General features: G+C 34.9%; 104 protein-coding genes and 2 pseudogenes (1 of these 106 running past the window's edge). 55 read left to right on the forward strand and 51 right to left on the reverse strand.

Annotated elements, in window-relative coordinates:
• Positions 1-158: 158 nt before the first annotated feature.
• On the reverse strand, positions 159-614 hold the full coding sequence (locus Dongsha4_RS04165) for a hypothetical protein (RefSeq protein WP_330204482.1): 456 nt from the start codon (positions 612-614) through the stop codon (positions 159-161).
• 163 nt (positions 615-777) lie between these two features.
• On the opposite strand from Dongsha4_RS04165, the gene acnB reads away from it, so the two are divergent.
• From acnB to Dongsha4_RS04220, 11 genes are all read left to right on the forward strand, one after another.
• Complete coding sequence (acnB, locus tag Dongsha4_RS04170) at positions 778-3381, forward strand: bifunctional aconitate hydratase 2/2-methylisocitrate dehydratase (RefSeq protein WP_330204483.1); 2604 nt, start codon at positions 778-780, stop codon at positions 3379-3381.
• Positions 3382-3431: 50 nt separating this feature from the next.
• The gene (locus Dongsha4_RS04175; RefSeq protein WP_099436240.1) at positions 3432-3851 is read left to right on the forward strand and encodes a XisH family protein; all 420 of its coding nucleotides are present in this window, start codon (positions 3432-3434) and stop codon (positions 3849-3851) included.
• On the forward strand, positions 3836-4177 hold the full coding sequence (locus Dongsha4_RS04180; protein ID WP_330204484.1) for an element excision factor XisI family protein: 342 nt from the start codon (positions 3836-3838) through the stop codon (positions 4175-4177). The genes Dongsha4_RS04175 and Dongsha4_RS04180 overlap by 16 nt, the downstream gene beginning before the upstream one ends.
• 39 nt (positions 4178-4216) lie before the next feature.
• On the forward strand, positions 4217-4648 hold the full coding sequence (locus tag Dongsha4_RS04185; protein ID WP_330204485.1) for a XisH family protein: 432 nt from the start codon (positions 4217-4219) through the stop codon (positions 4646-4648).
• On the forward strand, positions 4618-4959 hold the full coding sequence (locus Dongsha4_RS04190; RefSeq protein WP_330204486.1) for a XisI protein: 342 nt from the start codon (positions 4618-4620) through the stop codon (positions 4957-4959). Before Dongsha4_RS04185 ends, Dongsha4_RS04190 begins: the two co-directional genes overlap by 31 nt.
• A 210-nt stretch (positions 4960-5169) precedes the next feature.
• Positions 5170-6993: a DUF262 domain-containing HNH endonuclease family protein gene (locus tag Dongsha4_RS04195; RefSeq protein WP_330204487.1), complete on the forward strand. Its 1824-nt coding sequence runs from the start codon at positions 5170-5172 to the stop codon at positions 6991-6993.
• A 158-nt stretch (positions 6994-7151) separates the two neighbouring features.
• Positions 7152-7652, forward strand: a complete 501-nt coding sequence (locus Dongsha4_RS04200) for a YchJ family protein (protein ID WP_330204488.1) — start codon at positions 7152-7154, stop codon at positions 7650-7652.
• Positions 7653-7749: 97 nt separating this feature from the next.
• A complete protein-coding gene (locus Dongsha4_RS04205) occupies positions 7750-8517 on the forward strand; it encodes an NAD-dependent epimerase/dehydratase family protein (protein ID WP_330204489.1) in 768 nt (255 codons plus the stop codon).
• A gap of 61 nt (positions 8518-8578) precedes the next feature.
• Positions 8579-9292, forward strand: coding sequence for a cytochrome b/b6 domain-containing protein (locus tag Dongsha4_RS04210; protein WP_330204490.1), 714 nt, complete (start codon positions 8579-8581; stop codon positions 9290-9292).
• A 257-nt stretch (positions 9293-9549) separates the two neighbouring features.
• On the forward strand, positions 9550-10932 hold the full coding sequence (locus Dongsha4_RS04215; RefSeq protein ID WP_330204491.1) for an aldehyde dehydrogenase: 1383 nt from the start codon (positions 9550-9552) through the stop codon (positions 10930-10932).
• A gap of 28 nt (positions 10933-10960) precedes the next feature.
• The gene (locus Dongsha4_RS04220; RefSeq protein ID WP_330205388.1) at positions 10961-11908 is read left to right on the forward strand and encodes a DUF4351 domain-containing protein; all 948 of its coding nucleotides are present in this window, start codon (positions 10961-10963) and stop codon (positions 11906-11908) included.
• Positions 11909-12057: 149 nt separating this feature from the next.
• Here Dongsha4_RS04220 and gcvP read toward each other — a convergent pair whose 3' ends face one another.
• From gcvP to Dongsha4_RS04235, 3 genes are all read right to left on the reverse strand, one after another.
• Positions 12058-15042: an aminomethyl-transferring glycine dehydrogenase gene (gcvP, locus tag Dongsha4_RS04225; protein ID WP_330204492.1), complete on the reverse strand. Its 2985-nt coding sequence runs from the start codon at positions 15040-15042 to the stop codon at positions 12058-12060.
• A 215-nt stretch (positions 15043-15257) separates the two neighbouring features.
• Positions 15258-16409 (reverse strand): ABC transporter permease DevC, encoded by a 1152-nt coding sequence (gene devC, locus Dongsha4_RS04230; RefSeq protein ID WP_330204493.1) that lies wholly within the window; start codon positions 16407-16409, stop codon positions 15258-15260.
• 99 nt (positions 16410-16508) lie between these two features.
• Positions 16509-17810: an HlyD family efflux transporter periplasmic adaptor subunit gene (locus Dongsha4_RS04235; RefSeq protein WP_330204494.1), complete on the reverse strand. Its 1302-nt coding sequence runs from the start codon at positions 17808-17810 to the stop codon at positions 16509-16511.
• Positions 17811-17949: 139 nt separating this feature from the next.
• Between Dongsha4_RS04235 and Dongsha4_RS04240 the strand changes: the two genes are divergently transcribed.
• The 3 genes from Dongsha4_RS04240 to Dongsha4_RS04250 all read left to right on the forward strand — a co-directional run bounded on the left by Dongsha4_RS04240 (position 17950) and on the right by Dongsha4_RS04250 (position 21224).
• Positions 17950-18534, forward strand: coding sequence for a TetR/AcrR family transcriptional regulator (locus Dongsha4_RS04240; protein ID WP_330204495.1), 585 nt, complete (start codon positions 17950-17952; stop codon positions 18532-18534).
• Positions 18535-18979: 445 nt separating this feature from the next.
• Complete coding sequence (locus Dongsha4_RS04245) at positions 18980-19936, forward strand: RNA polymerase sigma factor, RpoD/SigA family (protein WP_015220109.1); 957 nt, start codon at positions 18980-18982, stop codon at positions 19934-19936.
• Between the two features lie 196 nt (positions 19937-20132).
• Positions 20133-21224 carry an alanine--glyoxylate aminotransferase family protein gene (locus tag Dongsha4_RS04250; protein WP_330204496.1) on the forward strand — a complete coding sequence of 364 codons (1092 nt, stop codon included), beginning with the start codon at positions 20133-20135 and terminating at the stop codon, positions 21222-21224.
• Between the two features lie 151 nt (positions 21225-21375).
• Here the strand turns inward: Dongsha4_RS04250 and Dongsha4_RS04255 are convergent, their stop codons facing one another.
• Complete coding sequence (locus Dongsha4_RS04255) at positions 21376-21831, reverse strand: phosphoribosyltransferase (protein WP_330204497.1); 456 nt, start codon at positions 21829-21831, stop codon at positions 21376-21378.
• A 144-nt stretch (positions 21832-21975) separates the two neighbouring features.
• Between Dongsha4_RS04255 and Dongsha4_RS04260 the strand changes: the two genes are divergently transcribed.
• A complete protein-coding gene (locus Dongsha4_RS04260; RefSeq protein ID WP_330204498.1) occupies positions 21976-24933 on the forward strand; it encodes a UPF0182 family protein in 2958 nt (985 codons plus the stop codon).
• Positions 24934-25029: 96 nt separating this feature from the next.
• On the opposite strand, the gene Dongsha4_RS04265 is transcribed toward Dongsha4_RS04260, so the two are convergent.
• The 4 genes from Dongsha4_RS04265 to Dongsha4_RS04280 all read right to left on the reverse strand — a co-directional run bounded on the left by Dongsha4_RS04265 (position 25030) and on the right by Dongsha4_RS04280 (position 27899).
• On the reverse strand, positions 25030-25200 hold the full coding sequence (locus Dongsha4_RS04265; RefSeq protein ID WP_330204499.1) for a hypothetical protein: 171 nt from the start codon (positions 25198-25200) through the stop codon (positions 25030-25032).
• Positions 25201-25539: 339 nt separating this feature from the next.
• Positions 25540-26652 (reverse strand): AI-2E family transporter, encoded by a 1113-nt coding sequence (locus Dongsha4_RS04270; RefSeq protein WP_330204500.1) that lies wholly within the window; start codon positions 26650-26652, stop codon positions 25540-25542.
• Between the two features lie 314 nt (positions 26653-26966).
• The gene (locus Dongsha4_RS04275; RefSeq protein WP_330204501.1) at positions 26967-27305 is read right to left on the reverse strand and encodes a hypothetical protein; all 339 of its coding nucleotides are present in this window, start codon (positions 27303-27305) and stop codon (positions 26967-26969) included.
• A 24-nt stretch (positions 27306-27329) separates the two neighbouring features.
• Entirely contained in the window at positions 27330-27899 is a 570-nt protein-coding gene (locus Dongsha4_RS04280; protein WP_330204502.1) for a hypothetical protein, read from the reverse strand.
• 151 nt (positions 27900-28050) lie between these two features.
• Here Dongsha4_RS04280 and purN point away from each other — a divergent pair, with 151 nt between their 5' ends.
• Together purN and Dongsha4_RS04290 are read left to right on the forward strand one after the other, a co-directional pair.
• Positions 28051-28689, forward strand: coding sequence for a phosphoribosylglycinamide formyltransferase (purN, locus tag Dongsha4_RS04285; RefSeq protein ID WP_330204503.1), 639 nt, complete (start codon positions 28051-28053; stop codon positions 28687-28689).
• A 94-nt stretch (positions 28690-28783) separates the two neighbouring features.
• Entirely contained in the window at positions 28784-29539 is a 756-nt protein-coding gene (locus tag Dongsha4_RS04290; RefSeq protein WP_330204504.1) for a PD-(D/E)XK nuclease family protein, read from the forward strand.
• Positions 29540-29582: 43 nt separating this feature from the next.
• Here Dongsha4_RS04290 and thrB read toward each other — a convergent pair whose 3' ends face one another.
• Together thrB and Dongsha4_RS04300 are read right to left on the reverse strand one after the other, a co-directional pair.
• On the reverse strand, positions 29583-30494 hold the full coding sequence (gene thrB / locus Dongsha4_RS04295) for a homoserine kinase (RefSeq protein WP_330204505.1): 912 nt from the start codon (positions 30492-30494) through the stop codon (positions 29583-29585).
• Positions 30495-30543: 49 nt separating this feature from the next.
• Positions 30544-31143 (reverse strand): DUF3365 domain-containing protein, encoded by a 600-nt coding sequence (locus Dongsha4_RS04300; protein WP_330204506.1) that lies wholly within the window; start codon positions 31141-31143, stop codon positions 30544-30546.
• Between the two features lie 274 nt (positions 31144-31417).
• On the opposite strand from Dongsha4_RS04300, the gene Dongsha4_RS04305 reads away from it, so the two are divergent.
• Both Dongsha4_RS04305 and Dongsha4_RS04310 read left to right on the forward strand, forming a co-directional pair.
• Entirely contained in the window at positions 31418-31933 is a 516-nt protein-coding gene (locus Dongsha4_RS04305; protein ID WP_330204507.1) for a hypothetical protein, read from the forward strand.
• Positions 31934-31974: 41 nt separating this feature from the next.
• On the forward strand, positions 31975-32862 hold the full coding sequence (locus Dongsha4_RS04310) for a hypothetical protein (protein WP_330204508.1): 888 nt from the start codon (positions 31975-31977) through the stop codon (positions 32860-32862).
• Positions 32863-33260: 398 nt separating this feature from the next.
• Here the strand turns inward: Dongsha4_RS04310 and Dongsha4_RS04315 are convergent, their stop codons facing one another.
• Entirely contained in the window at positions 33261-34295 is a 1035-nt protein-coding gene (locus tag Dongsha4_RS04315) for a ribonucleotide-diphosphate reductase subunit beta (protein ID WP_425590789.1), read from the reverse strand.
• Positions 34296-34462: 167 nt separating this feature from the next.
• Between Dongsha4_RS04315 and Dongsha4_RS04320 the strand changes: the two genes are divergently transcribed.
• Both Dongsha4_RS04320 and Dongsha4_RS04325 read left to right on the forward strand, forming a co-directional pair.
• Positions 34463-36244 carry a serine/threonine-protein kinase gene (locus Dongsha4_RS04320; protein WP_330204510.1) on the forward strand — a complete coding sequence of 594 codons (1782 nt, stop codon included), beginning with the start codon at positions 34463-34465 and terminating at the stop codon, positions 36242-36244.
• Between the two features lie 133 nt (positions 36245-36377).
• Positions 36378-37574, forward strand: a complete 1197-nt coding sequence (locus Dongsha4_RS04325; RefSeq protein WP_330204511.1) for a transposase — start codon at positions 36378-36380, stop codon at positions 37572-37574.
• Between the two features lie 47 nt (positions 37575-37621).
• Here the strand turns inward: Dongsha4_RS04325 and Dongsha4_RS04330 are convergent, their stop codons facing one another.
• Positions 37622-38773: a hypothetical protein gene (locus Dongsha4_RS04330; RefSeq protein ID WP_330204512.1), complete on the reverse strand. Its 1152-nt coding sequence runs from the start codon at positions 38771-38773 to the stop codon at positions 37622-37624.
• 76 nt (positions 38774-38849) lie between these two features.
• Here Dongsha4_RS04330 and Dongsha4_RS04335 point away from each other — a divergent pair.
• Positions 38850-39559: pseudogene (locus tag Dongsha4_RS04335) on the forward strand (Uma2 family endonuclease).
• Positions 39560-39814: 255 nt separating this feature from the next.
• On the opposite strand, the gene typA reads toward Dongsha4_RS04335, so the two are convergent.
• Positions 39815-41608: a translational GTPase TypA gene (gene typA, locus Dongsha4_RS04340; RefSeq protein ID WP_330204513.1), complete on the reverse strand. Its 1794-nt coding sequence runs from the start codon at positions 41606-41608 to the stop codon at positions 39815-39817.
• A 214-nt stretch (positions 41609-41822) separates the two neighbouring features.
• Between typA and Dongsha4_RS04345 the strand changes: the two genes are divergently transcribed.
• The gene (locus Dongsha4_RS04345; protein ID WP_330204514.1) at positions 41823-42419 is read left to right on the forward strand and encodes a chorismate lyase; all 597 of its coding nucleotides are present in this window, start codon (positions 41823-41825) and stop codon (positions 42417-42419) included.
• Between the two features lie 51 nt (positions 42420-42470).
• On the opposite strand, the gene Dongsha4_RS04350 is transcribed toward Dongsha4_RS04345, so the two are convergent.
• Entirely contained in the window at positions 42471-42680 is a 210-nt protein-coding gene (locus tag Dongsha4_RS04350) for a hypothetical protein (protein ID WP_330204515.1), read from the reverse strand.
• A gap of 423 nt (positions 42681-43103) precedes the next feature.
• Between Dongsha4_RS04350 and Dongsha4_RS04355 the strand changes: the two genes are divergently transcribed.
• Positions 43104-43502, forward strand: a complete 399-nt coding sequence (locus Dongsha4_RS04355; protein WP_330204516.1) for a hypothetical protein — start codon at positions 43104-43106, stop codon at positions 43500-43502.
• A 24-nt stretch (positions 43503-43526) separates the two neighbouring features.
• Here Dongsha4_RS04355 and panB read toward each other — a convergent pair whose 3' ends face one another.
• A complete protein-coding gene (panB, locus tag Dongsha4_RS04360; RefSeq protein WP_015220087.1) occupies positions 43527-44300 on the reverse strand; it encodes a 3-methyl-2-oxobutanoate hydroxymethyltransferase in 774 nt (257 codons plus the stop codon).
• A gap of 170 nt (positions 44301-44470) precedes the next feature.
• Positions 44471-45484 carry a sirohydrochlorin chelatase gene (locus Dongsha4_RS04365; RefSeq protein WP_330204517.1) on the reverse strand — a complete coding sequence of 338 codons (1014 nt, stop codon included), beginning with the start codon at positions 45482-45484 and terminating at the stop codon, positions 44471-44473.
• A 212-nt stretch (positions 45485-45696) separates the two neighbouring features.
• On the opposite strand from Dongsha4_RS04365, the gene prs reads away from it, so the two are divergent.
• The 4 genes from prs to Dongsha4_RS04385 all read left to right on the forward strand — a co-directional run bounded on the left by prs (position 45697) and on the right by Dongsha4_RS04385 (position 50541).
• The gene (prs, locus tag Dongsha4_RS04370; protein ID WP_330204518.1) at positions 45697-46545 is read left to right on the forward strand and encodes a ribose-phosphate diphosphokinase; all 849 of its coding nucleotides are present in this window, start codon (positions 45697-45699) and stop codon (positions 46543-46545) included.
• Between the two features lie 339 nt (positions 46546-46884).
• Positions 46885-48399, forward strand: coding sequence for a nicotinate phosphoribosyltransferase (locus Dongsha4_RS04375; protein ID WP_330204519.1), 1515 nt, complete (start codon positions 46885-46887; stop codon positions 48397-48399).
• 139 nt (positions 48400-48538) lie between these two features.
• Positions 48539-49507, forward strand: coding sequence for a protochlorophyllide reductase (locus Dongsha4_RS04380; RefSeq protein ID WP_330204520.1), 969 nt, complete (start codon positions 48539-48541; stop codon positions 49505-49507).
• A gap of 197 nt (positions 49508-49704) precedes the next feature.
• On the forward strand, positions 49705-50541 hold the full coding sequence (locus Dongsha4_RS04385) for a prephenate/arogenate dehydrogenase (RefSeq protein WP_330204521.1): 837 nt from the start codon (positions 49705-49707) through the stop codon (positions 50539-50541).
• A 64-nt stretch (positions 50542-50605) separates the two neighbouring features.
• Here the strand turns inward: Dongsha4_RS04385 and Dongsha4_RS04390 are convergent, their stop codons facing one another.
• The 3 genes from Dongsha4_RS04390 to Dongsha4_RS04400 all read right to left on the reverse strand — a co-directional run bounded on the left by Dongsha4_RS04390 (position 50606) and on the right by Dongsha4_RS04400 (position 53493).
• Complete coding sequence (locus Dongsha4_RS04390; RefSeq protein ID WP_330204522.1) at positions 50606-51424, reverse strand: carbon-nitrogen hydrolase family protein; 819 nt, start codon at positions 51422-51424, stop codon at positions 50606-50608.
• Between the two features lie 133 nt (positions 51425-51557).
• Entirely contained in the window at positions 51558-52307 is a 750-nt protein-coding gene (locus tag Dongsha4_RS04395) for a creatininase family protein (RefSeq protein ID WP_330204523.1), read from the reverse strand.
• Positions 52308-52533: 226 nt separating this feature from the next.
• Positions 52534-53493: a glutathione S-transferase family protein gene (locus Dongsha4_RS04400; protein WP_330204524.1), complete on the reverse strand. Its 960-nt coding sequence runs from the start codon at positions 53491-53493 to the stop codon at positions 52534-52536.
• Positions 53494-53729: 236 nt separating this feature from the next.
• Here Dongsha4_RS04400 and hisA point away from each other — a divergent pair, with 236 nt between their 5' ends.
• The 3 genes from hisA (at position 53730) to Dongsha4_RS04415 (ending at position 55417) form a co-directional block, all read left to right on the forward strand.
• On the forward strand, positions 53730-54500 hold the full coding sequence (hisA, locus tag Dongsha4_RS04405) for a 1-(5-phosphoribosyl)-5-[(5-phosphoribosylamino)methylideneamino]imidazole-4-carboxamide isomerase (protein WP_099436389.1): 771 nt from the start codon (positions 53730-53732) through the stop codon (positions 54498-54500).
• A gap of 259 nt (positions 54501-54759) precedes the next feature.
• Positions 54760-55008, forward strand: a complete 249-nt coding sequence (gene rpsP / locus Dongsha4_RS04410; protein WP_015218063.1) for a 30S ribosomal protein S16 — start codon at positions 54760-54762, stop codon at positions 55006-55008.
• A complete protein-coding gene (locus tag Dongsha4_RS04415; protein ID WP_015218062.1) occupies positions 55001-55417 on the forward strand; it encodes a KH domain-containing protein in 417 nt (138 codons plus the stop codon). The genes rpsP and Dongsha4_RS04415 overlap by 8 nt, the downstream gene beginning before the upstream one ends.
• 258 nt (positions 55418-55675) lie before the next feature.
• On the opposite strand, the gene Dongsha4_RS04420 is transcribed toward Dongsha4_RS04415, so the two are convergent.
• On the reverse strand, positions 55676-56017 hold the full coding sequence (locus Dongsha4_RS04420) for a helix-turn-helix transcriptional regulator (RefSeq protein WP_330204525.1): 342 nt from the start codon (positions 56015-56017) through the stop codon (positions 55676-55678).
• A gap of 100 nt (positions 56018-56117) precedes the next feature.
• On the opposite strand from Dongsha4_RS04420, the gene Dongsha4_RS04425 reads away from it, so the two are divergent.
• The 3 genes from Dongsha4_RS04425 (at position 56118) to pyk (ending at position 60252) form a co-directional block, all read left to right on the forward strand.
• Entirely contained in the window at positions 56118-57098 is a 981-nt protein-coding gene (locus Dongsha4_RS04425) for a hypothetical protein (RefSeq protein ID WP_330204526.1), read from the forward strand.
• A gap of 33 nt (positions 57099-57131) precedes the next feature.
• Positions 57132-58232, forward strand: coding sequence for a hypothetical protein (locus Dongsha4_RS04430; RefSeq protein WP_330204527.1), 1101 nt, complete (start codon positions 57132-57134; stop codon positions 58230-58232).
• Positions 58233-58434: 202 nt separating this feature from the next.
• Positions 58435-60252 carry a pyruvate kinase gene (gene pyk, locus Dongsha4_RS04435; protein WP_330204528.1) on the forward strand — a complete coding sequence of 606 codons (1818 nt, stop codon included), beginning with the start codon at positions 58435-58437 and terminating at the stop codon, positions 60250-60252.
• A gap of 204 nt (positions 60253-60456) precedes the next feature.
• On the opposite strand, the gene Dongsha4_RS04440 is transcribed toward pyk, so the two are convergent.
• The 3 genes from Dongsha4_RS04440 to Dongsha4_RS04450 form a co-directional block, all read right to left on the reverse strand.
• Positions 60457-65337: a CHAT domain-containing protein gene (locus Dongsha4_RS04440; protein WP_330204529.1), complete on the reverse strand. Its 4881-nt coding sequence runs from the start codon at positions 65335-65337 to the stop codon at positions 60457-60459.
• 56 nt (positions 65338-65393) lie between these two features.
• Entirely contained in the window at positions 65394-66446 is a 1053-nt protein-coding gene (locus tag Dongsha4_RS04445) for a tetratricopeptide repeat protein (RefSeq protein WP_330204530.1), read from the reverse strand.
• Positions 66447-66646: 200 nt separating this feature from the next.
• Positions 66647-68317: a ShlB/FhaC/HecB family hemolysin secretion/activation protein gene (locus Dongsha4_RS04450; protein WP_330204531.1), complete on the reverse strand. Its 1671-nt coding sequence runs from the start codon at positions 68315-68317 to the stop codon at positions 66647-66649.
• 283 nt (positions 68318-68600) lie between these two features.
• On the opposite strand from Dongsha4_RS04450, the gene Dongsha4_RS04455 reads away from it, so the two are divergent.
• Positions 68601-70028 carry an NADP-dependent isocitrate dehydrogenase gene (locus Dongsha4_RS04455; protein WP_330204532.1) on the forward strand — a complete coding sequence of 476 codons (1428 nt, stop codon included), beginning with the start codon at positions 68601-68603 and terminating at the stop codon, positions 70026-70028.
• Between the two features lie 741 nt (positions 70029-70769).
• On the opposite strand, the gene hypD is transcribed toward Dongsha4_RS04455, so the two are convergent.
• The 5 genes and pseudogenes from hypD to Dongsha4_RS04480 form a co-directional block, all read right to left on the reverse strand.
• The gene (gene hypD, locus Dongsha4_RS04460) at positions 70770-71864 is read right to left on the reverse strand and encodes a hydrogenase formation protein HypD (protein ID WP_330204533.1); all 1095 of its coding nucleotides are present in this window, start codon (positions 71862-71864) and stop codon (positions 70770-70772) included.
• A 182-nt stretch (positions 71865-72046) separates the two neighbouring features.
• Positions 72047-72265, reverse strand: coding sequence for a hypothetical protein (locus Dongsha4_RS04465; RefSeq protein WP_330204534.1), 219 nt, complete (start codon positions 72263-72265; stop codon positions 72047-72049).
• A 24-nt stretch (positions 72266-72289) separates the two neighbouring features.
• The gene (locus tag Dongsha4_RS04470; protein WP_330204535.1) at positions 72290-72877 is read right to left on the reverse strand and encodes a nucleoside triphosphate pyrophosphatase; all 588 of its coding nucleotides are present in this window, start codon (positions 72875-72877) and stop codon (positions 72290-72292) included.
• Between the two features lie 49 nt (positions 72878-72926).
• A pseudogene (locus Dongsha4_RS04475) lies at positions 72927-73058 on the reverse strand (Txe/YoeB family addiction module toxin); the annotation flags it as partial.
• Positions 73059-73238: 180 nt separating this feature from the next.
• Positions 73239-74006 carry a DUF6816 family protein gene (locus tag Dongsha4_RS04480; RefSeq protein WP_330204536.1) on the reverse strand — a complete coding sequence of 256 codons (768 nt, stop codon included), beginning with the start codon at positions 74004-74006 and terminating at the stop codon, positions 73239-73241.
• Between the two features lie 114 nt (positions 74007-74120).
• On the opposite strand from Dongsha4_RS04480, the gene Dongsha4_RS04485 reads away from it, so the two are divergent.
• Positions 74121-74522 carry a hypothetical protein gene (locus Dongsha4_RS04485; RefSeq protein WP_330204537.1) on the forward strand — a complete coding sequence of 134 codons (402 nt, stop codon included), beginning with the start codon at positions 74121-74123 and terminating at the stop codon, positions 74520-74522.
• A 3-nt stretch (positions 74523-74525) separates the two neighbouring features.
• Here Dongsha4_RS04485 and Dongsha4_RS04490 read toward each other — a convergent pair whose 3' ends face one another.
• Together Dongsha4_RS04490 and hemH are read right to left on the reverse strand one after the other, a co-directional pair.
• Positions 74526-74930 carry a Rieske (2Fe-2S) protein gene (locus tag Dongsha4_RS04490; RefSeq protein ID WP_330204538.1) on the reverse strand — a complete coding sequence of 135 codons (405 nt, stop codon included), beginning with the start codon at positions 74928-74930 and terminating at the stop codon, positions 74526-74528.
• An 85-nt stretch (positions 74931-75015) separates the two neighbouring features.
• Complete coding sequence (hemH, locus tag Dongsha4_RS04495; protein WP_330204539.1) at positions 75016-76179, reverse strand: ferrochelatase; 1164 nt, start codon at positions 76177-76179, stop codon at positions 75016-75018.
• A 474-nt stretch (positions 76180-76653) separates the two neighbouring features.
• Between hemH and ndhI the strand changes: the two genes are divergently transcribed.
• From ndhI to nuoK, 3 genes are read left to right on the forward strand one after another with little or no spacing between them, the layout of a single operon-like run.
• A complete protein-coding gene (gene ndhI / locus Dongsha4_RS04500; RefSeq protein WP_330204540.1) occupies positions 76654-77229 on the forward strand; it encodes an NAD(P)H-quinone oxidoreductase subunit I in 576 nt (191 codons plus the stop codon).
• 49 nt (positions 77230-77278) lie between these two features.
• Positions 77279-77896, forward strand: a complete 618-nt coding sequence (locus Dongsha4_RS04505; protein WP_330204541.1) for an NADH-quinone oxidoreductase subunit J — start codon at positions 77279-77281, stop codon at positions 77894-77896.
• Positions 77897-77918: 22 nt separating this feature from the next.
• On the forward strand, positions 77919-78224 hold the full coding sequence (gene nuoK / locus Dongsha4_RS04510) for an NADH-quinone oxidoreductase subunit NuoK (RefSeq protein ID WP_206536274.1): 306 nt from the start codon (positions 77919-77921) through the stop codon (positions 78222-78224).
• A gap of 216 nt (positions 78225-78440) precedes the next feature.
• Here nuoK and Dongsha4_RS04515 read toward each other — a convergent pair whose 3' ends face one another.
• On the reverse strand, positions 78441-79463 hold the full coding sequence (locus Dongsha4_RS04515) for a hypothetical protein (protein ID WP_330204542.1): 1023 nt from the start codon (positions 79461-79463) through the stop codon (positions 78441-78443).
• Positions 79464-79772: 309 nt separating this feature from the next.
• Here Dongsha4_RS04515 and Dongsha4_RS04520 point away from each other — a divergent pair, with 309 nt between their 5' ends.
• Both Dongsha4_RS04520 and aroB read left to right on the forward strand, forming a co-directional pair.
• Positions 79773-82067 (forward strand): DNA methyltransferase, encoded by a 2295-nt coding sequence (locus tag Dongsha4_RS04520; RefSeq protein ID WP_330204543.1) that lies wholly within the window; start codon positions 79773-79775, stop codon positions 82065-82067.
• Between the two features lie 325 nt (positions 82068-82392).
• Complete coding sequence (gene aroB / locus Dongsha4_RS04525) at positions 82393-83490, forward strand: 3-dehydroquinate synthase (protein WP_330204544.1); 1098 nt, start codon at positions 82393-82395, stop codon at positions 83488-83490.
• A 168-nt stretch (positions 83491-83658) separates the two neighbouring features.
• On the opposite strand, the gene Dongsha4_RS04530 is transcribed toward aroB, so the two are convergent.
• From Dongsha4_RS04530 to rpmI, 4 genes are all read right to left on the reverse strand, one after another.
• On the reverse strand, positions 83659-84888 hold the full coding sequence (locus Dongsha4_RS04530) for an FAD/NAD(P)-binding oxidoreductase (protein WP_330204545.1): 1230 nt from the start codon (positions 84886-84888) through the stop codon (positions 83659-83661).
• A 216-nt stretch (positions 84889-85104) separates the two neighbouring features.
• Positions 85105-86445, reverse strand: a complete 1341-nt coding sequence (locus tag Dongsha4_RS04535; RefSeq protein ID WP_330204546.1) for a proton extrusion protein PcxA — start codon at positions 86443-86445, stop codon at positions 85105-85107.
• A gap of 323 nt (positions 86446-86768) precedes the next feature.
• The gene (gene rplT, locus Dongsha4_RS04540; protein WP_015219412.1) at positions 86769-87119 is read right to left on the reverse strand and encodes a 50S ribosomal protein L20; all 351 of its coding nucleotides are present in this window, start codon (positions 87117-87119) and stop codon (positions 86769-86771) included.
• A 75-nt stretch (positions 87120-87194) separates the two neighbouring features.
• Complete coding sequence (rpmI, locus tag Dongsha4_RS04545) at positions 87195-87404, reverse strand: 50S ribosomal protein L35 (protein ID WP_015219413.1); 210 nt, start codon at positions 87402-87404, stop codon at positions 87195-87197.
• Between the two features lie 197 nt (positions 87405-87601).
• Between rpmI and grrP the strand changes: the two genes are divergently transcribed.
• The 3 genes from grrP to grrM all read left to right on the forward strand — a co-directional run bounded on the left by grrP (position 87602) and on the right by grrM (position 90211).
• The gene (grrP, locus tag Dongsha4_RS04550) at positions 87602-88465 is read left to right on the forward strand and encodes an extracellular substrate binding-like orphan protein GrrP (RefSeq protein ID WP_330204547.1); all 864 of its coding nucleotides are present in this window, start codon (positions 87602-87604) and stop codon (positions 88463-88465) included.
• Between the two features lie 46 nt (positions 88466-88511).
• Positions 88512-88910: a GrrA/OscA1 family cyclophane-containing rSAM-modified RiPP gene (grrA, locus tag Dongsha4_RS04555; RefSeq protein WP_330204548.1), complete on the forward strand. Its 399-nt coding sequence runs from the start codon at positions 88512-88514 to the stop codon at positions 88908-88910.
• 107 nt (positions 88911-89017) lie between these two features.
• On the forward strand, positions 89018-90211 hold the full coding sequence (gene grrM / locus Dongsha4_RS04560; RefSeq protein WP_330204549.1) for a cyclophane-forming radical SAM/SPASM peptide maturase GrrM/OscB: 1194 nt from the start codon (positions 89018-89020) through the stop codon (positions 90209-90211).
• A 102-nt stretch (positions 90212-90313) separates the two neighbouring features.
• Here grrM and hslO read toward each other — a convergent pair whose 3' ends face one another.
• A complete protein-coding gene (hslO, locus tag Dongsha4_RS04565) occupies positions 90314-91213 on the reverse strand; it encodes an Hsp33 family molecular chaperone HslO (protein WP_330204550.1) in 900 nt (299 codons plus the stop codon).
• A 195-nt stretch (positions 91214-91408) separates the two neighbouring features.
• On the opposite strand from hslO, the gene psb29 reads away from it, so the two are divergent.
• The 5 genes from psb29 (at position 91409) to Dongsha4_RS04590 (ending at position 95562) form a co-directional block, all read left to right on the forward strand.
• A complete protein-coding gene (psb29, locus tag Dongsha4_RS04570) occupies positions 91409-92077 on the forward strand; it encodes a photosystem II biogenesis protein Psp29 (RefSeq protein ID WP_330204551.1) in 669 nt (222 codons plus the stop codon).
• A gap of 190 nt (positions 92078-92267) precedes the next feature.
• Positions 92268-93557 (forward strand): serine--tRNA ligase, encoded by a 1290-nt coding sequence (serS, locus tag Dongsha4_RS04575; protein ID WP_330204552.1) that lies wholly within the window; start codon positions 92268-92270, stop codon positions 93555-93557.
• 41 nt (positions 93558-93598) lie between these two features.
• Complete coding sequence (gene rdgB, locus Dongsha4_RS04580; RefSeq protein WP_330204553.1) at positions 93599-94186, forward strand: RdgB/HAM1 family non-canonical purine NTP pyrophosphatase; 588 nt, start codon at positions 93599-93601, stop codon at positions 94184-94186.
• A 1-nt stretch (position 94187) separates the two neighbouring features.
• Positions 94188-95093: an ROK family protein gene (locus Dongsha4_RS04585; RefSeq protein WP_330204554.1), complete on the forward strand. Its 906-nt coding sequence runs from the start codon at positions 94188-94190 to the stop codon at positions 95091-95093.
• A gap of 181 nt (positions 95094-95274) precedes the next feature.
• Positions 95275-95562 (forward strand): hypothetical protein, encoded by a 288-nt coding sequence (locus tag Dongsha4_RS04590; RefSeq protein ID WP_330204555.1) that lies wholly within the window; start codon positions 95275-95277, stop codon positions 95560-95562.
• 380 nt (positions 95563-95942) lie between these two features.
• Here the strand turns inward: Dongsha4_RS04590 and Dongsha4_RS04595 are convergent, their stop codons facing one another.
• Complete coding sequence (locus Dongsha4_RS04595; RefSeq protein ID WP_330204556.1) at positions 95943-96692, reverse strand: metallophosphoesterase family protein; 750 nt, start codon at positions 96690-96692, stop codon at positions 95943-95945.
• A gap of 116 nt (positions 96693-96808) precedes the next feature.
• Between Dongsha4_RS04595 and Dongsha4_RS04600 the strand changes: the two genes are divergently transcribed.
• The gene (locus Dongsha4_RS04600) at positions 96809-97402 is read left to right on the forward strand and encodes a tRNA-(ms[2]io[6]A)-hydroxylase (RefSeq protein ID WP_330204557.1); all 594 of its coding nucleotides are present in this window, start codon (positions 96809-96811) and stop codon (positions 97400-97402) included.
• Positions 97403-97538: 136 nt separating this feature from the next.
• On the opposite strand, the gene Dongsha4_RS04605 is transcribed toward Dongsha4_RS04600, so the two are convergent.
• The 6 genes from Dongsha4_RS04605 to Dongsha4_RS04630 all read right to left on the reverse strand — a co-directional run bounded on the left by Dongsha4_RS04605 (position 97539) and on the right by Dongsha4_RS04630 (position 102804).
• The gene (locus tag Dongsha4_RS04605) at positions 97539-97751 is read right to left on the reverse strand and encodes a DUF2839 domain-containing protein (protein ID WP_330204558.1); all 213 of its coding nucleotides are present in this window, start codon (positions 97749-97751) and stop codon (positions 97539-97541) included.
• A gap of 34 nt (positions 97752-97785) precedes the next feature.
• A complete protein-coding gene (locus Dongsha4_RS04610) occupies positions 97786-99264 on the reverse strand; it encodes a leucyl aminopeptidase (protein WP_330204559.1) in 1479 nt (492 codons plus the stop codon).
• 35 nt (positions 99265-99299) lie between these two features.
• Entirely contained in the window at positions 99300-99602 is a 303-nt protein-coding gene (locus tag Dongsha4_RS04615) for a DUF2283 domain-containing protein (RefSeq protein ID WP_330204560.1), read from the reverse strand.
• A 106-nt stretch (positions 99603-99708) separates the two neighbouring features.
• Positions 99709-101292 (reverse strand): glycoside hydrolase family 57 protein, encoded by a 1584-nt coding sequence (locus Dongsha4_RS04620; protein WP_330204561.1) that lies wholly within the window; start codon positions 101290-101292, stop codon positions 99709-99711.
• Positions 101293-101419: 127 nt separating this feature from the next.
• Positions 101420-102058, reverse strand: a complete 639-nt coding sequence (gene nth, locus Dongsha4_RS04625; RefSeq protein WP_330204562.1) for an endonuclease III — start codon at positions 102056-102058, stop codon at positions 101420-101422.
• A 200-nt stretch (positions 102059-102258) separates the two neighbouring features.
• Positions 102259-102804 carry a Uma2 family endonuclease gene (locus tag Dongsha4_RS04630; protein WP_330204563.1) on the reverse strand — a complete coding sequence of 182 codons (546 nt, stop codon included), beginning with the start codon at positions 102802-102804 and terminating at the stop codon, positions 102259-102261.
• A gap of 650 nt (positions 102805-103454) precedes the next feature.
• Between Dongsha4_RS04630 and Dongsha4_RS04635 the strand changes: the two genes are divergently transcribed.
• Positions 103455-103760 (forward strand): hypothetical protein, encoded by a 306-nt coding sequence (locus Dongsha4_RS04635; RefSeq protein WP_330204564.1) that lies wholly within the window; start codon positions 103455-103457, stop codon positions 103758-103760.
• Between the two features lie 51 nt (positions 103761-103811).
• On the opposite strand, the gene Dongsha4_RS04640 is transcribed toward Dongsha4_RS04635, so the two are convergent.
• Positions 103812-104150, reverse strand: coding sequence for a P-II family nitrogen regulator (locus Dongsha4_RS04640; protein ID WP_015219925.1), 339 nt, complete (start codon positions 104148-104150; stop codon positions 103812-103814).
• Between the two features lie 309 nt (positions 104151-104459).
• Between Dongsha4_RS04640 and Dongsha4_RS04645 the strand changes: the two genes are divergently transcribed.
• Entirely contained in the window at positions 104460-106268 is a 1809-nt protein-coding gene (locus tag Dongsha4_RS04645; protein WP_330204565.1) for an aspartate kinase, read from the forward strand.
• Between the two features lie 322 nt (positions 106269-106590).
• Here Dongsha4_RS04645 and Dongsha4_RS04650 read toward each other — a convergent pair whose 3' ends face one another.
• Complete coding sequence (locus tag Dongsha4_RS04650) at positions 106591-107565, reverse strand: heme o synthase (protein ID WP_330204566.1); 975 nt, start codon at positions 107563-107565, stop codon at positions 106591-106593.
• 175 nt (positions 107566-107740) lie between these two features.
• A complete protein-coding gene (locus Dongsha4_RS04655; RefSeq protein WP_330205389.1) occupies positions 107741-108667 on the reverse strand; it encodes a heme A synthase in 927 nt (308 codons plus the stop codon).
• A 340-nt stretch (positions 108668-109007) separates the two neighbouring features.
• Between Dongsha4_RS04655 and Dongsha4_RS04660 the strand changes: the two genes are divergently transcribed.
• Both Dongsha4_RS04660 and recR read left to right on the forward strand, forming a co-directional pair.
• Positions 109008-110306: a homoserine dehydrogenase gene (locus Dongsha4_RS04660; protein WP_330204567.1), complete on the forward strand. Its 1299-nt coding sequence runs from the start codon at positions 109008-109010 to the stop codon at positions 110304-110306.
• Positions 110307-110468: 162 nt separating this feature from the next.
• Positions 110469-111062 (forward strand): recombination mediator RecR, encoded by a 594-nt coding sequence (recR, locus tag Dongsha4_RS04665; RefSeq protein ID WP_330205390.1) that lies wholly within the window; start codon positions 110469-110471, stop codon positions 111060-111062.
• Positions 111063-111181: 119 nt separating this feature from the next.
• Here recR and remA read toward each other — a convergent pair whose 3' ends face one another.
• On the reverse strand, positions 111182-111433 hold the full coding sequence (remA, locus tag Dongsha4_RS04670; protein WP_015219233.1) for an extracellular matrix/biofilm regulator RemA: 252 nt from the start codon (positions 111431-111433) through the stop codon (positions 111182-111184).
• A 151-nt stretch (positions 111434-111584) separates the two neighbouring features.
• On the opposite strand from remA, the gene Dongsha4_RS04675 reads away from it, so the two are divergent.
• The gene (locus Dongsha4_RS04675; RefSeq protein ID WP_330204568.1) at positions 111585-112457 is read left to right on the forward strand and encodes an energy-coupling factor transporter transmembrane component T family protein; all 873 of its coding nucleotides are present in this window, start codon (positions 111585-111587) and stop codon (positions 112455-112457) included.
• A gap of 99 nt (positions 112458-112556) precedes the next feature.
• Here the strand turns inward: Dongsha4_RS04675 and Dongsha4_RS04680 are convergent, their stop codons facing one another.
• From Dongsha4_RS04680 to Dongsha4_RS04690, 3 genes are all read right to left on the reverse strand, one after another.
• Positions 112557-113489, reverse strand: a complete 933-nt coding sequence (locus Dongsha4_RS04680; protein WP_330204569.1) for a hypothetical protein — start codon at positions 113487-113489, stop codon at positions 112557-112559.
• An 89-nt stretch (positions 113490-113578) separates the two neighbouring features.
• Positions 113579-115159 carry a hypothetical protein gene (locus Dongsha4_RS04685; RefSeq protein WP_330204570.1) on the reverse strand — a complete coding sequence of 527 codons (1581 nt, stop codon included), beginning with the start codon at positions 115157-115159 and terminating at the stop codon, positions 113579-113581.
• A gap of 11 nt (positions 115160-115170) precedes the next feature.
• Positions 115171-115343: the final stretch of a hypothetical protein gene (locus tag Dongsha4_RS04690; protein WP_330204571.1), read on the reverse strand. Its footprint extends 727 nt past the window's final position; the window shows 173 of its 900 coding nt (coding positions 728-900); its start codon lies off the right edge, out of view; it ends in the stop codon at positions 115171-115173.

Genomic DNA, 115343 nt, shown 5'->3' on the forward strand with positions numbered 1-115343 from the left:
TAAATCTTGTAAATCTTCTAATAAATCTTGAATTTTAACAAATTATTGATAGGGTAAAACTGCAAATTATTTATTTCTATTTTTAGTGATAAATTCAGGATGTAACTGGCTCATCGCTAAACTCCATTATTAAAAATAAGCCTTACTAATTAATTATTTTAATTACAAGCCTCCCTGACTCTTTTTCTTGCTTCTTCACGTGCATATAAGGCACCCAAAGAAACATTATATGAAACTTTTCCTTGTAGATATTGTACTGCTCTCTTCTCATACTCTTTTTCCCTTTGTATTAATTCAGCCTTTGCTTTACTACAAGAAGGTGGCTTATTACATTGAGACAAAACAAATCCAATAAGCAAAATACACACAATTAGAGAAATACATCCTTCTAATACGATTTGAATATCGTTCGATTTTACAGTATCATTATTTTTGGATTTAAACGACTCAGGATTTTTTTCATACTCATCCAAAGTGTTAATAATATCATCAATAGGATTGGATGGTTTCCACATAAATCCGCATTTTTTACAAACAATATTATCTGAACTCTGTATCTCAAAATCAGAATCATTGCCACATTGCTGACATTTATGATTAATATGACTTTTCATCACCGAAATATTTATACTTTTACATTCAAATTTATTGCAACAATAATTAATTTATAGCACATCCGTTAAGAATAATCTCGATACATTGAATACAAAACCCTTGTTCATGACCTTGATATGCTTAAAATAGTAAATTATTGTAAAAAATATAAGCATAAATACTATGACTTGGTTAGAAACATATCATCAACACGTTGAAGAAAGAGCCAAATTAGGCATTCCCCCCTTACCCCTTAACGCCGAACAAACATCACACCTGTGCGAAATGTTGCAGAATCCCCCAGAGGAATTAAAAGAGGAATTAATGATGTTACTGCGCGATCGCATCCCCCCCGGAGTAGATGAAGCATCCTACGTCAAGGCTGGATTTTTAACCGCAGTGGCAAAAGGAGAATTAACATCCCCCATTATCTCCAAACAAGGTGCAGTGAGCTTATTGGGTACAATGATGGGCGGTTATAACGTGCAATCCCTCGTGAGTTTACTAAAATTTGCTGATAATACCGTAGCATCCGAAGCCGCCAACGCCCTCAGTAAAACCCTCTTAGTCTTCGATGCCTTCAACGATGTCTTAGAATTAGCAGATACAAACCCCTACGCCAAACAAGTCATTGACGCATGGGCAGAAGCATCATGGTTTATCAGTAAGCCCAAAGTAGCCGAATCCATCACCGTGACAGTGTTTAAAGTGCCGGGTGAAACCAACACCGATGACTTATCCCCAGCACCTCACGCCACCACTCGCCCTGACATTCCCTTACACGCCCTTGCGATGTTGGAATCGAGAATGCCCGAAGGGTTAGAAACTATTGCTAAATTAAAAGAAAAAGGACACCCTGTGGCTTATGTCGGTGACGTAGTGGGGACAGGTTCTTCTCGTAAGTCTGCAATCAATTCCGTATTATGGCACATCGGTAATGAAATTCCTTTTGTACCCAATAAAAAATCTGGAGGTTATGTATTAGGAGGTAAAATTGCACCGATTTTCTTCAACACCGCCGAGGATTCTGGAGCATTACCCATCGAGTGCGATGTCACCAACTTAAATACTGGGGATGTTATCACCATTTATCCTTATGAGGGCAAAATCACTAATGAAAATGGCGACACTATTACTACTTTTACTCTTAAGCCTGAAACCATTTTAGACGAAGTGAGAGCAGGAGGACGCATTCCCCTCTTAATTGGACGTGCCTTAACCGATAAAACTCGTCAAGCATTGGGATTAGAGCCTAGTAACTTATTTGTCCGCCCTCAAGCCCCTGCTGACACTGGCAAAGGGTTTACTTTGGCTCAAAAAATGGTAGGAAAAGCCTGTGGTGTGGAAGGAATCCGCCCCGGCACTTCCTGCGAACCCATGATGACTACTGTAGGTTCTCAAGATACCACTGGACCTATGACAAGAGACGAGTTAAAGGAATTGGCTTGTTTAGGATTCAATGCAGATTTAACTTTACAAACCTTCTGCCATACTGCGGCTTATCCCAAACCCGTTGACATCAAAACCCACAAGGAATTACCCGATTTCTTCTCTACTCGTGGTGGTGTTGCTTTACGCCCCGGGGATGGTATCATTCACTCTTGGTTAAACCGTATGTTATTGCCCGATACTGTTGGCACTGGTGGCGATTCTCATACCCGTTTCCCTCTGGGTATCTCTTTCCCCGCAGGTTCTGGTTTAGTGGCATTTGCGGCGGCTTTAGGGGCGATGCCTTTAGATATGCCTGAGTCGGTGTTAGTTAAATTCACAGGGGAATTGCAACCCGGTGTGACTTTGCGAGACATCGTTAATGCTATTCCCTGGGTAGCTATGCAGGAAGGTAAGTTAACCGTTGGTAAGGAGAATAAAATCAACGTCTTTAACGGGCGTATCATGGAAATGGAAGGCTTACCCGATTTAAAAGTGGAACAGGCTTTCGAGTTAACCGACGCAACGGCGGAGCGTTCTTGTTCTGGTAGTACAATCAAACTAAGTGAAGAAACCGTGGCGGAATACTTGCGATCGAACGTCAGTTTAATGAAAAATATGATCGCACGGGGTTATCAAGATGCACGTACATTATTGCGTCGTATTGCCAAGATGGAAGAATGGTTAGCCAATCCCTCTCTTATGTCTGCGGATGAAAATGCTGAATATGCAGATATTATCACCGTCAATTTAAGTGAAATCAAAGAGCCGATTGTTGCCGCTCCTAATGACCCTGATAATGTTAAACTGATGAGTGAATGTGCTGGTGATAAAGTGGATGAAGTTTTCATCGGTTCTTGTATGACAAATATCGGACACTACCGTGCGGCGGCGAAAATCCTTGAGGGTGCAGGTACTGTTAAAGGTCGTTTATGGATTTGTCCTCCTACCCGTATGGATGAGCAACAATTACGCAATGAAGGGGTTTACGGCGTATTTGCGGCGGCAGGAGCGAGAACTGAAATGCCGGGTTGTTCTTTATGTATGGGTAATCAGGCAAGGGTTGAGGATAATGCGACCGTTTTCTCAACTTCTACCCGTAATTTTAATAATCGTATGGGTAAAGGAGCAAGGGTTTATCTCGGTAGTGCTGAGTTAGCGGCAGTTTGTGCTTTATTGGGTAAAATTCCCACCGTGGAAGAATATAGAGCGATCGTATCTGAGAAAATCGATCCTTTCAAAGGCGAATTATACCGTTATTTAAACTTCAATGAGATTGAAGGCTTTGAGGATGAAGGGCGCGTTATTGCTTTAGAAGATATGCCGAAAATTGAGGACATTTTAGGTATGCCAGTATAATTGTAGGGTGGGCATTGCCCACCTTTTAAGATATGTTTTGATATAAGATAATGTCAAAAAGAGACAGTTTACATTTATCCTTGCGTCATGCTTTAGAAAAAGATGGTTGGAAAATTACTGATGATCCTTTAATTTTAGTTCTGGAAAACACCTTACTAAAAGCTGATTTAGGTGCTGAAAAATTTTTTACAGCAGAAAAAAATAATCAGAAAATTGCGGTTGAAGTTAAAGATTTTGATTCTCCTTCTGTGATTAGTGAATTAGAAAAAACCATCGGACAAATGCAATTTTATCAATGGGCTTTAGAAGAGCAAGAACCGAAAAGAAAATTGTTTTTGGCAATTAGTCAATCTGTATATTTAAAACATTTTCAAAAACCTATTTTTCAATTAGCTATTAAACGAAATAAAATCAATTTAATTATTTTTAATTCACAAAAAGAGGATATTTTACAATGGATAAATCAATAACATATGCTGACATTTTAACTAAAGTTTTAAGACAACAATCAGCTATTCAACCTCGATTACAAAATTTGAAAATTAGTTCTGTGTGCGATCGAGATACAGGACATTTTTTAATTATTATGACAGGTTGGCACAAAGAATCTTGGCGAGATCAAATTTTATTTCATGCTCGTTTAATAGACGATAAAATAATTATAGAAGATGATAATTTCGAGGAAGGGTTAACAAACATTCTCATTCAAGAGGGAATTGATGATAGAGATATAATCACAGAAATTGAGCAAATGCCAAAAATCGAGGACATTTTAGGTATGCCAGTACAATTGTAGGGTGGGTAATGCCAACCTAATCTAATTACAAGGAGGAAAATGGCAAAAGATATTTACCATGAAGCGGTGAAAAATGCTTTAATTAAAGATGGTTGGCGAATTTTAGCTGATTCTTATTTTTTACAATATGAAGATGCTCAACTTTACGCCGATCTACTTGCTGAAAAAACGTTATTAGCCGAACAAAATAATCGTACCATTGTTGTTGAAGTCAAAAGTTTTATTAATCCTTCTCCCATGAGGGATTTTGAATTGGCATTAGGACAATATATTGTCTATCGTGATATTTTAGATTTGTCTGAAAAACATTATGCCATTTATTTAGCTGTCAAAGATACGGTATTTGAGAGCTTTTTTCAAAGAAAATCAGTTAAAGCTATTGTTAAACGTCATCAAGTAGAGTTTATTGTTTTTAATGATGAAAAGGAGGAAATTGTCTCATGGATAAGCTCACAAGATATGGAGAAATAATCAAAAAAATCTTAACAGAATATTATCAAATTGTTGAGAAAGCTCCTGATTTTCACCCTGAAAATTGCCTAATTTTTGATGACAATAATCATCATTATTTTTGGCGTAGTATTGATTGGGTTAATAAAAAAAGAATCAATAATACTCATGTTTATATTCGCATTAAGAATGAGAAAATTTATATTGAGGAAGATTGGACAGAAGAAGGAATCGCTACGGAATTATTAAGAGAAGGTGTGCCGAAAGAGGATATTGTTTTAGCTTTTCATGATCCTGAAACTCGCAAATATACTGATTTTGCTGTAGCTTAAATTAGTTATTATAATCATATCTGAGAAAATCGATCTTTTCAATGGCGAATTGTACTATTACTTAAACTTTAATTAAATCGAAGGTTTTAAAGACGAAGGGCGAGTAATCCCCTTAGATCAAATGTCGAAAATTGAAGATATTTTAGGTATGCCTGTATCATTGTAGGGTAAACAATGCCCACCTTAATCAATTATCAAATCATAAAATATATGAATATTGATCCTGTATATACTTCAGTGGGTGTTCTTTTTAAAAGTCAATCCACATTTTTTATTCCTAAATATCAAAGAGCCTATGCTTGGAACTCAGAGTCAGTAAATGATTTCATTACAGATTTAAAAACTTGTTTTGAAAAAAGAAAACAAGGACTAGAAATCAATCATTTTTTTGGTGGGATTCTCAGTGTTAAATATCCTGTTTCGGGTGCATTTGATAAACATAAATATGAAATTATCGATGGGCAACAAAGAATTGCTACTTTTACCTTATTGGTAGCTTGTTTAATTAAATATTATAAATGTTTAACACTTGAGGCAAAAAAAATACAAGATACTAATAACGAAAATATTATTGAAAGAAGATTTAATAATTTATTAAATAGATTTGTTCAATTTGAACAAGAAATTCAAAGAATTGTTAACTCTGTTGATGTTCTCAGACTTTCAAACGCTGATAATGATTTTTATCGAGAATTGATTCGTGATCATAATCCATCTCCATCAAGAGATTCACATAATAAAATGTTATCTGCATATGAAAAACTAAATAAAGGATTAAAAGAAATTCTTGCTGATGCAAATACTATTGAAAATAAGATTGATGACTTAGAAATAATCGAAAAAATCTTGGATAATGATTTTACGGTGTTACATATGGTTACTGATAAAAAAGAGGATGCTTTTAGGCTTTTTCAAGTTATTAATGATAGAGGTACAAACTTAACAGATGGAGATTTATTAAGAGCTAAAACGTTAGAACTTTTAGAACCATTTTGTGAACAACAGAATATTGTTGAAAAATTATGGGATAACATTCTTGCTGATTCTCCTTCTGATACGAGTAATTATTTCAATTGGATTTATGATTCCTTTGAAGGTAATAGACCAAAACAAAATGCCGTCTTTGATATGTTTCTTGATAGATTTTTTCCTGAGCATAAAAAACATCAATTAACATCTGATGATGCAGAAAAGATTAAAGATATGATGGAAAAAATTCATAAACAGATTATTAAATGCAGGAAGTTAGTAGAAGGACAATGGTTATATCCAGAAAAACAACCTATAACAGCATGGGATAGAACTCGTTTAAATATTCTCTTGGTTGAACTTGGTCATACTTTGTCTATTCCATTGTTACTTGCCGCATCTGAATTAGATCACAAGAAGTTCTCAGAAATAGTTCAAATGATAGAAAAGACTTTTTTTAGATATAAATTAATATGTAATGAACATATAACGCCTTTAAAAACCATTTATGCTAAAGAAGCTATTAATATTCGTCAAAATATTCAATCTTATCAAATAGAAAATCTCAGAAAAGAACTTAATGAGTTGCTTCAATCAAAAGTACCAGATCAAAAATTTAAAACTGCATTAAGAACACTTCAATATCAAGAAACTGGTGCGAGTAATAAGCCTCTTAAGTATTTTTTAATGACTATTGAATATTATTACCAATGGTTTAAACAAGGAGCAAATGGGCAACCTGATTGTCTTGATAAAAGTAGAGTATATGATTTTGCTGGTACATCAATTGAACATATCTATCCTCGTAATCCTGCTAATCTGGATAAAGACAATAATCTTGAACCTCTAAAAAATTCGTTGGGTAATCTTACAATTATGGATCCTCAACAAAATAATATTGGTGATAATGACCCTTTCATCAACAAAAAGTCACTTTATAAAAATTCTTCTGTTGTTTTAACTCAAGAAATCGGCAATATGGAGAATTGGACAGCTACAGAAATAGAAAATCATCAAAATTTATTAATAGAGATTGCTATTTCTCTATTTAATTTACAAACATAAGTCTTTGAAGTACGTTCACTTATGGTTTGGGTTAAGTAATAAATAATTAACGTTCTTAATTCTGATTGCGATCGAACTTTATCAGATTTAATTTTTTTAGGATGTAAAAAGTGCTTTAATAATCTATTTTTCAATTAGCTATCAATCGACGTTTAATCATGTTTATTTCTAATCATAGTCTTTCTTCTCAACCTTGCCCCTGTGGAAGTCAAAAGCCATTATATCAATGTTGTGATGTCTATCTACAAGGACAATTACCTGCACCTACCGCAGAAAAATTAATGCGATCGCGCTATTCTGCTTACTGTCTCAAAAATATAGATTACCTATTCAACACAGAACATCCTAATTACCGCAAACCTAATAGTAGAGCCATGATTACGGGAACTGCTAACAGTCTTATATGGCTTGGTTTAACCGTACTTAACACCGAAGGAGGCAAATCTGAGGATGAAACGGGTATTGTTGAGTTTATGGCAGTATATCAAGAAGGAAAGTCCGTAGCTCAACTGCACGAAAGATCGAATTTTATCAAAGAAAAAGGTAAATGGTATTATACTGACGGAGAAATTCTCCCCCCCATTCAACCTAAGAAAAATGAACCTTGTTGGTGCAACAGTGGCAAAAAGTTTAAACAATGTCACGGTAAAACTAGGTAATAAAAAGTGCGATCGCTTTTCCATTGATTCAAAAGATGAAACCTTCCCATTGAGATATAATAATGAGTCGAACAAGCACGGCACAATATAGAGTGAGATGAAAGTAATTATTATAGGTGGAAATGGTTTTGTTGGTTCGGCTTATAAGCGTTTTTGCGAAAAAAACAATATCGATCATTTAATAGTAAATAGACATAATTATCACGACTATATTGGTACTAAAGCTGATATTTTAATTAATGCCAATGGTAACTCTAAAAAGTTTTTAGCTACTCAAGAGCCTTTAGTTGATTTTGATGCTTCAGTGCGATCGCTCCGACAATCTTTAATTGATTTTCCCTGTGATAAATATGTATTTTTATCTTCCTGCGATGTCTATTCTGATTGTTCAAGTTACGAGTCAACAAAAGAAGATGTTGTTATTGATATTAGCAAACAAAGCCCCTACGGTTTTCATAAATATTTAGCAGAATTATGTGTTCAACATTGCCATCATGATTGGTTAATTTTCCGCATGGGAGGGTTTGTCGGTGAAAATTTAAAGAAAAATGCCATCTTTGATATTTTATGGGGCGATCGCCTCTGGTTACATCCAGAAAGCAAATTGCAGTATATTAATACTGATATAGCGGCCATGAGAGTGATGGAAATAATCAAAAAAGGCTACTCTCAAGAAATATTTAATCTTTGTGGTAACGGGGTAATTGAGTTACAGGAGGTGTTAAACATGACTAACAGAGAAGTTGAAATCAACACGGAAGCACAACCCGTTCATTATGAGGTGAATATTGATAAAATTCAGTCAGTAATTGATATTCCTTCCACTCGTGATGCAGTGATTAATTTTGTTCAAAGTAATGGATAATGAATTTGGCTTTATATTTTATTAATAATGCCCTCATATTTCCCTATTTAGCAGTCAAGATATGAAAAGTAAGTCAAAATCTCCTTATCAAAAACTAATGCTGAGGATACTGCATAATTTGCAGGGATTATCAGTAATTTTAGCGGTTATTACTGCTTTTTGGACATATAACACCTATGATGGACGTTGGGGCAAAATTGCTTTTCTCCCTGACTGGAAGGAAATAGAGGGGATACATGGAACTTTTGGCTTATGGGTATTATTAATATTACCTGTTTTTATTATCTATAGTATTCATAAACAAGCCCAAAAATTAATTCAAAAAGACAGTTTAGATAAACTAAAATTAATTAATAAACCTATTTGGTGGTACTCTCTTCATCGTCTAGTTAATACTTTCAGTATTTTTGCTTTAATCTTTGCTGTTTTTAGTGGAAAAATGATGAATGAAAAATGGTTGCCTAAAGGAGAATTAAATCATTATTGGTACTATTTGCATCTTATTTCGTTAATTATTGTCGTTTTAGCCATAGCATTTCATTTATTAACTATGTCTAAAATAGGCGGTTTGAGTTTTTTATCATCAATCTTTAAGCTAGATTTTAGAGAGGATGAAAACCCTAAATATTGGCTAAATAAAATTAAATCATTACCTGAAAATTATCGGGAAATTATTATCAACGAATGGGAAAAAACTCCTGTTTTTTTAAAAGTTGTTGAAATAACTTTGATTTTTATTATTATTTTAGCTTGGGTTATTTCTTGGCTTAAATAATACAAGTTTAACGACCTTTTCTAGTGAGTTAAATCGCATTGAGCTTCTCTTTAATTTATATGAAAATCTTACTAATCCTCTCCCGAAATCACAAAGTAAAAAGAGTAAAAAATAATCCTCAAACTTATCTTCTTTTAAGGGAAGATACAGAGGGGTTTCTCTTTTCCTACCTCAATGAATAATTTATTGCACTCAAAGCAAGAGAGTCAAAAATGTTAAATTAGCAATGTTTAGTTTTATTAAATTTATTTGCCATTATGCTTACTTCTAATTACTCCATTGCCTCTCTACTAGATAGACAAAGACAGTATTTTGCCACAGGGGAAACCAAGTCTGTTGATTTTCGTTTACAACAGTTAAAAAAATTAAAAAGTGCGATCGCATCTCGTCAAGATAAGATATTAGAAGCATTAAAAGCGGATTTAGGTAAACCAACCTTCGAGGGATGCTTTGAATTAGCTGTTTTACAAGATTTAACCTATGCCATTAAAAACCTGAAAAAATGGGTTAAACCCCAGAAAGTAAAAACAGGAATTGAACTTTTTCCCGCGCAAGCCAAGATTCATCCTGAACCTTTAGGAGTAGTATTAATTATAGGTCCTTGGAATTATCCCTTTTCTTTGATGATTTCTCCCCTTATTGGTGCGATCGCATCTGGTAATTGTGTACTGCTAAAACCCTCAGAAATTGCCCCTCATACCTCTGCTTTACTCACAGAATTAATTAGGGACACATTTCCCTCCGAATATATTTGTATTCAAGAAGGTGGCGTGGAAGTAGCTCAAGAATTATTAGCCTGTAAATTTGACCATATTTTCTTTACTGGAGGTACAAAAATTGGACAAATCGTCATGGAAGCGGCGGCGAAGCATTTAACCCCTGTCACCCTCGAATTAGGAGGAAAAAGCCCTTGTATTGTCGATACACAAATCAATCTTAAGGAAACCGCAAAACGCATCACTTGGGGTAAATTTATCAACGCTGGACAAACTTGTATCGCTCCTGATTATATCCTTGTGGACGAGAAAATCAAAGCAGATTTAATTAAGGAGATGAAAAAATGTGTTGAGAGCTATTTTGGCGATAATCCTGCCGATAGTCCCGATTTTGCCCGAATTATTAATCATAGACAGTTCGATCGCCTTCAAAGTTTATTAACTGATGGTAAGATTATTATTGGTGGCAACTATAACCGTGAAGAAAAATATATTGCTCCCACCATCTTAGATGAAATTTCCTCCGACTCTCCCATCATGGAAGAGGAAATTTTTGGACCAATTCTCCCCGTTTTATCCTATCAAACCCTAGAAGATGCGATCGCTTTTGTCAACAGCAAACCCAAACCCCTTGCCCTTTATTTCTTCTCCCATAACAAAGACAAACAGCAGAAAATTTTGAGAGAAACCACATCGGGGGGATTATGCTTTAACGAAACAATTATGCACGTAGGAGTCACCGAATTACCCTTTGGAGGAGTAGGAGATAGTGGTATTGGTGCATACCATGGAAAAGCCACCTTTGATACTTTTTCCCACTATAAAAGCGTATTATCCCGCCCATTTTGGGGAGATTTAAACTGGCGTTTTGCACCCTATAGCGAAAAAAATGTCAAGTTATTTAAACAAATATTTACAAAATAACCTGAATCCAGAAACCCATCAGATAATAATGACAGAAATCAACGCTAATTATGATGAACCTTGGAAAGAAGCCATAGGAGAATACTTCGATCGCTTCTTAGAGTTTTTCTTCCCACAAGTATATCACCTAATAGACTGGTTAAAACCACAAATTTCTTTAGACAAAGAATTACAGAAAATTACTGCTGATTCTGATGATAGTAAAAGATTAGTAGATAAGTTATTTCAAGTGTGGTTAAAAAACAATCAACCAGTGTGGATTTTGGTTCATATCGAAGTACAAAGTCAGTATGACAGCGACTTTAATCAAAGAATGTTTATCTATCATTATCGCACCTTTGATTTATACCGAAAACCCGTAATTAGCCTTGCTATACTAGGAGACGAAAAAGAAAAATGGCGACCATCCAATTATGGCTATGATTTAGGTGGATGTAAATTAAACTTAGATTTTCCCGTAATTAAACTATTAGATTATCAAGAAAAATGGGAAGAATTAGAAAGAGATTTAAACCCCTTCGCCATAATGATAATGGCACATTTAAAAACTAAGACAACCACAAGTAATTTAGCAGAAAGAGAACAATGGAAATGGTATTTAATCAGAAGTTTATATGATAAAAATTTCAGTAAATTAAAAATAGTAAAACTGTTTAAATTTATTGATGCGATGATGACTTTACCACCATTGTTACAACAAAGTTTGAATAAAAAAGTTATTGAATACGAGGAGGAAAAAGTGATGCCCTTAATTAGTCCTTTCGAGCAAATGGCGGAAGAAAGAGGAATACAACAAAGAATTGAAAAGGAAAAAGAATTGATTATTCGCTTATTAACACGTAAATTAGGAACAATCAATGCTGATTTACAAACTCAAGTGAAAGCTCTAAATATCGAAAATTTAGAAACCTTAGCAGAGGATTTATTTGATATGAATTCCATTGAAGATTTACAACAATGGTTAAGTAATTACTAATTTTTATATAAGACAAAAATCTTAATAGTAGCTTGAAATATAGCTACTTTTTTTCATTCCAAAATAATTAAGTAAGCTAATATTTTTAGTAAATTTTATCACCTGACACCTAACATCTAACACCTTTTCAACAACGATACTTTTATAAGCTAAGACACGCTATAGTTGTCCATACCTACACAAGAACATACCAAATTGCGATCGCCCTTAGCATTATCAATACGAGCCACAGAAGTCCAGAATTTATGCTCTTTAGTCCATTTATCAGGATAAGCCGCTATTTCTCTGGTGTAAGGGTGATTCCACTCCGATTTAAGCAACATTTCGGCAGTATGGGGAGCATTTTTCAAGAGATTATCGTTTTTATCCATTTCCCCTTTTTCAATGGCTTCAATTTCCTTACGAATGCTAATCATAGCATCACAAAAACGATCTAATTCGGCTTTTGATTCACTTTCTGTAGGTTCGATCATCATTGTACCAGCAACGGGCCAAGACATAGTCGGAGCATGAAAACCATAATCCATTAACCGTTTTGCTACATCCTCCACGCTTATATCCGCAGTTTTACGAAAATGACGTAAATCGATGATACACTCATGGGCGACTAAACCATCTTTACCAGTAAATAGAATTGGATAGTGAGGGGCGAGACGATGTGCCATATAATTAGCACTGAGAATGGCTATCTTCGTGGCATGGGTTAATCCTTCTCCTCCCATCATGGCAATATACATCCAAGAAATGGGCAAAATACTAGCACTTCCCCAAGGGGCAGAGGAAATCATACCAATAGACTCCTCCACATTTCCCCCCTTATTAAGGGAGGTTAAAGAAGTAGAAGGTAAAAAAGGTACTAAATGAGAGGCGACACCAATGGGGCCAACCCCAGGGCCTCCCCCACCATGAGGGATACAAAAGGTTTTATGTAAATTGAGGTGACAGACATCGGCCCCAAAATCTCCCGGTTTACATAAGCCAACTTGGGCATTCATATTCGCACCATCGAGATATACTTGCCCACCATAACTGTGGATGATACTGCATATATCTTTAATCCCTTCCTCAAATACCCCATGAGTAGAAGGATATGTCACCATTAACGCCGCTAATTTATCTTTATGTTTCTCGGCCTTTGCCTGTAAATCAGCAATGTCAATGTTACCTTCCTCATCACATTTAACCGCAACCACTTTTAAACCACACATCACCGCACTAGCAGGATTTGTACCGTGAGCAGATTCTGGAATAAGACAAATAATGCGATCTCCCTCTCCTCGACTGTCATGATAACGGCGAATAACTTGTAACCCTGCATATTCTCCCTGTGAACCAGCATTGGGTTGTAAAGAGACTCCTGCAAAACCAGTGATTTCTGCTAACCATGTTTCTAACTGAGAAAAAAGAGCCTGATAACCCTTTGTTTGAGACAATGGTGCAAAAGGATGAATATTATTAAATTCAGCCCAAGTAATAGGTAACATTTCCGAAGTTGCATTCAACTTCATGGTACAAGAGCCGAGAGGAATCATGGAAGTTGTTAAGGATAAATCCTTGCTTTCTAAACGATGTAGATAGCGTAATAATTCCGTTTCGCTAGTGTGCTGATTGAAAACTGCTTCTGTGAGAAAACGACTTTGACGCTGTAAAGAAGCTCGAATCCCTAAACGGCTAATATTATCATCTCCCTGATAAATAGAAGCATCCAATAAAGGAGATTTATTTTCCAATAAGCGAATATACACAGTATTTTGAGCAAAAATTGCACAAATCTGATTAACTTCTGTGAGAGTGGTTGCCTCATCCAGACTAATACCAACACCATCACTGTAATAACGGAAATTAAAGCACTGATTTTCTGCTAATTCTCGAATAGAGGCGATTAACTCATTATCATCAACTTTAACCTTGATAGTATCGAAGAAATGCTCAGATTGTAACTTATAACCTAATTTTTCTAAACTATTGGCTAAAATACGGGTTAATTGATGTACTCTGGTGGCAATATTTTTGATCCCTTTTTCCCCGTGATAAACCGCATAACTAGAAGCAATTACCGCCAATAAAACCTGTGCAGTACAAATATTACTGGTAGCCTTATCTCTGCGAATGTGTTGCTCTCTGGTTTGTAATGCTAACCTTAAAGCAGGTTTACCTTGGGCATCTACCGAAACTCCCACTAAACGCCCTGGTATCTGTCGCTTATATTCTTCTTTCGTGGCAAAATAACCAGCATGAGGCCCACCATAACCTAATGGTACACCAAAACGTTGACTATTTCCCACTGCAATATCAGCATTTAATTCTCCGGGGGATTTTAAAAGTGCCAATGCTAATAAATCGGCGGCTAAAATCACTAAGCCTTTTTCTTGATGAATTTGCTCAATAATGGCTTGATAGTCATAAATAGTGCCGTCAGTGGCAGGATATTGAAGTAAGCAACCAAAAACGGCATTTTTAAAGTCATAAGTAAAGGGATTATCAATAATTAACTCAATATCTAAATATCTCGCCCTTGTTTTAATTACTTCAATGGTTTGAGGATGACAGTTTTCGTCAACAAAAAACAACTTTGATTTACTTTTACTTGCTCCATAACTCATGGTCATGGCTTCGGCGGCGGCAGTGCCTTCGTCTAGGAGGGAGGCGTTAGCAATTTCCAACCCCGTCAAATCTATTACCATCGTCTGAAAGTTTAACAAGGCTTCTAATCTTCCTTGGGCAATTTCAGGCTGATAGGGAGTATAAGCCGTGTACCAATTGGGGTTTTCTAAAATGTTGCGTTGAATCACCGCAGGGGTGACACAATTATAATAACCCATACCGATAAAAGAACGATATACCTGATTCTCAGATGCGATCGCACTTAATGTTTTTAATGCCTGAGTTTCGGTTTGAGGAGAGGGTAAATTAAAGGGTTTAGAGAAACGGATAGATTGGGGTATCGCCCTATCAATGAGAGAGTCAAGACTATCATAACCCAGTTTTTTCACGATCGAATCTTCTTCATAACTATCGATACCGATATGACGATGAATAAATTGATCTTCCCTAGGTATGCTAACATCACTATTGACTTTCTGCTCACTATTTTCCGAGACAAAAGAGGAAGCAATATTTTCTAAGTCAAGCATATTTTTGCAGAGGAAATAAATCTCATATTTACATATCTTAATGTTAACGAAATCTTAAGAAATTCGAGCAATAGATTTTCTTCGCCACGAGGTGAGGGTATTGGGGAGAAACGAGTTAGGAGTTAGGAGTTAGGAGTTCGGGGTTAGGAGTTTTTAATTATCAACTATTCACTATTCACCTTTGCTCTTTCGTGAGTACAGTGAAAGATTAGAGCTTAAAAAATATCAGCAGGGTCAGCAGATTTCAATTTATTAACTGCGATCGCACCTGAAAAGCCACACATAAACAAAGTTAACAGAAAAACAGAAATAATTAAAGACTTACTTAAAAAAATTGGTAAGCCCGTAGCTTTAGCGGTAACAGAGTAAAGAAAGGCAGAAAATCCTAAGCCCGGTAAGAATCCAATACAAGCGAGAATAATTGCCTGTTGAAAAACCAATACTAACAGATAATTGTTGGTATATCCCATGGCTTTGAGAGTGGCATATTCAGGTAAATGATCCGCAACATCTGTGTACAATATTTGATATACAATTACCGTTCCCACAATTAACCCCATTACCGTGCCAAGGGTAAAAACAAAGCCCACAGCAGTGGTATTTTCCCAGTAACTACGCTCATAATTAACGAATTCATCTCTGGATAAAACTAAAACATCTCCGCCACTGAGTTTATTTTTGAGAGTTTTAATTACGGCCTCTGTATTAGCATTTTCTTCGAGATTAATTACCCCTACATCAATTAAACCTTTATCTCTTTGGGCAAATATTCTTAAAAAGTTTAAATCGCTAGTAATAATATTTCCATCTGCACCAAAAGTTGTACCAATAGTAAATAATCCAGCTACTTCGACTTGACGATTATTTATTTCTGTTTTAACTTTTTTTCCTTCTTGAAAAAGCTGAGGAATAGGACCAAATTCTGGACGAGAATCTGTATCAAATAATACCTGATCTGGTTGTTTTAATTTATCTAAGTTTTTTTGTACTCCTGATAAGTCAAAAATTGCTTCTTTGGGGTTAAATCCCATAATCATTATCTGTCTAGTTTTTTGATTAAGAGGATTTTTCCAAGTGGTGAAACCTATATATAAGGGGTTAATTGATTTTACTTCTTTAACTGCTAAAGCCTCATACAAACGGCGACTAGAAAAACTTTTCATACCAATTAAAGCATCAGATTGAGGGCTAATTAAAAATATATCTCCTTTTATATTTTCATGAATTCTTACTGCACTATTTAACAAAGCTGTCTTAAATCCTAACTGCATAAACATCAAAATATCAGCAAAACTAATACCTGCGATCGCAATTAAAAGACGGATTTTTTCTTTACTTAATTGTAGCCATGCAAGGGGAGTTTTCATAATTAGTTTTTTTTCTAAAATTATTGTTAGTAATAGGAAATAGGTAACAGAAAATACTTATAATTGCTCATTATTATGTTAATCAAATACAGTTCTTATTTATAGGAGAATATTCACAATTACTTGAGAATAAATAAGATTTTTTATCTTGTTATTATCTTCTGGATTAACAGCAATTTTTACCTCTACCACCCTAGCGTCAACATTGGCGGCTGGATCAGTTTCTAAAACGTCTTTTTTACCTATTTTAGGGCTTATTTCTGTAACTTTACCCGTAATTACTCCTTCAAAGCTATTATTCTCACTCTTTATCTGGGCTTCTTGTTTTAGCTTTACTTTACTAATATCACTTTCATAAATTTCTGCTACAACTATCATCTCCTGAGTATTGCCCATTTCTACTATTCCTTGCTCACTACTAATATTTTCTCCAGGATAAGCATTTATATCGATTATTTCCCCATCTATGGGTGCTTTAATGATAGTCAAATCTAAATCTACTTCTGCTTGATTAACCAGTGCGATCGCACTCTCTACTTGTGCTTGAGCTTGTGCTACATCTACTGGGCGAATTTCAGAAATTTCATTTAAAGTAGCTTGGGCAGAGACTATCTGTTTATTGAGGGTATTAACTCTTTGAGTGGCAAGGGCTTGAGCCTCGTTAATTTCCTCCGATAGAGTGCTAATGGTTTTTCTATAAATTGCTAAGGCTTCTTGATAGCGTTTATCGGCTGTCTCAAGGGTTAATTGACGATCATCTAATTCTGAGGCAGAAATTACTCCCTCTTTTGCTAATTGTTCATATCTATTTAATTGGGCTTGAGCGTTATCTTTTTCCGCTTGTAATCGGTCTATGGTAGCTTGTCTTTCTTCCCTTTCAGAAGCTAATTGGGCTTGTAAACGATTGATTTTTGCTCGATCAGTTGCGATCGCACCTTGTAATTCAGCTTGAAGTTGAGAAACAATAGCTTTTTGAGCATTGATTGAACCTTCCTTTGCTCCAGCTTTAACGATATTTAGATTTTCTTGGGCAACAGTTAACTCTTTTTTTGCTCGTTCCAATTCTGCTTTTTTCAAATCATAATCGGAAGTATAGGCAATAATATCACCCTTTTTGAGCCAATCTCCTTCTTTCACTAAAAGAGTTTTGACCCTTGCGCCTGCCAAACTAGGACTAGGAGAAACATTAATAACCTCTGTTCGAGGTTCTATTCTACCTAAACCACCGATAGACGTAATAGGAACAGGTTGGCTAATCTCATTTTCAGAGGAAACATTAGGCTTTCTTTGACTCACCACATAAACACCTAGCCCAATCATTATTATTACCCCGACTGCCGTTGCAATCAACGTAATGGATTTGCCATATCTTTCCACTATTGAAATTTTAGCTTCCCCCATATTCCCTTTTATGATTTAATGAATGTATAGATCAAAATGGTTTTTCTACCCTGTTATCATACTAGACGGTCTAGTCTAATCTTGTCAAGACAGAAATATCGTCAAGAAAACCAAGAATTTTAAGAAGAAAAAGAAAAGAATGGAAGAAAAGGCAGAAAAAATTTTGCAGGGTGCATTATCACAGTTTTTATCTTATGGTTATGCAGGTACTACCATGGATAAAATAGCTAAATCGTCTGGAGTGTCAAAACAAACTTTATATAGTCATTTTGGAGATAAAGAAGGATTATTTTATGCCTTAGTTAGTGACATGGCTTCCCGTAAATTTAAGTTAGTCTGGGAAAAGCCCTTGGAAGGAAAACCACAATTAGTATTAAAAAACCTAGCAGAAACCATTATAAAAGAAGTTAGTGACCCTCTTTACTTAAACTTTATTCACCTCATTGTTACGGAGGTAAAAAACTACCCAGAAGTTGCTCAATTATGTTTTAAAAATCTTGCTAAACCTGCCATCAATCAATTGACTAACTATCTACAAAATAGTCCAGATTTAACCTTAGATGACCCAGAAGCGATCGCACATATTTTTGTCAATAGCATCTTACACTATGTTTTAACTCAAGAAAAACTACAGGCAAAAAAAGTCATTCCTTTAGAGCAAGAGCGTTTAATTAATAATTTAATAACTCTTATCGTCACAGCAAAGAGCAATGAACAAAGTTGAAAGGGCAAGAGGCAAACCCCTCTGTGTCTCCTCTTAAAACAAATCCTCCCTCGAGAGGGCAAAAGAGTTTAATTAACCCTAACCATCCTAATACTGCCCCTTATCCAATATTATTAAGCCCCACTGAAGTTAATTATTCTTTGTCGAAGATTTTTAGTATAATTAATCACACTTGCAAAGAAAGTCCAAACCTTAATTAAATCAACAAAGGGAGAAATAGTCAAAAAAAAGTTTTACAAAAATTAAATCTATGCTTTATGATGATATAGGGTCAACTTTTCTATTATGCCGTAAGAAAAACAGATAAGACAAGGTTGACTCACTGTATTTGAACTATTGTTCAGCATAAAACCTAAAAAAATTGCTGACTTTTGCACTTTATTTTGTATAATTTTAATTCTCGGAAATATTATTAACTGAAATATATAAAAAAAATCGAACAATTATGCAAGCACTACCTAAAAATATTGATACCATTAGAGTATATCTCAAGGAAATAGGCAGAATTCCCCTTTTAACCAAAGAGGAGGAAATTGTTTTAGCCAAACAAATTCAAGAGTTAGTTGCGTTGGAAAAAAAACGAGAAACTTTAAAGAAAAAGTTAGAAAGAGAACCTTCTAAAAAAGAGTGGGCAGAAGCGGCAAAAATTTCTGAAAAAAATCTCGATATAAAAATTAGCAGAGGAGAAAAAGCCAAGCGTAAAATGGTCGAAGCAAATCTTCGTCTTGTAGTTTCTATTGCGAAAAAGTATCTTAAACATAATTTAGACCTACTCGATTTAATTCAAGAGGGTACTATTGGTATGCAAAGAGGGGTAGAAAAATTCGATCCTAAAAAAGGTTATCGTTTCTCTACCTATGCTTACTGGTGGATTCGTCAAGCCATTACCCGTGCGATCGCAGAAAAAAGTAGAGCAATTCGTTTACCCTTACATATTACAGAAAAGTTAAATAAAATTCGCCAAACTCAAAGAAAATTATCTGAGGAAAAAGGTCGTCCTGCAACTATTGCAGAATTATCCGAAGCCTTAGAGTTAACTACAGAACAAGTTAGAGACTACTTAGGTAAAGCCCGTCAACCCCTATCCTTAGATTTAAAAGTAGGAGACAATAACGATACTGAATTAGGAGAGTTATTAGAAGATAAAGGACAATCTCCCGAAGATTTTACAGACTACTCTTGTCTTCAGTTTGATTTGCGTCGTATGATGTCCGATTTGACTCAACAACAACAAGATGTCATCAGACTTCGTTATGGCTTGGATGATGGAAAACCTTTAACCTTATCAAAAATTGGTACTATTCTCAATATTTCCAGAGAAAGAGTTAGACAAATTGAAAGAGAAGCCCTAACCAAATTGCGTAAACGGAAAGAGGTTATTGAGGAATATATTGCTAGTTAAGCTAGTTTTTATCTTGGTTAGCTGGTAAAGGTAGGGAATAGTTAAGAGTGATAATCATTTTCAAGAATCAATCAAAGATTTAACTTAAATGCCTCTTAGCTTAAAATTATTAGGGTGTTAGGGAATTGGAGAATTGGGGACTAAAAATTTCCATCGAAACGAAAAAATAATTCAATACAATTAGGAAACAAAGCAAATGCAAGACAAATTAATGTTAATGATTCCAGGTCCTACTCCCGTGCCTGAGAGGGTATTATTAGCCATGGCACAGCACCCTATAGGACATAGGAGTGGAGATTTTAGCAAAATTATTGCGGAATTGAATGAAAATTTGAAATGGCTACATCAAACTAAAAATGAAGTTTGTACCCTTTGTGCTTCTGGTACTGGGGCGATGGAAGCTGGTATTATTAATTTCTTAAGTAAAGGCGATCGCGTTTTAGTCGGAAATAATGGTAAATTTGGTGAACGTTGGGGTAAAGTAGCAAAAGCATTTGGTTTAGATGTCGAAGAAATTACCGCAGAATGGGGTAAAGGCTTAAATCCCGATGATTTCAAAACAAAACTAGAAGCCGATACAGAGAAAAAAATTAAAGCGGTAATCGTTACTCACTCTGAAACTTCCACAGGTGTTTTAAATGACTTAGAAACCATTAACAAATACGTTAAAGCCCACGGAGAAGCCTTAATCATCGTCGATGCTGTCACCAGTTTAGGAGCGGTAAATGTACCTGTGGATGAATGGGGCTTAGATGTGGTTGCTTCTGGTTCTCAAAAAGGTTTCATGATTCCTCCTGGTATGGGCTTTGTTGCAGTGAGTGAAAAAGCATGGAAAGCCTATGAAACTTCTGATTTACCTAAATTTTATTTAGATTTAGGGGCATATAAAAAAGCCAATGCTAAAGATAGCTCACCTTTCACACCTCCTATTAATCTCATGTATGGCTTAAAAGCCGCTTTAGAGATGATGAAAGAGGAAGGTTTAGAAAATATTTTTGCCCGTCATAAACATCTCACTCAAATTACCCGTGAGGGAGTTAAGGCTCTAGGATTACCTTTATTTGCCAGTGATAGCGATGCGGCTTTAGCAATTACTGCCGTAGCACCAGATAGTCACGACGCGGAAGCAATTCGTAGCGCCATGAGAAAAAGATTTGATATTGCTTTAGCTGGTGGACAAGATCATTTAAAGGGTAAAATCTTCCGTATTGGGCATTTAGGCTTTGTTTCTGAAAGAGATGTTTATACTGCATTATCTGCCTTAAAAGAAGTAATTTCATCTCTCTAGTATATTTGGGGATTAGGTTTTGGGGATTGGGGTATTAGGTTTAGTATTATTAAACACTTTTGCTTCTTACCAAATAGGGGGGATAAAGGGGAGTTTGTTTCTTGCCTCTTGCCCCTTGCCCTTTTAACTTTGCCTCACTGCAAAAAATCTATTAATCAAAAGGTTGAACTATCCAAACTGAAGCAGGTGTTATCTCACAAAAGTAATCTGCCTGACATTGACTGTGGGATTTTTGCCAAATAACTGCGGTATCCACGTTGACTTGCCATTGATTTTCTAGGACTTTTTTTACGGCTATCATTGTTACTCCCGTATCTAATAAGTCATCTACTAATAAAACGTTGTTACTAGGAGGCTCAATACAAGATAGTTGTCCTAATAATAAATTTCCTTGTTGATTCTGTTCAGAATAACTTTTCGCTACAATAGCCGATAAGGGGATATTTAACCTTCGGGAAAGATAATCTCCTAAATAAAAACCTCCTCTTAAAATAGAGATGATTTGAGAATATTTTTGGTTTTCTTGTATGATTTTTTCGGTTACTTTCTGACAATATTGCCAAAATTCATCCCAAGTAAATATCAGTTTTTGATTTTCTTCTAACATTTTTTTATATCAATATTTTTTGAATAATGTCACTGGAGCTAAATTTTTTTCAAGTATTAACCCCTAAATTTCAATTAAATTGTAATTATTTTTTTCGGCAAACTACCTAATTCAAATTTTATTATATTTTTTGAATAACTTTTAATGAAAACGATTAAATCCCCTTTTAATATCTTATTTTTTACAGTATTTAGTCTATTAATAACTTGGATTCTTCTTTTATTAATTAGTTATTTTACTGTGAATATTCTGTGGTTTGAAGAGTTAGGCTATCCACAAACTTTTTTAACTCAATTTCTAAGTAAGTTTACTATTGGGGGTCTTGCTTTTATTATTTCCACTTCTTTTTTATGGTTTAATTTAGCGATCGCATCTAGGCAAAGGAAGCAACAAGAACAATTTTTTGCACAGGGAAAAGAAAAATTAACTCCCCAATCTCCCCCCTTAAAATTACGTTTATTATTACCAATAGTAATTAGTTTTTCTGGTCTAATTAGCTTAACTTTATTCTATTATACAAAGTTTTTTACTCAGATTTCTGGGGCTAGTTTATTATTACCTAATTTAAGATCTCCTTCTTCACTACCTTTACAATTAGCTATTTTTACTGATATTGCCAACAATTTACCCTTAAGAATATGGCAAATTATTTTAATAATATTTGTTACTTTATTTTTAATATTTAAACCAAGACAATGTTTCAAAATTATATGTATTTATTTTAGCATCATAACCAGTTTAATTCTTGGTGATTATTGGTCAAGATTTCTTCATTATTTTTATAGTATAAATCTAGGAAAGACCGATCCTATATTTAATATTGATTTGAGTTTTTATTTATTCAAAATTCCTGCTCTTCAGATTCTTGCACTGTGGTTACAGAGTTTATTTATTTTTACAATTTGCACCGTTACTTTAACTTATTTACTATCCAATAAAAGTATTTCTGAGGGAAAGTTTGAAGGTTTTTCCCGCTATCAACTGAGGCATTTATATGGTTTAGGTGGCGGTTTAATGATTATTTTAGGGGGAATTCACTGGTTAAATCGTTATTTACTCTTACTTTCTCCTGATGGGGTGGTTTATGGTGCAGGTTACACAGATATTCACATTAATTTGCCAAGGGAAACTATTGCTACAGCTTATGCTTTATTAATGGGCATCTGGTTATTAACTAAGTCTTTTACTGGTTCGGGAAAAAGAAATCATCCTCATTTACAGGCGGAAAAAAGATATTCTTTACCTTTTTCAACTTTACCTTTTATAGGTTATTTCGTTTTATATTCTTTCGGAATTTTATTAGCTGTGATGGTGCAAAATACCATTGTTCAACCTAATGAATTAGCCCTAGAAACTCCCTATATAATTAATAACATTAAAGCCACCAGATCTGCTTTTAATTTAGATGAAATAGAAGTAAAAACGTTTAATCCTGAAGGGAATTTAACCGCCGAAGACATCAAAGAAAATCACCTTACTATAGATAATATTCGTCTTTGGGATACCCGTCCTATTTTACAGGCTAATCGCCAATTACAGCAGATTCGTCCTTACTATGTTTTCGCAGATGCAGATATTGACCGCTATCAATTAAAAAGTAGTATTAATAGTGATATTAATGAAAATACCCAAGTTATTCTCGCTCCCAGAGAGTTAGATTCCCAATTATTGCCAAATCAAGCACAAACATGGGTAAACCAACATTTAGTTTATACTCATGGCTATGGATTTACTATGTCTCCTGTTAATAGAGTGGCACAGGGAGGACTACCTTATTATTTTATTAAGGATATTGGTACATCTCAAGATCCGGGGGAGTTAAACACTTCTTCCGCAAGAATAAGAGAGAGTATCCCCTTTTCCCGCCCTCGTATTTATTATGGGGAGGTAACAAAAAACTACGTCATGGTAGATACGAAAGTACCTGAATTCGATTTTCCTAGCGGGGAAGATAATGTTTATCATACCTATACTGGCGATGGGGGAATAAAAATTGATTCTTTTTGGCGCAAGTTTATTTTTTCTGTTTATCTTCAGGATTGGCGGATGTTGTTAACTCCGAATTTTACCCCTGATACTCGTATTCTTTTTCGTCGTAATCTCACAGAAAGACTAGGTGCGATCGCGCCTTTTTTATATTATGATCGAGATCCATACTTAGTAATAGCACAAACAAACCCTGAAGATAAAAATTCCCTACACTGGCTTATAGACGGTTATACCATATCTGACCATTATCCCTATTCTGACGGTGGAGAAAACCAATTCAACTATATTCGCAATTCCGTAAAAGTCTTGATTAATGCCGAAAATGGTAATACCAGTTTTTATGTTAGTGATTCCACAGACAGAATTATTCAAGTATGGCAAAAAATATTTCCCGAATTATTCAAACCTCTTTCGGCAATGCCCCCCATTCTTAAACAACATATCCGTTATCCCATTGACTTATTCAATACCCAATCAGAAAGACTTTTAACCTATCATATGATCGACCCTCAAGTATTTTATAACAGGGAAGACCAATGGCAAGTACCCGAAGAAATTTATGGCAATGAAATATTGTCCATGCAACCCTACTATCTAATTATGAAACTACCCATCGGCAAAGAAGAAGAGTTTATCCTGCTTCATCCTTATACCCCCATTTCCCGTGCCAATTTAATTGCATGGTTAGCCGCCCGTTCTGACGGAGAAAATTATGGTAAACTTTTACTATACCAGTTCCCGAAACAAAAATTGGTTTATGGACCTGATCAGGTAGAAGCGTTGATAAATCAAGATCCTGTCATTTCTGGTCAAATATCTTTATGGAATCGTCAGGGTTCAAAAGCTGTTCAAGGACACCTGTTAATTATACCCATTGAACAATCACTATTATATGTTGAGCCTGTTTATTTAGAAGCAGATAAAAACAGCGTACCAACTTTAGCAAGGGTGATAGTAGTTTATCAAAATAAAATTGTTATGGCAGATAGTTTAGAAAATGCGATCAATAATATTTTTTCTGATGGAAAGGAAGATAGTTCAGCCATTATCCGCCTTTTAGAAGACTCTACCGCAATCCCTATCTTAGATCCCACTTTGAATAATAATAACTAATGAAAAAGCAAGACCTTTTTTAAGATCCTGCCTTATCATATAATGTATAGTTAAATGATTTAAAGTCGAAGGTAGAGAATATTGTTCTTCCCCTATTTATCTAACTAATGAGAAAGAAGACGGAGAAGAACCTCTACCGCTTTTTTTTGTTTGATTAGCCTGACAGTCGGGGCAAGGTACAGGATAATAGTCAAAAGAATTAACGTAGTCAGATAATCTTTGTTCGAGAATTCTACCAGTATTTTTACATTTTAAACAAAACTTCATGATTCCACCTCGAATTTAATAAATGAATAAATGAATATTTGCATCAGACATTTCATATTGTAAATCTTTTGGTTGTAACTATGATCGTTGATTCTACTTAATTTTAGACATTTTTAAATGTTAATTTATATTAAGTATTCTTCATTAATTGTAAAAAAAATATTAGATTAATATGTTAATTTTACAATTCGTTCAACTTAATTTTATTTTTAGTTTCTCCAGATACATTTTTGTCCTAATAATTCTCGGTAAATTTGCTTAATTTCTGATGGTTATTCATCAGTTAATTCACAGAAATTGACTTTTATTAATGTAAACTATTAGTTTTGACAAATAACTCTAAAGATCATCATCATCATCCAAATTGTCTAATAACCTAAAAGAAGATTCATCGAGAGCCATTTTTGGTGGTCTTAAATCATCAATAATTTTTTTGATAACACTAGCTACAGGTACAGCTAAAAATATACCTAGTAAACCACCTATTTTTGCCCCAAGAAATAAAGAAATAATTAACCAAATAGGATTTAAACCAATTAACTCTCCCATTAAACGAGGTGCAACAACATTGTCGGTAACTTGGTCAATGATAGTCGCTGAGACAAAGAAAAATAAGGCTAATTTACCACTCTTAAAAACGATAATTAAAGTACACAATATGGTAAGAAATCCTCCTAAAAGGGGTACTAAACTAGCAATACCAATACCAAAAGCAAATAATAAAGCCGAAGGCACACCTAATAAGATAAAGACAATAAGACGAACCACACTAGCAATACCCACTAGAATTAAACGGCTAAAAAAGTAATCTTTAAAAGTTTGACGAAAATAACGGGGAATTTTCACATTCCAAGGTTCAGGAAAAAAGCTATATAAACCCTGCCAAAATTTATCCCCCCCAATTAATAAAAATATAGTAAAAATAACAATGAATAGAACATCAAAAACGCTGTTAATTGTAGTTACAACAATATTGAGAGTTTGAGTTCCTAAAGTCTTAAGAATAGAAGATATTTTATTGGTTATTTCTTGAATAATACCGTCTAAATTAATGGAAAACTTTTCAAATATGGGTAAATCAGAAAGAGATATTAAATATTGATTAGCTTGTTTTATCCAAGTAGGAGAATTGATAATTAGCTCATTTAGCTGTTGAATTAAAAGAGGAATTAAGATAAAACTATTAACAATAAGAAATACTAAGGCAGATAGCAAAACAATCGTAATAGCAACAGAGCGATTTACACCCTGTTTAATTAATAATTTAATGACTAATTCTAGTAAAAAAGCAATAATACTAGCAATAACTAAAAAACTGACTAAAGGCTGTAGATAGTCAATGAGAACAAATAGTAAAAAACCGTTAAGAAAAAGAAGAGGAAATAGAAAAAATATTTTTAACCATTGGGGTATTTTATTCCACCATTCAAAGAATTTAAAATTATCTTTCATTACAGAAATGAGCTAAAGATTTTATATTTTAGGGAGTAAAGATGGGAAACTTTAATATATAGCAATTCTCGCTATGGTAAGGAAAAAAAATGATTGGTATTGCGGAATAGGGAATAGGGAATAGGGAATAGGGAATAGGGAATAGGGAAGCGTTTGAATTATTTTCAAGAACTAAGAAAAAAGAACTAAGAAAAAATGTAAGTTAAATGCGTCTTAGCTTAACGACTTTAATTCAACTTAAAACCTGCCACCTAAAACCTGATACCTTTTTTAGGGATAATTTATCATATCCAAAGTAAGAGAGTAGAAAGTTACTATCTTTTTCCTTGTCTAATTCTTAAACCTTCTTGAAAACCTCGATCATAATCTGGGGAATTTCTCGGATTGTCATATCTTAATCCATTAATACCATCACTGCGTCCTCGAAAATACTCTTGCTCAGGAGATACGGGGCGATACCTGTCTTGGTTGGCACGACGGTTATTATTGATGATAATACTTGTACCAACTCCTGCACCTACTCCTAACATAAAATCACCAAAACTAGCCTGTGCAGGTTTGATATTTATTGTACTAAAAGACGCAAAACTGGTGGCACAAACACTCAAGGTAATTAGTTGATTTTTTAAACTATTTTTTGATAAATTTTTCATGGTTATTTAATATTAGTTATTGACTTAAAATTGAGCTTGATCAGAAATAGGTTCTAACCATCCAGAACTTTCTATATTAATAATTTTTGGTTCATTATCTATCATGGCAAAACGAATTTTATCGGTACTTAAGGATAGGTAACGATTTCCTGTTTCGGTATCAACTTCTCTGGCTCTTACTCTGGTTAACAATGCCATTTCCCCACTGTCGTTAATTTTTGTAGTGGTATAAGAAGAAATGATTTTTCTCCCCTTAACTTTTTTGAAACTATTGTTTAAAAAGTCCTCATGATCATCTTTTCCTTCTACTAAAGTAGTAATTTTTTGATTATCCATTTCCACGGTGATAGAAGTAATAACATAGGGAGCAAGATATTCTAAAATACCTGCAATATTTTCCTCTGTTTCTGCTTTTTCTATTTCCGTCATAATTTGAGCTAAACTTTCCTCTGTTAGCCCTGTTTGTGTTTCTTGAACTAACAACAATGGTTTTTTCTCTGATACAGTTTCGGCTTTAATAGAATCAGAGAAGGGTATTAATTGACTAGCAATAAAACCCATAATTAAAGCACTGATTAAATTATTTTTTTTCACTTTTTGTTACTTATTTTATTTATTTTGAACTCCTAGAAAATTATATCTTTTATTGTAGTGATGGAAGCAAATTATAATATTTATTTAAAAATGATAATTATGGGTAAAATAGATGTATAATATTGTGTTTATGTTTATTAAAGGTTAAATTATGGATCATTCTTCCTCCTCTTTTATTATTTCTCCTTATCCCCAATCCATTAAGTTAGATAAAACCCTTAAATTGGGGGTTATGGCTTCGGGTAGTGGTAGTAATTTCGAGGCGATCGCGCGTTCTATTGATGAGGGAGAATTAAATGCTAAAATTGAATTGTTGATTTATAACAATCCTGACGCTACGGTAAAAAATAGAGCTCAAAAGTATCAAATTCCCTCACTATTATTGAATCATCGAGATTTTCCTAACCGTAAAGCCTTAGATAGGGCAATAGTAGAAGAATTTAAAGCTCGTGATGTGGAATGGGTAATTATGGCAGGTTGGATGAGAATTGTTACAGAAGAATTGTTAAAGGCTTTTCCTCAGAGAGTGATTAATATTCATCCTAGTCTCTTACCTAGTTTCAAAGGGATTAACGCCATTGAACAAGCATTAAAAGCACAGGTGAAAATAACTGGTTGTACTGTACATTTAGTGGATTTAGAGGTGGATAGTGGTCCTATTTTAGTTCAAGCCGCCGTACCGATTTTACCCGATGACACCCCTGAAACTTTACATCAACGAATTCAGATTCAAGAACATCGTATCATAACTCAAGGAATTGCGATCGCAAGCGCACCTCAGCGAAGTTGAGATCGCCCATCGCCACTTCATGAATACAGCTAGTGCTTATAAAGAGTAAACGATACAAAATTCCAAAGTTATCCTTTATTTCCATCCGATAAAAATGAATAAATATTGGAAATTATCTCAAAGCCAACTCAATTTATTGCAAACTTGTCCTCCCCAATTTCAAAAAGTTTATATAGAAAAATATACATCAATTCCTAATCTCAGCAATGAAGAAAAAACCATTTGGGGGAGAAAATTTCACTATCTAATGCAACAATATCAATTGGGGGTAAATATAGAACTATTAAAAGATGAAAATCCTGATTTAATTAAAAGTGCGAAAACATTAATCGAGGCAACGGAGGATATTTGGCGTAATCCAAAGATAAAGCTGAGAGAAGCAGAATATCAAATTAATTATCAACTAGATAAATATTTATTCACTGTTATTTATGATTTGTTAGTTTTTTATGATAATAAAGCTATTATTTTTGATTGGAAAACTTACCCATTACCAGAAAACAAGAATAAGATATTACATAATTGGCAAACAAAACTATATTTATATGTTTTAGCAGAAAATAGTAATTACTTACCTGAACAAATTTCCTTTACTTATTGGTTTGTTAAACAGTCTGATAAGCTCCAAAATTTAACTATTAATTATGATCAAAAACAGCATTCTAGTACAGAACAAGAATTAAAAAACCTTTTAGTTAATTTGGAAAAATATTATGAAGATTATCTAAATAATAAGATAGATTTTCCTCACCATTCAAAATGCGAAACTTGTTTTTATCGCAATAATTTTGCTCATTTATTTGCTTTTAATAATGAGTTTATTCCTCAATCTCTCGATGATATTTTTTAACCTAAGTTCGATATAAAATTGTCAGTTAACTATTCACTATTAATTATTCACTAATTGCCCCCTGGGCGTTCAAATTAAGGCATTTGACGATCGCATTTACTCCCAAACTAGCCCAAGTTTGTGCCATAGCCTGAGTAACAGTTTCTTGATGTTGCTCACTGGTAAGAGCCAGTAAAGTAGGCCCCGCCCCACTAATTACCATACCATATCCCCCAGCGTTGACAACTGCTTGATAAATCTCGTCATAGCCTTTGATTAAACTTTTACGATAGGGTTGATGAAGTTTGTCTTGTAGTGCTTCTTTCAACCAATCTTCGTTTCCTGTCTCTAGGGCTTTAATTAATAAACCTAGATGAGCTATGTTATAAACAGCTTCACTATAAGTTAAATGGGGGGGTAAAACTTTTCTAGCGGATTCGGTAGATAATTCAAAGTCGGGAATAGCAACGATAAATTTAATCTTTTCATGGCAGTTAATGGGGACAAAATGCCAATTTCCTTTTTCTCCTACAGATAAAATACAATTACCAAGAAGGGCTGGTACAACGTTATCGGGATGTCCTTCTAGTGCGATCGCCATTTCTAGTAATTCTGTTTGGGTTAGTGACTGAGAAGAAAAGTGATTTGCCCCTAATAACCCTGCAATAATAGCTGTTGCAGAACTTCCCAAACCTCTGGCTAAGGGTACATTAATTTTAATCGAAATGTTAACTTTAGGAGGAGTTAAATTAAGTTGTTGATAATAGTAAAGAAAAGACTGATATAAAAGGTTATTTTCATCTAAAGTAATTTTATCCGCCCCTTCCCCTTCAACGGTAAAGGTTGTATCATCTTGACTCAAACTAAATGCAAACTCATTATAAAATTCTAGTGCCGCCCCAATACAGTCAAAACCTGCCCCTAAATTAGCGGTGGTTGCAGGTACTTTCACAACAATAGAATCAGGGTTACTCATGCAATAATCTCTCCAAAAGCAAACATAAATTATTGTACCCTTAAAGATGTTAGTTGTCTTTTAAAGCCTCGATCGCATCTTCGGGAATAAATACGGAATACATACCTCTTAAATCTCCCACATGGAAATTATAGGCTAAATCTTGAGGATATTTTTGTTGAACAAAGCTAGGACGTTCATTTTTTAAGCCATGACAAGCTAAACAACTTGATTCTACGTTAATACGGCGATAATATTTTGTGCCTTTGACTCCATCTACAATTTCTGGTTGCCAAAATCCTTTTAGATTTTCGTCTTGTTCAAATTTGGCTAATGCCATTACTTCCTGCAAATTTTGGGGAGCATGGTTAGGATTACGGTATTTTTTCGCTATTTGCTTTGTTTGCCAACCATTTTCTTCCCCTAGTTGTTTCATCTTCATACCCACTGGTTGACACACTTGTTTAAAAGTATCTGGAGTTGGCTTGTCTGGAGTTGATTCCAAATAACTAGCAAGATGCGATCGCATTTCATCCAAATTTTCAATTTCTGTCACTGCCTTTCCCAAATCATTCGGAAGGGTATCAGCTCGAAGTATATTATTCCCACCACTCAACCAAATTAGAGAAACACAAAGAATTCCGAACACCATATTCCATAATGTTTTCATGATAATGACCTCAAAATTTAAAGCTACAATAACCATTATATAACTCAATAACCATATAGTTTTAATCGATCATCTATAATTATCTGAGCTAAGACACATTTAATTTACTTTTTTTCTCTCTCTTTTTAAGGAGAAATATCAATGGCTTTCTTTCTTCCCTATCATCGCCAGTAAACTAAAATGCAGTCCTTGCTTATCTATATTTTTTATTTACCTAAAATTTTCTGACAAATCTCAATATAATATTGCTATCAAGATAAATTTAACTGAGCCAATGTTTAAGAAAAAAATATCTCATTTAATAGTTTCTGTTTCTTTACTTTTTCTATTAACATTAACTGCTTGTTCTCCTCAAGCTCCTTCTCGTTTTGAACAAGCACAACAAGATAGTATTGCCGCAGGAAATAAAAACACGGCGGTTAGTAAAGATGCTGTTAAAGGGGCTAGTTTTAATCAATTTTTTCCTGTTAGTAGCGGTGATTATGAACGGGTTTTCACTCAAGAAAAAACAGGCTTTGTTCAAGCAAAATTAAAATTTCAAGGGCAAGATGTTGCTACCTTAGCTATTTTTGATACTATTAGCAATCCCACTGCTAAAAACGATTTTGCCAATGCTACAGAAACAATTAAGGGTTTTCCCACCGTGGAAAAAGGCTCTAATAATACGGCTGTTTTAGTAGGCGATCGCTATCAAGTAAGTATCAGGTCTAGTGATCCTAATTTTACCGCAGAAGAAAGAAAAGAATGGTTAAATAAATTTGATTTAGCCAATTTAGCTCAACAAAAATAAACAAAAAAACAGCATTTTTTAAAATTCAGAAAAAAAATATCATGAGCAAAGCAATTTACGAATTAGTTAACGAATTACCCCAAAATAATATTACGACTTTAGCCCTGAAAAGTCTTGATAAATTCGTCCCCGGACAATGGGAAAATATTACGAATTTTGAAGAAATGATTCGTCAAGTAACAGGGGAAAACGATGAAGAAATGATCCAAAAAATAGGCGATCGCGCTGTCTGGTTATTTAATGATAAAACTCAAGGCTATCAAAACGCCCTTTGGTTATATCAAATCGTAGATAAAGCCGATTATGCTTTAGGGGCGGCGGCACTAGCCAATAAAGTAGGGGAAAAAATCAAGCTACTAGGTTTCCTTAACCGTCTCACTCCCAATAACGAAAAAGCCCAAGCCATCGATTTAGCCATTAAATTAGTGGTGGAAGTAGTGGCATTTTGTCAGATTAACGGCTTACCCGGAGATAGTATTAGTGACTTTGTCAAAGCATTAGGAGAATATGAAAAAGAAGCCCTAATTCGTATGGGAGGGTTAGTTTGTTTTGATGGTTTAATTCCCTTTGGCGCAGATTTTATCCTTCAAATCGAGTCAACCTTGAATAATCTTTCAGAGAAAGAATTAAGTAATAACTCCTCTTTTTCTCAAGTTAGTCGTTTAATTCCGGGAGATAATCCCGCAGGACAATTACAATTTATTCACGATAGCTTTTCGGCGGTAAAAGGTTGGATGACAGGATTTGTCGCCAATCATAGCCTAACCAGAGATAAACTCTTAAGCAGTCTTCATAATTTTATTGAATTTTCTGAGGATCAATTTGACTATGTAGCCGCCTTTCTTGATATGTCCACTAATTATTTTGAACACACAGGCACTCAATCCATTGCTAAAAGTTTAATTTCCCGTGCCATGTTTGAAGTTTAATACTTTAACCTTAGTAAAGGGCAAAGGACAGTAATTTACCTGAGTTCGGAGTTCGGAGTTCGGAGTTCGGAGTTCGGAGTTCGGAGAGTTCGTTGCTCTCATGCACTCCCTTCGGTCGTGAACGGAGTTAAAAGTAATAATTATTGACAAAAAAGCTGAATAAATTGATTTTAAATGAGTTTTTCCTAAATTTAATAATTTTTTATTCCAAAATTGGCTCGATGATAACTCGAGGGCGCTTTATTTTTCGATACTTTTTTCATCGAACTCAGGTTAATTTGAGTTCGGAGTTAAGATAAACAAGAAATTTCTCCCTAATACCCTAACACCCTAATCCCCTACTTCCCCCTCTCTCCCCTTCCCCTCAATACCCCAACACCGCTTTTGCCCTTATTTCATTAAATTTCTTCCCAACCAGCAACTCCAGAAGACATCACATAGCTAGTAACACTAGATTCAAAGAAATTGGCTTTAGTATTACCGTCTTTTTTCGTGTCAGAGAATTTTTCTAAATGGGTGTAAGGACTTTTGCTATACTGAGGATCTGTATAAAGGGGATCAAGCCCGATCGCTCTTAGTCTAATATTTGCTAAATATTTTGTATAACGTTCTGTGCTTGACTGGGTTATTCCTAGTATATTATCCCCTACAATGTGGTTCGTCCAACGACATTCGTGCTGTACCGCAGTATCAAACATTTCATAAATTTGATCAAGAGAATGAGGAAAAGATCGCATCGCTTCAGGAATCAATCTTTGGTACAATCTAACGTGGGATAATTCATCACGATTAATCATTTTGAATATATCTGCACTACCAGGCATCAACATTCTAGCGGCGAGATTATAAAAGTAAATAAAGCCGTTATAGAAATAGAGACTTTCTAATAAATAATCGGCTAACAAGGCAATAAAATAATTTTCTTCCGTTGGATTATCAATATATTTTTGATACATCTGGGCAATGAATTCACATCTCCCTGCTAATACTTTATCTGTACGCCAAAAATCATATACTTTATCTCTCTTTTCACTAGGGATAATGGTTTCAATCATGTATTGATAAGCGTGATTGTGCATCCCTTCCTGAGAAATTTGTTCTGCCATACATAAACTGATTTCAGGGGCAGTAATTGAACTTTTTAAATGAGGTATATTGCAGGTTTGAACAGAGTCTAAAAAGGTTAAATATGATAAAATACCCTCAAAGGCGCGACGCTCATCATTAGTTAAATTCCAATAATCTGTAACATCTTGTGTAATATCTAATTTCTGGGGAATCCAAAAATTCTCCCGCATCTGTTGATAAAGTCCAATCGCCCATGAGTAGCGTACATCATTAAGTTGCATCAAGTTTGTAGTGTTACCGAACCAAATAGTTCTGTTTTCGATGCGATCATCTCCTTGGGGGTTAAAAATCGGCGTTAGGGGCATTCTATGCCTATTTTCCGGGAATATAGCTACCATAAATTAAATTTTTGTAAATAATAATTGCACTATTAAGTTAAAATTATAGCCTCTCAAGGATTGTAATATGATAAAATACTATTATTACGTGGTAAACTCAAAGTTTACGTAGGTTCGTTGTGAGATAAAAATCCGTGCAAAATTCACACTACAGAATAGTTGGTTTGGCAGGAGAAGGACAATTTGGGAAAGTCTATGCCGCTATACATCGTCAAACAGGAGAATTAGTGGCGCTGAAAGAATTAAATCCTTTCAAATTTTCTACAAAAAAATTCTTAAGAGAAATCCGCATTTTACTGAGTTTAGATCATCCTAACATTATTCGTTGTTATGGGGTAGAGCATTATCAAGGTAAAAGGTGCTTAGTAACAGAATATTGCGATGGAGGCACTTTAAGAGATTTACTCGCTACAAGTAATAGGATAAATATTGAGTATAAACTCAAAATCATTATCGATATATTAGAAGGTTTAAGCCATGCCCACAAAGAGGGAATCATTCATCGAGATTTAAAGCCAGAAAATATTTTACTCTCTGTTACTTCTCAGGGATGGAAAGCTAAAATTTCCGATTTTGGTGTCGCTAAAATTGAAGCTGAAGATGCGATCGCAAATATTAGTAATATGGGTGATACTGGTTCTCCTGCTTATATGGCACCAGAGCAATTTTATGGTAAATATTCCTATGGCTCAGATATTTATTCTGTGGGTATTATTTTATATGAGTTAATTACGGGATTTCGTCCTTTTTCTGGCACTCCTTCGGAGATAATGTTTGCCCATTTAAACAAACAACCCAAATTTCCCAAAAATTTATCTCACAATTTGCGTTTAATTTTAAGAGAAGCCTTGCAAAAATTACCTCAACATCGTTTTCGCACTGCCTCAGAAATGAAAGCACAAATTTTACAATGTGTTTTGGATTTGGAAAATAAAGATATTGGTTTTTATGAAGAAATTAGAAAAAAACCCCTTTATTTAGAATTAATACAAGAAGAATTAAATGAGAAAGAAAACATTATTTGTTTAAAAACTCAAGGCAATTTACTATATCAAACCAGTGCAAAAAAAGTAACAGTTAAAACCTTTAATTTCCACCATCAAAAAATTAATTTTTGCTTTAAAAATAACTATCTTTTTTCTGAAAATATTATTGATTTGAAAGTAGTTAATAATGGTTGTGTTGTTGTTACCAAAGATGGAAAAGAAAGAGATATATATAAACTCCACTTATGTCAGGATAAAAAAAGAAGTTTAATTAATATAAAAAGCAATTATTTTCACTATGGAATAGCTAGTAATTGTCGTTGGTTTGCGGTGACTAAAACAGAAGAAAATGAGCAGGGTTTTCAAATTATCAAAACACGAGATTTATCCCCTGTCACCCCTTTAATCAATGATTTTATCCCCTCAGAAATTATTATTCTTGATTCTTGTCATGGAATTGTTATTTATACTCAAAATGAAATTGATAAAAACCGAACTTATTTTAGATTATTTAACCGTCGAGGAGTTTGGTATGATACTTATACCGTATTTTTACCCTTAAGAAGAATCGTTTACCATTCCCGACATTCTAAAACTTTATTAGCTGGAGAAAGAAAAACAAATAACTTAATTTTGCTTAAGTTTTATCCCTTTTCTGTTAAACGTATTCCTCTTCATTTTTATCCAGATTTTTATTATCCCATGACCACTGGTTTTATTTGTGCTAGTACTTCAGGAAATGTTGCTTTATTAGATTTGGAGGGAAATTTATTAGGTTTATCTCATTTTCAACATAATATAAGAGCGATCGCACCTTTAAATGAAGATACCATTATTACTATTACTGGGGATAATAGTGAACAAAAACAACTAATTTACCGCCTTAAAAACATTAAAAATAACAAAGTTATTCCCATTAATTTCTCCTAGCATAAATACAGTTTTTACCTCAATGTTAGCAGAAAGCCCCCACCATAAACTCAAAAATAAATCGTTTTGGTGACCAGACAAATCAAAATCTTTGTGTTATACTCAATCTTATGGTAACAACTCATTCATAAAAATGCTAGTCATAGAAGCCAAATTGTACGGCAACCAACTCCAATACCAAAAATTAGACGAGATGATTCGTACTGCTAGTTTTGTGCGTAATTCTTGTCTTCGCTATTGGATGGACTCTGAAAAAGTTGGACAGTACGATTTGTCAAGACTTTGCAAAGAATTAGCTGGTGAGTTTGAATGGGCAAAGAAACTTAATTCAATGGCTCGTCAAGCATCCGCAGAAAGGGCTTGGGCTTCTATTAAACGATTTTATGATAACTGTAAAAATCCATCTCTTAAGAAAAAAGGGTTTCCTAAATTTAAGAAAGGACGTTCTGTAGAGTATAAAACTTCAGGATGGCAACTATCTCAAGATATGACGGCTATTAACTTTCGGGATGGATTCAAAGCAGGATGGTTTAAAATGCGAGGTGGATTTGACCTAAATTTCTACCAACTTAATCAGATTAAGCGAGTTAGAGTTATTCGCCGTGCTGATGGTTATTATTGTCAATTCTGTATTGCTCAACAAAGGCTTGAGAATATTAAACCTAGTGGGAATGCCATTGGTTTAGATGTGGGGTTATCTCATTTTTATACTGACAGTAATGGGAAAAAAATAGACAATCCAAGACATTTAAGAAAGTCTGAAAAGCAATTAAAGAGACGACAAAGACAAGTTAGCAAAAAGAAAAAAGGGAGTAATTCTCGCAAAAAAGCGATTAAGAAGTTAGGTAGAAAGCATTTAAAAGTATCAAGGCAGCGTAAAGACTGGCTAGTGAAATTAGCTCGGTGCGTAGTGTCATCTAACGATGTCGTAGCCTATGAGGAATTAACTGTAAAGAATATGGTCAAAAATCATTGTTTAGCTAAGTCTATAAACGATGCCTCATGGAGAACTTTCTTTGATTGGCTAGAATACTACGGCAAAATTATGGGCAAAATTGTTTATGGAGTAAATCCACTATATACGAGTCAAGAATGTCCTAACTGTAAAGCCATAGTCAAGAAAACTCTATCCCAAAGAACTCATATTTGCAAATGTGGTTGTGTGATGGGCAGAGATGAAGCAGGGGCAATAAATATCTTAGCAAAAGCATTGAGAGAATTGAGTAGGGGAGGGCATTCCCAAACTTCCAGTCTGGAACTGGTAAACGCTAATGGACACATCAACCTCTGTCAGTTAAGCGAAAGTTTGGCTGATAAGTTGGGTGGTTGAAGTTAGAATCCCTCACCATAATCTTTTGATTCGGTGACGGGAGAATGTCAATAAGCAAGATTAATAAGAAACTGATGGGCAAAATTATGGATATTATGAATATTACGATAGCTTTCCTGCATCGTTTGTAACTTGCTTCTCGTTTCCTGACAATGAAAAACTTTTTCTATATGTTGCCACACAGATTCAGGATTTTCCCAACTAATAATTAAATTATCCAAGCCAAATTTTAACAATTCCCTTGCCATCCAAGTATTCGCCGTTGTTAAAGGAATATTTCCTGCCATAACTGCCTCCGTAAAAATCCCTGATGTTCTCTCCTGATATGCGATCGCATCGTAGGGTATTAACATAATATCAGTTTTTTGCAACCAATGAATATAATCGAGACGAGACAAATTATCATCAGTAGTAATAACTTTTACTCCCCCATTAATAGAGATTAAATCAGCACTTTTTGCCGTAACTAAAACGAAATTATCCCCATTTTTTATCGGATAATCTGCCAAACTTCTGATTACTTGCCATCCTTTTTCTTCACGAGGAGGACCTGCCCACCAACACAGAATAGAATTATTTTCAATATCCCTATTTTTATCCACAAATTCAGTATGAGGAATAGGCATTACCGTAAAACTTTCCTCAAAATATTTTTCCATAGAATTAGCCAATAACTCACTATCACTAAAAAGATGGAAATGGTCTTTTTTTACAGACTTTTTGAGAAGTTTATTTAATAGTTTATATATGCCTTTAGTTTTATGCTGATGAAAATTATGACGATATAAAACCCAAATATATAAATTATCTTTTGGTAAATTATTAATAGCTAATAATAAAGAAAATAATTGTAAATGAATAAACCTTTCAACAAAAATAATTATCGGTTGGTCACTATTAGAAAATAGCCTTTGTTCCAGAAAAATTTTGATAGTTTTAGCAAATAAATCTACACCCTTAATAGTCTGAAAAATATTAGCTTTTTCTTCCAATTGATTACCCCTAACACAACCTTGCCAATGAGAAGGTAAAGAAGGTAAATTATCCTCCATCGAATAAATAACTTCATGATGCCACCCCAAAATATTCATCGCCTTAGTAATGGACTGATGATAGGGGATAATATGCCCTTCCCCTCCCATTAAATTGGGTATTAAAGAAATAAACAGAGGATTATTTTTTGTTTGGCTATTAATCATAAAGTTGAGTTCAGAATTGGGAGTTAAAATTAAGTATAGAATATCCCCTTTAACAATTATATATAGATTGTCTATTATGACTCTCTCAGTAGAACATCAAATTATCTATCCCGAAAGCGATGGACAACCAATGGCAGACAATACAAAACAATTTCGCTGGATTGTATTTTTGAAAGAAAATTTCGAATGTTTATTTGCTAACAATGCTAATGTCTTTGTAGCAGGTGATTTACTCTGGTATCCCAAGAAGGAAAACCTGATATTCGGGTTGCCCCAGATGTTATGGTAGTATTTGGTAGAGCTAAAGGTGACAGAGGTTCTTATCGTCAGTGGGAAGAAGATAATATCGCCCCTCAAGTAGTGTTTGAAATTATCTCCCCTTGCAATACCATGAAAGAAATGTTGAAAAAACACCAATTTTATGAACGTTATGGGGTTGAAGAATATTACACCTATGATTACGATCGCCATGACTTCACTGGATTTCAACGAATCAATGATAAATTAACCCTTATTGATCATATTAATACTTGGATTAGTCCGAGATTGGGGATAAAATTCGTCTTCACCCAAGAAAAGTTAAAAGTCTATTACCCCGATGAGAGTCCGTTTTTAACCACTATTGAATTAAAACAAAAGGCGGATGCGGAAAAACAACGGGCAGACATGGAAAGAGAAAGGGCAAATTCTGAGAAACAAAGGGCGGATTCTGTTGAGTTGGAATTGGCAAAATTAAAACAGTTTTTGCAACAACAAGGTATTGATTTACCCGAAACCCAATCATAAATAATGGTATCTGAGTTCGGAGTTCGGAGTTCGGAGTTCGGAGTTGAATAAAGAAGTAGGGGAGTGGGGAGTGGGGAGTTGGGAGAAAACTTCTTCACCTGAAACCTGAAACCTGACACCTGAAACCTCTTAACTGTACACTGTTCCCTTTTCCCTGCCTTAACCGAAAATTTTATATCGAACTCAGGTAATGGTGGGCAATGCCCACCCTACAATAAATGTGAAACAGGCATCTTGCCTGTATTCTCCAGAGATTTATCTTTTAGCTAGTTTCTTACTAGGTAACTTGCGTAAACGAATAGACTCAGGAGTAACCTCTACTAACTCATCAGGTCCTATGTATTCTAATGCTCTTTCTAAAGTCATTTCCACAGGAGTTTGCAACTGTACTAATTCATCCCCTGTTGCAGAACGATGGTTGGTTAACTGCTTAGTTTTACAAACGTTTAACTCTACATCTTGGGCTCGGTTACTTTCACCGACAATCATACCCTTATAGACTTTTGTACCCGGATGAATAAAGAAGATACCTCTGTCTTCAGCGTTTTTCATGGCGTAGAAAGTAGAAACACCCTCTTCAAAAGCGATTAAAACACCATTGTAACGGGTTTCTAACTCACCCACTAAAGGACGATATTCATGGAAACTATGGTTCATTATACCTTCACCCTTCGTCATACGGATAAAGTCTCCTCGGAAACCAATTAAACCTCTTGCAGGAATGATAAATTCCATCTGAGTACGTCCATTGCCACTAGACTGCATATCTTGCATTTCAGCTTTTCTTTGACCTAAACGCTCGATACAGCTACCCTGAGCCTCTTCTGGTACGTCTAAAACGAGATATTCAAAGGGTTCGTAGGGTTGTCCATTGACTTCACGGTAAATAACTTGAGGCTGAGACACTTGGAACTCAAAACCTTCACGGCGCATATTTTCGATGAGGATACCTAAATGTAACTCCCCACGTCCAGAAACGATGAATTGTTCCGCCGATTCCCCATCTTCTACCCTTAAAGCAACGTTGGTTTCTAACTCACGGGTAAGTCTGTCTCTGATTTGACGGGAAGTAACGAATTTACCTTCTTGCCCTGCAAAAGGAGAGTTATTAACAGAAAAAGTCATTCTTAAGGTAGGTTCATCCACCTTAATTAAAGGTAAGGCTTGAGGTTCATTGGGGCAAGTGATAGTTTCACCGATATTTGCATCAGAAAAACCAGCCACCGCCACAATATAACCTGCACTGGCTTTGTCTAATTCAACTCTTTGTAAGCCTTCAAAGCCTAATAATTTGCTAATTCGGGCTTTAACCATGCTACCATCTTCTTTCATTAAAGCGGCTTGTTGTCCTGCTTCAATTGTGCCATTATGGATTCTGCCAATGACAATACGTCCTAAATATTCGGAATAGTCGAGGGTGGTAACTTGTAATTGTAAAGGCTTTTCGGGATCTCCTGCTGGTGGTGGAACATGGTGTAAAATCGCATCAAATAAGGGTTGCATATCCACCTCCTCATCATCGAGGTTCGCTTTGGCAAATCCTGCTAAACCAGAAGCGTAAAGGGTGGTAAAATCGCACTGATCATCATCTGCACCTAATTCGACAAATAAGTCAAATACTTTATCGACAGCAGTATCGGGTTCAGCACGGGGGCGATCGATCTTATTAACGACAACAATAGGGCGTAAACCTTTTTCGAGGGCTTTTTTGAGTACAAAGCGGGTTTGAGGCATAGGTCCTTCATTGGCATCCACAATGAGGATACAACCGTCAACCATCCCTAAAACTCGTTCTACTTCACCGCCGAAGTCAGCGTGGCCAGGGGTATCAACAATATTAATTAAAGTATCTTTATAACGTACTGCGGTGTTTTTAGATAAGATGGTGATTCCTCTTTCTCTTTCAATATCATTGGAATCCATCACGCAGGTGGGTATTTCTTCTCCTTCTCGGAAGATACCAGACTGTTTTAATAAAGCATCAACTAAAGTGGTTTTGCCGTGGTCAACGTGGGCAATAATCGCAACATTGCGAATGGGGAGAGACATAAATATTTAACTTAATGTAATGATTATTCATATATTCTCTTCATCTTAACCGATCATTGTTATTTTTTGTTAAATTGTTTACCTATTTTGACTTGTCTAAGCTAAGACTCTCAGAAAAATGTCAGGATGACTTCACGTGATTAAGTATCTTGAAAAATAGCCATCACTCTCTCATATTGCTAAGATAATATTAAGTTTTGTAAAGACAAGAGGCATGATTTTGAAAACGGAAAACATCGTAACCTCATGGCATAAATTAGAGAATATTTGGCAAGGAGGAGAGGAATTAGTCAAAATAGGTTTACCTCATAGTCAACTTGCACCCCCATGGCAGATACTTTTATTAGGGGATGGTTCACCCACTCGACACTTAAGACTTTTAACCAGTGAAACCATTAAAGTTGACATCATCGATATGTCATTGGTGGGTAATAGTCATGACAATGCACCTGCCGATATAGAAAAAGTACCAGGTCCTAGGCTCAGACGGCAAGTATGGTTAAAAACTGCTAGTGGTAAGAGATTGGCTTATGCCTCTTCTTGGTGGGAAGCTAGTCAGGTAGATGATTATTTACAAAATCGCAATTTACCTATTTGGGAGAGTTTATCTAGCTTACACACTGAGTTATACCGAGACATTCAGGGGATTTATTATGGTCATAGTCAAGCCTTAGAAGAAGGTTTTGGGGAAAAAGGTGCATTTTGGGGACGACATTATCTTTTTTGGCACGCTAGGAAACCTTTAACTCTAATTTATGAAGTTTTTTCTCCTTATCTTACTAAATATTTGGGTAAAATGAATTGTAGTTGAAATATTATTTAACTCCCATTGATCTAAGTTTTGTAACAAAAATGGTGGTGATTATTTTAATTTATGAGAAATGGATAAACCACCTTTAATAATTTGCTTTAAGATAGGTTTTGCCATTTTTGCTGTGGCTGGAATTACTACTGTGCCAACTAAAATTGCCCCTAATCCTGCTAAAGCAGTGCGATCGCCTTTGTTATGATCTTCAATAATTTCTTTTAAATGTAAGCTCAAAACTGATTTATCCCAATGAACAACAGACATTAGCTATTCTCCTAATCAATAAAACTTATTATATATTGATTTTATTATTGCATAAGATTTTCATTTGTAAAGAAGATAAAGTTAAATTTTGTAAACAGGATTATTTTCCCTTGTCTTTTGCCTATCTCCTCCTGATGATTTAGATAAGTCGTAGCTTAGTTAGTAATTAAATTAAAATAAATATTTTATTTTGTAATTTAAAATCTTTAGAAAAACTAAACTATATTATTGCATATATTTAGCAATTATTACTGGAGGCAATATTGATTACGTGATTAATTCTATAGATCTTGAAATAAAAAGTTTTTAGAAAAAGACACAAAATCAAAACAAAGAACTATAATGGTAAATGTAAAGGTTAAACTCCCCAAGAATGCTAAATAGTGGGAAAACCAAAATTAGTTCAAGAATAAGGAGATATTCATGATGAAAGGAAGAGGTGGATTTCGCCAAGGTGCAGGACGTAAACCCCTGTGGCAGAATGGAGAAACTCAAACTATTCGTGTGCCTATGGCTCTTAAAGATGATTTAATGAGTATTGGTAGGGAATTAGATCAAGGGCGAGGGGTGATAATGGGGAAAACCTGCGTCCAATTAGAAAATATTGTGGAGCGATGGGAGGCTAAGTGCGAAGAAAATCAGGGTGAGGAATGGGATAATATTCGGCAACTAATATTAGAAATAAAAGAGGTTTTAGCTCAAAGACAGAATAGAGGTAGAATGGGCAACAGACATCGACATCAACAAGGTCAATGTCATAAAAAACAAATGAGAAGGGGTAATCCCAATTGGGTTGACGCAGAAACGGATATTGTTGACTAAAATCAATTATTTGTTATCGTTGAGTTAAGGAAACCTCCGATTTCTAACGTCTTCAGCAAAATAGTTCACTGATGTTAGGATAGTTTCTCTCAAATTGGCGTAGGGTTTAGCAAAGGGGGGCAGTTTATCTGATAAGCCTAGTAAGTCGGAAGTAACTAAAACTTGTCCATCACAGCTATTTCCCGCACCAATTCCAATAGTGGGGATGGTTAGCTCTTTTGTTATCTTTTGGGCTAAGTCTGCGGTAATGTGTTCTAAAACAATGGCAAATGCACCAGCTTCTTGAAGTGCAATGGCTTGATGGAAAATTTTTTCTTGTTGTTCGGGGGTTTTTCCTTGTTTTTTATAGCCTAAAATCCTTACTGACTGAGGAGTTAAGCCCACATGAGCCATTACGGGGATGCCAACTTCTGTTAAACGGGTTACAGTATTGATCATGGCAGGATAGCCTCCTTCTAATTTGACTGCTCCTGCATTGGTTTCTTTGATTATTTTTCCTGCGGATTCTATGGCTTGACTTACATCTCGTTGATAGGTTAGAAAGGGTAAATCACATACCACTAAAGCCCGATTAACTCCTCTACAAACAGCTTTTGTATGATGGATCATTTCTTCTAGGGTGACAGGGAGGGTGCTAGAATGACCTAATGCTACCATACCCAGTGAGTCCCCTACTAAGATTAAATCAACTCCTGCTGAATCTAATAATTGTGCGATCGCATAATCCCAAGCAGTTAAAGAAACAATAGGGCGTTTTTCCCCTTTCCATTGTTGTAAATTTTGAATTGTTACCTTCATTTAAGAAATTAGAAATTAAGAATTAGATTTCAATTAGGAATCAGGAATTAGGAATAAAAACCCTCGCCTCTTGCCTTTCCATAAGTGCCTAATATCTCTAGTATCTTTTATTTTGTTACTGAGTAAACCATTATGTATCCCTCATTCTACATTTTACATTAGACGTTTGCTTAAGGGGTTTGCCAAATACGTTCATGATAAGCACTCGGATCTATTAAGGGATCGTTATCATGATGATGGTGATGATGTCCATGGGAATGATCATGGTGAGAATGATCATGGTGGTGATGGTGATTATCGTTATTTTGTAAAGCATTGAGACGGAATTTGCACATTTCACAATTCATCTTTACTTCTCCTAATTGGGTTTCTATTTCTCTTTCTCTCACCAATTGTAATAATTCTGGTTGAATACCCATTTCTGGTAAACATTTAATGTCTATTTCAGGATAGGTTGTTTGATGCTCTTGTGTAATAGTAAATATTTTTTTCATCAACGCACCCATAAAAAGAAAGTAGGGTAAAACAATAATACGCTTCGGTTGATAGAGTAAGGCACGACGGAAACCTTCTTCCAGACGAGGGTGAGTAATGCCAATAAAACAGGTTTCTACAGTTTTGTAGCCACTTCCTTCCCACAAAATACGGGCTAATTTATAAACATCTCCGTTGGCATCTGGATCACTTGAACCTCTACCCACAAATAGTAAAACTGTATCTTCTCTGGTGATTTGGTGAGGGTTATATTCCTTTGAGTCTAATTTATTTAAACGCTCTTGCCACAAATTAATAATGCTAGGATTTATACCAAAATGTCTGCCATAGTGGAAAGTTAGTTGAGGATATTTAAGACGAGTGCGATCGAGTTCATTTGTAACATCAAATTTATTATGACGAGCGGCAAACAGCAATATTGGTAAAGCAGATATATCTGTGTATCCTTTTTCTACACAATAATCAACTCCTGTCATAATATTGGGTTCAGTTAATTCTAAAAAACAAGGAATAACAGGACGAGATGTGTCTAATTTTTGATAAGTTTCTACAAATTCGAGAAAGATTTGTTTACCATGAGGATCTCTTGTACCATGACCAATCATTAGAAGCGGACGTTGATAAGGTAAAGGAGTTAAGGTAATTTCTTGCTCTTGTCTGGGTAATTGTTCGATAATTGCAGTTTGCATTAATTAAATTTTTTAATCCATGAGATAAATAAAATTCCTTTTAAATTATAGCCATACCCTGAAATGACGGTAAATGCCTTCAGGGGGGGATTAAGAATTAATAATTGAGATATTTCTAGGTTTTCAGTTCATTTATACTCTTGTCAATATTATTGTCTCTGTGCCATTATTAAATTAATTGGCTTAAAGCCATTTTAAGAGAGGAGCAAAAAATGCCTATTTTTATCAATGATGAGCAGATTTTTTCCTTCGTTTTTCCTGCAGGAGAGTCTCATGTCAGGATTTCCCCCGAAATGATTAAACCCATAACGGTGATAGAGGCATGGTTGTATAAAGCAGAGGATATTATGGCTTTATTACTATCTGTTGATGCGATTCGTCGTTTTTGTTTGGGTGTCAAAATTCATTTAACTATTCCCTATTTTCCCTATGCTAGACAGGATCGAGTTTGTAATCAGGGAGAGGCACTCAGTGTTAAGGTAATGGCAAATTTAATTAATAGTCTCAGGTGCGATCGCATCTTAGTTCTCGATCCCCATTCTGATGTAACCCCTGCTCTAATAGATAACTGTCAAGTCAAAACCCAAACGGATATTATCTTTGATAGTGTTTTAAAAAATATCTTAATTGAAGATAATTGGGCATTAGTTGCTCCTGATGCAGGGGCAGAGAAAAAAGTTTTGACAGTGGCACAACGTTTAGGATTAAGAGATGTTTTCTGTGCTAGTAAAATTCGTGACTCAAAAACTGGAAAAATAACGGATACCACTTTTCATGATGACGTTAAAGGGAGGAAAGTCTTGATAGTGGACGATATTTGTGACGGCGGTAGAACTTTCATTGAATTGGGTAAATTATTACGAGAAAAACAAGCAGAAACGATTTATTTATATATCACTCACGGTATTTTCTCAAAAGGCTTACAAGTTTTAAATCCCTATTTTGATCATATCTATTGCTATCACTCTTTTTTACCCATAACAGAAGAAAATCAAGATTTTATAACAGTTATATCATCCCATGACAGACACTCCCAACCATTGAAAGAAATGAGCAATTAGTTAGGGAATTGGAGAGAGAAATGAGGGAGAGTGGGAGTTATGTACTAATTTTTAATTACCACTGCCCTTTTATTGTTAACTATCTTTGTTCTTTCTCAAGATATTCTTAGTTTTCTATGCTTGTCAATTTTTAGTTGTCAATTGTTTAATATTTTTGCTAATTGTCAATCAAAAGTTAGCAATATTACCTAAAATTACTAAACTTCAAATTGGATTCAATATAAAACCGTCGCATTAGGAAAGGTATCAAGTAGCTGAGACTAATCATTATTTAACAATCAGGATGTGAGATTAAAGAATTTAGAACAAAGTTTAAATCATTAATAAGGAGTAAAAGCCATGAATATTAATCCCCTTCACGCCATTGATTTTTATAAAACCGATCATCGTCGTCAGTATCCCCAAGGTACAACGGAAGTCTATGCTAACTTTACTCCTCGTAGTGGACGTTTAGCTAAAGTTTTAGATTCTGATGATGTGAGTGTTATTTTTTTCGGACTACAGTATTTTATTCGAGACTATCTTATCGATTGTTGGAACGAAAATTTCTTTAAGCAAGATAAGCACAAAGTAGTCTCAGCTTATAAAAGACGTATGGATAATTCCCTTGGTGTGGGTGCAATTCCAACTAATCATATTGAAGCCTTACACGATTTGGGTTATTTACCCCTAAGAATTAAAGCCTTACCCGAAGGAAGTAAAGTTGATATTGGTATTCCCTTGCTAACAGTGGTTAACACTCATCCTAATTTTTTCTGGCTAACTAACTATATTGAATCAGTGATGTCAACTTATCTTTGGAAACCGATTACTTCAGCAACTACTGCTTTTCAATATAAGAAACTGGTGACAAGGTATGCCTTAAAAACAGGTACACCTTTAGATTTTGTTCCTTTACAATGTCATGATTTTTCTTTTCGGGGTTTATCTGGCATTCAAGATGGAATCATTAGTGGTTCGGCTCATCTTACCTCATTTTATGGCACAGATACGGTACTTGCGATCGACCTTTTAGAAAATTATTATCATGCTGATGCAACTAAAGAAATAGTGGGTGTTTCTGTTCCTGCAACGGAACATTCAGTCATGGCAATGGGTTTACAAGATGGAGAATTAGAGACATTTCGTCGTTTAGTCGAAGATTTATACCCCAGTGGGATTATTTCCATTGTTTCCGATACATGGGATTTTTGGAAGGTGGTAACGGAATATACTGCCATCTTGAAAGAGAAAATTTTAAATAGAGATGGTAAAGTTGTTTTACGTCCTGATAGTGGTGATCCTGTTAAGATAATATGCGGTGATAAAAACGCACCACCTTACACCCCAGAAAATAAAGGGGCTATACAATGCCTATGGGAGATTTTTGGCGGTACAATTACCCCTCAAGGTTATAAAATGCTTGATTCTCATATTGGACTTATCTACGGAGATTCTATCACCCTCGATCGCGCTTCACAAATATTATCTAAATTAGAAGAAAAAGGATTTGCATCAGGAAACGTAGTATTTGGCATCGGTTCTTATACTTATCAATATGTAACCCGTGATAATTTCGGTTTTGCCGTTAAAGCCACTAGCGGAGTCGTCAACCATCAACGCCGTAATATTTTTAAGAGTCCAAAAACTGATAATGGAGTGAAAAAATCGGCAAAAGGATTACTAAGAGTTGAACAAGAAGGAAATAAATTTGTTTTATATGAGCAACAAACAGAGAAAGAAGAAAAACAAGGAGCTTTAGATACAGTATTTTTGAATGGAAAACTCATCAAAAGCCATAGCCTGACAGAAATTCGTCAAAGAATAGCACAAAATCTTAAGACTGAATCTAAGTCAAAACTATCGTTAAGATAGTCAATTATCAATATCAAATAATAGTTAATTAAATGAAAACTTACTTAAAAAAACTTAGAAATTGAAAAGATATTTGTATGAGATCATTAAAATAACGTGAATTATAACAATGATTAAATACAAATCTTAATAAAGAGAAATGACTACAGATAATAAACCCACAGTAATTGTCACTGGTGCATCATCAGGGGTTGGTTTACAAGCCGCTAGAGCCTTAACACAAAAAGGTTGGTTTGTAATTATGGCTTGTCGTAATATTGATAAAACCCTTAAAGCCGCTAACGAAGTAGGTATAAAATCTGGTGACTATCAAATTATTCATATTGATTTAGCCGATTTTGACAGTGTGCGTAAATTTGTGCAAGATTTCAGAGCAACAGGTAGAAAACTAGATGCCTTAGTTTGCAATGCTGCGGTTTACTATCCTCTTTTAAAAGAACCTTTACGCAATAAGGATGGCTACGAAATTAGCGTTGCGACTAATCATCTAGGTCATTTTCTCCTTTGTAATTTGATGTTAGAAGATTTACAAAAATCTGGCAATCCTGAACCCCGTTTAGTAATTTTAGGCACTGTAACGGCTAATCCGAAAGAGTTAGGCGGTAAAATTCCTATTCCTGCACCTCCAGATTTAGGTAATCTTGATGGTTTTAAACAAGGATTTAAAGCCCCCATTAGCATGATTGACGGTAAAAAATTCAAGTCGGGTAAAGCCTACAAAGATAGTAAACTTTGCAATATGCTAACCATGAGAGAATTGCATCGCCGTTATCACCAATCCACTGGTATTACTTTCTCTGCTTTATATCCCGGCTGTGTAGCAACTACTGCCCTTTTCCGAAATCACTATTCTTTATTCCAAAAAATCTTCCCTCTTTTCCAAAAAAATATCACGGGGGGTTATGTTTCTGAAGAATTGGCAGGAGAAAGAGTTGCTATGATTGTCGCTGATTCAGACTATAACCAGTCGGGTGTTTATTGGAGTTGGGGTAATCGTCAAAAAGAAGGGCGTAAATCCTTTGTACAAGAAATTTCCGATGAGGCAAGTGATACAGATAAAGGCGTACTCATGTGGGATTTGAGTAAGCAGTTAGTGGGATTAGCTTAGATAATGACTGGAAGTCAGGGTATTGGGGAAGTAGGAGTTTGAGGTATTAGGGTATTAGGGTATTAGGGTATTAGGGAAAAACAAGTAATGAGTAATTATCAACTATTCGCTATTCATTATTATTCACTATTTACCTTTGCCCTTTGCCCCTTGCCCTTTTCTTCATTGCTAATTAACATTTATTCACCTCAACACTAATGAAAATAGGTATTATCGGTTTAGGCTTAATTGGTGGTTCGTTAGGTTTAGATTTAACCGCTAAAGGCTATGAAGTAATTGGAGTTTCTCGTAAAAAAGAAACCTGCGATCGCGCTTTAGAAAAACAAATAGTAACCACCGCAGGACAAGATTTAGAGCTTTTGAGCAAAACAGACCTAATTTTTGTTTGTACCCCCATAGGGGCAATTTTAAGCACCATAGAGAGCATAATTCCTCATCTATCCCCAAAAACCATTATTACTGATGTAGGTTCAGTTAAAGGTGCGATCGCATCTCCTGCCACTAAACTATGGTCAAATTTTGTCCCCAGTCATCCCATGGCGGGTACAGCTAATCAGGGAGTTGAGGCCGCTGAATATAACTTGTTTAACAATACCCCTTGTGTCATAACCCCTTTACCAGAAACTCCTCCCCGGGCTATAGCTAAAGTCAGTCATATTTGGGAAACCGTTGGTTGCCGACTATATCAATCTACTCCCGAATTACATGATCAAGCAGTAGCATGGATTTCTCATTTGCCTGTGATGATTAGTGCTAATTTAATTTATAGTTGTACTCATACATCATCCCCAGAAGTCATCAAATTAGCTCAAGCTCTAGCTAGTTCGGGATTCAAAGACACCAGTAGAGTAGGGGGAGGCAATCCAGAATTGGGGCTAATGATGGCACAATACAACCGTCAACAATTAATCAACTCCTTACGGGAATATCAACAAAACCTTGATTCACTGATTGAAAACATTGAAGGGGAAAACTGGGAAGCCTTGACAAATATCTTACGAGAAACTCATCAAAACCGCCCTAACTTCATCTGAGTCAGATTTCACAAAGAAAAGAGAAATATCCCCTTAATTACTTTTGCTCCTTGCCCTTTGCTAATTAAGCGAATACTCGATGTTGTAAACAAGGCATTTGTTGTCTTACCTTGTGTAATCTTTGAGGATTAATTTCTGCGATCGCAACTCCAATTTGAGAGCCAGTGCTAGAAAGAATAGAACCCCAAGGATCTACAATCATACTATGACCATGAGTACAGCGACGAGCATAATGATTTCCCGTTTGAGCAGGAGCAATAACATAAACAGTATTTTCGATCGCCCTTGCCCGAATTAAAACTTCCCAATGGTCTTTTCCAGTATAAGCAGTAAATGCCGCAGGAATAAAAATAACCTCCGCCCCCTGACGAGATAAATGACGATAAACTTCAGGAAAACGCACATCATAACAGATAGACAAACCAATCTTACCTAAATTATTTACCTCACAAATATCAGGTAAACTCTTTCCTGCCATGACAGTATTAGACTCACAATAATTATTGCCATCAGGGACATTAACATCAAATAAATGTATCTTTTCGTAACGAGCTAACTCTAAACCATTAGGATCAATTAATAGAGCAGTATTATGAACTCTGGACTTATCCCCCTGTAAAGGAGTAGGAAAACCACCGCCGAGAATCGTCACCTGAAAACGCTGTGCCATGCGAATTAAAAACTTTTCGCTTCTTTGGGCAATATCTTCTCCCTGAGCAATTTTATCCTTATCTTCTCCTAAAAAAGAGAAATTTTCGGGCAAACCAACTAACTTTGCCCCCTGATTAACCGCTAATTCGATTAATTCTTCAGCTTGATTCAAATTGTGATCTACATCTGGAGTGCTTGTCATGCACACCGCCGCCGCAAGGTAAGATTTCATTTGATATAAAATGTCAGTGTATTAGATTATGGATAAGATGGGATTGGGGATGGAGGGGAAATTAATGATGAATTATGAGCCATAAACTAACACCAAAAATCTGCTCACTATTCACTATTTCTCGTCCCTATTATTAATTATTGATGGAAATAAAGTCTTGATAACTTGCCGTCAATTCCTTAACCGCTAACTCATAAAACTGTTTACCGTGTTCAGGAGTAGCCAAAGCAGGATTAGATCCCATTCTACCATCAGGGTAGCATTCTCGAAAGTTCTTTGCTCCGTAAATAGGATGTCCTGTGGTAACAGATTTCTCTAACGGTGCATTTTTAATACTTTCAGGATAAACAAATTGAGTTAAAGCTACTTCTGAAGGGGTAGCATGAGAGCCTTCTTCATCTCCATAAAGTTTTTTTGCCAGTTGATAGACTTCACGCCCCATAAACCAATTAGCAATTTTACATTTAACTTGTTCACTATCAGCAAAATTCATCGAATCTAAATGGTCATAAAACTGAGAAAAACTAGCCTTGACAGTGGCAATGTTTCCTCCATGCCCATTAATAAAAAAGAATTTTTTAAAACCTGCTTTGAACAAAGAAGTAAGATAATCTTGGATATATAGTATCAAAGTAGTTGGACGTAGAGATATAGTGCCGGGAAAAGCCGTATGATGTAAAGCCATGCCCACATTAATAGTTGGGGCAACAATTGCTTCCGTATTTTCTCCCACTCCCTGAGCTATTTTTTCCGCGCAAATAGCATCTGTACCTATTAAGCCCGTTGGCCCATGTTGCTCTGTTGAACCAATAGGAATAATAATACCATTAGAATGGGTGAGGTATTTTTCTACTTCTTGCCAAGTGAGTAAATGTAACTGCATTTTCGTCGATTATTTTTGAAATCATTTTATCAAAAAATAAGGGTTGATTTGAGTTCGGAGTCAGAAAAGAGATGTCAAGGTGTTAGGGTATTAGGATACTGGGGTATTGGGGTATCAGGAGGTAAGGGGGGTTTCTTTTAAGGGAAGACACAGAGGGCTTTGCCTCTTGCCTCTTTAACTTTGCCCTTTTCTTAATTACTGATTCCTAATTGCCTAAAATCTTGTTTCATAATGGAATAATCCCACTAGGATTCAAAGGAAAAAGGTTTCCATAATAATCTTGTTTGATGGCGTTGAGATCATAGGTGTTTTTAATATTTGGTAAATTATTTATATCCTCCACATATCTGCTTAAGTGTGGGTAAGATGCGATCGCACTTAGACTACATTTGAATAGAGAATAGTAAACCACATCAAAACGAATCAAAGTAGTAAATAAACGCACATCTGCTAAAGTTAAACTATCACCACACAGATAACGATTACTAACTAAATGAATTTCAATCTGACCTAAAGTATCAAATAGACTGCGACAGGCTGACTCATAAGCCTCCTGAGTTTGGGCAAAACCGCAACGATAAACCCCATTGTTAACATTATGATAAATTTTCTCATTCCATTGATCTATTTGCCTCACCAAAGAAGAAGGATAGAGATTCAAACTCGGATTCTTGGCATACTGATTAAATTGAGAATTAAGCAATAGAATAATATCTGCACTCTCATTATTAACAATAGTTTTAGTTTGTTTATCCCACAAAACAGGAACAGTATTTCTTCCTCGATAATTACTTTGAGAAAGTTGATAAAGTTGAGCAAGAGTTCGGCAATTTTCTGACTCTGTTTCCATAATCCATCCCCCTTGATTAACAGAAGGAATCAGGATTTCTATATCAATCACATCTTCTAAACCCTTTAAACTTCTAAGCATTAAAGTACGGTGTGCCCATGGGCAACTCATCCCCACATATAGACGATAACGACCTTTTTCGGGTTGATAAAGATAATTTACCTCTGATTTGACCTGATGACGAAATTGACTAGGAGGACGTTGATAATTTCCTTGTTTTTCGGTGGGAGCTAATTGAGACATCATAATCCGCCATAGAGTATGCCAAATCCATTTTCCTGTAACAATTAACCAAGATTGAGGCAAAGATGTACTCTTATTTTTTAAATCTGTCATGGATATAGACTCACCTGAACGAGGTAGATTCTCATATTCCCTTTAAACTTAGTTATCATCGTGCAAAAAGAAAAGCCCCTGGGAGTCTTGCCGTGTTTCGACCCCAAGAGCTATTCTTTGATTTCCTCACACCCTAATTAGGTACATTGACCTTAACTAATAAACAGTATAAACCTATTTTCTCATCCTGTCAACTGGTATAATAAAATTTCTTTAAATTAGTTATAAATTAAGTTATGGAAGTTATACCTGCTATTGATTTATTAGCTGGACGTTGCGTTAGATTATATCAAGGTGATTATGAACAATCTCAAGTTTTTAGTGAAAATCCCTTAGAAATCGCCCTACAGTGGCAGTCGTTGGGGGCGACTCGTTTACATCTAGTAGATTTAGATGGAGCAAAAGAAGGAACAACCATCAATTTAGATGCTATTTCTACTATCGTTAAAAATCTTAATATCCCCATTCAAGTAGGAGGAGGACTGCGCGATCGCACTTCCATAGAACGTTTGTTCGATTTAGGAGTAGAAAGGGCAATTGTCGGCACTGTAGCAGTGGAAAAACCAGAATTGGTAGAAGAATTGTGTAATACTTTCCCTCATAAAATTGCAGTAGGTATTGACGCTCGTAATGGAAAAGTAGCCACAAAAGGATGGTTAGAAACATCAACAGTTGAAGCCACTGATTTAGCCCAGAGAATTTCTGACAAAGCCGCCGCCATAATTTATACAGATATTAGTAGAGATGGCACATTAGTAGGTCCTAATATCGAAGCCTTAAAACAATTAGCCCAAGTAACAGACATTCCTGTTATTGCCTCTGGTGGTATAAGTTCTTTAACAGATTTATTAAGTTTAGTTTCCTTAGAATCTTTAGGTGTTCGGGGTGTTATTGTTGGAAAAGCAATCTATACAGGTAAACTAGATTTAAAAGAAGCGATACAAGCCATTGGCAATGGCAGATTACAAGATATTCCCCCCGATATTGGTAACTCAACCCTAGTTTAACCTAAGTTCGGTTTGAGAATATCAGTTAAGGGCAAGTTGTGGGGGTTTGAACAATATTTAACGCTTATAGTTGCATTGTATCTGGTTTTATGTGTCAGGTGTTTTTAATTTTGCTCCTTACCCCCTTCTTATGAATAGATTTTATCTCTAACAGAGGTTATAATAAATAATTTAGCAATCGTGCATAAATTTCAGTATCATAGTATAGGTTAAATAAATATTCACTAAAGTTATATAGTTGTAAACTAATTAAGTTAATATGGTTAAATTACGTTTAAAAAGATTAGGAAAAAAAAGAGAAGTAAGTTACCGTATTGTTGCGATGAATAGTACCAGTCGCCGTGATGGAAAAGTGTTAGAAGAATTAGGATTCTACAATCCTAGAAATGACGAAACTAGATTAAACGTACCTGCTATTGTCACCAGATTAAAACAGGGTGCTCAACCAACCGAAACTGTACGCAGTATTTTGACAAAAGCAAAAGTATTTGAACAAGTAAATGCTTAATAGTGACATAAACTTTCCCCTTCCTGATGGAACAAAACCAGATTATGATGGTTTAGTGCGTTTTTTAATTGAACCTTTATTAGAATCTCCCGAATTGTTAAATTTCGATTGCGAATTAGTACCTAGTACAAAAAGAGTCTGGATTCGTTTGGCTTTTGAAGAAAATGATAAGGGCAGAATATATGGTAGAGGTGGACGTAATATTCAGGCAGTAAAAACAGTTTTACAAACTGCGGCAAACATTGTTGGGGATACCTTATACTTAGAAATTTATGACGAACAAGGGCGAAATAGAAGTAGAAATTCTCGCCCTCCAATAACTTCATCTTCTCCCAACAAAGAATCAGGAGATGCTTATTCTAAAAAACCAGTGAGAAGAAGACGTCGCACTATTAAACCTCAATTTTAGTAAAAACACTCAACTAATAAATGACGCTACAATTGCTTATTCCGTTGGGCTTTTGTGGCGTTTTGCATTTATATTTAGGATTTGCTTAAAAGGTATTTTGATTAGAAAAGGCAAAGGGCAACGATGCACAGGACAAGAGGCAAAAGGTAAAAGAATTTAATAAACCTCTCCCTAACACCTCAATCCCCCAATACCCCAACACCCTAAACGCCTATTCTCCATCTAAATGGAAAATCATATCTAAAATCAGCAACGCCGTTAATTTATTTCCCTTGCCTGACGAAAAATTTTTGCGGCAAACTCAGGATTTTCCCTCATCCGTCTAAATAATAATGGCATATCTTTATAATGTTGTTTAATTAATTCCTCATCTTCAGAGGGAATTTTTCCAGCTAAAAAAATAAGTTTATCTTCATCTAAGGTTAAATATTGAGCTAATTGACGAATAATATCTTCTTTTGGTGGATTTCCTCTATCATTCTCCAATTTAGAGAGGTAAGTAAAGTCTATTCCCAATTTATCGGCTAACTCTCTTTGACTATACTTTTTTTCTTTTCTGGCTTGTTTTATCAACTCTCCAAAGGTTTTTACTTCTATCATAATTAAATATTTGAAAAAATTTTCAACTTTTACTTGACTAAAAATTCAACATTAGTTAACATCATAATATCATGTTGAATAAAAAATCAAGTTTAAGGTTATGAGTCAAGCAGAGTTACAGCCCACAAAAGTGCAAATAATGTCGGCATTTCATCGGTTACTAAATCAATATCAGCAACAAGAAGCCAAGATTACGACAAAAGAAGAAGCAATTGAGAAGGAAAAAAATAAGGTTTTGTTAACCAAAGTTGCGGATTATACCGTTAATAATATTGTTAATAGTATGGCAACTTTACAGTTAGATTTTGGGAATTTAACCAAAGAAATTGCCACGAGATTAGAAAATGAATCTAATATATTAATTGACCTAAAAAAAGCAATTACTGTTGAAGCTAAAAGACTAGAAGAATTAAAACAAATTCGCTTAGTAGCTGATGGTTTATATATTCTTAGACAAGAACATCAAGAGAAGTTAAAATTATTAGAAAATCAGATTGAAGAAAGTAAAAAATTAATTGAGATTCAACAGGAAAAATTAAGAAAAAATTGGGAAAAAGAACAAGCAGAATTTGAAATAAAAATAGCAGAAGAATCTAATTTATTAGAAGAAGCAAGAGCAAAAGAAGAAGCAGATTATAACTATAACTTACAAATTAGTCGAAAACGAGAAATGGATGAATATGAAGAAACAAAAAGGAATCAAGAAAGAGAATTAAATTTACTAGGAAAAGAAAAGAATAAACTATGGCAAGAAAGAGAAAATATTTTAGCTAGTCAAGAGGAAGAATTTAAGGCTAATCAAGAAAAAATTGCCCAATTAGAAGAACAAATTAAAACAGAAGTTAATAAAGCCCGTAGTGAAGCGATTCAAGAAGCTGACAGAGAGGCAAAAGTTAAAGCTAATTTAGTAGAGAAAGAATGGGAAGCTACGAAGCAAGGCTATGAGTTTAAGATTCAATCTTTAGAGGCAAAAATTGCCCAACAAAATCAACAAATAGATGCGATCGCACTTCAATTACAAAATGCAACAAATCAAGCTCAAAGTTTAGCATTAAAAGCCTTTCAATCCAATAATAATTAAACAATAAATATAAAAATAATTAGGAGTAGAAAAATGGCGATTAATTCAAAAAATACAAAAGCGGAAATCTTATCAGCCTATAAAGAATTAGAAAAAGAAAAAACTGAGTTAGAACAAAAAATAAAAGCAGAAAAAACTGTTACTTTTCCAGAAAATATAACACCAACTACTGAAAATATGGCTACTATTCAGGAAAAAAACTCTAGCGAAAATGAAGAACAACCTATGAATATATCCAATGCAAATATAAGTCAAATAATCCAAAATTTAGAAACATTACAAGTTAGTTTTGGGGGGGCTGTAAGTCAACTTTCAGAACAACTAATCACAGAGGCTTCTACGGTGGAGAAATTGCAAACAGAAATTGAAGGAGAAACAGACAAGTTAAGAGAATTACACGATTTAGAAACTATTGAAGAAAATACATTAGACGAGTTAATTAATAACTATAAAACCAGTGAAGAAAACTTCATTTTAGAATACAGTCAAAGAGAAGAAAGTTTAAGACAAGAGTTAGAAAATTTAAGTAAAGAATGGCAAAAAGAACAAGAAAACAAACAACGAGAAATCAAAATTCGTAACGATAATTATAATACCAATAAACAAAGAGAACAAGATGAATATTATTATAATTTGCAATTAGAAAGACAACTAAATCAAGAGAGCTATGAACAAGAAATCAATAATCTCTATAAAGAATTAGAAGAAACTAAACAGCAACAAGAAAAAGTGTGGGAAGAAAGAGAAAAAACTATTTTTGAAAAGGAAAAAGAATATGAAGAAACTAAACAAAAAGTAAAAGAATTTGAGGAAAAATTGAGTTTAGAAATCAAGAAAGCAAAAGAAGAAGGAAAAGGAATCGGAACTTATCAAGCTAAAGTTAAAGCAGATTTAAGACAGAAAGAAATTGAAGGAGAAACCCAAAATTATTTATTAAGAATACAGGCTTTAGAGTCAACAATTAATAATAATGAAAACCGCATTAATAACTTATCTCATCAGTTAGAATCAGCTTTGAAACAAGTTCAAGATTTAGCAGTAAAAGCTATTGAAGGTACATCTAATCGGAATTCCTTTGAAGCGATGAAAGAGGTTGCTTTAGAACAGGCAAAAAATCAACAAAAAAGCAAATAATTTCACCATAATAATTAGCAATTAGCAATGAAGAAAAGGCAAGAGTAATTAACAATAAAAAACAACTGAAACCTGAAACCTGAAACCTGAAACCTACAACCTCTTTCCTAATTCCGAACTCATTTAGAATGAAGATATTTAAAGCGACAGGTGTCAAAGTAGGATATAATATCAACCACAAAATTGTTGAAGAAGAATAGGAATGTCTGACAAATTTTCCCGTCGTACTAAGATTGTAGCAACGGTAGGTCCTGCTTGTGCTAATCCTGAAACCCTGCGCAAAATGATTCTAGCAGGTGCAAATACTTTTCGTTTAAATTTTTCTCATGGCACTCATGATGATCATCAACGTAGTATTCGCCTTATCCGTCAGGCGGAAAATGAATTAAATAAGCCTATCGGTATTTTACAAGATTTACAAGGACCGAAAATTCGCTTGGGAAAGTTTAATTGTGGTTCAATTACATTGGTAGAGGGCGATCGCTATATTTTAACCAGTAGGAATGTAGAATGTACTCAGGAGATTGGTTATATCAGTTATGAAAATTTAGCAGAAGAAGTACCCATCAACTCTCGTATTCTCCTCGATGACGGTAGGGTAGAAATGAAAGTCAAGGAAATTGATTTAGAAAAAAAGGATCTTCATTGTCAGGTAGTGGTTGGGGGTGTTTTATCCAGCAATAAAGGGGTGAATTTCCCAGATGTACGTCTCTCCGTAAAAGCATTGACAGACAAAGATAAAGTTGATTTAATGTTCGGTTTAGATCAACGGGTGGACTGGGTTGCTTTAAGTTTTGTGCGTAATCCTCAAGATGTTTTAGAAATCAAGGATTTAATTGCCAATGCGGGTAAGTCAACACCTGTAATTGCCAAGATTGAAAAGCATGAAGCGATCGAACAAATGGAAGAAATTTTATCCCTCTGTGATGGGGTAATGGTTGCTAGGGGAGATTTAGGGGTAGAATTGCCTCCTGAAGAAGTACCAATTTTACAAAAACGCCTGATTCGTACTGCTAACCGTCTAGGTATTCCTATTATTACAGCAACTCAAATGCTTGATAGTATGGTAAAAAGTCCTAGCCCCACCCGTGCGGAGGTTTCGGACGTAGCAAATGCCATTTTAGATGGTACAGATGCGGTCATGTTATCCAATGAAACCGCCGTGGGAGATTATCCGGTTCAAGCGGTGGCAACTATGGCAAAAATCGCCACCAGAATTGAAAACGAAAGGGGTAAAATGTTGGCAGAATCAGCCGAAGGTAGTAGTTTTGCTTCTTTCCTGAATTACTCAGAGTCTTTTAGTCATAACCATAACATTCCGACTGCGATCGCCGGTGCTGTAGGTCAAATTGCACAACAGTTAAACGCTTCAGCAATTATGACCTTAACAAAAAGTGGTGCAACTGCCCGTAACGTTTCTAAATTCCGCCCTCAAACTCCCATTTTCGCTATTACTCCCCATGTCAATGTTTCCCGTCAATTACAGTTAGTTTGGGGGGTTAAACCCTTATTACTTTTGGATTTACCCGGTTTAAGACAAGTATTTCAAGCGGCTATTAATGTTGCTAGAGAAAAAGGCTTATTGCAAGATGGTAACTTAGTGGTGATGACTGCTGGTACATTGCAGGGGGTTTCTGGATCAACGGATTTAATCAAAGTGGAAATTGTTAAGGGATTGTTAGAGGCAGGAATAGGCATTGGACAAGGCTCTATTACAGGTAGAGCAAAAGTTGTCCATGATATTACTCAAGCTAGTAATTTTCAGGCAGGAGATATATTAGTAACAAAAAGTACCGATAACCAATATGTGGACTTTATGCGTCTTGCCTCTGCCATTGTCACCGAAGAAACAGGGGTGCGATCGCACGCCGCTCAAATTGGTATGCGTTTAGGGATTCCCGTCATTGTTGGAGTTAAAGACGCAACTACATTAATTAGAGATGCTAGTTTTGTCACCCTTAAAATTGAACAAGGACTTGTTTACCTAGGTACAGATAATGAAAGTGACGTTGATAGTTAGAGAAAGTAATGAATAAAGTGTGAAGGGTTGGGAGTTTGAGGATTTTTCTCATGCACTCGCTTCTGTCGTGAATGAGCTTAGGAAAGAGGTTTCAGCGATTGGTGAGAAGTTAATTAAACACTTTTGTCCTCCCCTCTCGAGAAAGGAGATAAAGGGGGATTTTTTTAGGGGAGACACAAAGAGGTTTACCCCTTGCCCTTTTTATTACAGCCAATTACCCACTAAAACAAATGGAGCCCAAAAGAAGGGATGTTCATGTTTACCGTCTTTTAATAAAGATAATTGTGCTTGGCGTAAGGCTTCTGCTTTTGTTACCTCTGTTCGAGCTAACTCCTGATAAAATCTAACCATCAGTTGAGTAGTTGCTCTATCATCCACTAGCCATAAGGTTGCCAGAGTGCTTCTAGCCCCTGCCCTAACGGCAATTCCGGCTAAACCTAATGCCGCTCTTTCGTCTCCTGTAGCGGTTTGACAGGCACTTAAAACTAATAATTCTAAGGGTGATGAGTTAGAAGCAAAGTCTTGACTTAAAATACGATCTAATTCTTTTGTATTTATGGATTCATCCCAAGTTAGGATAAATGTGTCTTCGATATTAGAGCTAAATTGACCATGAGTTGCAAAATGAAGGATGGGGAAATTATTATTTTGAATTAGTGTTTCTAAATTATTCTTGGTAAATTCTTGATTGAGGAGAATTTTGGAGTTTATTTCATTTTCGATTTCTGTCAATTCTATTTTGACGTTGGGAAGGGCTGTAAAATTTTGACGAGCTTCGGTTAAACCTGCGGTTAAAGCTCTTAATTGGGTTCGTTTAAAGGGTTGAGGATCTAAAAGTTGTAATCCAGGAGTAAGTGCGATCGAATATTTTTCAAGCAAGAATTTTTCCCCATCGTAGAGGATTGCCATGGGAATATTTCTTAATATACCATCTAAGACAAAAGTAATATTTTTAATTTGATTAGATTGCAGTTTGGTTTCTATGGGTTGAATTAAGGATTGATATAAGATTTGAGCATCTTCTTGATAGCTATTTGTAATACGACCAGTTTGAATAGGATCTACATATAAGGCTTTTTGTAAATTGGTGGCTATTTGTCTTACTTTATCTTGATTTAAAGGGGTTGAGTAATGAATCAAAGGTTGTGAGGGTAAGGACACAATGACATCGAGGCGATCGCGCAGTATGATAGGATAAATAACCGCAGTGGTAGGATCAATTTGATCAATTTGGACGGGTTTTGTAGTAGAGCAGGTGTCTTGAAAGAAATTATCCAATTCAGCTAATTGTAAAGACTCCATAATCTCTCTAGCTTGAATTAAATTGTTTTGGGAAATATCCCCCTCTAATAATAAAGCGACTAACTCTCTGTAAATAGGTTCAACACTTTCCCTAAAAGAAAATTGTACTTCTTGATTAACGGTTACTAAATCATTGCGCAAATCTTTTAGAGTATCAAAAGCTAGATTATAAGCAGTTATTGCTCCTTGTTTATCTCCTTTGGCTTTGAGTATTCTTGCTAATTGCCATTGAGCTAAATAGGCTATATCATCTCCTTGAATTTGTCCAATAATAATAAGTGCAGATTTGGTTATATTTTCTGCTTGTGTCCATTGTTTTTGCTGTTCATATTGCTCCCCAAGGTAAGTTAAAACATAGGCTTCTGCTCTTTTATCTCCTATTTGTCGGGCTTGTTTTAACGCATTTTCTAAGATTAAAATTTTATCAAAATCTTGATATTCAGAAGTTATTTTAGCTAGATTATCAAGGCTATTAACAAAGTTAATTTGTGCATAAATACTGGTATTACTAGGAGGTAAATTATTAATTTGATTATAGATTTCTGGGAGTAAGTTTTTCAAAGAAAATAATCTTCTCCGTTGTATTAAAAGTTTTAATTTATTGAGTTGACTTTGAATATCTAAATTTAAAAAAGGACTATTAGTATCTGTTTCTTGATAATATTCAAGGGCTTTAGTGGTGTTATTTTGGGCAAAATAAGTATTTCCTAAACTTAGTTGAATTTGATTGACATAATTAGGTAATAAGTTTTCTTGTGCGATCTCAGCAAAGCTGAGGTGCTGCGCGATCACAAGACTTTTTTCTAACACCTTTTCTGACTGAGAAAAATCGCCCAGTAAACGCAAAACATCTCCATAATTTTTTCCTCCAGCAACCTTTAACAAAGGATCTGAAATTTGTTCCAGATTTTTATTAATTTCTTGTAATAACTCTTTGGCTTGGAGATTTAAACCTAGATATTTTAAGGCTAAACTTTGATTAATTAAACTACGAATAACTCCTTTTTGATCTCCTATTTGCTCATAAATTTGAGTGGCAAATTGCCAGTATTTTAGGGCTTCTAATCCGTCACCTCTGGCTAATTCTATGATGGCTAGATTATTAAAAAATTGAGCCTGTATAGACTGTTTTAATGAACTGTTATTAGATATATTATTTAGAATTTCTTTACTGGTTTTAACTGTTTCCTCTGCTTTTTCCCATTCTCCTAATTGTGTAAGTGCGATCGCAATATTATTGAAAATAATAGACTGAGTTAAACTATCTTCCTCCAATTCTTTTAAGGCTTCTTGCCACTTTGTAATAGCTTCTTGAAACTGACCATTTTCATAATAGCTGACTCCTTTTTCAATTAAATCATTACTGGGAGTATTGCCAGTTAAAACCATCTCATTTTCTCCCACCATTCGCCATCCTTGAGCGGGTGTTTTAGAAGCAACAGAAGTAACTTTAGTTTGTTGAGCTAGAGAATTATTTGCTATACCAAAGTCTGGCAATAGTAAATCACCGCTTAAAATTGATGCAGGATTAGGAGGCAAACCACCACGCCCCGTAATGATAAATTCGCTTTCTTGCCCTTTACTACAAGCATTCACTTTGACTAAATCAGCAGGATTGACAGGATTTTTTACTAATTCCACTAAACCCTGACTAGGATTAACATTAGGAGTACTGATTTCCACATTTCCAGAGCGTCCAAATTGAGAACTAGCAGTAATGTCACTTTTGGGAGTTTGATTTTCTCTAAATTTAATGCCAAAAATCCCCTGACTATTAACAATAATATTTCCCCCTTGCCCCTCAAAAGCATTAGCGGTAATATCACTATCTCCATTGGGAGGAGCAATAATAAAAGGAGAATCGATAAAAATGTTTCCCCCGTTTCCCCCTCCTCCTTCTGTACCTGCGGTGGCAGAAATCTGACTATTGTTACGCAATTCTATTCTTTCTTTCGCTTGTAAGCTAATATTACCTCCTTCTCCTGAACCACTTTCTGCGGTAATTTGTCCCTGATTGTTGAGAAAAATAGAATTAGCATTGATTTGTAAGTTTCCCGGTGTTCCTTGCCCTACAAATGTACCAAAAACGCTACTGACAGAAATTTCCGCACCATTTAAAATTCTTAAATCTCTGGTGTTAACAATAATATTTCCGCTATTTCCAGTCCCCACCGTACCAGAAATTAAACGAGAACCAGCACCAATAATTCTTGTCCCAGTTAATTCCACAGACTCAGAAGCATCAATGGTTAATTGTCCGCCCTTACCACTGCCTTGAGTGCCAACGGAAATTAAACCCCCATCTTGAATGAGTAAACGCCCTGTTTTAACGGTTAAATCTCCTCCATTACCTGTACGACTGGCTTGGGCAAATAATCCAGAAGGAAATGCTTGTCCTTCTCCGATAATTTGAATGGTGTCTGAGGCTTCAACATCTAGTTTTCCACTGTTGCCACTACCAAAAGCACTTACTGATATTTGAGCTCCATTTACTAGGGTTAAGTTTTTTGTTCCAATGAAAACGTTGCCACCGTTACCTGATGATTCGGAGTCAGCGAGGATAAAAGTAATATCAAAACCATCATCAATTAAGTTAATCGAATCTCTGGCTAATATCCGTAATTGTCCCGCATTCCCCTTGCCAAAAGTACTTGCAGAAATTAAAGCACCTCCGAGGGTTAGGCTTCCCGTTTCAAGGGTTAAATTTCCTGCACTACCAGCACCAAAAGTTTGGGTATAGAAGCCACTGGGTAATTGATTTGGAGATGAGCCAGTTAATAAAACAGAATCAGCAATCTTAAAATTCAAATCTTCCCCTTTTGTTTGTCCAGTAGTTAGAGTGACAAAAGAAGAACCATCTTTTAATGTTAAATTTTGACTATTGACATTAATCCCCCCTGAACTTGCTCCGCTTAGGTAAACAGAGGCGTTATTTATCAGCTCAATGTCTCCATATTGAGAAACACCATTACTATTAACTCTTAGGGATTGACCATTAAAAGTAAGTCTTAAATTACCGTCAATTACTGACCAAAGTTCGATCGTACCTGAGTCTGCGGTTAAGTTACCTCCCGTAATATTTATTTTTGAGCCTAATAAGCCAAGGGTTTTGCCTGTGGATACTTCAAGTCCTGCATTTCGTTGATCTGGTACTATAGAACCGTTGGAAAAATCTAAAAACAAGTTACTTCCTTCTCCTTGAACAGAAATTTCTCCAGAGTTGGCACGAAATTCCAATCCAATGGGAATGCCAATGGTGAGTAAGGGTATATTTTCAGGATTTGTGGCACTAAATTTCACCCCATTTCCAAAAACAACACTATCAGCAGTGCTACCGATAAATGAACCTTTTAAGTCCAGTGTGGCATTAGGACCAAATATAATACCGTTAGGATTGAGCAGAAAAAGATTACCGTTACCTAATACTCCCAAAGTTCCTAGTATTTTTGATACATTTTGCCCTGTGATTCTGGTAAAAATATTTTCTATACCAGCAGGATTGTTAAAGTAAACCCCTCTACCGTTGCCAATATTAAATTCTTGAAAACTATGAAATAGGTTTGTATTCCTAATAGCACCGCCGTCTATGCGCTCACTGGGAATCCCATTAATAGTAAGATTCGGGGTGACGATGGAATTTTCCTTACCAAGAGTGCGATCGGGTATTACTTGAGCATCAATTTGATTTGAAGTTAGCAATGCCGTTAATCCTGCAATAGCAAGAGAATTTAGCCATAATCTCCCCGAAAATATAATCCAGTAACAGTGACGGTGTTTATACATTAGGATAAGTGCTTAGTAATAAGCTAAGTTGTTAACTTGAGCAAAACTTAGATGGTTTAAGGCCAGTTATTCCCGAAATTAGGGGTGACAACTTGATCGATTTGATTTTGAGCCGAATTAGTCTGTTGACTACTACCACGAGTGCGAATGGGATTTTCGCTATTGCCTTGAGTTAAAGCTGTGAGAGTGCGGTTTAATTCTTGCCCTTTATCGACATTGCCCAATTTACTATATCCTGCTTGGGCTTGTTGATTTAACTCTTTGGCTTCCTCTAATTTGCCCAACATTATTTTTACTCCCACGAGAGAGGCTTGTATTTCTGTTACACTTTCCAAATTATTATTAGCAGACTCTAGTTCAATGGCGGTAAGATAATTTTCTTCTGCTAATAAGTTTAAACCCGTTTTAGCATAGGTGTCACCAAGAAGACGATACACTTGAGCGGATTTACTACCTTCAGCTTTTAATTGTTCTAAAATTGCGATCGCATCTGCATTTAAGTCTAATTGATGGTATTTTTCGGCTAGTTTAATCCCTTTTTCTTCTTGACTAAGATTTGATGTTTGAATAAGTGCGATCGCATCTTGTAAAGACTTTGATTGTTCAGAGGTAATTAAGCGAAAACCTAATTTTGCACCACTATCATCCAAAGAAGATACCCCCGTATCAGCTTCCACAGAAACAAAATAGTCTGTACCACTTTTGAGCATTTCCGCTCCAGAGTAAACAACAGTAGTATCCTTAACTTCCTGTTGCCAGTTAATATCTCCCCCTTGAATTTTCACCAAATAACTACTTGCTCCTTCAACTTCATTCCAATGTAGAGTTGGAGTGTTATCAGAAATTAAAGTGTAACGAGGAGTGATGATATAAGGAATATTAGAGTTACTTCCCCCTTTACGATATTGAATAGAATTATTTGTATTCTCAAGACTGATTAAATTCTTGCTTAAATGGTCAATTTGCTCTTTATTTTCATCATATACAGTAATACTATTTTTCGCTTCTACATTCAAGTTACCCAAAGAAAAAATAGTTGACCCTAACAAAGTGCTTAAAATTATTCGAGAAACAAGATAATCATGATTAATCGATTTATAACTATCCATAATTGACATTGAAAACCATTAAATTTAGATTGGTTAATAACTATTATCTTATAGCAAAGAAATTTTTTTTGTTGTCTTAAAAACCTATTTTTTTATAATTATGTATTTAGTTAATATTCATTAATAAATTAATAAAAACTTGATAATTATCTCGGATTTTGAATCAAAAATCTGGATTTAAAGAGTAAAATCGCAATCATTTAAAAGTTAGCGTTTATATTGAAATAAATACCCTCATCATTCAAAGAGTTTTTTTCCACATCAATATAAATAAGAGGGATTCCATAGTCAATACGAGCATTAAAATTATTTCCCATCTGCCATTGAAGTCCTAAACCAACTCCCATAAGGGTGTTAGGAGAAGGATTAGGAATTTTGCCCACATTCCAACCAACCCCAAAATCGAAAAAAGGAATAATTTGTAAAACACCATCTTGATTTTGCCAAATATCTTTCACTCGCAAAACGGGAAACCATGCCTCTGTAGTTAGCAATAAACCATTATCCGTCACTCGAATATCTTGAGGATAACCTCTAACACTGTATAAACCTCCAAGATAAAACTGCTCTAAGGTAACTAAATTATCATTAGCTAGTTGTAAATCTGTTTGAAAAATAAATAAGCTATCTGGTGCTAATTGTCTGACATACTGCAACTGACTACGCCATGATAAAAAACGACTATCGGGCAATTCTTCATTAATTGTCGCCCCAAAAGCCTCTATACCCAAACTAAATTCTGACCTCAAGTTAAACACATCTTGGGGCTGTCTGATAGTCCAATTTTGAAAAAAACGAATGGCACTCACTTCGGTATTGCCTTTAATATCTGCCCCTAAAGAAAAAGGAAATGGCTCACCATCTAAAAAACTACGACTAGATTCCTTACTGAAAGTAACTCCTAAACCAAATTCTTGGGTTGGTTTTTCCATTATGGGCTGATAAAAACTAATTTCATAATATTCAGAATTTCCAGTAATATTTAAGACATCAAAAGGTTTTTGAATTATTCTAGTATCATTAAAACCCCCAGCAAATTCTATCTTTCCGTTATAACTATTTACTGGAATACTATAACTACCATTAAAAGTATTGCTCCCATCAGTATTAAAATAGGAAATATCGATCGCATCTCCAAAACCGAATAAATTATCCTCTTTAATCCTCACCCCTCTCCTAAAACTACCCACACTTGAACTACGCCCATTATTAAAGATAGGCATAAAACTAAAAGAATCACTTTCAGTAACATTAACTAATAAAATACTTTCTTGAGGAACTACCCCCGCAACCAATTCCGCAGAAACATTGGCAATTAAAGTATCAAGTTGTAAAACCTGTAAGGCTTCATATAATCTATTAACATTAAAAGGAGTTGCTGTGGCAATTTGCAGACGATTTTTAATATAGTCTGTTCTAAGTCTTTTTAAACCTTCAACCTTTATGTCAGAAATGCTACCTTCGATAATTTCCACCGTAATTACTGCTTGTCGGGGATTAAACTTTTGTCCTGCATTAATAATCGCTCCAGAATTAATATAACCATTTTCTGTATATAAATTAGTAATTATCTTTTCTACCTCTAAAAGTTCGGTAAAAGTAATTTTTCTCTGGGTAAAAGGTTTGACAATTTCCGCTAATTGATGATTACTAAAAGCAGTATTACCGATAAAATTGAATTTTCTAATAATTATTCCTTCTTCCAAAGACAAAGAATCATCGAGACTAGAAACTTGAAAAACTTCTCTATCAGAAAATTGAAAAAATGGTTCTTTTTCCCCACCGTAACAAGATAAAGGATATAAAACGAAAGTAGCCACTAAAACACCCTGCTTAACCAACATAGGGTTGATTATCAAAAAAGGTTTCATTATGGAGTCAATAATTTTTGGACATATTGCAAACCTAAATAATTCGTGTATAACTTTCCTTTAATTCCACTTTATTAATGGGTTAGAGGGAATATAGTTTTACGACTAATTTAGTATTTCTATAGTTATAGTATTTGATTTCGCTCAAAATATATCTGTTTTTCTTTTAGCTTCACTCATCAAAAAAAATCCATTAACTTCTTCGTACATTTACCCCCTTAAAGAATAGTTTTGCCGTACCATTATATAGTTGTAAAAAAAATAGACTGTAAATTAATTGAATATGTTTGAAAAATTAACTCCCCCTGAAGCTGGAAGTAAAATAAAATTTGATAATGGACAACCTATTGTACCCGATGATCCTATTATTCCCTTCATCAGAGGAGATGGTACAGGTGTTGATATTTGGCCTGCTACAGAAAAAGTGATTAACGCCGCAGTAGAAAAGGCTTATGGTGGCAAACGTAAAATAAATTGGTTTAAAATTTATGCGGGGGATGAGGCTTGTGAAAAGTATGGTACTTATCAATACCTCCCTGAAGATACTTTAACTGCTATTAGAGAATATGGTATTGCGATAAAAGGTCCTTTAACCACTCCTGTTGGTGGAGGAATTCGCTCTTTAAATGTGGCTTTAAGACAAATTTTTGATCTTTATGCTTGTGTTCGTCCTTGTCGTTACTATGAAGGTACACCATCTCCCCATAAAAGTCCTGAAAAATTAGATGTCATAGTCTATCGGGAAAATACTGAAGATATTTATCTTGGCATTGAATGGAAACAAGGCTCAGAAGTAGGTACAAAGCTAATTTCTCTCCTCAATGAAGAATTAATTCCTGCCACTCCTGAGTTTAAAAATAAGCAAATTCCTCTCGATGCAGGTATCGGTATCAAGCCCATTTCTAAAAAAGGTTCTCAACGGTTGGTGCGTCGTGCCATTCAAAATGCCCTTAGATTACCAAAACAGAAGCAAATGGTGACTTTAGTTCACAAAGGTAATATCATGAAATATACAGAAGGGGCTTTTCGTGATTGGGGTTATGAGTTAGCAACTACTGAATTTCGGGCTGAATGTGTCACTGAAAGAGAGTCTTGGATTTTAAGTAATAAGGAAGCTAATCCCGATATTTCCATAGAAGATAATGCTCGTCAAATTGAACCGGGTTACGATTCTCTCACCTCTGAGAAACAGAATACAATTAAAAATGAAGTGGAATCCGTTTTAAATGCAATTTGGGATAGTCATGGTAATGGGCAATGGCAAGATAAAATCATGGTAAACGATCGCATCGCTGATAGTATCTTCCAACAGATTCAAACTCGCCCTGACGAATATTCCATTTTAGCCACCATGAACTTAAACGGTGATTATCTCTCTGATGCCGCCGCCGCCATTGTAGGTGGTTTAGGTATGGGACCTGGTGCTAATATCGGGGACAACTGTGCTATTTTTGAGGCTACCCATGGAACAGCCCCGAAACACGCAGGACTCGATCGCATCAACCCCGGTTCGGTTATTCTTTCTGGGGTAATGATGTTAGAGTTTATGGGATGGCAAGAGGCCGCCGATTTAATTCGTAATGGTATCAGTCGTGCGATCGCATCTCGTCAAGTTACCTACGATTTAGCAAGAATGATGACTCCTCCCGTAGAACCACCGTTAAAATGTTCAGAATTTGCTCAAGCTATTATTGATAACTTTGATAATTAGTTTAGAGCAAAGGACAAAAGAAAAGGGGCAGGGCTGTTTCATTCTAAAATTTTCTGGTTAAGGCAGGGAATACCTGAGTTCGGAGTTCGGAATTCGGAGTTAAAAGTAATAATTATTGACAAAAAAGCTGAATAAATTGATTTTAAATGAGTTTTTCCTAAATTTAATAATTTTTTATTCCAAAATTGGCTCGATGATAACTCGAGGGCGCTTTATTTTTCGATACTTTTTTCATCGAACTCAGGTAGGGAATAGGCACTCTTGCAATGGGCAATAGTTTTTAATGGTTTATGGTTATAAATTGATAATCTCAACATTTTTAACTACTTCTTAATCCTCAAAGCTCTAAAACCCTATATTCTTTTACTGGCAATAGTTTTAGCGTTTTTGTATTTCTACTTTGAAACAGCCCTGAGAAAAGAGGCAGTAATTTGAGTTCGGAGTTAAGAGCTAGGATAAAGGAAAACTATTTCTCCAATTCCCTAACCCACCTGAGTTTGATGTGAAAAACTTTGGGGAGTAAGGCATTGAGAGGGATTATTAACTCTTTTTGTACCGAGAAAAACGATTAAACTTAGAAAAAAAGATGTAAAATAAATTTATCTATAATTTTTATCAATACATCTAAGGTTTAACTCCATTCACGACCGAAGAGAGTGCATGAGCCAGGGGTGCGAACTCTCCGAACTCTCCGAACTCAAGTAATCCCCTAACAAGCCAAGCCCCTATCTAATCTCATATTTAGATCGAACTCAGGTGATAACGATAATAAGCGGCACAAGCACCTTCAGAAGATACCATCGGCGCACCTAGTGGATTTTCAGGAGTGCATTTATTTCCAAAGGCTTGACACTGATGAGGTTTTTTGATTCCTTGTAAGATTTGCCCACTAATGCAGTTATTATCAACATTCGATGTGGTTATGGAAACATGATTAAATTTTATCTCTGCATCAAACATGGTATATTTTTCTCTTAATTTAAAGCCACTGTTATCTATTTTTCCTATGCCACGCCATTGATAATTTGTGATTTCAAATACTTGGTTAATAATTTTTTGAGCTTCTTTATTTCCTTCTTTTTTTACACATCTACTATACTGATTTTCTACTTTATTTTGCTTTTTTTCTAGTTGTTGAACACACAAATAAATTCCTTGTAAAATATCAGCAGGTTCAAAACCAGTAACGATAATAGGTATTTGATATTGTTTAGAAATAGTTTCATATTGATGAAAACCCATAACAGTACAAACATGGCCTGCCGCTAAAAAACCTTGTACTTGACATTGAGGAGAGGATAAAATTGCTTCCATAGCAGGAGGCACTAAAACATGAGAGACTAAGAGGGAAAAGTTATTTAATTGCTTTTTGTCGGCTTGATATACAGTCATGGCGGTAGTGGGGGCGGTGGTTTCAAATCCCACAGCAAAAAATATTACTTCTTTATTGGGGTTTTCTTCGGCAATTTTGATACAGTCAAGGGGAGAGTAAACGATGCGAATATCTGCCCCTTTTGCTTTAATACTCAGTAAATCTTCTTTACTACCGGGGACTCTTAACATATCCCCAAAAGAACATAATATCACATTAGGTAAAGATGCGATCGCACCTGCTTTGTCTATTTTCTCAATATCGGTGACACAAACAGGACATCCAGGTCCATGTATTAAAGAGATTTCAGAAGGTAATAGTTGATCTAAGCCGTATTTCAAAATAGAATGGGTTTGACCACCACAAATTTCCATAATTTGCCAAGATTTAGTCGTAATTTCCCTAATTCTTTGAGCATAATGTTTTACTACCGTTGAATCTCGATATTCGTCAACAAATTTCATCTCACATTATCTGATTATTTTATTTATTACTTACTAAGCTAATAAACTAAGACGTATTTAACTTATATTTTTTCTTAGTTTTTGAAAATAACTCCAAAGTTTACCTATTGCCCATTCCCTGTTTTAACTAGACAACTTAAGTGCAAATTGACTTATACTTAATTATTTTATCCACATTAATTTTATCCTTTTGATTTTTTACTATATGCCTTTGCTGATGCCTTAATCCAAATGAAAGCTGCGATCGAAAATGGAACAGTGGCGGCTATAATACCTGTTATTAAAGGATGATTTTGGGCGATGGGCGACACCAGAAAAAAAGCAATAATACCTAAACAATAAATTAAACCGATAAAAGGTAAACCAATTACTAAAAAAGCGAAACGACTATCTTTATCCATATAAGCCTCTATTTTGAGAGAAAATTACCAAAAATAACTAATTTCATAACTTAATTCTGCCAACATTTTCCTTAATAAAGGAAGACTCAAACCAATAACATTACTGTGACAACCTTCTATTTTTTCGATAAACACTCCCCCTTTTCCTTCTAAGGCAAAACAACCAGCACATTTTAAAGGCTCACCAGTGGCTACATAGGCTCTAATTTGTTCATCGGTGACAGGAGCAAAGTAAACATCTGTAATACCACATTTAACAATTTGACGGTTATTGATAGTATCTATTAATCCATGACCAGTATAAAGCCTCCCCATTTTACCACTCATATATTGCCAACGTGCGATCGCAACTTCTTCATCTTCAGGTTTACCATAAATTTCACCATCCACTAAGAGTAAGGAATCACAACCCAATATAAGAGAATCATGATAGTTTTGGGCAACTACCTCCGCTTTTTTCATAGCCAAAGTATTTACTAAATCTGTTGGTTGAGGTAGATTAATCAACGATTCATCATAGTCGCTTTTATGAACTATAGGTTCAATACCTATCATGCGTAATAACTTTAGTCTTGCAGGAGAAGCAGAAGCAAGGACAAATTTAGGTGTCATAAAAATTGATTTAGAATATATTTCAATATATTTTCATTGTAAGTCTTAACTAATAATGATAACGACATTGAATAATAATAACCTCATCGTCTAAGACTTGATAAATTAAGCGATGCTCTTGATTAATACGTCTTGACCATAATCCGCTAAAATCAAACTTTAACGGTTCAGGTTTGCCAATATAAATAATCATGCCAACCGTCTTCTAAAAAGGAATTAGAGACTAATTTGATTTTTAGTTTACCGTTTATGTACTTATATGCTTGATTATAGGAAATTCCTTTACCGAAAATATCAGTAGAAAGCCCTAAGTTTTCATCAAAATATTATTCACATTTGAAGTAAAAGAAAACAAAAGAGTCTATTTTTTTAACTCTAGTGTATAGTAATATAAAGCCACAGGTTGATCAAAAGCTAAAAAATAATCGGGGTCTTGAGGTGATAAGTAAACAGCAGTAAATTGCTTTGCTTTAATCAAATTTGAGTTAATTAAATGATACTTAGTTGTTGTTTCTACTAAGTTTAAATACACACTATTAGGACGGCGAAAAAATTGCCTTGTTACTTCACTGGTAATAAAATCTTTCTCGGCAATAGTCTCTTGTTGCCTACCAATAACCGTTGAAATTAGTTCATTTTCTCCTCTAAACTTAGTAATTTGCTCCGTTGTATTATTAGGATTTATCACTACTTTTTCCACATTATCTATTCCTAAATAGGCTTGTGCAATAGATAAACTATTAAATTGACGATCCGCTATGATAATGGTTTGTTTATTAACTTTTTGTGGTACAAAATTATCTTGTTGAGGATAAAAACTACTCTCAATAAACTTAACTGAAAACTGTATTTTTTTATCTATATAGTCATTATTTTGCTTAAAACCCGGTGTTTGAAATTTAGGTGCTAAAGGGGCAATTTGTTCTTTTAAAATACTTGTAACTTCCCATTTTCCCTCAAACCAATCAGGAAAAATTAAATCTTTTTCAGGTTTTGATAATAAAATTTTCTGTTGCCATGACGGATATTGATTAATTCTATCTTCCAAAGAAAGGGCGAAAATAGGATTGATGTTTGTAACCAGAATAGAGATAATGACGATAAGCAAATAAATAAATTTTTTCAACATTAATAATAATTTCCGATTACTAATTATTAATTTTTGATTGATTTTATGCTTAATTTTGTGATAAAAAACTAAAATTATAAACATTATAAATAATAATCATTAGGCTCTATATTTATGGTTTTAACTTTAGAAAATCTGATTGCTATGGCAGAGGATCAATTAACTGAGTATAGTACAGATGCGAGAAAAATAGAAAAATTACGCCGTAAAATAGGAATCGCTTTAAATTTTCAAGAACAACAAAAACTCAAACAAGAATTGCTAGATAAAATGCCCCAAGGATTTTGGGCAAAAAAAATTGAAAATGAGCGTCAATCCTTCGCTCTGCCTTTTTGGGGTATCGGTGGATTAGGTTTATTATTGGGTATTTCTTCTCAACAATATTTAGATTTTCTTGCACCTGCGATCGCAATTCCCATTGCTATTAAAATTCAACAATATGGTTGGAAATTACAAGCCCAAAAATTGTTATTAAAAACTTTTGAAGATATTGAAAAACGAATAGAAAACAGTTAGTAATTATTGGTTAGCAACAAAAACAGTATTATTTTCTACCTTTACTTGATAAATGGGCAAATCAGAAATGGCTAACCCCTCCACCACCTTGCCATCTTCTTGAAATTTAGAATTATGGCAGGGACAAATAAAAAGATTTTCCTGTTTATTCCACTCTACTAAACAACCCATATGAGTACAAGTAGGCTCGATCGCAATTAAAGAATTATCCTCTTTTAAAATTACTAAAACAGCACCTATTTCTAAATCTTCATTCAGTAAAAAACCATTTTTCTCTAAGTCACTTAAAGAACCTAATTCATAAAAACTACTATTAGTTTCTTGAGCGTAAATCTTATTAAAAATGGGTGTAAAAATAGTAAAAAAGAAGGATAAAATAGTTAAACTAAATAAATTGCGTCTTTTCAATTACTAACTCCTAACGGATAATATTAGTCCTAAACTTTATCTTAATTACTCATAAAATCATATTACTTATTACTCATTATAAAAATTATAACAAGCCCACTAAATGTAAAGGTCCATGACCACTAATTAACTCAATTAAAAGTGCCAAAAAACCTACCATAGCTAAACGTCCATTCCAAACTTCAGCAACAGTAGTTAAACCCCATTCCCATTTTTCTTGGGGATACATCTTCATATTCTTCTTAGGATGGGTAACTTGATCAAACCTTAGAGGGTTTTCTTCTAAAGCAGAAGTGGTTAAATTAGTTAAAGCATCAATAAACATCGGATGAGTATTCAAAGCAGGAACTCGCTTAAAGTTACTAATACCAACCTCCTCCGCTACTTCCCGATACTCTAAGTCAATTTCTTGTAAAGTCTCAATATGCTCAGAAACAAAGCTGATAGGCACAACTAATAAATCTTTAATATTTTTCGCCCCCAATTCCTCCAACGCATCCTCTGTATAAGGTTTCAACCATTCCACAGGTCCAACTTTACTCTGATAAGCAAGAATATAAGGATTACCTGTATTCAAGGTTTTCATGATTAATTGAGTACATTCTTCAATTTCCACTTGATAAGGATCACCTGCTTCAGTAACATAGGTTTTTGGTACACCATGGGCGCTAAAGAAAATATGTACTTTCTCTGGTTGTTCAAACTGTTGTAACTCTTGTTTAATCAAATCCGCCATTGCTGATAAATAGTCAGGGTGATTATACCAAGAAGGAATTAAAGTATATTCTATTTTTTGTAATTGAGGATCTGTTTTCCACATTTCTTCCAACACCCTAAAACTAGAGCCACTGGTGCTAATGGAAAATTGGGGATATAAAGGTAAAATAACCAGCTTTTCAATGCCATCCTCCTTAATACGTGCGATCGCCTCCTCGGTGAAAGGATGCCAATAACGCATTCCCACATATACTTGAATATCAGACCCCTGCCCAGATAACTTAGACTGTAAAGCCTGAGCTTGAGCCTCGGTTATTTGTAATAAAGGTGAACCACCACCAATTTCTAAATAGTTTTCCTCCGATTTCTTACTGCGTAGAGTAGAAATTAACCAAGCAAGAGGTTTTTGTAACCAAGGAAAAGGCAAACGGATGATTTCAGGATCAGAAAATAGATTATATAAAAAAGGACGTACATCCTCTAGTTTTTCTGGACCACCTAAATTTAATAATAATACTCCTGTACGACCCATGATTTTTATAATGATTATACTTAAATTTTCTTTACTAAGTGTAACAATTTATGATTGCTAATTTAGAATCAAAATGTACAAACTGCCCCTAAAAGACACTTATTGATGATGATATATTAGTTTTTGTTAAAGATTTTAATAATTTATCTTAACAATATGAATATTTATTTTGAAATCTAACTTTAAGTATAATTCTTTATTGCAATAAATTGTCAATATTCAGTTACGAAATGTAAAAACCTTTGTGGGTTAGGAGTTAGGGTTTAGGAAAGAAGTGTCAGGTTGCAGGTGGCAGGTTGCAGGTTTCAGGTGTTTTTATTAATTGTTAATTACCTTTGCCCGTTGCCCTTTACTAAATTAAAACCGAGCATCGGAATTATTTATACATCAAATCAGCAATACCTCTTAATTATCTACTAATAGACTTCTCCTGATAAGATAAAATAAAATTTGTTGGCAGTCATATCAAGATCTATGTTTAAATTTCTCAAACAAGTTACAGATTACGCCAAAGGAAGCGTGGAAGCGGCTAAGTATATTGGACAAGGATTTGCCGTTACTTTCGATCACATGAAACGCAGACCTGTAACAGTACAATATCCCTATGAAAAATTGATTCCCTCTGAAAGATTTAGAGGTAGAATTCACTTTGAATTTGATAAATGTATCGCCTGTGAGGTGTGTGTTCGAGTTTGTCCTATTAATTTACCCGTAGTGGACTGGGAATTTAACAAAGCCGTCAAGAAAAAAGAATTAAAACACTACAGTATTGATTTTGGGGTTTGTATTTTTTGTGGTAACTGTGTGGAATACTGTCCCACCAACTGCTTATCTATGACAGAAGAATATGAATTAGCAAGTTACGATCGCCACGAGTTAAACTATGATAGCGTAGCTCTCGGACGTTTACCAACTAAAGTGACTCAAGATCCCATGGTAACACCATTAAAAGAATTAGGGTATCTTCCCAAAGGAGTCTTATCTCCCCATGACTTACCTAAAAATAGTCCAAGGGCAGGAAAGCATCCCGAAGATTTAATCGAACAATAAACTTATACTATAACTTGTGAAAAATTTTATTAAAAAGGTAAATTAAATCGTGGAAATCGCGCAAAGTGTCCAATTTGTTGCTTTTGTTATCTTATCTCTTCTAATGATTGGCGGAGCTTTAGGAGTTGTTTTATTTGAAAATATTGTTTACTCTGCTTTTCTTTTAGGAGGAGTATTTTTAAGCATATCAGGGCTTTATATTCTTCTTAATGCTGATTTTGTTGCCGCCGCTCAAATTCTTATTTATGTTGGGGCAATAAATGTCCTTATTCTATTTGCCATTATGTTGGTTAACAAAACCGAAGTCTATCAACAAGTCAGAGGTAGATTGATTCGTCAAGTATCTACTGCTTTAGTTTGTGTGGGCTTATTTGCCTTATTAGGCACTATGGTTTTAGCTACTCCATGGCAATTATCAGAAACCTCCCCTGCGGTAGTAGAAAATACCATTGTTGCTATTGGCAAACATTTTTTCAGTGATTACTTATTACCCTTTGAAATTGCCTCTGTTTTATTATTAATGGCAATGGTGGGGGCGATTATCTTAGCACGTAGAGACTTAATTCCTGAAGCTCAAAAAACCCGTGAAATTTATACCACATCCCTCACCTTACCCGAACAACCCAGAGAATTAATTACTACGGGTAATGATAACGACAATAACTAATGTTTAAATAAAAATAATGGAAATACAATTAGAATATTTTTTACTTTTAGCCGCAGCATTGTTTTGTATTGGTATTTATGGTTTAATCACTAGCCGTAATGCAGTTCGAGTTTTAATGTCGATCGAACTTTTACTTAATGCTGTTAATCTTAATTTAATGGGATTTTCTAATTATTTAGATCCCGCAGAAATTAAAGGTCAAATATTTACCATTTTCGTAATTACCATTGCGGCGGCAGAGGCGGCCGTTGGTTTAGCGATTATTCTCGCTATTTATCGTAACCGTGACACTATCGACATGGAAAGATTTAATCTCCTCAAATGGTAGTTGAATTAAATTCAGTTCGAGATAAAATTATCGGTTAAGATGTTGGGGTATTAAGGTGTTGGAGTGTTAGGTAAAAAAGTGATGGAAATAAGAAAAGAATTCAATTAACTTTAAGACAAATTGATAAAATTTTTAGGGTAATTATAAGCCCACTAGCTCCTGTTTTTGAGATAAACACCATCATTGTGAAATTGTTTCACTAAACGCTTATTTTCCTTAGTAAATTAATCTTGTTAGGCAACTACTATCTAAATAATCATGATAGCTTTTATAAATTTCAAAACCGGGTAATTTAACTTTAAAACTGGGAGGAATAATAAATTGATGAATAGGATAATTTTTTCTCAAATTAACAATATCATAATAAATTTTTTCCCATTTACTTAAGCATCTTAAAAATAACTGGAACTGTGAGTATAGGTGTTCGTATTTATCCACTAAGGCAATATACTGAAATATTTTCGCTATATTAACAAGTTTACTTTCGTCATCTTCCTTAATCTTAATAATCTTATTGGCTATTTCAATTAAAAACTCTTGCTCAGATTTGGTAAACAATAAAAATGGTTTAATATCTTCAATCATTCCAATTTTTGTTTCCTCAATAAAATTACTAATTCTCGTAAAATGATCCCAGTTAGTTAAATTATTTACTCTGAGTAAATCAAAGAAATATAAAAGATTTTCTACTTCAGAGATAGATATAAAACAAGCTAAATAATTATCTATTATTTTCCTCTCTTTTGTTTCTTTTAATTGATCTTTAAAACCATAGTGAAGTTTAATTAACTTTTCCTGAAAAATTAACTTATGATGATTTTCTTTGATCAATTGATAGACAGAATCATAAAATATTAGCAAGAGTGGATTTTGATATTTTGTTTCAATTTTAATTATAGATTTTAAATTATCTAGGTTGTCAAGAATGATTCTAAAGAACTCTTTTCCTATGAGAAAATAATGTTTTTTTGTTTGACAATATTTTTGAAAATAGCCCTCTAAACGAGCATAAATTAGAAAGTCTGAATAGGTAAATTTTTGGTTGAATAAGGCTTTTAATGTAACACTAATGCTTTCTAATTTTTCAAGGTGATAGTCATGTAGAGAGATTATTTCTGGACAGATATGAGTGCGAGAATACTGTTTAAAGAGATAATCAACAAGGGGTTTATCACCAATTAGGGGACGATTCCACCAAGGTTTATCCGTCTTTTCTTCTATGGCTAATTCTATACTCATTTTTTTGTCCCCCATAGTTTAGTTACAACACCTCCTTTATTTTCTATCATAATGTCTTTTTTGGCTTAATCAATCAGTATATTTATGGATTTTTACACAATATTTATAAATAAATGTAACTTTATTTCACTGTTTATTTTCTCTTTTTATAAATACTTAGATATTTTTATTTAGTTGTTTATAATTAAGTGATTGAGGCGGCCTTATAAATTTAAAAAATATTACAAACTATCACCTCATCGCTCAAACTTTGGTAGGTTTGTAGTAAAGGCTTTAGCCTAAACTTCCCCTTTATTTCTAGACTCAAAAATGCTTAATACTTTCCCAAAGATTGACTTTAAATCCCTTAAAAATAATCCTGACTTTAAAGAAGATAGCGTCAGGGAAGTAATTATTTTACCCCTCTTAAAAAGTCTGAGTTACACAGAAACAAATATCATTCGCAGTAAAACTTTACAGCATCCTTTTCTTAAAATTGGTAGTAAAAAACGCAAAATTAACTTAATACCTGATTACCTCCTAAAAATAGAAAATAATTATGCTTGGGTATTGGATGCAAAAGCACCGAATGAGAATATAAAAGAAGGTGATCACATTGAGCAAGTTTATTGTTATGCCACTCATCCTGAAGTGAGAAGTCTTTATTTTGCCCTCTGCAATGGCGTTGAATTTAGCCTTTTTAAAACTTCTGGTTATGATACCCCAATTTTATATTTTTCTCTCGATGAATTGGATTATTATTATGAGCAGTTATGTCAATTTTTGTCTTTAAATAGTTTTCAATTAGGCAAGGCTTTTACCTATGATAACAAATTTGATCCCCCCCAGCCCCCCTTAATAAGGGGGGAGAAAGGCGTGGAAGTTCCTTTTTCTAAAAGGGATTTAGGGGGAACTTTCGACTACTTAAATCGCCCTTTATTAAATGAAATTCCTGTCAAAAAAAGAGCGGCAAAAAGACATTTTGGGGTGCATGGTTATTTTACTAAACAAGCGTGGAATGTGGTGGCAGAATATATCAAAAATTTTACTCAACCTGATGATACCATTCTCGATCCTTTTGGGGGTAGTGGTGTCACCGCCATTGAGGCTTTAATGAATAATAGAAAAGCGATACATATAGACATTAATCCCCTTACTATTTTTCTGGTTAATTCTCTCATTTCTCCTGTTAATTTTGATGAATTAAATCAAGCATTTGAAAGGGTAAAATCTGCTTATCAAAAAAATGAACCAAACACTCCAGAAGATATAAAAAAAGCTATCAAAAAATATCCTTATCCTCACGGTTTTAAACTGCCTAAAGGTTCGGATGTGGATACCATAGAAAAGTTATTTAGTGATAAACAATTAGCTCAACTAGGCTTTTTAAAATATCTCATTAAGCAAGAGAAAAATAAACATATTCGAGATTCTCTAATGTTAATGTTTTCCGGACTTTTAACTAAAGTCAATTTAACCTATCATACATCAAGTTATGTAAAAAAAGAAGGAGGGGGAAATGCTTCACCATTCCAATATTATCGTTATAGAATTGCCCCTAAGCCCACAGATTTAGACTTAATGACTTACTTTGAATTGAGATTTAAAAAAGTAATTTCAGCTAAAAAAGAGATGGAATATTTCATCAATAAAAATACCATTTCTAATGCTCAAATCTTCAAAGCATCGGCGACAGATTTAAGTTTTATCCCTAATGAAAGTATAGATTATATTTACACCGATCCACCCTATGGCAAAAAAATTCCCTATCTTGATTTATCTACTATGTGGAATGCTTGGCTAGATTTAGAAGTGACTGAAAATGACTATAATTTAGAAGCTATTGAGGGAGGAGAAAAGCAAAAATCGAAGGATGAATATAACCAATTAATCGCTAAAAGTATCAAGGAAATGTATCGGGTGTTAAAATTTGATAGGTGGTTATCATTTGTATTCGCCCATAAAGATCCCGAATTTTGGCATTTAATCATCGATACGGCGGAAAGTTGCGGTTTTGAGTATCGGGGTGCGGTAGCTCAAAAAAATGGTCAAACTAGCTTCAAAAAACGTCAAAATCCTTTTACTGTGTTATCAGGACAATTAATTATAAATTTCTGTAAAGTTCGTACTCCTAGAGCGATTATGAAAGCTAATTTAGGCATGGATATAGCAGAAATTGTTATCCAAACTATTGAGGGGGTAATTGCTAAAAATGATGGGGCTACCCTTGAGCAAATAAATGACGAATTGATTATTAAGGGCTTAGAATTAGGCTTTTTAGATTTGTTGAAGAAAGAATATTCAGACTTAACACCGATATTATTAGACAATTTTGACTATGATGAAAAGACGGAATTATTTACTCTCAAAAAAGATACGAAGTTCAAGTCTCATATAGACGTAAAACTGAGAATTAAATATTATCTAATCAGTTATTTAAGACGCATGGAAAGGGAAAATAAAACCACTACTTTTGATGAAATTGTCTTGAATATATTACCCTTATTAAAAAATGGTACAACTCCTGAAAATCAGACGATTTTAACGGTGTTAGAAGATATAGGGGAGAGAGTAGGAGAAAACCATTGGAAACTAAAAGGAGAGGGACAGTTAAGCCTATTTTAACCTTAACTTGGTCTAAAATAGTTTTTTATAATATGTGTTCACTTTGCTTCAAACTACTAGGTTTAGTCCATTAGCTAGAAGTTAAATAATCGAGGTTCAGTGATTTAGGGGGCATTTTCCACCAGTTGCTGTCATATAATTTTTCTCTTGTGAGTTGATATAGGTTCATCTTAGCTAATGATTCTGAAATAGATGCGTGCTGCGTAGCAGTTCCCTTCGGGATCGAACTTGGATGGTAGCAATTTCAATTAATTAAGCATATATCGAACTTAAGTAATATTTAAGATAAAATTAAAAAAACTATTATTCACGACTACATCACTCAATGACATCAATAATATCCGTTAATCTACCCGAAAACTCTTACTCAATCCACATCAATACTGGGGGATTAAATAATATTGGAGAAAAAGCAAGTCATTTAGCTATTGGTAAAAAAATTCTCGTTGTTTCTAACCCAGAAATTTTTGACTACTATGGACAGATAACGATCGATTCTTTACAAAATCAAGGTTTTGAGGTCAACTATCACTTAATACCCGCAGGGGAAAATTACAAAAACCTAGAATCTATCGCTCAAATTTATGATACTGCCCTTAAATGTCGATTAGAACGCAATTCAACTTTGATGGCATTGGGCGGAGGAGTGGTAGGAGATATGACAGGTTTTGCGGCCGCCACTTGGTTAAGAGGAATTAATTTTGTCCAAATTCCCACTTCTCTTTTAGCGATGGTAGATGCTTCTGTGGGCGGTAAAACAGGGGTTAATCATCCTCAAGGGAAAAACCTGATTGGTGCTTTTTATCAGCCTAAATTAGTTTTAATTGATCCTTCTGTTTTGAAAACCTTACCTGAAAGGGAGTTTAGGGCTGGTATGGCGGAGGTGATTAAATATGGAGTGATTTGGGATAAAAACCTTTTTGAAGCCCTAGAATCGGCTCAGAGTATTGATAGCTTAAACAATTTTGATGAGGCTCTACTGAATGATATTTTAACTCGTTCCTGTCAAGCTAAAGCAGATGTAGTCGGTCAAGATGAGAAAGAGTCTGGTATCAGAGCTATTCTTAATTATGGTCATACTATTGGTCATGCGATCGAAAGTTTAACTAATTATGAGACTTTTGTTCATGGAGAAGCGGTGGCAATTGGGATGGTAGCGGCGGGTAGAGTTGCTGTAAAAATGGGATTATGGACAGAAAATGAAGCCCATCGGCAAGATGAATTAATTGCGAAAACTGGTTTACCTACAACTATTCCTAATTATCTCAAGGTAGAAGAAATCATCGATCATCTACAAATGGATAAAAAAGTTAAAGATGGTAAAGTAAGGTTTATTCTTCCTGAAGCGATTGGTAAAGTACAAATATGCGATCGCATCTCCCCTGAAATTTTATCGGAAACTCTCTCTGTTTTGATCGATTAAATGGGGCTAAATACTTAAGAGATTAATATAGATAAGGTGGGCATTAAACTTAATTTTTTTTAATTCTTAAAAATGATTCAAACGCCTACCTATTGCCCATTGCCTGTTGCCTATTGCCCCTAACACCCCCTAATGATTTAGATGAATCCTAGCTTATTATTCAACTAACTAATTTTTTGGTAAAAGAAAACGCCAACTATCGGGTTCAAAAGGCTTACCTCTCAGCATTCTATTCCAATACAACCAAGGCAAAACATATTTTTTCACTAACCACATACTAGCTCTTTCTTGAGTAGGATCAAGAGGAAAACTAGGAGTTGGTTGCTTACTATAGTCAAATTCTGCCATGATGGTTTTTCCATAACCCGTAATTAAAGGACAACAAGCATAACCACCATATTTTTCTTGAGGGGTTTTTTGGCTCATTAAAGCTAAAATATTTGCCACAACCACTGGTGCTTCTTTCCTAATAGCCGCCGCAGTTTTTGAAGTAGGTAAAGAAGACGAATCACCTAAACCAAACACATTTTTATACTTAGTATGTTGACAGGTAAATTGATCAACATCCACCCATCCTTGCTCATTCGCTAAAGGACTTTGTTTGATGAAATCATAAGTAGTCATCGGTGGAGACACATGAATCATGTCATATTTAATAGTTACTGTTTCCCCGTCTCCTGTGGCAAAAATTGCTTCTTTTGTATCTCCTTTTATCTCTACTAAATTATGTCCGTATTTAACATTAATATTTTTGCGATCGACAATTTTTTCCAATGGCGCATTATAAGCAGGAACACCAAACATTTTACCTGTTGCATTACCATAAATAATGTTGGTTTTTTCTCTGATTCCTTGTTTAGTAAAGGCTTCTTCCGCTAAATACATAATTTTTTGTGGAGCTCCTGGACATTTAATCGCCCCGGCAGGGAAGGTAAAAATAGCTGTCCCCCCTTGAAAATTCTTGATTGTTTCCCATGTATAAGGGGCATATTCCTTCATATAATTGGTTGTTACCCCATTTTTGCCCAAATTTTCTTTTAAACCCTTAATTTTATCCCAATCAATAGTTATACCAGGACAAACTACTAAATATTCATAAGAAAAAGTCTCTCCCGATTTAGTAGTAACTTGATTATTTTCAGGATCAATATTTTCTGCAAAATCCTTAATCCATGTTACCCCTTGAGGAATTAAATTATCTTCATGTTTAACCGTATCTTCTAACTGAAATTCTCCACCCCCCACTAATGTCCAAGCAGGTTGATAATAATGATTTTCAGAAGGTTCAATAATAGCAATATTTAGTCCTGAATCCCTATTTTTTAACTGAGAAGCAACGGTAATACCTGCCGCTCCTCCTCCAATAATTAATATCTGAAATTTTGTGTTTTTACTCATATTGATTATTATAAATTTGTGGATACTTAAGAATAAGTCTAGTTAAGTTTTAAAAATTTTTCTAGTTTTTTAATATTTCTTTATTATGTCTATAAATTACTATTTGACAATATAATTAACTAATCTTTTTTCTGAGACTTTTCAATCTTATTGTGTCGATTTTGCTCTTAAAACTTTATATTTCTCCTTAATCAATTTAGATTTAAAAACTTATTTCTAGGATTCATTCATATTCTTATAAGTCGCCACTGCCGAGGGAGAAATACGATTGAGATAACGGAAAATCCAATATTTTAAAACTGTATCGAGAATAACGGGAAAAGTAGCAATAAAAAGAAAGTTAAAATCTCTATTTTCAGGTAAGCCAAAATGACGACTAATACTTTCTAAAATTACCTCCCAACCGTGAGGGGAGTGAAATCCCACAAACATATCTGTAAAAAGGATAATCAGAAAAGCCTTTGCTGAGTCACTTAAACCATAGATAGTTTCATCAATAAAAGATTTGAGAATTTGTAATTCCCTTTTACTGAAGTAGATAACGATACCAAAAGCAATTAAGGAAAATACATCAGCAAAAATATTTTTGATGGCGTTAGCACTTTGCCGACGATATTCTTCTCCTAATTCTTGAGCTTTTGCTTTGATTTCATGTTCTTTTTCTTCAATAGATAACTCTGGAATTATACCCAACATCACTTTTAAATTGAGGTTTTCCTCAAAGTTTTTCAATTCTATTAAGGCTTCTTCTTGTAAATCTTGATTGATAAAAACTATTTCTTCGTGGTGACTAAAATAAGGATCAATAAATACTTTTCCTAACGCAATTTTAGCTACATTATGCACTAATAAAGGCACAATGATTAATAATAGTAAAAACTTAATAGATATAGCGGTTTTATATTTAGATTTTCTAAACTTATTAAGAACATCTTGTTCACTTTCAGATGACTTTGGGTCTATTTCTTGCTTAATTCTGTCAATAGTTCTTAAAAATGAGCGGGGCAAAACGCTAGTTTTATCTGAAACGGTTTCCAAACTAGATTCAAAATTGTTATCGTTTTTATCCTGTTTTTGAATATTTTTTTGCTTTGCTAGGGAAGGATTATTGTTTATATTTTGGTTTGGAGAATTAGAGTCTATTTTTACAGATGATGTTTCATAATAGTCTCCATTATACTTGTCTAATATTTGGTCAATAAAACTCAATTTTTCTAGTATAATGCCTTGCTCATATTCAAAATTATAATCCCCAGAGTGGTTATAGTTATAGTGACCATTTTTAGAGTTAGATGATAGGAAAGTATGTATTGATTTATTGGCTTTAAATTGATTAATTTTTACCTTAATAACTCTTAAATTGGATTTTAATTCACTCTGAAAATAAGCCCAAACACTTTCTCCATAGTCACAATTTTGAAATAATATTTTCTGACCCTTGAAATGTTCGTCTTCTATTTTTTTGATCGTCAATGCTCTTTGATATGCTTCTTCTAAGGCATTTTCTGAACTATTACTAATCCAGCGTCTGGTAGAACGAAAAAGACGATTAAACATGGAATATAAGCCAAACTGATAAGATTTAATTTTATATATTATCCTAGATCATTTCAGTTCGCCCTAAAATTACAGATGAAGAAAGAGAAAAAAGAAAAGTTATAAGACTTCTTGTAAAACTAAAATCGAAATCGATTCCTATAAGAAAAAATTTGCTTTCCCTAGCCTTTGCTATTTAAACTCTTCCAACTCTTGACTTGCTTCAAATAGTTCAAGCTAAAATTTTCTGTGGAAATAAGCAAAGATTTTCTATTTTTTCTAACAAGGGGTTTAAACCCCCTGCTAATTTCTAATGGAGTAGTTATCCATTGACGCTCTATCAACTAGGCATTGACCGCTAATTCAACAACTTTTTGGAATGCTTCAGCGTCTTGAATAGCTAATTGGGCTAAGATTTTGCGATTTAAGCTGATGTTAGCTTTATCCAATTTATTGATTAGTTGACTGTAGCTAATGCCATGTACTCTAGCGGCCGCATTAATTCTGGTAATCCAGAGACGACGGAAATCTCTTTTTTTCTTGCGGCGATCGCGGTAAGCATTACGTAAAGCCTTCATCACCTGTTGATTAGCCGTGCGGAAGAGCTTAGAATGAGAGCCACGAAAACCTTTAGCTAACTTTAATATTTTCTTACGTCTTTTACGAGCGACGTTACCTCTTTTTACTCTAGTCATTTTTTTATCTTTACTATGGTTTTAATAATTTATTGACAAAATATAAAACAATACTTACCTTAATCTAATTCAGCCTTATCTTTTAGAATAGGGCAACATTAAACGAACTTCTTTAACATCGTTTTCGTGTACTAAGGTAAGATTACTTAAACGACGACGTTTTTGTTCGGCAGTTTTATGTTCTAGTAAGTGATTTTTGTTCGCTTTACGACGAAAGATTTTTTTGCCACTGCCAGTAACTCGGAAACGTTTAGCGGCTGATTTCTTAGTTTTTACTTTAGGCATAACATTTTCTATTTTGACACAATTTACTATTATACGATTAAATTTACCTTACTAACTATAAAATTCTGAAAATAATTAGGGATTAAAGAAAAAGTTTTTTTTAGGTAGCTTTCTGTTATTTCTATTAAAATTTACCTTGAAAACTATAAATCTCTGATTTAAAAAGGATGTTCCGAAAAATTTTGACAACTTTCCTCATGGCATTAATATTGTCAGTGGGAATAAAACCAGCTTTTGCTGAGACGGTAGTAGAGAGAATTTCCAGAACGGGTAATTTGGTGGTTGGTACTCCTTTTGGTTTAGTACCTTATGCTTATAACAATCCTAACGAAGAATTAGACGGTTATTCCATTGATGTTGTTAAACAAATTCAAAAACAATTAGAATTACGACTTGATGAACCAATTCAACTTAGCTTTGTTGAAGTTAATAATATTTCCGATGCTGTTTCCAAAATTTTGACAGGGGAAATTGATATTGCTTGTAATACTGTATTTACTTGGCAACGAGATCAATTTGTGGACTATACCCTAGGTTACACTCAATCTGATATTCGTTTATTAATTCCTAAAGGCAAAAAAGTAGATAGTTTCTCCGGGAAAAAAATTGGTATTCCGCCTTTAACTTTTGTGTATTCAGCTATTTCTCTGAATCATCCTGATGCGACTTTAGTGGAAGTTAAAACTACAGAAGAGGGTTTACAAGCCTTAAAAGAGGGCAAGATTGACGCTCTGGCAGGAGACGCTATTATCTTAGACGGGGAGTCTCAACAGGCACAAATGACGGCAGATTTTGAGCTATTCCCGAAAGGTGCGCAAGGTTATGGTAATTATGGGGTTTCTTGTATTGTCCCTGAAAATAATTCTACTTTTCTTAATGTAGCTAATTATGCGATCGCACGTATGATGGAAGGTTACTTAGTGGGCAATGAAGAAATGACGACTATGGTTAACCGATGGCTAGGAGAAGATGGGGTTATCTCTATTGTGACAACAGAACAGTTAAAAAGTTTCTTTCGCAATACAATCAATAACTACGAACAAATTCCCTTTGATAATTAATCACATTATTCAAGATAAAAGTTAAATATTGATCAAGATTAACAAAATGATAAAAACAACTAATACAACTTGGATGGGTTTTTTATTAGCAATATCTACCGTTGCTTATTGCGGTTCATCCCATGCCACAACCCCAGATTCCATCAAAGAATCTTTAAACCCCCTAGAAAATCGCATTAGTCGTATAGCAGAGGTGTTGAAAGAAAGAGAAAAGCAACTACAACAAGAGGGAGAATCTGACAATAATTTCACTTCTGACATGGATGATAACCTCATAGCAGGTGGTTGGGGAAATGGAAGAGGAGGCAGTTGGGTTGACAGCAATCGGGGTAGTTTTGTCAATAATCGACGAGGTTGGGATAACTGGAGAGGTTGGGATGACTGGGGAAGATGGACAAATCGCTCTCCTTGGCGTAATGGTGGAGGTTTTCTCAATCGCCGTTAGTCAATACTGAAACATTCCTATAACAATTAGCAATTAGTAGTTAAAAAATAGGAAATTTATCAATAATAAAAAACTGTTTAAACTCCAATAAATTAATTAAATATGTTATGTTAACTAGCCAAGAAAAAATTAATTATCTCCGTTCAGAAAATCAAGAGTTTGGACCGATTTCTTTAGTGGTTATTCAACCTAACTCATTTTGCAATTTAGACTGTGACTATTGTTATTTGCCCGATCGCAACTTAAAAAATAAACTCTCACTAGATTTAATTGAACCTATTTTTAAAAGTATTTTTACTAGCCCTTTTTGTCGAGATAATTTTACTATATGTTGGCACGCAGGAGAACCATTAACCATGCCAATTTCTTTTTATAAATCAGCTTTTGAAATAATTGAAAATACCAGTAAAAAATATAATCAAACTGAATTTAGTTTTAATTATTCTTATCAAACCAATGGTACTTTAATTACACAGGCATGGTGTGATTTTTGGCAACAATATCCTCTTAGTATTGGGGTTAGCATTGATGGTCCTGCCTTTTTACATGACGCTCACCGTAAAAATAGAAAAGGAGGTAATTCCCATGAATTAACCATGAGAGGAATTAAATATCTACAAAAAAATAATATCCCTTATAATACTATTTCCGTTATAACAAAGGATTCCTTAGATTATCCTGATGAAATGTTTAATTTTTTTGCGGAAAATGAAATTTATGATCTTGCTTTTAATATGGAAGAAACCGAGGGAGTTAATGATTCTAGTTCATTAAATGGCAGTGAAATTGAAAAAAAATATCGTTATTTCATTGAAAGATTTTGGCAGTTAATAACAGAAAGTAAATTACCCTTTTTTATCAGAGAATTTGAAACATTAATTAGTTTAATTTATCATCAAAAAAGATTAAACCATACCGAAATGAATCATCCTTTCTCTATTATTAATATAGATTATCAAGGTAATTTTTCCACCTTTGATCCTGAATTATTATCGGTCAAAACTCCTGAATATGGTGATTTTATTTTTGGTAATATTTTAACTGATTCTTTAGAGTCAATTTGTGAAACGGAAAAATTTAAGCGCATTTATCAGGAAATAAAAACAGGGGTCAAATTATGTGCCGAAAATTGTCATTATTTTGGTTTATGTGGTGGCGGTGCAGGTAGTAATAAATATTGGGAAAATGGTACTTTTGCCTCTAGCGAAACTCAAACTTGTCGTTATCGTATTCAAATTTTAACTGATGTGGTTTTAGATGCGATCGAGCAATCTTTGGGAGTCACTGCAAATAATCCATGATTTCTAAGAGTATTTTTGCGATTGCGCAGCGCCACTTTAGTGATCGAGAAAAAATTAAATCCTAATTCCTAATTTCTCGTCCAACATTATTCTTCCTATTTTTTATCCATTGCCAGTTTTCAAATCTTCGATTAAATCATGGAGATGATCAACATTAGCGTGATACACTTCTCCACAGAATTGACAAGTAGCTTCTGCCCCTCCATCTTTTTCAATCATATCCGCCAACTCATCAGTACCTAACATTTTTAAAGCACCTAAAACGCGATCGAAAGAACATCCACAATCAAATCTTATCATCTGAATTTCAGGGAAAATATTTAAACCAAAATCCCCCAATAAATCCGTAAAAATATCAGGTAAAGTTTTCCCTTGACGTAATAAAGGAGTAAAACCAGTTAACTGACTAACACGAGATTCCAAAGTTTCCACTAATTGTGGATCTTCTGCCGCCTTTGGTAATACCTGCAATAAAATACCTCCAGAAGCGGTAACTCCTTGTTTTCCCACAAATACTCCCACCAATAAAGCAGAAGGAGTTTGTTCTGATGTACCTAGATAATGAGCAATATCTTCTCCTACTTCCCCTGAAATCAATTCAACAGTACTAGAGTAAGGATAACCATAACCCATATCCCTAACAACATAAAGATAACCTTCCTTGCCCACAGCACCGCCCACATCTAATTTTCCCTTACTATTGGGGGGTAATTCCACAAAAGGATTAGAAACATAGCCTCTCACCGTGCCATCTAATCTTGCATCGACTAACAAACCACCTAAAGGGCCATTTCCCTTAATTTTAATATTTACCCTAGACCCTTCCTTTTTCATATTAGAAACTAAAAGCAAACCCGATGACATCGCCCTTCCTAATGCCGCAGTAGCTACATAAGATAATTTGTGTCTATCCCTTGCCTCTTGCACTGCTTTAGTGGTGATAACCCCCACTGCACGAATACCACCATCGGCCGCTGTTGCTCTAATTAAATGATCTGCCATAATTTTCTTTACATTTCTCAACAATACATTGATCTATCTTAACCTGAGTTCAATCTAAAATTTTCGTGGTGTCAAGGTATCAGCTATCAGGTGTCAGGTTTTAGGTTAAACAAGACAAACAGAAGTTCATTAATCATGAAGATATGAGATAATTAACTATTGTTAACAAAACTATTAAGCAATATATTATTTTTCGTGGATAAAAATCGCACTGTTTCCGACACTAAAAGAAGTTTTTATCAACATCATCAACGCCCCATTAACTCTATCTATCGTCGTGTGGTAGAAGAATTAATGGTAGAAATGCACCTCTTAGCAGTTAATGTTGATTTTAATCCCGATCCTATTTATTATCTGGGAGTGTATCAAAGTTTTCAACAATTCATGCAGGGTTATAAACCTGAGTCAGATAAAGAATCTATTTTCAATGCTTTATGTCAATCCGTTGAAGATAACCCTCAAGAATATATCAGCAAATCACAAACTTTACTAAATTTTGCCGAAGGGAAATCTGCTCAAGAAATTCTTGATTGGCTATTAAACCCTTCTGGAGAGGGAGATTTAGAAGGTGTTGCTTCTCATTGGCGTGGTAATTTAGAAAATCCTCGCTTTAAATATAGTCGTTTATTTGCCATTGGTTTCTATACTTTAATAGAAAAAGGTGACGGTGAATTTATTAAAGATGAAAGTAAATTTACTGATTTTATTCAGCCCTTAATTGATAAATTACAACTGCCAGTAGAAAAACTGAAAAAAGATTTAGATTTATACCGTAGTAACTTAGAAAAAATGAATCAAATGCTAAGTGTAATGGCAGATGTTTTGGAAGCCGAAAGAAAGAAAAAACAAGCAGAGAGTAAATAGGAATATTCTAATTAGGAATTGGGAATTAGCAAATATTTCGTTAATATTAAATAACTTAAATGCTCAGTTATAAGAAACTAAAGTCAACTGAGAACAAGTTTTTAAAACTAAGTAAAAAGGTAATCATACTATTATTTCTATCTGTTATTTTTACTATAAAAAATAAGTTAATATCATATACTGACTGGTTATGTTAGACATCAAAAAAATTAGAGAAAATCCCCAAGAAGTTTTAGATAAATTACATAAGCGTAGTCCCAATTATGAATTGCAATCTATTCTTGATTTAGATAGTAAGCAAAGAGACATTCAAAATATTAGGACAGAATTACAAGCCCGTAGTAACGAAATCGGTAAATTAATTGGGCAGAAAATGAGGGAAGGGGCAAACCCTCAAAGTGAAGAAATAATCGCTCTCAAACAAGAGGGAAATGAAGTTAAAGCTAAATTAGCGGATTTAGAACCTCAAGAAAGAGAGTTAAAAGCTAATATTGAGGCTTTACTGTTAGAGTTACCTAACTTACCCAGTGATACCACTCCTGTGGGCAAAGATGAAAGCCAAAATGTGGAGGTGAGAAGATGGGGGGATGAGTTTATCCCTGAAAATAAGGATATTATCCCTCATGGAGATATTGGGGAAAAATGGGGCATTATCAACTCAGAAAGGGCGGTAAAAGTTGCTCAAAGTCGCTTTATTGCGTTAATTGGTGCTGGTGCGGCTTTAGAAAGGGCTTTAATCAATTTTATGTTGGATCAACAAATTGAGGCGGGATATGTGGAAATTATGCCTCCTGTGTTGGTGAATAGTGAAACTTTACAAGGTACAGGGCAGTTACCGAAGTTTGCGGAAGAAAGTTTTAAATGTGATAAAGATGATTTATGGTTAACTCCTACAGCAGAAGTGCCTGTAACTAATTTCTATCGTCAGGAAATTCTTGAGGCGGAAATGTTACCGATTTATCATTGTGCTTTTACTCCTTGTTTTAGGCGAGAGGCAGGTAGTTATGGTAGAGATATGCGAGGATTAATCCGTTTGCATCAATTTCATAAGGTAGAATTGGTGAAAATTGTTCATCCTGATGTTAGCGTGGAAGAGCATGAGAAAATGGTCAAGGATGCGGAAAGAATTTTACAGGCTTTGAAACTGCCCTATCGAGTTTTAGAGTTATGTACAGGAGATATTGGTTTTAGTGCGGCGAAGTGTTATGACTTGGAGGTGTGGATGCCTTCGGCTAATACTTATAGGGAAATTTCTAGTTGTTCTAATTGCTTTGATTTTCAGGCGAGAAGGGCAGATATTCGTTTTAAGGAAAAAGGTAAAAAGGGAACAGAGTATGTACATACTCTCAATGGTTCTGGTTTGGCAGTGGGGCGCACTATGGCGGCAATTTTAGAAAATTATCAACTGCCTGATGGTAATGTCCGCATTCCAGAGGTTTTGCAACCTTATTTAAAGAGAGATTTGTTAATTGTTGAATAATTCGTCTTCAATTTGAGGGAAATAATTATTTTTTAAGTGGTATGAAAAAATTAGTCGTTGCTACCAGTAATGCGGGAAAACTGAAGGAGATGGAAAAACATTTATCGGATTTTGGGGTGGAATTGGCTCTCAAGCCTCCAGAATTTGATGTGGAAGAAACGGGGATTACTTTTGGGGAAAATGCTCGTTTGAAGGCTTCACAGACTGCGAAAACCCTCGGAGAATGGTCGATCGCAGATGATTCAGGACTAGAAGTAATGGCGTTAAATGGGCAACCGGGTATTTATTCGGCTCGTTATGGTAAAACGGATCAAGAGCGTATTGGAAGGCTATTGAGAGAGTTAGCACCCTTTGAAGATAGATCCGCTCAGTTTGTATGTGCGATCGCAGTTTCTAATCCTCAAGGAGAAATTGTCATTGAGACAGAGGGAATTTGTCAGGGGCAAATATTGACGGAAATTAAAGGGGAAGGGGGTTTTGGTTATGATCCTGTGTTTTATGTACCTGAAGTGGGTCAAACTTTCGCTCAAATGCCTTCTGAGTTGAAACAAAAATTAAGCCATCGTGGCAAAGCATTTGCCAATTTACAACCATTATTAAAATCTTTGCTTGAATCAGAGGGAAAATAAAATGCAACCAGAAGTTATTGGCGTTGATTTAGGTGGTACTGCCATAAAATTAGGTCGTTTTACTCAAGATGGTAGTTGTTTGGAATCCGTTACTATTCCCACTCCCCAACCTGCCACTCCCAAAGCGGTGATAGATGCGATCGCCTCTATGGTTAAACAATTAAATAGCCAAAACCAAGCCATAGCCATAGGTGTAGGAACTCCCGGCCCTACTGATGCTCAGGGGAGAATCGCCCTTGTTGCCATTAATTTAACAGGATGGGAAAATGTAGCCCTAGCCGATGAATTAGAAGCAAAAACAGGCTTAAAAACCACCATTGCCAATGATGCCAACTGTGCAGGATTAGGAGAAGCGTGGTTAGGTGCAGGAAAAAATTATCATAACTCCATCCTCTTGACATTAGGTACAGGAGTTGGAGGAGCAATTATTCTCAACGACAAACTATTCACAGGGCATTTAGGAGCGGCAGGAGAACTGGGATTAATCACCCTTAACCCTGACGGGCCTCCTTGCAACAGTGGTAATCGAGGCTCATTAGAGCAGTATGTTTCAGCTACAGCAATCATTCGTGAAACAGGAAAAAACCCAGCAGAGTTAGCAACCCTCGCCGAACAAAACGACTCTACCGCCCTGATGTTTTGGCACAATTATGGTAAGCAATTAGGAGCAGGATTAGCCAGTTTAATTTATATCCTTACTCCCGAAGTAGTTATTATTGGGGGAGGAGTTTCGGCTGGTGCAAAATACTTTCTCTCTTCCACACAAAAGGAAATCGAAAAAAGAGTCTTACCCAGTTCCCGTATTAACTTAAAAATAACAGTTGCCCAACTAGGAAATCAAGCAGGAATGGTGGGGGCGGCAAAATTAGCATGGGACAAAGTTGCACTCTGGAAGAACATAACTTGATGTATAGGTGGTAAAGGGCAAAGGTGAATAGTTGATAATTAATAACGTCTAACTCTTGACTCCTAACTCATTACTTGTTTCTCCCTAACACCCCAATACCCTAATTCCCTAATCTCCTTCCCTAGATTTTCACTTTTATTTTTTATAATCTCTATTGTCAACTCCAAAAAAGTAGTTAATTATGGATAGTAGAGATTTTCGTAAATTACACCGCAAAATAGCCCCAATAGTTTTTTTACCTTTATTTGTTACTGCTTTTACTGGTGTATTGTATCGAGTGGCGAGAAGTTGGTTTGGGGTTTCGGATGAAATAGGAGAGATGATTATGTTTATTCATCAAGGTACATTTTTAGGAAAAGATTTACGAGTTTTTTACGTAATTCTTAACGGTTTAGGATTAATTGGAATGGTCGTTAGTGGTATTGTTATGTCTGGAATATTCTTTCGTCGTCGTAAAATTTCTGACTAATTAGGAGTTGATGAAACAGTAATAAGGTGAGATTAACATAAATCGTTTAGAGGTGTTAGGCAAGGAGCAACAAGCAACAGGTAAACGTTTGAATTATTTTTAAGAATTAATAAAGTCAGTTTAATGGGTCTTAACTTATCAGGAGGTTGGGCAATACCTGAGTTCAGAGTTAAAAGTCATAGTTATTGACAAAAAGCTGAATAAATTAACTTAATAAGAGTTTTTCCTAAATTTAATTATTTTTTCTGGTGAAATTTGCTCAATTATAACTCTCAACGTCTTATTTTTTAACGCTGGTTTCGTCGAACTCAGGTAGCAATAGGTAAAAGTTTAGTTTCTTTACCCCGAACTCCGTTTTTATTACCGCAACTCCCCAAAACTTAAAATAATGCCTTTTGGCGACGAGCAAATAACTTACGAGTGTTAACGTTATGGGTTACTTCAGACAGAGGAAGAGAACGGAAGTTTTTACCAAAACTATCTACCTGATAAACAGTATCTGTATTTAAGTCTAAGGCACTTAGCCATCCTTGCCCATGATGATAAACTCCTGTATCTATACCGAGCCATCCTTCTCCTTTGGCAATTTGCCCCGGTTTTAGTCCATTAAAGGTAAAAGTTATAGTGTGACCGATGATGATTGTTTTATCTTTAAAATAAGCCTTTTCAGTACTATGAAATTCTGAGCGAATCCAACAAAATTGATCTGGGGATTGTTGAGTAATATTTAAACGGGGGTCAACTCCAGCATGAACTAACCAATAATCTCCTAAGTCAAAGAAGAAGGGAAGACTTTTCATCCAGTCTAGATGTTCAGGCGAGGGCATTTTATGACCATAACTCATTACAGTAGCGTTGCCTCCATTTTGTAACCACGATTGGAAGGCTTGATGATTAAGTTTTCCGTTTCCTAAAGCATCGAGTAACATAATTTCGTGATTACCAAGGATGCAATGGTAGTCATTTTTCATGACAAATTCTACTACCTGAGAACTTTCAGGACCACGATCAATTAAATCCCCTAAAAAATAAACTTGATCCTCTTGAGTGGGTGCAATGTGATTAAACAAGGAACATAATGCTTCGTAGTGACCATGAACATCTCCGATAACCAATCTTTTGTGACTCATTCTATTTATTTAAGATATTTATGTTTACTAATAGAAATATATAAGTTTTTATCCTAGTCTAACTAAATTTATTTTATTATGGGTAGGCTGGTTATTTTTTGTTTGCTTACAAATTCGTGTCTAGTTTCACTAAAATTAAGTTACTTTGTCAACCCACTCAGTCTGCATGGTTAGAACAGGCTTTGGATAATCTTGATCTCATTTTACTAGATCACTCTCATTGTGAACGCAAAGCGGCGGGGGTAGCTGTGAATTTTTTGTTTCGCTATCCTGCCCATGAGGATTTAGTTTATCAGTTAACGGCGATCGCACAGGAGGAGTTAGAACATTTTGAGCAGGTAAATCAATGGTTAAAGAAAAAGAATATTCCTCTCGCTCCGTTAAAACCTTCTCCTTATGGTGCTACTTTGAAACAGACTATTAGAAAACAAGAACCTCACAGGCTTTTAGATTCTTTGCTCATCTCTGCTTTAATTGAAGCGCGATCGCATGAAAGATTAGGATTACTTGCCCAACATTGTCCTGACTTGGAGTTAGCAAAGTTTTACCGAGGATTAATGGCTTCTGAGGCTAGACATTATGGCATTTACTGGGTATTGGCTACTCAATACTTCGATCGCACCATTGTTGATTTACGCCTATCTGAATTAGCACAACTAGAAAGTGATACTTTAAGTAACCTTCATCCTGAACCGAGAATTCATAGTTAATAAAGGGCAGGAGGAAAGGGCAAACCCCTCTATGTCTCCCCTTTTAAGGGGAGAGGGGCAAGGGTAAATTAATTAGTTTCTCCCCAACACCCTAATCCTCTAATCCCCCATTCTTAATCCCGAACTCTGAACCTTCTTAATTAACACTCCACCAGCCAAAACCCGGACCGATAAAACGAATAGTAATCCAAGTAAAAGCTAAGAGCCCAATACCAATCCAAGCACCACGAGTGGTTAATTTATAGGCATCTTCTGCTTGTTTTTTGGTGAGGGGTAGCCAAGGATAAAGTCTTTCTTCTTTACCGTAATCATCCCCTAAGTTGTCTTTTCTACGTTTTGATTCTCCCATGATAGTTTCTCTAATCTAGTTAATAAAACAAAAATTAATTATTGATAACCCAATTGACAAGGGTGCGCACTGCAAAGCCTGTACCACCTTCATTATTGACAGCACTGGGTTTATCTGCCCAAACTGGCCCTGCTATATCTAAATGAGCCCAAGGGGTATCTTTGACGAATTGTTGCAAGAATAAGGCGGCAGTGATTGAACCTCCTGCACGAGTGCCAGTATTTTTCATATCGGCAATAGGAGATTTCATCTGTTCAAAATATTTACTTTCCATGGGCATTTGCCAGAATTTTTCTCCTCCTGCTTCGGCGGCAATTTTTAACTCATTGGCTAATTTATCCTCTGTTGTCCATAATCCTGCTATATCATTACCTAAAGCAACAATACAAGCCCCTGTTAATGTGGCTAAGTCAACCATCGCATCAACACCTAATTTGTCGGCATAAACAAGAGCATCAGCAAGGGTTAAACGCCCTTCTGCATCGGTATTGTTAACTTCGATGGTTTTGCCATTGGAGGCGGTTAAGATGTCTCCAGGGTGCATTGCCTTACCACTAATCATATTTTCAGTGACTGCACTGATAAAGTGTACTTCTACATCTGGTTTTAAAAGTGCGATCGCCTTTGCCGCCCCAAAAGTAGCCGCCGCACCGCCCATATCCATTTTCATGGTTTCGATGCCACTACCACTAACTTTGAGGTTTAAACCACCTGAATCGAAAGTTAAACCTTTACCGACAATGGCTAGTTTCCGTTTTGCTGTGCCTTGGGGTTTATAGACGAGGTGAATAAATTTAGGAGGTAAATCAGAGGCTTTGGCTACTCCTAAAAATGCACCCATGCCTAATTTTTCGCACTCTGCTTGTTCGAGAATCGTTAATTCTAAATTATGTGCTGAGGCTAAATTCTGCACCATTTCCGCCATGGTAACAGGATTAATGTCGTTAGCGGGGGAGTTGACTAATTCTCTGGCTAAAATGACCCCAGAAGCAATATTTTGGGCTTTAGTGATTGCTGATTCACTGGCAGATAATCCCAGTAATTCAATGGTATCGAGATTGATTTTACTTTCCTCTGGCTCAGATTTAAAACGATTGTCTTGATGAGAAGCGAGAATTATACCTTCGCTGATAACTTGAGCTAGAATTTCGTCTTCATAATTGTCACAATTTATTGCTACCCCTAATTTTGCCACTTTTCCCTGCTTGGCAATACGGGCTATATTTCCTCCTGCCTGACGAAAAGTATCTAAGGTAACATCTTCTGCTTTTCCTAAACCAATGATAATAATTTTTTTGATGGCACTATCTCCCCCCACACGTGCGATCGCACTTACTCCTTCTTTCCCTGTAAATTCTGTTTCAGCGATTAACTCACTGATGGTATTTCCTAATTTTTGATCTAAGAGATTTAATTCTTCTGTTAGACTGAGGTTGTCATCAGCGAAAAAACCTAATGCTAAAGCTGAACCACTCCAATCTAATTTATTAGTATTTCTGACTTTTATATCCATTATGTTCTGAGGAAATATTTGAGTTTATATTATTTTTAATTTTTACTACTTCTCAAGATTATATAGCAATCCTTATATTTCCCTTCTGGATTAAATAGCAACAGGATATTAAAATATTGAGAAACTGTTAACCTTTCATCTTCAGGAAAAGGTAAATCAGCAACCGTTAAACCTTTCTTCACTAGATAATAAAAATCTAATACCTCTATACCAACAATATTATTATCTTTATCGTAGTCAATAATAATTCTGTCTGTTTCAGGTTCGGTGCTGTCAATTTTATTTTCCGTTAATTTAAAATAAATTGCGTCAACTTCATTATCGTAGGTAACAATCATATTTTTTCCTCAAATCGGGCTAGAAGCCCGAAATACCCTTCAAAAATCATTATTTAAAGTGTTAAATACCCATAAACATTATTGCGAAACAAATAAATCAGAAAAATTAGCGATAAACTTGATAGTCAAAATCAGGAAAAATATTATCCATTATTTCTAACTTTAATAGCCAATCTCCGTTAATATCCCCGTTTTTTATCTCCTCGTAAAGTCGGTTAAATCTCAATAAATGATTTTTTGTCCTTTTGATGGCATAATCTACCATTGTGCCTGTGTGCATAATAAATGCCCAATCTGATGATTGTGCCAGTAACAATTCTCTTCCTGCTTGGTTTAATGCTCTTAATTCTAATTCGCTCTCTGGATTACGTTGGGCTAACTCAGTCATTTTTTCAATGGCTTTGTGAAGATGCGGATAAATCCAACTATTACTTTCATTTAACCAAAATTCATGGTATCCCTTGTAACCCCAACTAGATTGAGCAGGGGTTGCCACCTGTTGGGTAGGGTGATTTTGTAAATATTCCCCCAAAGTAGTCATCACAATAGTTTCTTGATCAAACCATATTTTGCGACATAAAAAATCAAGAAATTGTGGACCTTCATACCACCAATGTCCGTATAATTCAGCATCATAGGGAGAAACAACAATTGGTTCTCTACCCATTACCCCTGCTAGGTGCTTCATCTGTTGAATTCGGTTAAACAAAAAATTTCCAGCGTGTTCTGCGGCTTTTTCTTTTGCCCAATATGGATCATAAAGACCTTTTTCTGAAAGACTACAGGTGCGATCGGTAATCTTGTAGTATTTAATGCCTACATTTTTTCTTTGACCATTGGGCATAATATAAGGTTTAATATATTCATAATCAGCTTCCCATCCTAAATCCTTATAAAATTCTCGATAGACTGGATCACCCGGATAACCTATTTCCGAAGACCAAACCTGTTGAGATGACTCAGAATCTCGCCCAAATACCGCAACACCTCTAGGGGTGAAAATAGGAGCATAAGTACCAAAACGAGGTGCAGGATTTCCATGAATTAAGCCATGTCCATCAGTGATAAAATACCTCAACCCTGCCGAAGCCAAAATATCCTCTAAACCTTGATAGTAAGCACATTCTGGCAACCATATCCCTTGGGGAAACTGTCCGAAATTATCATGATAATGGTCACGGGCTACCTCAATTTGAGCTTTAACAGCGTTGGGATACATTTTCATTAATGGTAAATAACCATGAGTAGCCCCGCAAGTCACAATGTCGAGATTATGGCTGTCTTGAAAAGTTTTAAAAGCTGACACTAAATCCCTTTCCGATTCATCCCATATTTGTCGAATCTGGGCAAATTCTTGTTCATAATATTCGGCTAAATACTTGAGATGTCCATTATTTTGATTGCTTATAACTTCTTTTAGAATTAACTGTTCTAATTTGTGGAGATACTGATCATAACGATGTTGTAAAAGTTCATCTTTTAGCATAGACACAAGAGTCGGTGTTAGACTCATGGTGATTTTGAACTCAACTCCATCTTTTTTTAAGTCTCTAAAAACTCTTAGTAAAGGAATATAAGTTTCCGTAATTGCTTCATATAACCACTCTTCTTCTAATACATAGTCACTTTCAGGATGACGAACGAAGGGTAAATGTGCGTGTAATACTAAGGCGAGATAGCCAAGAGCCATAATTTATATTAATAACTGTTCTTTGGTTATGATGATTAGTTTACAGTTTTTCAAAAGAATAAGGGGAAGATTTTTGGGAAGCAAATTAAGTTAAATCTTCATGATTATTGATATATTGATCTTAAAATTAGGCAACAAAAGAAGGACATAAATGACTTAAAGTACATTCGGTGCAACGAGGTTTACGAGCATTACAAACTGCTCTACCATGATAAATAATGCTAATAGAAAAATTTTCCCATTCTGGTTGGGGTAATAACTTCATCAAATCCTTTTCAATCTGTATCGGATTAGAATGCTTAGTTAAACCTAGACGATTACTAAGCCGTTTAACATGGGTATCCACCGTTACACCCTCAATAATGCCAAAAGCGTGAGCTAACACGACATTAGCGGTTTTACGGGCAACTCCTGCAAGGGTTAACAATTCTGTCATAGTTTGAGGTACTTTCCCATCAAAATCATTAACAATTCTGATACAGGCATTCTGAATATTTTTAGCTTTGTTGCGATAAAAACCCGTAGAGCGAATTAAATTTTCTATTTCTTCTCTATCAGCTTGGGCAAAACTTTGGGCATCAGGAAAACGCTCAAATAAAGCTGGTGTAACCTTATTTACCCTCTCATCGGTGCATTGTGCAGAAAGAATCGTTGCCACTAATAATTGCAGAGGTGTGTCATGATTTAAACTACAAGTAGCAGTAGGATACAGTTGTTTCAGGATAGTTAAAATTTCCGTTGCCTTTTTCTTCTTACTAATTCTCATGTTATTGTTATGAATTTTATATCTTTAAATTTATCATTTTTCTCCCGTGAAACAGGCATCTTGCTTGTGGTTAATTTCATGGGGTGATAAGGCTTCTCATTCATAAATCGCTTTGCAATAAACCTTTAGTACTGAGCGATAGCGAAGGATCACAAAACTAATAAATTACATTCAATAAATTAAACTAATAATATATAATGTTACCACACAAATAACTGCTCAATTACTAATTCTAAATCAGGAAAAGATTGAATTTTTAAAGTACCTTTAGATAAAGTTTTATTTACTAAATAATTATCACTTTCAGGATTAAAAAATACATGAATTTGACGACTATTAATATCTACAACCCAATACTCTTTTATCCCTTCTTTGGCATAGGTTTTTTTCTTCTCATTTAAGTCATAACTCAGAGTTTTATTCGACACTTCAATTAATAAGAAAATGTCATCCGCAAAGGGATGTCTATTTTTATAGTTATGAGAATGAGGTTTAACAATGGCAATATCAGGTTCAGGCTCAGAATTGCTCAAAGTAATCGGATGTGCCTCTCTGATGAATGCTAATCCTTTTAATTTTTCTCGAAGATAATTAGAACCACTAGAAGTTATATAAGTATGCAATGGACTTTCTGGAGGCATTTCGATTAATTCTCCTTCTAATAATTCAACATTTTTATCCGCTAAAACTCCATTATTAATTAAATTATGATAATCTTCTAATGACCATTTCATTAAGGTTTTCATAGCAGTTATATTGATTTTATACTTTGATTATGATCGATAAAGATAATGACATCTCGATCGCATCTTTTTTTCAGTTCATTTACCCTCGTAAGTGCGATCGTATTTTTACATTGACAGAAATATTATGTTCAAGAATAATATCATTTTAGGATAAAAATTTATATATTGTTATTGATAGTAAATTTTTAGGACATTCCGTCATTCCGAGCTTGTCGAGGAATCTCAACCCAATGATTTTGGCTATCCAATGCCCAAGTAATATTTCTCTTAAACTGTGCTACTCTTGATATCGAATCAAGAGAATTAATCCCCGAATATTACAAAGGAGAAGAAATCTTAATTACTGATAATATTCAACGATCGCACTCTGCTAATAATTAGTTTTTATCTACACTAATATTAAAGTATTTATGCTCTAGTTTTTTCATAGTTTGAAAAGGGTAAACATAACAAACAATGGATTTTTCTCATACGTTAATGGATATCATTTTTTGGTTAATAATTAGTGTATTTTTCTTGACAACCTTTGGTTCGTCATCTGGAAAAAATGATAATAAATTAAACCTAGCAAAAAAAAATATTCTGACACTACAAAAGAGAATAATTTAAACCATTTAACGAATAATGATAACGGACAAGATGCCATTTATTTGGATATTGGGCAAGTGGTAGAAATGGGGAAAGCTGAACTTAGTTACGATAGTTCAGGAAAAATGACCAGTGGTATCGTAAAATCTCAAAACACCTATAAATCTCTCACCTATGAATTAGATTGGCAAGGAAACATTATTAAGTCTGCCTGTATTGCTCAATTAAATCCCCTTGGCACGGTGGGAAAAGATCGTCTTAAAATACATCTGGAAATAGATGATAACCGAATGTTGTTACTGACTGTAACAGATCTTCTGACTCAACAAGTATTAGTCTATAAGAGTGCGATCGCACATTTATATTAATTAACATTTTCTTGAGTAGGGTGGGCAATGCCCACCATTAGATTAATTGAATTAAATAGCTTCTAGGTTTTTTTCACCAGTTCTAATACGGATGGTTTCATCAACGGGAGAGATAAAGATTTTACCGTCGCCTATTTCTCCTGTACGAGATGCTTGGACAACCTTATCAACTACCATATCAACTTGATCATCTTCCACGACAATTTCTAATTTGAGCTTTTGTAAAAACTCAACAGTGTATTCTGAACCACGATAGCGCTCAGTTTGTCCTTTCTGACGACCAAAACCCCTTACCTCAGAAACAGTCATACCAACGATTCCTGCATTAACTAGTGCAATTTTAACCTCATCTAGCTTAAAAGGGCGAATAATTGCTTCTATCTTTTTCAAATTAGTATCTCCTTTAGTTTAATTTCTCTATATACCTTATACAATTTCCTGTTATTTTTTAACACTCTTATTTGATGAGTTTTTGTAACAATAGGTACATAAATGATATAACCTCATCTGGGTTCGGAGTTCGGAGCTCAGAGTTCGGGGTTTTTTCATAATAAATAATAAGTAATGAGTGGGAAAATATTAGGGGATAGAGAAAAATCGTCATTCATCCGACACCTTTTTCTTTTATTGAGTCGAGACAGCAAATTTTTGTTAACATTATTTGGTACATTTTTCAAATTATCTTAAATTAATTTTGCTATGGCGCTAATTGTCCAAAAATACGGTGGTAGTTCTGTTGGTTCAACCGATCGCATCAAGTCTGTAAGTAAGAGAATTTCCCAAACAGTAAAGGAGGGAAATCAAGTGGTAGTGGTGGTTTCGGCAATGGGCAAGACTACTGACGGTTTGGTCAAATTAGCCCATGAAATTACTGCTAATCCCTGTCGTCGGGAAATGGATATGTTACTCTCCACAGGGGAGCAAGTGTCCATCTCTTTGTTGAGTATGGCATTACAGGAAATTGGACAACCTGCGATTTCCCTCACGGGCGCACAGGTAGGTATTACAACAGAAGCTAATTATAGCAAAGCTCGAATTTTAGAAATTAAGACCGATCGCATCAATCGTCATTTAGAACAAGGACAAGTGGTTGTGGTTGCTGGTTTTCAGGGCATTATTCATGGAGAAGAATTGGAAATTACCACATTAGGTAGGGGAGGTTCAGATACTTCGGCTGTGGCTTTGGCTGTGGCTTTACAGGCTGATTGTTGTGAAATTTATACCGATGTACCAGGTATTTTAACAACTGATCCGCGCATTGTACCTTCAGCGAAATTAATGGATGAGATTACCGCCGATGAGATGTTAGAGTTAGCTAGTTTAGGGGCGAAGGTGTTGCATCCGAGAGCGGTGGAAATTGCCCGTAATTTTGGGATGCCTTTGGTGGTAAAATCCAGTTGGACTAATGATCCGGGGACTAGGGTGATTTCTCCTCCGAATTTAGGTAAATCTTTAGTGGGTTTAGAAATTACTAAGGCAGTGGATGCGGTACAATACGACGCAGATCAAGCTAAAGTAGCCCTATTGCGTGTTCCCGATCGCCCAGGGGTTGCCGCCCGTTTATTTGGGGAGATTGCCCGTCATGATGTGGATGTGGATTTGATTATTCAGTCTATCCATGAGGGAAATAGTAACGATATTGCTTTTTCTGTGGTGAAAGGAGTGTTACCGAAGGCTGAAGCCGTAGCAATGGCGATCGCACCTATTTTGGGAGAAGAAGGCAACACCGATATTTTAGTGGAAAAGAAAATTGCGAAAATTGCGATCGCAGGGGCTGGAATGATAGGCAGACCTGGTATTGCGGCTCAAATGTTCCAAGCCTTGGCAAAAGCCGAAGTCAATATTCAGATGATTTCTACCTCGGAGGTGAAGGTTAGTTGTATCGTAGCAGAAGATGAATGCGATCGTGCGATCGCTGCTTTATGTGAAACTTTTGACATAGCCAGTTCTAGCGTTACTTTGAACGATAATAGTAAAGATATAGCCAATCTTGTACCAGTGAGGGGAGTTGCCTTAGATCAAAATCAAGCACAATTAGCCATCTTATTTGTACCAGATGTACCGGGGATGGCGGCGAAAATCTTTACCGTCTTAGCGGACGCCAATATCAGCGTTGACATGATTATTCAATCCCAGAGATGTCGTTTAGTGGATGGAATCCCCATGCGTGATATTGCCTTTACCGTTGCTCAATCCGATGCCCAAGAAGCGAAAAAAGCCCTGTATCAACTGCAATCCGAGATAAAATTCAAAGAGATAGTAGTCGAAACCAATATCGCTAAAGTAAGTATTGTTGGCTCAGGAATGATTGGTTCACCAGGAGTTGCGGCTAAATTTTTCAATGCTTTGGCACAAGAAAAGATAAACATTTCCATGATTACCACCTCCGAAATTAAAATTAGCTGTGTCGTAGATGAATCCCAAGCTATTCAAGCCTTAAAAGCAGTGCATGAAGCCTTTGGTTTAGGGGGAGAGACTTTATTGGAAGTTCCTTCAAAGGAGGGATAATTTGAAATAAAGGGTAAGGGGCAAAGGTAAATAGTGAATAAGAACTTATAACCCCCATTTCCCTAACTCCTAACACCCCATTCTTACCTGAGTTCGATGAAAAAAGTATCGAAAAATAAAGCGTTGAGAGTTATCATCGAGCTAATTTTGGAATAAAAAATTATTAAATTTAGGAAAAACTTATTTAAAATCAATTTATTCAGCTTTTTTGTCAATAATTATTACTTTTAACTCCGAACTCCGAACTCCGAACTCCGAACTCAGGTATTCTTAACCCTATCCATCAATATTGCATCTAATCAGGGTCAAATTCCACATATTTTTAACAGCAGTTTAACCATAAATTCAATAAAGCCATTATTTGCTGATCAAAAGAATCTGTTAACTGATGGCTCAATTGCCAACTATCTACAACAATACCTGAACAGAGTAACATGAGGTAGAGAATAGAATATTTAAACATGGATTTAGCACAGTCTTTACTGTCGGGTTGCTGTAATAATTGCCATGATTTATAGATGAAAGTTAGTCCCAAAATAAGAGCAAAAGAAAAATAAACAAATCCTGCACTATGTAAAGGATAGATAAAGATTAAACTAAAGGCAAAAGTAATCCAAGTATAAATCCAAATTTGTTTAACTGTTGACTCAAACCCTTCCACAACAGGCAACATTGGTACACCAACTTCTGCATAGTCATCACTAATCATCAAAGCCAAAGCCCAAAAATGAGGGGGAGTCCAAAGAAAAATCAATGTAAATAACGCCCATGCACTCCAACTTAAATCCCCTGTTACAGCCGCCCAACCCACGAGAGGAGGAATAGCTCCGGCCGCCCCTCCAATGACGATATTTTGGCTAGTATAACGTTTTAGCCAATGGGTATAAATCAGCATATAGAAGATAATCCCCGTCATGGCTAACAAGGCAGACAATAAATTGACAGCAATTACTAAAATACTAAAGGAAAGAATTGCTAGGAAAATTCCAAAAATAATTGCATGGTTAGATTGAACTCTTCCCGAAGGAATAGGACGTTTTCTCGTGCGTTTCATGTCATAATCAATGTCTTGATCATAAACACAGTTAAAAGTTTGGGCAGAGGCGGCGGCTAATGTCCCTCCTAATAAGGTCATAATTAAGAGTAGAGGATCAACTGTGCCTTTTCCCGCCATAAACATAGAGGCAGTAGTGGTTATTAAAAGTAAGGGAATAATACGAGGTTTTGTGAGGAGATAATAACTTTGAATAACTTGCCAAAAGTTCTCGTTACGAGGTGAAATACTTGTTCCGATCATGTTTATTGTTTTTTCTGAATTATGTTTAAGGTTTTAGCCTTAAGCTAATATTTGTTATCAGTTTTTTTGATGTGATTAAGATTGATTGAAATAGACAGATTTTTAATTTAATTAGATAAAGGATCTAAATAAACTCTTTCTTCAAGGTTATGCTAATTTTTTATTTACGGAAAAACTAATTTAAAAGGGAAATGGTAGTATCTTCATCTCTAAGGGTGTAAACGGTAAAAGTTATCAACATCCCAAAAAGTGCCGCTCCGATGGTATGGTGGGCTACGGTAAGAGGTTCTACTTGTAGATGAAGGTAAAATGTAGCAATACCGAGTAATATTTGACTCACTAAAATTATGGTGATATATTTAGTCAAATTTCGCAATTTAAGACTTAAAGCAGGGGTTTTTCTGGCTAAAATCACTAAAGTGATAGTGGCGATGGTGGCAGGAAGCACTCCGATAATATGACTATTCATGACAAAACAAAGTTGATTACCCGCGAAGCATTGATGTAAAGCCCATTGAGAGGCAACTAAACCCCCTAAAAGACATTGAACATATACGGTTATAGATGCGATCGCACCTATGAGAGTTAATTTACTTACATCCGTAGCTGTGCCTTGATATTCACTAAGATTGCTACCAATAGCGATTAATGTGCCAAAAAACAATAAAGCAGTGCCTAGATGAGCGGTAACAATATCAAAACGCAATAATTCTGTGACTGTCAATCCGCCCAAAATTCCTTGAAAGATGATTAGAAATAGAGCAAAACTGGAAGCATAAGGCAACCATTGAGGTAATTTACGGCGATGCCACCAAGAAGCAATCACCAAAATAATGGTAGTAAAACCAATTAAAGCCGCATCCAGTCGGTGAAACCACTCTAAAAATACCTGTAAATTCATTTCCTGAGTGGGGACAATTTTACCGTAGCATAAAGGCCAATCAGGACAAGCTAATCCTGCATTCATAACCCTCGTTGCCGCCCCAATTGCCATTAAAGCCAGAGTTGCGATCGCAATTTTCCATACTAGCCACCTAATCCATCTAAGGGGATGAGAAGAGGAGAAGGAAAAGAAAGAATTATATAAAGCTGAATCTGTCATATTAAAAAATGCCATTGAATTTCTAAGGTTGATCTTAGCTTAGGATCAAATTTCTGGAACTTTTGGTATTTTTAGAATCTTTCTTGATTATTTTTACAAAAGTTAACAAAACGCCTTTTTTCCCTTAGCCGTAATCTCTGATGAAGGGCAAAGGTAAATAGTTAAGAATTAAGAATTAAGAATTAAGAATTAAGAATAAAAAACCCCTAACTCCTAACTCCTAACTCCTAACTCCTAACTCATTTCTCCTTCTTATCACCGAACCCCTTTAATTATGGCTTAAGTAACCGTTGTAAGGTACAATAAGCAAAATAAGATTTTATTGAGAAGGACAGATATTGTGGCTTTTAAGATCGGTTTATTAGGACTAGGTACTGTTGGCACGGGTACGGCAGACATTTTATTTAATCCCGATGGCAGACACCCCCTCCTTCAAAATATAACGATTAGTCAGGTAGGGGTAAAATCACTCGAAAAAAAACGCAACATTGATTTACCCTCAGAAATTCTGACGACAGATTTAGAAGCCATTGTCACTAATCCCGAAATTGATATTGTTGTTGAGTTAATAGGTGGTTTAGAACCCGCCCGTAGTCTTATTTTAAAAGCGATTGCTCATGGTAAGCACGTTGTAACAGCGAATAAAGCAGTAATTGCCCGTTATGGTGGAGAAATTTTCGCCGCCGCCAATGAAGCGAAAGTTTATGTTTTGTCGGAGGCGGCAGTAGGGGGAGGTATTCCCATTGTCGAACCTCTTAAACAGTCTTTGGGGGCGAACCGCTTAGAAAATATTATTGGGATTGTTAATGGCACTACTAACTATATCCTTACGGAAATGACCGAAAAAGGGGCTGATTTTGGACAGGTGTTAAAAGTTGCCCAAGATTTAGGCTATGCTGAAGCTGATCCCAGTGCCGATGTAGAAGGTTATGATGCGGCGGATAAAATTGCTATCTTAGCTTCTCTTGCTTTTGGTTGTTTAGTCAAACGAGAAGACGTTTATTGTGAGGGTATTACTAAAATTACGAGCAGTGATATTAATTATGCTGAAAAATTAGGCTTTGTTATCAAGTTACTGGCGATCGCCCATAAGGTACAATCTAGCACGGAAACTCAACTACAGCTAAGAGTTCATCCTACTTTCGTGCCGACATCTCATCCCCTGGCAAATGTCAATGGTGTTAATAATGCTATTTTAGTGGAAGGTTCACCCCTTGGACAAGTCATGTTTTATGGACCAGGTGCAGGTTCAGGCCCTACCGCCAGTGCCGTAGTTGCAGATATTATGAACATTGTGGGGGTTCTCAATACTGATAAAACAGGAGATAATCTCGATTCTTTACTTAGTTGTTCTCCTCAAGGTCAGGGTCAAATTAGCCCCATAGAGGACGTTTACAGCCGTTTTTATGCCCGTTTTCTCTGTGCAGACGTACCGGGGGTCATCGGTCATCTAGGTACTGCTTTTGGCGAAAATAAGGTCAGTTTAGAGTCTGTGGTTCAAATTGGATTTCAGGGGGATTTAGCAGAAATTGTGGTTGTCACTCACCATGTTAGAGAAGGCAACTTTAGAGAGGCGATCGCAGAAATTCGTAGTTTAAATGCGATTAAGAATATTCCCAGTATTATTCGAGTGCTGTAGTTTGAGTCATGAGTTATGGAAGAGGTGTCAGGTTTCAGGATGTTAGGGGAATGAGAGGATGAGGAGATGAGGGAGAAACTAACTCCCAACTCCTAGCTCAAATTATTGCCCATTGCCCTTTTAACTTTTGCCCTTTAGCCTTTTTGAAAGGAGATAAATACTATTTTTACACCACCTCTTGCTAAATTAATTGAACAATTACAAAAATTACCCGGCATTGGTCCTAAAAATGCCCAGAGATTAGCATTACATATTATTAAACGTTCTGATAAAGATGCTGAAGCCTTAGCCCAAGCTATTCTTGACGCAAAAAGAAGAGTCGGTTTATGTCAGAAATGTTTTCATTTATCGGCTGATCCTGTATGTGAAATCTGTCGTAATCCCAGTCGAGTTCAAAGTACAATTTGTGTTGTCGCTGATTCTAAAGATGTAATCGCCTTGGAAAAAACCAGAGAATATCAAGGTTTATATCATGTTATTGGGGGAGTGATTTCTCCTATGGATGGCATTGGCCCTGAACAACTACACATACAACCATTAATTCAACGAGTTAGTCAAGAAAAAATTGAGGAGGTGATTTTAGCGATTAATCCTAGTGTTGAGGGGGAAACTACTACTTTATATATTGGTCAATTAGTTAAGCCTTTTACAAAAGTTACTCGTATTGCCTTTGGTTTACCCATGGGAGGTGATTTGGAATATGCAGACGAAATAACCCTTGCTAGGGCATTAGAAGGGCGCAGAGATTTTGATTAAGATTGATCTATTTTTTAAAAGTCTTGCAAACAAAATAGAAATCAAAAATATAATGGAGATTATTGACTATTGATATGATATTCCTATCTGTTCCTTTTTACTAAATTCGGTGAGAATCCCTATTTTTCAACGTGGGAAACAAAACGATGGGCAACAGTTTCTGGTTGAATTGCAGACAATACTACATGGTTGGAATCTGTTATAATTACGGCTCTGGTTCTTCTGCCATAGGTTGCATCTATCAATTGTCCTTTATCTTTTGCTTCGTTGATGATACGTTTAATGGGGGCAGACTCAGGACTAACAATGGCAATGACTCGATTAGCGGCTACTATGTTACCAAAACCGATATTTATTAATTGAATATCCATGAATTTTACTGATAGTTGACAGTTTTAAATTTATCCTTTATCTTATCGCTATATTTTTAGAATAACAAGAATTTTCGTCAATATTCTCGGAAATTTGACATTGTTTCTATATCCTTTATGACTTTTTAATAATTACTAATTACTTATTCAAATGGATTTTTTGCGATCGCTTCCTATTGGTATATTTATAGAAAAGCCCATCTCATGGCTACATAAATTAGATCCTCGTGTTAAGTTAGCATGGTTGATGAGTGTAATTTTGACACCTTTGTTAGCAAATCCTTATTGGCGTATTTTTTTAGTCATTTTTTTGTTACTTTTGACAGTGTTGGCAAAAATTCCGTGGCGTATTCTGAAAACCCAAGTTAGTCTATTGGTCTTTTTTCTGGTGATTGTATTTTGTGTCACCATATTTTCGGGGGATGGATTTAATCTTAGTTACCAACCAACTTTACCCCCAAGCACATTACCAACTCCTCAATCGACAGATTATCGATATGTATTGCTAGAAATCGGTAATTTCACCATGACAAGAAGAAGTTTAGATTTAGCGATTCGAGTTACCACTTTAATTTTTACTTTAGTTTATAGTAGTAATTTGTTTTTGTTAACTACAGCTCCCGAAAAAATTACCGCAGGAATTGAAGATTTATTATCTCCTTTAAGAAGGTTTAATTTACCAATTACAGAAATTATTTTAACTTTAACTTTGGCATTAAGATTTATTCCTTTAGTGTTAGAAGAAGCCCAGAATTTAATTAGATCCATCAAAACAAGGGCAATTAATTGGAAAAAATTAGGCTTTAAAAAAAGTATGCAAATATGGTTAATTGTAGCAGAAAAATTATTACAAAATATACTATTAAGGGCTGAACAAATTGCGATCGCGATCGAAGCTAGAGGTTTTACAAATCCCCATGATCATTTAGTACAATGGCATGAATTAAAAATGATAAAAGCAGATTTTTTCGCTTTATTTAGTTTAATAATATTTTGGGTTTTTCGGGTTATATATGGTGGTTAAATATTTTTTAATAAACCTTTTACAATATTAAAATTAATTGATATAGAAAATATCGTTAACTTACTTCATTTTTGCCTTTTGCTTGAGGAAGCAATAAATCTAATTTACTCCCAATGATTCTCCCACTTCTTTTATATCTGTAATCAATTTTTTTAATTTTTCTATAAATATTTCTATTTCTTTGCCATTATCTGTAAATAAATTATCATGATCTGTTAATTTTTCTAACGTGCTATCCGAATCAATTAAACTTGTCAATTCTTCTCGAAAATTATTAATTTTATCTTTAAATAAAATTCTAGCTTTTTCTATATTCTCCTCACTATTTTCTCTAAAAGAGCTTATTTCTTGCTCGATATTATTAATACTCTGTTCTAATAATTCTTCTAAGTCTGTAGAATAATTCGCTAATTTTGGCTTTAAGTTATCTTCTAAATGACTACTTATATCTTCTTGATAATCATTTATTTGATTAGTAAAATTTTCTAAATTATATTCAATTACTTCCTCTAAATAATTAACTTTTTCCGATAAAATTTCAATTTCTTGTTGTGTAGATTGCCAAGTAATCTCAATACTTTCATGATTAGCTTGTAAAGACTCCCACAATTCATTAAAAATAGTAATTCCTTCTTCTAAAATTTGTAGGTGATAAGTCTTCATTTTCTCTAATTGTTGCTCAAATTGTTCAAAATAGCTACTGAGGGTTTGCATTGGTGAATTTAACTCTTTTTGCTGATTAATCATGGTTTCATTCAGTTGTTTAATCTTATTAGATACTGCAACCATTTTTATCTGTAATAAACCTTGTTGAGTAATTATTATTTGAGGAAAATTAGATAGTTTTTTTTGCACTTTTATTAATTGCTTAACTACTTCCTCTTGTTTATTATTATTTTTTTCAATGACATTATTTAAGTTTTCTCTAATATCGTTGAGAATTTCTGTCATTTTACTTAATTCTTCTGGTAAATTTTTTCTTACCTCACTTATATATTCTAAACTTGAAATTAACTTTTCATTAATTAACATTTTGATTTATCCTATTTTAATAAGTTAATAAAAATTAAGATTAATTAGTAATAATAAATAATAACTATTTTATAAAATCAATTTCAATGTTAAACATCAAAACTTTCTAATTCTGTGTGGACTTTTTCTACTATTTCTTCTGTATCAATTAATTGATTACTGATATTTTCTATTTCTTGCAAATAAGGTTCAATTTTATCCATATTAGTAATGTTATCTTTAATTTGGTCTAAAATACTATTTAAGTTCTCTTCAACTGTTATCATTTCTTCTTCTATTACTTCTTGATAGTCATTATCTAGTAAACTTTCAATGGTTGTTAAATCAGATTCTAAACCTTGTTTAAATTCATTAAACAAATCAATATTATTATCTTTAAACTCACTAAATTTATTTTTTAATTCTTCTTCAAAATTATCTATATTTTCTTCAATATCTTGAGGGTATTTATCTTCAATATTTATCTGTAATTCTTCCAACAATGTCTCTAATTTATTTGTTTTATCAGTGCAGGAATCAGTAAAAGATGTAAAATTAATATTTGTATCTTCTATTATTGTCTCTAATGTGGTGTTAATATCTATAATTAATTCCTGAAAAGGAGAAAAAGAGTCATTCATTTTATTAATTATATTTTCCAAGTCACTGGTGATATTTCCATTATCATCTCCTTTATTTCCCTCAGTGAATGATATATTTTCGTCTAAAATTTTTGTCATTAAATCTTCTAATTTTTGAGAAGCAGTATTTAATAACTCTTGATTTTCTTCTAACTCTTGTAAAGTATTTTGTTGTTGTGTTTGCGAAGTTTCTCCTAACTCTTGAATTTGAGTTAACATATCTCCCAACAATTTTTCAAAATCGACTAATTGGCTTAATGCCTCCTCTTCTTGAGTTTCCATTTCCTCATCATTTGTGGTTAGTTTATCCATCAAATTAGTTAATAAATCATCTATTTTTTTGCTTGAATCTTCTAAATTTTCCGCCTCCTGTTGGGATTCTTCTGTTAAACTATCAAATAATTCATTTATTTCTGCCATTTTTTGACCTATATCGGCTATTTTCTCCTGTAAAACCTCTATTTCTTCTTCTGTTTCTTGTATCCCTTCTTGTTTATCTTCTTTTTCTGCCTCCCCTGACATCTTACCCATAGATGATTTTTCTTCCGCCGAAGATTTATTCTCTTTAGATTCTTTTTTTCCTTGTGAATCGTGGGGAGATTTGTTTTCCTCACTATCTTTCAAAGAGGATTTTTCACTCTCACCAAAAGAGTTTTCTTTTTCTCCCGAAGAATCATGGCTACTTTCTTCTACATCATCGTTATTATCACCATTATTAGTTTTCGCTAATTCTCCCTCTAACTGGTTTAATTTTCCTTGTGTTTGTTGTAACTCTTCTTCCGTTGGTAAGCCACCTTGTTGCATTTTTTTGGCTATCTTGCCAATATACTCGCCTACTTCTAGCACATTACTACCCTGTTTCCCCCCTAATTCTTCAGCTAAGGCGAGAAGACTTTGACTATTTTGCTGTAATTCCCCTGCTAAATTATTAATTTCTTGCGATTTTGCCTCCCCTTTTCCCTCCAAACCGAAGCCAATTAAACTACCTAATACTCCTAAACCACCGATACTAGAGGCAACTATTTTTTTTGCTTTTTCTGATATTTCCATAATTTCTTTTGTTATGTGATAGATTTTATTGTTTCTAAACTGGATTGATATAACTGTTGTGCGGTAGATAGTCTATTATTCATTTCCTCTAAGCTATCATTATTTTTTTCGAGGGAAATAATTATTTTCTCTCCCGACTCTTCTACTAAAGATTCCATTTTTTCCGATGTATTTTGTAAGTTTT

This window comes from Cyanobacterium sp. Dongsha4 (assembly GCF_036345015.1).
In the GTDB taxonomy this organism is placed as follows: Bacteria; Cyanobacteriota; Cyanobacteriia; order Cyanobacteriales; family Cyanobacteriaceae; genus PCC-10605.

Coding starts and splice junctions, on each gene's coding strand:
- Dongsha4_RS04165 (WP_330204482.1), bottom strand. CDS start 614: ATGAAAAGTCATATTAATCATAAATGTCAGCAATGTGGCAATGATTCT.
- acnB (WP_330204483.1), top strand. CDS start 778: ATGACTTGGTTAGAAACATATCATCAACACGTTGAAGAAAGAGCCAAA.
- Dongsha4_RS04175 (WP_099436240.1), top strand. CDS start 3,432: ATGTCAAAAAGAGACAGTTTACATTTATCCTTGCGTCATGCTTTAGAA.
- Dongsha4_RS04180 (WP_330204484.1), top strand. CDS start 3,836: ATGGATAAATCAATAACATATGCTGACATTTTAACTAAAGTTTTAAGA.
- Dongsha4_RS04185 (WP_330204485.1), top strand. CDS start 4,217: ATGGCAAAAGATATTTACCATGAAGCGGTGAAAAATGCTTTAATTAAA.
- Dongsha4_RS04190 (WP_330204486.1), top strand. CDS start 4,618: ATGGATAAGCTCACAAGATATGGAGAAATAATCAAAAAAATCTTAACA.
- Dongsha4_RS04195 (WP_330204487.1), top strand. CDS start 5,170: ATGAATATTGATCCTGTATATACTTCAGTGGGTGTTCTTTTTAAAAGT.
- Dongsha4_RS04200 (WP_330204488.1), top strand. CDS start 7,152: ATGTTTATTTCTAATCATAGTCTTTCTTCTCAACCTTGCCCCTGTGGA.
- Dongsha4_RS04205 (WP_330204489.1), top strand. CDS start 7,750: ATGAAAGTAATTATTATAGGTGGAAATGGTTTTGTTGGTTCGGCTTAT.
- Dongsha4_RS04210 (WP_330204490.1), top strand. CDS start 8,579: ATGAAAAGTAAGTCAAAATCTCCTTATCAAAAACTAATGCTGAGGATA.
- Dongsha4_RS04215 (WP_330204491.1), top strand. CDS start 9,550: ATGCTTACTTCTAATTACTCCATTGCCTCTCTACTAGATAGACAAAGA.
- Dongsha4_RS04220 (WP_330205388.1), top strand. CDS start 10,961: ATGACAGAAATCAACGCTAATTATGATGAACCTTGGAAAGAAGCCATA.
- gcvP (WP_330204492.1), bottom strand. CDS start 15,042: ATGCTTGACTTAGAAAATATTGCTTCCTCTTTTGTCTCGGAAAATAGT.
- devC (WP_330204493.1), bottom strand. CDS start 16,409: ATGAAAACTCCCCTTGCATGGCTACAATTAAGTAAAGAAAAAATCCGT.
- Dongsha4_RS04235 (WP_330204494.1), bottom strand. CDS start 17,810: ATGGGGGAAGCTAAAATTTCAATAGTGGAAAGATATGGCAAATCCATT.
- Dongsha4_RS04240 (WP_330204495.1), top strand. CDS start 17,950: ATGGAAGAAAAGGCAGAAAAAATTTTGCAGGGTGCATTATCACAGTTT.
- Dongsha4_RS04245 (WP_015220109.1), top strand. CDS start 18,980: ATGCAAGCACTACCTAAAAATATTGATACCATTAGAGTATATCTCAAG.
- Dongsha4_RS04250 (WP_330204496.1), top strand. CDS start 20,133: ATGCAAGACAAATTAATGTTAATGATTCCAGGTCCTACTCCCGTGCCT.
- Dongsha4_RS04255 (WP_330204497.1), bottom strand. CDS start 21,831: ATGTTAGAAGAAAATCAAAAACTGATATTTACTTGGGATGAATTTTGG.
- Dongsha4_RS04260 (WP_330204498.1), top strand. CDS start 21,976: ATGAAAACGATTAAATCCCCTTTTAATATCTTATTTTTTACAGTATTT.
- Dongsha4_RS04265 (WP_330204499.1), bottom strand. CDS start 25,200: ATGAAGTTTTGTTTAAAATGTAAAAATACTGGTAGAATTCTCGAACAA.
- Dongsha4_RS04270 (WP_330204500.1), bottom strand. CDS start 26,652: ATGAAAGATAATTTTAAATTCTTTGAATGGTGGAATAAAATACCCCAA.
- Dongsha4_RS04275 (WP_330204501.1), bottom strand. CDS start 27,305: ATGAAAAATTTATCAAAAAATAGTTTAAAAAATCAACTAATTACCTTG.
- purN (WP_330204503.1), top strand. CDS start 28,051: ATGGATCATTCTTCCTCCTCTTTTATTATTTCTCCTTATCCCCAATCC.
- Dongsha4_RS04290 (WP_330204504.1), top strand. CDS start 28,784: ATGAATAAATATTGGAAATTATCTCAAAGCCAACTCAATTTATTGCAA.
- thrB (WP_330204505.1), bottom strand. CDS start 30,494: ATGAGTAACCCTGATTCTATTGTTGTGAAAGTACCTGCAACCACCGCT.
- Dongsha4_RS04300 (WP_330204506.1), bottom strand. CDS start 31,143: ATGAAAACATTATGGAATATGGTGTTCGGAATTCTTTGTGTTTCTCTA.
- Dongsha4_RS04305 (WP_330204507.1), top strand. CDS start 31,418: ATGTTTAAGAAAAAAATATCTCATTTAATAGTTTCTGTTTCTTTACTT.
- Dongsha4_RS04310 (WP_330204508.1), top strand. CDS start 31,975: ATGAGCAAAGCAATTTACGAATTAGTTAACGAATTACCCCAAAATAAT.
- Dongsha4_RS04315 (WP_425590789.1), bottom strand. CDS start 34,295: ATGCCCCTAACGCCGATTTTTAACCCCCAAGGAGATGATCGCATCGAA.
- Dongsha4_RS04325 (WP_330204511.1), top strand. CDS start 36,378: ATGCTAGTCATAGAAGCCAAATTGTACGGCAACCAACTCCAATACCAA.
- Dongsha4_RS04330 (WP_330204512.1), bottom strand. CDS start 38,773: ATGATTAATAGCCAAACAAAAAATAATCCTCTGTTTATTTCTTTAATA.
- typA (WP_330204513.1), bottom strand. CDS start 41,608: ATGTCTCTCCCCATTCGCAATGTTGCGATTATTGCCCACGTTGACCAC.
- Dongsha4_RS04345 (WP_330204514.1), top strand. CDS start 41,823: ATGATTTTGAAAACGGAAAACATCGTAACCTCATGGCATAAATTAGAG.
- Dongsha4_RS04350 (WP_330204515.1), bottom strand. CDS start 42,680: ATGTCTGTTGTTCATTGGGATAAATCAGTTTTGAGCTTACATTTAAAA.
- Dongsha4_RS04355 (WP_330204516.1), top strand. CDS start 43,104: ATGATGAAAGGAAGAGGTGGATTTCGCCAAGGTGCAGGACGTAAACCC.
- panB (WP_015220087.1), bottom strand. CDS start 44,300: ATGAAGGTAACAATTCAAAATTTACAACAATGGAAAGGGGAAAAACGC.
- Dongsha4_RS04365 (WP_330204517.1), bottom strand. CDS start 45,484: ATGCAAACTGCAATTATCGAACAATTACCCAGACAAGAGCAAGAAATT.
- prs (WP_330204518.1), top strand. CDS start 45,697: ATGCCTATTTTTATCAATGATGAGCAGATTTTTTCCTTCGTTTTTCCT.
- Dongsha4_RS04375 (WP_330204519.1), top strand. CDS start 46,885: ATGAATATTAATCCCCTTCACGCCATTGATTTTTATAAAACCGATCAT.
- Dongsha4_RS04380 (WP_330204520.1), top strand. CDS start 48,539: ATGACTACAGATAATAAACCCACAGTAATTGTCACTGGTGCATCATCA.
- Dongsha4_RS04385 (WP_330204521.1), top strand. CDS start 49,705: ATGAAAATAGGTATTATCGGTTTAGGCTTAATTGGTGGTTCGTTAGGT.
- Dongsha4_RS04390 (WP_330204522.1), bottom strand. CDS start 51,424: ATGAAATCTTACCTTGCGGCGGCGGTGTGCATGACAAGCACTCCAGAT.
- Dongsha4_RS04395 (WP_330204523.1), bottom strand. CDS start 52,307: ATGCAGTTACATTTACTCACTTGGCAAGAAGTAGAAAAATACCTCACC.
- Dongsha4_RS04400 (WP_330204524.1), bottom strand. CDS start 53,493: ATGACAGATTTAAAAAATAAGAGTACATCTTTGCCTCAATCTTGGTTA.
- hisA (WP_099436389.1), top strand. CDS start 53,730: ATGGAAGTTATACCTGCTATTGATTTATTAGCTGGACGTTGCGTTAGA.
- rpsP (WP_015218063.1), top strand. CDS start 54,760: ATGGTTAAATTACGTTTAAAAAGATTAGGAAAAAAAAGAGAAGTAAGT.
- Dongsha4_RS04415 (WP_015218062.1), top strand. CDS start 55,001: ATGCTTAATAGTGACATAAACTTTCCCCTTCCTGATGGAACAAAACCA.
- Dongsha4_RS04420 (WP_330204525.1), bottom strand. CDS start 56,017: ATGATAGAAGTAAAAACCTTTGGAGAGTTGATAAAACAAGCCAGAAAA.
- Dongsha4_RS04425 (WP_330204526.1), top strand. CDS start 56,118: ATGAGTCAAGCAGAGTTACAGCCCACAAAAGTGCAAATAATGTCGGCA.
- Dongsha4_RS04430 (WP_330204527.1), top strand. CDS start 57,132: ATGGCGATTAATTCAAAAAATACAAAAGCGGAAATCTTATCAGCCTAT.
- pyk (WP_330204528.1), top strand. CDS start 58,435: ATGTCTGACAAATTTTCCCGTCGTACTAAGATTGTAGCAACGGTAGGT.
- Dongsha4_RS04440 (WP_330204529.1), bottom strand. CDS start 65,337: ATGTATAAACACCGTCACTGTTACTGGATTATATTTTCGGGGAGATTA.
- Dongsha4_RS04445 (WP_330204530.1), bottom strand. CDS start 66,446: ATGGATAGTTATAAATCGATTAATCATGATTATCTTGTTTCTCGAATA.
- Dongsha4_RS04450 (WP_330204531.1), bottom strand. CDS start 68,317: ATGAAACCTTTTTTGATAATCAACCCTATGTTGGTTAAGCAGGGTGTT.
- Dongsha4_RS04455 (WP_330204532.1), top strand. CDS start 68,601: ATGTTTGAAAAATTAACTCCCCCTGAAGCTGGAAGTAAAATAAAATTT.
- hypD (WP_330204533.1), bottom strand. CDS start 71,864: ATGAAATTTGTTGACGAATATCGAGATTCAACGGTAGTAAAACATTAT.
- Dongsha4_RS04465 (WP_330204534.1), bottom strand. CDS start 72,265: ATGGATAAAGATAGTCGTTTCGCTTTTTTAGTAATTGGTTTACCTTTT.
- Dongsha4_RS04470 (WP_330204535.1), bottom strand. CDS start 72,877: ATGACACCTAAATTTGTCCTTGCTTCTGCTTCTCCTGCAAGACTAAAG.
- Dongsha4_RS04480 (WP_330204536.1), bottom strand. CDS start 74,006: ATGTTGAAAAAATTTATTTATTTGCTTATCGTCATTATCTCTATTCTG.
- Dongsha4_RS04485 (WP_330204537.1), top strand. CDS start 74,121: ATGGTTTTAACTTTAGAAAATCTGATTGCTATGGCAGAGGATCAATTA.
- hemH (WP_330204539.1), bottom strand. CDS start 76,179: ATGGGTCGTACAGGAGTATTATTATTAAATTTAGGTGGTCCAGAAAAA.
- ndhI (WP_330204540.1), top strand. CDS start 76,654: ATGTTTAAATTTCTCAAACAAGTTACAGATTACGCCAAAGGAAGCGTG.
- Dongsha4_RS04515 (WP_330204542.1), bottom strand. CDS start 79,463: ATGAGTATAGAATTAGCCATAGAAGAAAAGACGGATAAACCTTGGTGG.
- Dongsha4_RS04520 (WP_330204543.1), top strand. CDS start 79,773: ATGCTTAATACTTTCCCAAAGATTGACTTTAAATCCCTTAAAAATAAT.
- aroB (WP_330204544.1), top strand. CDS start 82,393: ATGACATCAATAATATCCGTTAATCTACCCGAAAACTCTTACTCAATC.
- Dongsha4_RS04530 (WP_330204545.1), bottom strand. CDS start 84,888: ATGAGTAAAAACACAAAATTTCAGATATTAATTATTGGAGGAGGAGCG.
- Dongsha4_RS04535 (WP_330204546.1), bottom strand. CDS start 86,445: ATGTTTAATCGTCTTTTTCGTTCTACCAGACGCTGGATTAGTAATAGT.
- rplT (WP_015219412.1), bottom strand. CDS start 87,119: ATGACTAGAGTAAAAAGAGGTAACGTCGCTCGTAAAAGACGTAAGAAA.
- rpmI (WP_015219413.1), bottom strand. CDS start 87,404: ATGCCTAAAGTAAAAACTAAGAAATCAGCCGCTAAACGTTTCCGAGTT.
- grrP (WP_330204547.1), top strand. CDS start 87,602: ATGGCATTAATATTGTCAGTGGGAATAAAACCAGCTTTTGCTGAGACG.
- grrA (WP_330204548.1), top strand. CDS start 88,512: ATGATAAAAACAACTAATACAACTTGGATGGGTTTTTTATTAGCAATA.
- grrM (WP_330204549.1), top strand. CDS start 89,018: ATGTTAACTAGCCAAGAAAAAATTAATTATCTCCGTTCAGAAAATCAA.
- hslO (WP_330204550.1), bottom strand. CDS start 91,213: ATGGCAGATCATTTAATTAGAGCAACAGCGGCCGATGGTGGTATTCGT.
- serS (WP_330204552.1), top strand. CDS start 92,268: ATGTTAGACATCAAAAAAATTAGAGAAAATCCCCAAGAAGTTTTAGAT.
- rdgB (WP_330204553.1), top strand. CDS start 93,599: ATGAAAAAATTAGTCGTTGCTACCAGTAATGCGGGAAAACTGAAGGAG.
- Dongsha4_RS04585 (WP_330204554.1), top strand. CDS start 94,188: ATGCAACCAGAAGTTATTGGCGTTGATTTAGGTGGTACTGCCATAAAA.
- Dongsha4_RS04590 (WP_330204555.1), top strand. CDS start 95,275: ATGGATAGTAGAGATTTTCGTAAATTACACCGCAAAATAGCCCCAATA.
- Dongsha4_RS04595 (WP_330204556.1), bottom strand. CDS start 96,692: ATGAGTCACAAAAGATTGGTTATCGGAGATGTTCATGGTCACTACGAA.
- Dongsha4_RS04605 (WP_330204558.1), bottom strand. CDS start 97,751: ATGGGAGAATCAAAACGTAGAAAAGACAACTTAGGGGATGATTACGGT.
- Dongsha4_RS04610 (WP_330204559.1), bottom strand. CDS start 99,264: ATGGATATAAAAGTCAGAAATACTAATAAATTAGATTGGAGTGGTTCA.
- Dongsha4_RS04615 (WP_330204560.1), bottom strand. CDS start 99,602: ATGATTGTTACCTACGATAATGAAGTTGACGCAATTTATTTTAAATTA.
- Dongsha4_RS04620 (WP_330204561.1), bottom strand. CDS start 101,292: ATGGCTCTTGGCTATCTCGCCTTAGTATTACACGCACATTTACCCTTC.
- nth (WP_330204562.1), bottom strand. CDS start 102,058: ATGAGAATTAGTAAGAAGAAAAAGGCAACGGAAATTTTAACTATCCTG.
- Dongsha4_RS04630 (WP_330204563.1), bottom strand. CDS start 102,804: ATGAAAACCTTAATGAAATGGTCATTAGAAGATTATCATAATTTAATT.
- Dongsha4_RS04645 (WP_330204565.1), top strand. CDS start 104,460: ATGGCGCTAATTGTCCAAAAATACGGTGGTAGTTCTGTTGGTTCAACC.
- Dongsha4_RS04650 (WP_330204566.1), bottom strand. CDS start 107,565: ATGATCGGAACAAGTATTTCACCTCGTAACGAGAACTTTTGGCAAGTT.
- Dongsha4_RS04655 (WP_330205389.1), bottom strand. CDS start 108,667: ATGACAGATTCAGCTTTATATAATTCTTTCTTTTCCTTCTCCTCTTCT.
- remA (WP_015219233.1), bottom strand. CDS start 111,433: ATGGATATTCAATTAATAAATATCGGTTTTGGTAACATAGTAGCCGCT.
- Dongsha4_RS04675 (WP_330204568.1), top strand. CDS start 111,585: ATGGATTTTTTGCGATCGCTTCCTATTGGTATATTTATAGAAAAGCCC.
- Dongsha4_RS04680 (WP_330204569.1), bottom strand. CDS start 113,489: ATGTTAATTAATGAAAAGTTAATTTCAAGTTTAGAATATATAAGTGAG.
- Dongsha4_RS04685 (WP_330204570.1), bottom strand. CDS start 115,159: ATGGAAATATCAGAAAAAGCAAAAAAAATAGTTGCCTCTAGTATCGGT.